This window comes from Lysobacter rhizosphaerae (assembly GCF_054779795.1).
In genome coordinates this window covers 1-104,320 of the sequence record NZ_BAAGXO010000009.1, presented here as the reverse complement: position 1 = coordinate 104,320, position 104,320 = coordinate 1, and the positions used below count along the sequence as shown (strand labels likewise).

The window sequence follows — 104,320 nt, the reverse complement described above, 5'->3', positions numbered from 1 at the left end:
GGTTGCCACGCGCTTCACATCCGTCGGCGTCAGCGCCACTCGCCGCTCGCCGGGCGCGGTTTCCCTGACTACGCCAACCATTGTTGGCGCGGTCGTCTCTGTAATGGCCACGCTGTTCATTTCCATGCTCCGAAGCGACCGCATTGACCGCTTTCTGTGGGGCGAGGAATGTATGCGTCTCTTTCCGCGCCGCGAAGGTATGCGGTACGGAAGTCAGCCTTCCGGCGCGCGATGTGGTCGGGGCGCATATCACCCACGCTGCCGACGAATGGCACGCGCTGCCACCGCTGAGCAACCATCGTTCTCATCCGATGGCCTCGACGATACGGACATCACGTGTGGCCGCGCCTACCAGATGATGCAGCGTTGCCTGATAGTCCTGGCTCTCATAAGCCGAGATGGCCGCCTGCAGGCTATCGAACTCGACCACCACGATGCGCGACGCCAATCCCTGCTCGTAGGTTCGCGCCGGCTCGCCGCCCACGACGACCCTGCCGCCGTGCGAAACGATGGCCTCGGTAGCAGGCGCGACATAGCGCTCGACTGCCACCGGATCCGAGATGACGCCCCACGCAATGACCCAATAACCTTTGTTCACGGGAACCTCCTGTGCGGTGTGCTGACCGCTTGATGGATTGCGAAACGTCGGGCCGATCCGGCCCGACATTGGCGGATGTCAGTGGCCAGCGCTGGAGCCGCCGTCGACATGGAGGATCTCGCCCGTCACGAAGCCAGCAGACTCGAGATACAGCACGGCCTGGACGACGTCGTCGACTTCGCCGATGCGACGCACCGGAGCCAGGCCGGCGAGCGCGGCGTGCTTCTCGGGTGCATGCATCGGCGTTTTGATGATGCCGGGTGAGACGGCGTTCGCGCGGATGCCGCGCTTGGCGTACTCGATGGCCAGCGACTTCGTGGCGGCGTTGAGCCCGCCCTTGGTCAGCGACGTCAGCACCGACGGCACGCCGTCGACGGGATGGTCGACCAGACTGGTCGTGATGTTCACGACGTGGCCGCTGCCCTGCTTCTCCATCTCGGCTACGGCAGCCTGGGTGACATTGAAGAAACCGGTCAGATTGACGCCGATCTGGGCCGCGTAGTCTTCGGCGGTGAAGGCGGTGAACGGCTTGAGCATGAAGATGCCGGCGTTATTCACCAGGGTGTCGATGCGACCGAACTTGGCCACGCCCTCGCGGACGATGCGCTCGGCCACGGCGCGGTCGGCGATGTCGCCGGCAACTGTCAGGATGTCGGGATCGTTGGACGGCTTGATCGAACGCGAGTTGGCGATGACGCGGTAGCCGCGATCGCGGAACGCCTTGACAAGGCCGGCGCCGATACCCTGGGATGCGCCGGTGACGATGGCGACCTTGTTTGCATTGCTCATGATGTTTGACTCGAAGATTGTGGTGGGGGAAAGCCGGTAGGGCGCCGATAGGGTCGGCGCTTGCGGCAGCCACTAATCTAGGAGCGCAACAGTGGTTTGCGAATCCACGCACTTCGGCAGACATTCTTCCACCCAGCGATGCAATCGAGGGGATTGCTGGGGGCGTCTACGTACTCGGTATTGCCGCGGGGATGATGCGCCACGGAATGCAGAGCACGCGGAGCGGAAGCAGGCCGAAGCCGTTGCTCCGGCTGGTTCCGGGCTGACGATCAGGCCTGGCCCCAGCGATGGCGCCATGGGCATCCGGGTGGAGGTCTGACCGGTCACGAAGCCAGGGAATCCAGGTACGGCACGACGATGCCCTAACGATGTCGTAACGAACTGTATGTTCCCTAGCCTGGTTCGCCGATCTGGCAAACAGCCTTTCTGAAATGAGGATTCCACCCAAGGTGCGCAAGTCTGGTGCGAGGCAGCGACCTAGTTCCAGCGGGGTGGCAGAGCCTGAGCGGATGAACGTCAGCATGCGGGCACTGGTGTGACCGTCGGCTTGTCGCCGTTAGCGGACATGCCGCTGATCAGCAGCGGTCAGATGATCAGCCCGGGTCGGTCTGAGCGATCAGCTCATCGGTGAGCGCATCTTTTCCTGAAATCGAACGAAGGCGAAGGCTTGCGCTCGCGCGGATAAGTCGGTCGGTGGCCGATTCGCGCCCTGACTTCGCCTGTCTCAGCATCGACCTCCGTGATAAGCACTCCGGTAATCGGAGTGCTGCCGTCGATTTGCTCCCATTCAAGCGGCTCTCCCGACGGCTGAAGTCCTGTAGTGACTCGTTGCACCGCGGTCGGAGACAAGCGTATGCCGTACTCCTTGAGCGCCCTCTCCACAACCTGCGCGCGCGCCGCCCTTACGGTTTTCCCGTTCTGTCTCGCTTCCGTGAATAGGTGAAGCACAATCGCTGCGCGCAGCACCGGATCTCCGGGTCGATCCTTCGTGGGACGCCCCCGCTTCTTCTGCGCAACCTCACCGCCAGGCGCGGTTCGCCCCAGCAGGGACGCATAGCCTTTCGCCATCGGGTCGGTGCCGCTTCCACGATCAGAGGCGGTACGGGACGATGACTTCTTCGTAGCCGGCTTCATGGTGGTCATGCGTTGCCCCCTTCGGAAGTAGCGATCTCTACATTTTGTTTACCCAGCTTCGCCACCGCATCGGCCAGCTTGCCCGGCGCTAGGTGTGCATAACGTAGGGTCATCTTGATGTCCGCGTGTCCGAGTAGCTCGCGGACGGTGTTTAGGTCGACGCCTGCCATGACCAGTTTCGATGCGAAGTCGTGGCGCAGGTCGTGAAAGTTGAAATCGGACAGCTTCGCCACCGTAGCGACGCCATCCCATGCCTTGTTGATGTTGTCGAACTTCGCACCGCTTGGGGATGGGAATACCAGCGCGTTGCCGGTGACGTGCTTCTTTTCTTTCTTCGACTGTTCGCGCCAGTGAGTCAGCACGTCCAGCGCCTCGGCATTCAGCGGCAGGTGTCGGGTCTTGCCAGACTTCGCGTTACCAGCTTCCACGGTCAGCAGGCAAGCTTGCAGGTTCACGCTGCGCCATTCCAGCCCGAACAATTCGCCACGGCGCAGGCCGGTATTCAACGCCACCAGCACCATCGGCGTGACGTGATCGGTAAAGCCATCCTCCGGCCACATCCTTCGGCCTTCGCCATAGCCGCGTTCGGCGCACCAGTTGTTGCCACTTTCACGCCGGTCGCGGCGCGATTGCTCACGATCGGCCAGCGCCTTGCGCAACCGCTTTTCCCCGGCCTCACTCAGGTAGCGCACGCGGGCATTGTCGACTTTCAGCCGCTTGACCTTCCTCAAGGGATGATCGGTTAGGAAGTCCCATTCGACGGCGCAGGAATACACCTTGCGGATGCGGTCAAGGTCGCGATTGATCGTCGCCGGCTTGATGTTGTCCTTCTTCCGGGCCGTCTTGAATCGCTCGATATCGAAGGCCACGATGCTGCGAAGCTCGCGCTCGTACAGGTCGCCGAAACAGGCTTCCAGCGCGTCCACGGTCGCTCGCCCTTGCTTCTGGTTAGCTAGCGCCCACGGGGCGAAGTGCTCCCTGATGAAGTCGCCCAGCGTGATGGGCTTGGCGGCGGCGGGCTTGTTAGCCTCAATCACGGCTACGGGCGCGCCGTGGGTATCGGTTTCGGTCAGCTTCGCCCGCGCCTTCGCCCGCGCCGATTCCAGCGTGACGCCGGGCCACTTGCCCAACGCCAGTTCCCGGTTGCGGGCCCAAAGGATCGACCAAGATTTAACCCCGGACGGTAGGACACGCAAAGACAGGCCGGGCACTTTCGCGTCGTGAAGTCGGTATGCGGTATCCCGTGATTTCGCCGCTTCCACGTCTTTTGCGGTCAGGTTGTCGCGCTGCCTTTTGCTCATCGCCTTCCCCATGCCAGCAATGTGCCAGCAAATGGAAGGGTAACGCAAAACAACGCGATGAATCACGTCTTTATAAATCAATCATATATCGCGCATGTGGCTGATCTTCCGCCCCACAAAATCCCGTTCGGGACGTAGAAGTCGCAGGTTCAAATCCTGTCTCCCCGACCAATAAATCCCAGAGATTTCGAACAGCCCAGCCTCGCGCTGGGCTTTTTCGTTCTGCAGTTCTGCAAAAGCGGCAAGCCCCCCTGTACTCGTCTCGGTTGTAGAGACGACGGGGCATAGTCCCGCCAACCCTGACCGCGAACTTGCCTTTAGCGAACTGGATAGGGGCGTTTTGCTTTCAGCGATAGCGCCCCTTGCCCGTCTTGGCCGCGCACCCGTTCAGTCACATCCCTGTAGTGCCTCCGGTGCACCTTCGTTACCTCCATGCCCTGCGAGGCAGCGATGCACCAACTTCCGTACTCCGGCAAGGAATATGCAGAGCAATTCGGCCTGGTTTGCCGCAGGGTGTTCCGGGGCGAGAACTGGGAAGAGTGCAGGTCCAGCGTGAGAAAGAGCTGGGATGCTCTCGCCGGTATCCACGAGAGCTGGAAGGCTCAGGCGATGACCTGGGAGGAGGCACAGCCCTTCATCCATAAGGCCTGGAGTCCCAGTTGAAGCTTGCCGTCTCTCACGGCAACGTCGCGGCGACCTTGAACGCACTTTCGCGGCGATGGCCGTTCCAGTGCCGGTTTCGCCGTATACCGAGGTGATGCCGGTCCGCGCCGTTCGGGGCGCGCTTTGCCGCCGCTGGGCCTGCAAACGCTGATGGCCGCGGTTTCCCGGGCCAACGCAGCCGGATGACATGGGAGAGGCGGTCATGCTGAAGCGCGCGGCGATCTGGGCCTTGGCGATGTGGGCCGGCCTGCTGGCCCCCGCGGCATCGGCCGCCGACCAGACCAGCTGCGGCGCACGCGCCCCGGATGATCATCGGCCACGCATCGGACTTGCACTGGGCGGCGGCGGCGCACGCGGCATCGCCCACGTCAGCGTGCTGAAGGAAATCGAGCGCGCGGGCATCAAGGTCGACTGCATCGCAGGCACGAGCATGGGCTCGCTGGTCGGGGCCATGTACGCCTCCGGCATGACGCCCGCCGAGATCGAGAAGATGATTCTCTCGCTCGATTGGGACCGGTTGTTCGACGACTCGCTCGAGCGCCAGAAGCGGAGCTACCGCCGCAAGGAAGAAGACCGCCAGGCGTTGACGCCGATCGGCGTCGGCTTCACGCGGGGAAAACTGCGGGTTGCGACCGGCGTGCTTGCCGGCCAGCGCATCCTGCTGCTGTTCGAGCGCGAAACCCTGCCGGTCAGCGCCATCAGCGACTTCGACCAGCTTCCGATTCCCTTTCGCGCCGTTGCCACCGACCTCAATACCGGTGAACCCGTCGTCATCGACCACGGCAATCTCGGCATGGCGATGCGTGCCAGCATGTCGTTGCCTGGCATCTTCGATCCGACCGAAATGAACGGCAAAGTGCTGCTCGACGGTGGCTTGTCCAACCAGGTTCCGATCGACGTCGTGCGCGCGATGGGCGCGGACGTGGTGATTGCGGTCGATGTCGGCACGCCGTTGGAAACGCTCGGCCGTGACGCCAGCCTGGTCGAAGTCCTGGGGCAGATGACCGGAATGATGACCGTGGGCAATACCCGCGCGGCAGTGCGCACCCTGGGCGAGCAGGACCTGCTGATCGTGCCGGCGCTTGGCAAGGAAGTCGGCACCGGCGACTTCGACAAAGGCAAGGAGGCCCTCAAGATCGGCGAAACCGCGGCCTTGGCTGCGCGTGGACGGATCGAGGCGATCGCCGCCGCCAACGCGAGGCCCGCGGGCCAACCGGCGCCGCCTGTCGCCGTGCGGTCGCTGGAGCCGCCGATCATCGAGTTCTATCGGCTCGACAACCAGACCCAATACAGCGATGCGTACTTCGCGGTCCGGATCAACGTGCCGCTGGGTAAACCGCTCGACGTCCAGGCCATGGAAGAACAGGTCCAGGAGGTCTACGGCATCGAGAATTTCTCGCTCGTCAACTACGAGGTGGTCGAGGAGAACGGGCGCACCGGTGTCCTTGTGCATGTCCTGCCAAACCCCACCGGGCCGAACTACCTGCTGGGAGGACTGCAGGCCAGTGACGACTTCCAGGGCGGCTTCGACGCCAACCTGCGCGTGGGAGTGAGAATTGCCCCACTTTCCCCCTATGGTGCCGAGGCCCGCGTCCTCCTCCAGCTCGGCAGCGAACCAGGCCTGGCGGGCGAGTACTACCATCCGTTCGATCCCGCCAACCACAACGTGTTCTGGACGCGCGGGACCATCGACAAGCGCAACGTTCCGCTCTACGACTCCGATGGCAACAACCTGGCCGACTACGGCGTCTATCTGGGAGCGATCGAGGGAGGCTGGGTCCGCCAGTTCGGCGAATACGGTGCCTTGGCAATCGGACTACGACGCGGCAAGGGGCATGCCGAACTGCAAACCGGCGATCCGATCGCCCTGCCCAATTTCGACGTGGATGTCGGCGAAGCCCTCGCGACCCTGACCCTGGACCGCCTCGACAATCTGTACTTCCCGCGCGATGGCTATATCGCCCAACTGGGCTACACGATGTCCAGGGAGTCGCTGGGTGCGGACGCCCAGTTCGACCAGGTGGATTTCGATGCGTTGCTCGCGAAAAGTTTCGGAAAACACACCGTGCAAGGGGGCCTTCGCTACCACAGCACGATCGATGGCACGGCCCCTGTGCAGAGCCTCTATCGCCTGGGCGGTTACACCAAGCTGGCGGGCTTCCGGCGCAACGAACTGACCGGCCAGGACTATGTCGTGCTGGTCGGCGGTTATCTCTATCAACTCGGAAGCGTGCTGGGCCGCAGCGCGTTCCTGGGCGGCACGCTCGAATACGGCAACGCCTGGCAGGAGCGCGACGACATGGATCTCGGCGACGGCATCGTGAACGGCAGCGTCTACTTCGGCTTCGATTCCTGGCTGGGCCCGCTGCTCTTCGGCTTCGGCCTGCGCGAGGGCGGCGAAGGCAACATGTTCCTGGAGATCAGCCAGCAGTTCTAGTCGCCCAGTGCCGCGAGCCGCTCGCGCAGCACGTGCAGGCGCGGGTCTGCAGCCGCGCCCGGGGAGACGCGCGCCGCAAGACTGCGCTGCGGATCGCCCTGCCCCCACAGCGCCGGATCGGCGGCCTGCTTGTAGGCGTCGCGGAACGGGACGCCCTGGCGCGCCAGGTCGACCGCAAGATCGGTGGCATACATCGACGGATCGAGCGATGCGCGCATCGCATCGGGTTTCCATTCGAGGTTGCGCAGCAGGTCGGGGAGCAGTTCCAGCGCGCCCAGGCCACGACCGAAGGCGTGGAAGATCGCGCCCTTGGAGAACTGCAGGTCGCGGTGATAACCGGATGGCAGCGACAACAGCTGCTCGATCTCGGTCCGCGCCGCCGCGGCAGCGGAATAACTGGCACGCATCAGTTCGATCACGTCCGGATTGCGCTTGTTCGGCATGATCGAACTGCCGGTGGTGTATTCGGCCGGCAATGCGACGAAACCGAATTCGGCGCTGGTGAACAGGCTCAGGTCCCAGGCGAGGCGGCGCAGGTCCAGCAGCGCCGAGGACAGCGCCTCGATCGCCGCCATCTCGAACTTGCCGCGCGAAAGCTGCGCGTACGCCGCCGAAACCTGCATGCGACCGAAGCCGAGCGCCTGGGTGGTGTGATCGCGTGCCAGTGGCAGGTTGACGCCATAGCCGGCCGCGCTGCCGAGCGGGTTGGCATCGACCCAAGCGAGCGTCTGCCGCGCACGCAGCGCGTCGTCGATGAATCCTTCCGCCCACGCTGCCCACCACATGCCGGCCGAGGACACGACCGCACGTTGCAGGTGCGTGTAACCCGGCAGTGGCAGTGTGCTCTCGGCTTCGGCGCGGGCCAGTGCAACCTCCGCCGATTCGCGGCACAGCGCGGCGACGCGTGCGAGCCGGTCCTTCAGCCACAGGCGCGTGGCGACAAGGATCTGGTCGTTGCGGCTGCGGCCGGTATGGATCCTGCGTCCGGCATCGCCGAGGCGTTCGATCAGGCGCGCCTCGATGGCGGAATGGCCGTCCTCAAAGCGCTCGTCGAGCACGAAGGCGCCGCTGCGGAAGTCGTCGGCGAGCACCGCCAGTTCGCGCGTGAGCCCTTCGAGCTCCTGCGCATCGAGGATGCCGATCTGCTGCAGGCCCTCGGCATGCGCGCGGCTGGCCTCGATGTCGAACAGGAAGAATTCGCGATCGAGGATCACGTCCTCGCCGGCGAGGAACGCCTGGATGCGGGCATCGACCTTGACGCCGGGTTTTTGCCAGAGCAGATCGGACATGGGACTTCCTTAAAGTGCTTCCTTAAAGCGGGATCCCGGCGGTTTCTTCGAGGTCGAACGCCAGGTTGAGGTTCTGCAGCGCCTGCGTGGCAGCGCCCTTGAGCAGGTTGTCTTCGGTCGAGACGACCACGAGGCGGCGGCCGTCGTCGGCGATCGCGAAACCGCCGATATCGACGTGGTGCGCGTTCGCGATGGCACTGACCCACGGGGCCTCGTCGGCGACCCGCACCAGCGGCTCGCGCGCGTAGCGCTCGCGATAGCGTGCGACCGCTTCCTCACGCGCGACCGCGCGGGCCAGGTGGAGGTTGGCGGTGATGGTCAATCCGCGGAAATGCGGGGCGACGTGCGGCATGAATTCCACCGCATGGCCGAGCTGGCGTGTCACTTCGCGCTCGTGCACATGACCGGTGAGCGCGTAGGGCATCAGGTTGTCGCGCAGCTTGTCCGGATCGTTCTTGTCGGAGGGCGTGGTGCCGGCGCCGGAATAGCCCGACACCCCGAAGCATTGCACCGCGCCTTCGAGCACGTCGCGCATCGGCGCGATCGCCAGTTGCATCGCCGTGGCATAGCAGCCCGGATTGCTGATGCGGCGCTGGCCTCGATAGTTGCCGCGCGTCAATTCGGGCAGGCCGTAATACCAGCCGTCGTCGAAGCGGTAGTCCGCGGACAGGTCGATCACCAGTGTCTGCGGCGCGATCGCATCCACGGCCGCAACGAAGGGTGCCGCCTTGCCGTTGGGCAAGGCCAGCACCAGTGCATCGACACCCTGCCCTGCCGCGGCTTCAGGGCCGTAGGCAACGTAGGCCAGGTCGCCGGCGTAGCCGGATTCGTGGTCTTGCAACCGCTCGCCCTCGCGCTCGCGCGAGGAAACGAATGCCAGTTCAAAGTGCGGATGCGCGGCGACCAGGCGGATCAGCTCGGAGCCGACGTAGCCGCGGGCCCCGACTATCCCGATGCGTTTCCGTGCGGATGTTTCAGTCATGGCGCGCCAGCTTCCCTTGCAGGTTGACCTTCACCGCCGGCCATTCGTTGGCGAGGATGGAGAACACCACCGTGTCGCGCAGCGTGCCGTCGCGATGACGCATGTGGTTGCGCAGCACGCCGTCCTGCCTGGCGCCCAGGCGCGCGATGGCCGTGCGCGACGCCAGGTTGAACCAGCTGGTCTCGAAACCGACGGCCGCGCACTGCATGGCTTCGAACGCATGCGCCAGCAGCAGGAGCTTCGCCTCGGTGTTGAGCCCGGTCCTTTGAACGCGCGTCGCGTACCAGGTGTAGCCGATTGCGAGGCGCGGCACGTTGCGGTCCAGCTGGTAATAGCGCGTCGTTCCGACGACCGCACCCGCGGCATCGAGCACGGCGAAGACCAGCGCCTCGCCCCTGGCCTGGGCGGCGAGCGCCGTATCGACGTAGTCCTCGATGGCCTCCGGACGCGGCACGCTCGTGTACCAGAGCTCCCACAGGCGGCCCTCGCCCAGGGCGTCGCGCAATCCCTCCGCGTGTTCGCGTTGCAAGGGCTCCAGTGACACATGCGTGCCACGCAGCGTGGGCGGCTGCTGCCAGGGGTCGAGGGAATGCTCTGCGTTCACGTCAGTCCTTCAAGGTAGCCGGGCGCGTGCGGCAATGCTCGACGCAGTGCGCGATCTCGTCAAAGTTCTGCAGGCCGTACCAGAACACCTTCCACTTCGGTTCCTTGATGCAGCCATCGCTTTCGGAGAAATAGAACGTATTGACCGGATTGCCCCGGCGCGAGCGCCAGAACAGGCGCGGGTTCTCGTCGCGCATGACCTGCCACACGGCACGGCCGAGGCCCTCACCCTGCGCCTCGTCGAGCACGGCGAACTTGTCCAGGTAAGTGAACCCACCCTCATCCGTGAGGATCACCGCCGCACGGTAGTTTTCGCTGACGTAGGCGCGATGCAGCTTCGTGCGCTCGAAGTAATCCGGCAGCAGCATGCGGCCGAAGGCGGATTCGATCAGGCTGCGCAGGCGCGCGAGGTCGAGCTGGCCCCAGCGCTCGACACTGAGCACGCGTTCGCCGCGGCGCACCAGCGTGCCGGAACCGCGATGGGTGAACAGTTCCTTCGCCAGTTCCGCCGGCCGGGTGATCGACACCGACGACGACAGCGGCAGCACGTCCAGCAGGTCCTTGATCTGCTCGATCTTGACCTTCATGCCACCGTGAATCCAGGGCTGGGCTACCAGGTGCTCGTACTCGGTGGACAGGTTGATCGAATCGATCACCTTGCCGTCCTCGTCCAGCAGGCCGCCGGTGCCGGTGAGGAACACGATCTTGTACGGCTGCAGCGTCTTGATCAGCTCGTTGGCGGCCCAGTCCGCATTGACGTTGACGATCTGGCCGTCGGCGGTCTCGGCCAGGGACGCGATCACGGGGATCGATTCGACCTTGATTGCCGCCTGGATGCCGTCGGTGTCGACGCGCGTGACCTTGCCAACCAGCTCGTAGACGTTGCGGTCGAGGAATTCGGCTTCGAACACACCCGACTGAATCGACGTCGCGCGCACGCCCTGCGCCTGCAGCGCCTCGACCAGCTTGAGGTTTTCCTCGCGCATCACCCGGCGCACGACCGACAGCACCGGGCCATCGGTCACGCGCAGGTTGTTGACCGTGCGCTTCTCGATGCCCGCGCGCTTCATTTCCTCGTCGAGCTGCGGACCGGCGCCGTGCACGACGATGGGCGTCAAGCCCACTTGCTGCAGGAACGCGAGCGACGACACCAGCGCGTCGATGTCGTCGCGCAGCACCGCGCCGCCGACCTTCACCACCGCGAAGCGGGATGCGTCGACCTGCGAGAAACGCTTGAGGTATTGCTGGATCTCCTTCGCGCTGGCCATGTTGGACAGCAGGCGGACGATCGTGTTGCGCATATCGGTCATTGTCGGTTGGAGCTCGGCGTTCATTGCGCCAACAGGCGCTGGTAGGTGGAAGCAGCGGTGGAAAGCTGGTCGAGCGCGACCCATTCGTCGGCGGTGTGGGCCTGGGCGATGTCGCCGGGGCCATAGACCATCGCGGTGAGCCCCGCCGCGGAGAAAAGCGAAGCCTCGGTCCAGAAATCCACGGCATTGCCGATGGGCAGTTCGAGCGCATCGGCGAGGTCGCGTGCCTCGAGGCGACGCTGCTCCGCACCGGCGATGTTGCCGCTGGGCAGCGAGGGACCATGGAAGGTTTCCTGGTAGGACTCGAGCGCCGCCGAACCGGGCAGCGAGCGGAAATGCTCGTGCAACGCATCCATCGGCATCGAAGGCAGCGGCCGGAAGCCGAAGCGCACCTCGGCACTGGGCGCGATCATGTTCGCCTTGATCCCGCCTTCCACTCGGCCGATGTTGAAGCGCAGGCCAGTGAGGCCGCCAAAGCGCTGGTGCGATTGGGACTCGACGAACTCCAGCGCGGCACTGCCCCAGCGCATGGCGTTGTGCAGCGCGCTGGCGTGGAGCGCGTCGGCGCCGGAGGCATGGCCGGCATGGCCGCGGAACTTCATCAGCACCGAACCGATGCCACGGTGCGCCAGCACGGCTTCGCACTTCGTCGGCTCCGCGACGATGGCTTCGCGGAAGCCATGGTCCCGGGCCAGGAACGCGGCGATGCAACGGGCGTCGTTGGCTTCCTCGTCGGTGCTGAAGAGGAACGCGGCGTCACCGCCCGTCCCCGCCGCGGCCGCGAGCAGCCCCGCCGCCGCGCCCTTGATGTCGCACGCGCCCAGCCCGATCGCGCGATCGCCGGTGAGGCGCAGCTTCAGCGGATTCGCCGACCATGCCTCCGACGACGGCACCGTATCCAGGTGAACGTTGAACAAGCGCGTCGGATTGCCGCGCACGGCAAGCATCGACACCGCGCCTGCGCCGTGGTCGGTCACTTCGACACGGAAGCCTTCGAGCTGCGAGCGCAGGTAATCGAAGATGCCGCCGGTGCCGATGTCGCGCGGCGGATTGCGGGTGTCGAAGGACACCAGCGCTTCCAGGTGCTTGAGGACTTGATCGAGCATGTGCGTTCTGTCGGATCAGTTGCGATTGACTTCGGCCCAGAGCGTGCTGCTCATGCCGAACAGCTTGATGAAGCCCTCGGCCTCGGCCACGCCCCAGTCCGCCGCCTGCGCGTAGGTCGCGCCCTTGGCGTTGAGGATGTGCTTCGACTCGATCGCGATCGCATTCACCGTGCCGCCCTGCGTCTCCAGTACGACGTCGCCGGTGACGGTGGACTGGCTCGAGGCCAGGAACGCTTCCAGGTCGGTCTTGAGCGGATCGTGGAAGAAGCCTTCGTAGACCAGCTCCACCCATTTGCGGGCCACTTCGGGCTTGAAGCGGTTCTGCTGCTTGCTCAGCACGGCTTCTTCAAGCGCGCGATGCGCGGTGAGCAGCGAGATCAGGCCCGGCGCTTCGAAGATGATGCGGCCCTTGAGGCCGATGGTCGTATCGCCGGTGTAGATGCCACGGCCGACGCCGTATGCCGCGAACAGCGTGTTGAGCCTGGCCAGCAGCGTGTGGCCTTCCATCTTCTCGCCATTGAGCGCGACTGCTTCGCCGTTGACGAAGCCGACCTTCACGCGCAACGACTCCGCCGGCCACTCCGCGCGCGGCTTGCACCAGCCTCGCGCGCCTTCGCCCGGCGCCTGCCAGCGATCGATCTCTCCGCCCGACATGGTCAGGCCGAGCAGGTTCTCGTTGATCGTGTAGGCCTTCTGCTTGGCGCGCACGCCAAAGCCGCGTTCTTCCAGGTATTTCTGTTCGTACGCGCGGACTTCGGTGTGTTCCTTCTGGATTTCGCGGATCGGCGCGACGATTTCATAGTCGCCCAGCGCCTTCACCGCCAGGTCGAAGCGCACCTGGTCGTTGCCCATGCCGGTGCAGCCGTGCGCGATGGCCTTCGTGCCCAACTCGGCGCAGCGCCTGAGCGCGGCGTCGACGATCAGGTAACGGTCCGAGACCAGCAGCGGGTACTGGCCCTGGTAGCCCTCGCCCGCCCAGACGAACGGCTTGACGAAGCCTTCCCAGATCGCCGGGCCGCCATCGACGGTGACGTGCGAAGCCACGCCGAGTTCGGCGGCACGCTGTTCGATGAAGGCGCGTTCCTCGGCGTCGACGCCGCCGGTGTCGGCGAACACGGTGTGCACGTTCCAGCCACGCTCCTGCAGGTAAGGAACGCAGAAGCTGGTGTCGAGGCCGCCGGAAAAGGCGAGGACGATGTCTTTGGTGCTCATTCGATGTCTCTCTGATTAACCCCCTCCCCCGCTTGCGGGGGAGGGTTGGGGTGGGGGGAGGATGCGGGCGCTGCTGCCCCCATCCCGACCTTCCCCCGCACGCGGGGGAAGGGGAAATCCTCAGCTGACCAATGCCGACATGATCGCCTTCTGCACATGCAGGCGATTCTCGGCTTCGTTGATCGCGATGCATCGAGGCGAATCCATCACCGCATCGGTGGCCTTGACGTTGCGGCGCAGCGGCAGGCAATGGCTGAAGACGCCGTCGTTGGTCATGGCCATCTTGGCTTCGTCGACGATGAAGTGCTTGTACTGGTCGCGGATCGGCTTTTCCGGCGCCCAGTTGCCGAAGTACGGCAGCGCACCCCAGCTCTTGGCGTAAACCACGTCGGCGCCCCGGTAGGCGCTTTCGATGTCATGGCTGACGATCAGCGAACCGCCGCTCTCGGCGACGTTCTGCTCCGCCCAGCCCATGTAGCGTTCATCCAGGATGTAGTCCGGCGTCGGGCACAGCAGCGTGACGTCCATGCCCATGCGCGTGGCGATGGTCAGCGCCGAGTTCGCCACCGCGGTGTTGAGCGGCTTGGGGTGGTAGGTCCAGGTCAACACGTACTTCCTGCCGCGCAGGTTGGTGGTGCCGAAGTGCTCCTGCAACGCGAGGATGTGCGCCAGCTCCTGGCACGGGTGGGTGATCGTTTCCATGTTGATCACCGGCACCGGCGAATATTTCGCGAAGCCGTTGAGCACGCGGTCCTGGCGATCCAGCGTCCAGTCGACGAACTTCGGGAAGGCGCGCACGCCAATCAGGTCGACGTAGCGCCCCAGCACCTGAGCGACTTCGGCGATGTGCTCCTCGGTCTCGCCATCCATCACCGTGCCCAGGTCGAATTCGATCGGCCATGCGTCCTTGCCCGGCTGCAGCACGATGGCGTGGCCGCCGAGCTGGAACGCGCCCAGCTCGAAGCTGGTCCGCGTGCGCAGCGAGGAATTGAAGAAGACCAGGGCGATCGACTTGCCCTTGAGTTCGTCGCCGAACTTGCTGCGCTTGAAGATCGCGGCTTGGGTCAGCAGGGCGTCGAGGTCCGGGCGGGACCAGTCCTGGGTGTTGAGGAAGTGTCGGTTTGCAGCAGGTCGGTTTGCAGCAGGCTTCATCGCGGTCTCCAAGAAACGAATCGGAAGATGTCGCTGGGCCGGAAAAGCAGAAAAGCCCAGCGCACAGGCTGGGCTTTTCGAGTGTCATGCCATCGTTGGAACGAAGGCGTGTACGCCGTTACCCAGCCAGAAGTGGCGGCAACGGTCGGCGCGCGCGCGAGGTCATGCCCGCCGCCATCCAGGCGGAGGTCATCACATCGGCGTCGGCGCGAAGGGGCTTCATGAGGGCGCGAATGCTCGCACGTGGGGCCCGCGGGCGCAACCGGCGGGACGCGATTGGCCGTGATTGGCCGGAATGGGTCAAGGCGTGGCGGCGCCGGGCACGGCCGGGGTGATGGCGATGCGGATGCGCAGGCGGTTGCCCGGGTCCTCGGGCAGGCGCGAGCGGAACTTGGCGCCCTTGTAGACGTAATCGACGTCGTAGGCGATGGGGCGGCGGAACTCGCGCTCCACGGACACCGACTTGCAGTTGGTCGCCTTGTCGTCCTCGCGGCGCAGGGCGTCCTTGATCGCCACGACGGCACGCGAGATGCGCGAATCCTTCTTCGCATCGGCCACGGGCTCGCAGCGCTGTTCGGTGCGGGAAGCCGTCAGGGTCTGGTAAACCGGGGTGACGCGAAGCACCTGCGCATAGTCGTAGCGCACGTTCTCCTGCTGGATGACCGTGTGCTGCGCAGCTACCGGGCCGGCCGCGAGGACCTCGCAGATCAGCAGGAGGGGCAGCAACAGACGAAGACGGATCATCGCACTCGGGTTCGCGGGGACCGGGGGATTGTAGGCGACAGACGCCCCAAGGCCCTGAATCCCGGCTTTAGGCAGCTAGAATTGTCCGCAATCCCCGCGACATCCCCCATGAGCCTGCACCTCTTCAACAGCCTGACGCGCCGCGTCGAACCCTTCGCGCCGCTCGACCCCGCCCGCGTGACCATGTACGTGTGCGGGCCGACGGTCTACAACTACGTGCACATCGGCAATGCGCGCGGGCCCGTGGTGTTTGGCGTACTGGCCGACGTGCTGCGCCGCCGCTATGGCGGGCTGGCCTATGCCCGCAACATCACCGACATCGACGACAAGATCAACAACGCCGCCGGCGAACAGGGCGTGCCGATCTCGGTCATCACCGACAAGTTCGCCGCCGCCTACCGCGAGGACATGGGCGCGCTGGGCGTGCGGCCGCCGGACCTGGAGCCCACGGCGACGGGCCATGTCGCCCAGATCATCGACATGATCGAGCGCCTGATCGACCACGGGCATGCCTATGCCGCGGAAGGCCATGTGCTGTTCGCCGTGGCCAGCTTCGAGGGCTACGGCAAGCTGTCGCGCCGCGATCCCGAGGAGATGCTCGCCGGTGCCCGCGTGGAAGTGGCGCCGTACAAGCGCGATCCGGGCGATTTCGTGCTGTGGAAGCCGTCGACCGGCGACCTGCCGGGTTGGGATTCCCCGTGGAGCTACGGGCGCCCCGGCTGGCACATCGAATGCTCGGCGATGGCCGAGGCGCACCTGGGCGACACCATCGACATCCACGCCGGTGGCGTCGATCTGCAGTTTCCCCACCATGAGAACGAAATCGCGCAGAGCGAATGCGCGCATGGCGGCAGGCCATTCGCGCGCTGGTGGCTGCACAACGGCATGCTGAATTTCGGCGGCGCCAAGATGGCGAAGTCGGTCGGCAACATCCAGCGCGTGCACGACCTGGTGCGCGAGCACCCGCCTGAGGCGCTGCGCTTCTCCCTGCTGTCGGCGCACTACCGGCAGCCGCTGGAGTGGTCGGATGGGCTGATCGAACAGAGCATCCGCACGCTGGACCGCCTGTACGGGACCTTGCGCGACCTGGCGGATGTCGAAGCCGACGCCCGGATTCCCGCCAGCGTGGAGGCCGCCCTGGACGACGACCTCAACACCCCGTCCGTGCTGGCTGAAATCGCCCGGATCGCCGGTGAAGCGCGCAAAGCTGAATCGGCAGGCGACCGGAAGAGCCTGAAATCCGAACTGCTGGGCGCGGGACTGGCATTGGGCCTGCTGCAGCAGGATCCCGCGGCATGGTTCGCGCGCGGGACTTCCGGCGACGACGATGCGCGCATCCAGGCGCTGATCGACGAGCGCAATGCCGCGAAGAAGTCGCGCGATTTCGCCCGCGCCGACGCCATCCGCGACCAGCTCGCCGGTGAAGGCATCGTGCTGGAAGACACCGCGCAGGGCGTGCGCTGGAAGCGTGGGTGACCCGAGCAGGCGCCTGGGGCTCGCCCCTGCGTAGTGATCGCGCAAAGAAGTCGCGCGATCACACGCGGTAAAATCGCCCCATGGATGCCTCCACCTTCCCCCTCGAATCCAGTGCCACCGAAGCACAGGGCGCGATCCGCGACGAATTCGCCTTCTTCGGCGACTGGTCGGAACGCTACCAGTACCTCATCGACCTTGGCCGCAAGCTGCCCGCCTTCCCGGACGCGTGGAAGACCGAGGAACACCGCCTGCTTGGTTGCCAGTCCATGGTCTGGATCGTGCCTTCGGGCAACGCAGAACGGCTCGATTTCCAGGCGATCAGCGACTCGGCCATCGTTTCGGGACTGGTCTACCTGGCGCTGCGCGTGTATTCCGGCCGCAGCGCGCAGGAGATCCTCGCCACCGAACCCGATTACATCGCCGACATCGGGCTTGCGAAGCACCTCTCGCCCACGCGCAGCAATGGCCTGGTCGCCCTGCTCGGCTTCATCCACGACCACGCGCGCAAGGCGCTGTGAGCGACACGACGGCGGCCGGACCGGCTGGCATCTCGGCGCTGCTGGGCAATCGCGGCTTCACGGGCCTGCTCGGCTATCGCCTGCTGGCGCTGCTGTCCTACCAGATCGTCGCCGTCACCGTCGGCTGGCACGTCTACGAAATCACGCATGATGCCTTCGCCCTGGGCCTGATCGGCCTGGCCGAAGTGATCCCCTACTTCTGCTTCGCCCTGTTCGCCGGCTATGCGGTGGACCACCTGCCGCGCCGCAAGCTGGGCATGGCGGCGTGCACCGGCCTGCTGGCCACCACGCTGGCCCTGGCTGGCATTGCCAGCGGCGTGCTGCCCGCCGGCATCGGGCGCTTCGGAACGCTCGCCATCTATGCGGCGATCGCCGTCAACGGCGTGGTGCGTGCCTTCCTGGCGCCGGTGTACATGTCGCTGTTCGCACGCGTGCTCAAGCGCGAGCAGTTTCCGCGCGGCGCGGGCATCAGCAGCGTGGTCATGCAGACGGGGCTGGTGCTCGGCCCGGCGGTGGGCGGCCTCCTGGTGGCCTGGGGCGGCAAGACCACGGCCTATCTGGTGGCGGCGGCCTTCGCTGCCGCCGCCGCGATAGCCGTCGCCACCCTACGCGTCTCCGAGCCCCCGCTGCCCGCCGAGCGCGCGCCGGTGTTCAAGAGCATCGGCGAGGGCCTGCGCTTCGTCTTCAACACGCAGGTGGTGCTGGGAGCGCAGGCGCTGGACATGTTCTCGGTGTTGTTCGGCGGCGCGGTGGCGCTGCTGCCGGCCTTCATCAACGAGATCCTGCACCTGGGACCGGAAGCCCTGGGGCTGTTGCGCGCCTCGCCCGCGGCCGGCGCGGTGCTGATGGGTCTCTACCTGGCCCGACATCCACTGCAACGACACGCAGGCCGGGTGCTCCTGCTCGCAGTGGCTGGTTTCGGGCTGTGCATCATCGGATTCGCACTGTCGCGGCACCTGTGGCTTGCGGCGTTGATGCTGATGCTGTCCGGGATGTGCGACGGCGTTTCCGTGGTCCTGCGTTCGACCATCCTGCAGTTGGCGACGCCCGACCATATGCGCGGTCGGGTGTCGTCGATCAACGGCATCTTCATCGGATCCTCCAACGAACTGGGGGCGTTCGAATCCGGCGTGGCCGCACGACTGCTGGGCCTGGTGCCCTCCATCGTTTTCGGCGGCTGCATGACGCTGCTCGTGGTTGCGGCGACATCCAGGCTGGCGCCCAGGCTGCGGCGCCTCGATCTGCGCGAATTGCATTAGCGCATCCGCCATGCCGCGCAAACGAAAAAGCCCCGCAAGAAGCGGGGCTTTTGTTTTGCATGCGGAAGCCAGGGAAACTAATCGCCCATCTGCTTCTGCATATGCTCCCAACGCTCCTGCGCATCGATGGTACGCTCGGCGGTGAGGCGGGCTTCCAGGCGCTCCAGGCCGATTTCCTCGCCGGTGTCGACGCAGAAACCGTAATCGCCCGAATCCACGCGCTTGAGCGTGCTGTCGATCTTGCTGATCAGCTTGCGGTAGCGGTCGCGCGTGCGCAATTCCAGCGAGTTCTCGGTTTCGCGGGTGGCGCGTTCGGCTTCGTCGCCGACGTCGCGCACTTCATCCTTGAGATTCTCGATGGTCTGCTTGGATTCCTCGACCAGGTCCCCGCGCCACTTGAGCAGGCGTTGGCGGAAGTACTCGAGTTGCAGCGGGCTCATGTATTCCTCGTCCGCCGAAGGCACATAGCCCTTGGGGACGACCGGGCGGCCAGTGGCCTCATCAGTCTTGTATTCCACGATCTTGACCTTGCCGCGCGGAGCCGGGGCCTTGTCCTTGTTGGCGGCGACGGCAACGGCAACCTTGCCAGCCGGGCGCTGCGGCGGTGCGGGGCGCGCCGGGATTTCCGGCGAGCGGGTGGATGCGGATTTCACGGTATCGGTGGCCTTGGCCGCGGGCTTGGCAGGAGCGGCCGGCTTCGCGGGAGCGGCTGCCACGGGGACCGGGGCGGTCTTGGTCGCCGGACGCGGTGCCGGCTTCTTCACCACCGTGGCGGGCTTGGCGGCGGCAGGTGCCGGCGCAGCCTTGGCGGGGGTGGGCTTGGTGTTCTTGACGGGGGCGGCCTTGACTGGAGCGGTCTTGACCGGAGCGGGCTTGGCCGTGGTCTTGGCCGGTGCCTTGCTGGTCTTGGCCGGCATAGCCTTCTTCGCAGTGGGCGCGGCCTTCTTGGCGGCGACCTTGGCGACCGGCTTCTTGGCCGGGGCTGCCTTCTTCGCCACGACCTTCTTCGCGGCAGGCTTGCTCGTGGGCTTCTTGGCGGGAGCGGCCTTCTTCGCCGCGGGCTTCGCGACAGGCTTTTTCGCCGCGGACTTCTTCGGGGCGGCCTTGGCAGCCGGCTTCTTGGTGGCCTTGGCGGCCTTCTTCGCGGGTTTCTTTGCTGCCACGAGCGGCGTGTCCTCTGTTCCTTCGAATGAAACGCTCGAACATCCTGCAAGGTTGCCTAAACACCCATTGCACTTGGTCCGGACGGCCAGAGTTGGGGGCCAGGCTGGAAAAAGCAATCGCCTTTCGTCAGCCCCTACAGCATGCCCCTGTATCTGGAAAGCGCGCTGTTATACCCTGCCCCGGCTACCGCGGCAACCGCGCACCACCGCGGTTTTCTGCACTTGAAGAATTACGAAACCGGCGCAAACCAATGCTTCCGGTGCATTGCCGCCAGTAACTGCCTGTTGGCATGAAGGAATCGTGATAGATCGCCTCCTTATCCTGATGCTGCGAGGCTACAAACGCTGGCTCAGCCCCTTGCTGGGACCCGCCTGCCGCTTCCATCCCACCTGCTCGGTTTACGCGATGGAAGCCATTTCGCGCTTCGGCGCGATCAAGGGCAGCTGGCTTGCTGTGCGCCGAGTGGCGCGCTGCCATCCCCTGCACCCTGGCGGCCTGGATCCGGTGCCGCCGGCCAAACCATCACCTGACAGGAACGCCGAATGTCATCGACACTGATCGTCAACGCCCGCCTGGTCAACGAGGGACGCGAATTCGACGGCGACCTGCGCATCGAGGGCGGTCGAATCGCCGAAATCGGCACAGGCCTGCGCGTACGCGGCAACGAAACCGTGGTGGATGCCAACGGCCGCCGCCTCCTGCCGGGGATGATCGACGACCAGGTCCACTTCCGCGAACCGGGACTCGAATACAAGGCCGACATCGCCACGGAATCCGCAGCGGCCGTGGCCGGCGGCCTGACCACCTTCATGGACATGCCCAACACGTCGCCGCCGACGCTCGATTCGGCAGCGCTGGAGGACAAGTACCGTCGCGCACATGGACGGGCCTGGGGCAACTACGGTTTCTACATGGGCGCCAGCAACGACAACCTCGAGGCGATCCGGCGCCTGGATCCACGCAAGGCGCCGGGCATCAAGGTGTTCATGGGCGCCTCGACCGGCAACATGCTGGTCGACAACCCGCAGGTGCTCGACGCAATCTTCCGCGAAGCACCGACGCCGATCATCACGCATTGTGAAGACACCCCGATGATCGAAGCCGAACTGGCCCGCTACAAGGCCAAGTACGGCGACGACATCCCGGTGGCCTGCCATCCGGACATCCGTTCCCGCGAGGCCTGCAAGAAGTCGACCGAGCTCGCCATTTCGCTCGCGCGCAGGCACGGCACCCGACTGCACGTGCTGCATATCAGTACCGCCGACGAACTCGCGTTGTTCGACGCCGGCCCGATCGAAGGCAAGCGCATCACCGCGGAAACCTGCATCCATTTCTTGCGCTTCGATCGCTCGGACTACGAGCGTCTTGGCAACCTCATCAAGTGCAACCCGGCGATCAAGGACGCCTCGGACCGCGAGGCGCTGGTCGCGGCGCTGGCCAGCGACGTGATCGACGTGCTTGCTACCGACCACGCCCCGCATACGCTAGAAGAGAAAAAGAAGCCCTACCTGCAGGCGCCATCCGGACTGCCGCTGGTGCAATACGCGCTGCTTGCCGCGCTGGAACTGGTGCACGAAGGCAAGCTCACCACTGCGCAGGTCGTGCAGAAGTTCGCGCACGCGCCCGCGCAGCTGTTCAATGTGAAGAATCGCGGCTTCCTGCGCGAGGGCTATGCCGCCGACCTGGTGCTGGTCGACGACACGCCGATGACCGTGCAAACCGACGACATATTGTCCAAATGTGGCTGGTCGCCGTTCGATGGCATGACCTTCCATTCACGCATCGCCTCGACCTGGGTGAATGGCGTACTGGCCTGGGATGGCCGTCAGTTGCTCGGCGATGCGATGGGGCAGCGGCTGGAGTTCGATCGTTGAGGAGATTCGCGTCGGCGGCGCTCCTCGCGTCGCTGGCCGCGTGCGCAAACGGCGCGAACGTGAAGGCGCCTCCGCGAGATCCCGAACCGGCGCCGCCCGCCGCTTCGGACCAGCGCGTGGTGTTTCCGGCCACCGCCTCGCAGGGAGCCTTGGTATTTGGCAAGGTACCGGCGGGCAGCACCGTGCTGTTCGCCGGACGCACGCTGCATCCGACGCCTTACGGCACGGTGGTGTTCGGCGTCGGTCGCGATGCCACCGGCCCGCTTCGGGTCGATGTGAGACGCAGCGACGGCAGCAGTGAAACCGCGACGATCTCCGTGGCGCCCCGCGACTGGCCCATCGAACGCATCGATGGAGTTCCCCCGGACACGGTGAATCCACCACCCGAAATCGCGGCACGCATCGAAAGCGAACAGGCGCTCGTGTCGGCGGCGCGCGTCCGCGACGACGATCGTGCGGACTTCGCGCAGCCCTTCATCTGGCCGGTACAGGGTCGCGTCAGCGGTCGCTTCGGCAACCAGCGCATCTACAACGGTACGCCGAAGCCTCCGCATTCGGGCATGGACATCGCCGCCACGCAGGGCACGCCGGTACTGGCGCCCGCGGCGGGGATCATCACCTTCGCGAATCCGGGTCTCTATCTCACCGGGGGAACTGTCCTGCTGGACCACGGCCACGGCGTGAGTTCGAACTTCCTGCACCTGTCGCGCATCGACGTGAAGGTGGGCGACCGCGTTGAGCAGGGCCAGGTGATCGGCGCCGTCGGCGCGACGGGGCGCGCTACGGGGCCGCATTTGCACTGGGGGATGAATTGGTTTGATGTGCGGATTGATCCGCTGTTGGTGCTTGAACGCAAGAAGTGAGTTTTGCTGGCGTAGTTCGCCGGCAGCGCACGCTGCGGCGCGTTCATCATCACGGCAACTGCATTTCCACCTGGCGCGGCATCACGCGCGGCGGCGCGTTCCTCATCGCGGCAACTGCGTTTCTATCTAGGCGCCGCCGGAAACGCGGGCCACCGCGTCGTGTGCGTGCAGGCTCTCGAAATGCGACACCTGCGCGTCATAGCGCTCGACGCGCGGATCCGCCGACAGCGCGGCCGCGACGCGACGCGCGGCATCCTCGCAGAACATCAGGTTCTCGGCATTGAGACGGGCGAAGGCCTGTTCGTCCTCGCGCTTGACCGCGGTCTGCACCGGGGTACCGAGGGCGGCCTCGATCGCATCGACCAGCGAGGTCAGCGGCAATTCGTCGAAGGCGTGGCGCAACTCAACGTGCACATCGGCCCGGCTGCGCTGCGCGTGCGGCGTGGCCGCGAGGCCACGTTCGGATGCGAGCCATTCGTGGACCGCGGAGGACAGCGGCCGCGCATCGGCAAAGTCTTCGGCGAAGCGCTCGGCATTGAGCTGGCGCGACAGTGCGGCGGAAGCCGGACAGGTGCTGGAATATTCGACCGAAAACCGCAGGCCCAAGCGCAGGTGGCCATCGATCAGCGATGCGTCGATCTCGACCGGATAGCGCTTCCAGCCCGAATGCTCGCTGGCCAGCGCGGGACGCAGCATGAGGTGCTCGTATCGCAGGACCAGGCGCGCCCGCGTGGACAGTCCACCCTGGGTGTCCACCAGCGTCTGCAGCACGCGGCGCAGACCGGCCGGGGTGACGGTTTCGCTGGCGAAGGCATGCTGCAGCTCGAGGTACAGCCGCGACATGTGGATGCCGCGTGCACTCGCGTCACGCAGGTCGACGGAAACATCGACGGAAGCCGGCACCGTGATCGTCTCACCCGCCGACGCCACGCGCAGCGGCAGCGCGATGTTCGACATGCCGACCCAGTCCAGCGGACGCGCCAGGGCCGCGGCGTCGAAGGCCACGTCGGGAAGGCGTCGGGAGGGGTCAGGAAGCGAAGTCACGGGGCTGGATGTGGGGTCTGAGGCGGGGATCGCAATGTGCGGCATTCTACCGGGCCTGCGCCCCCTGGCCTTCATGCTGGCGGAACGGACCGGTCCAGCGACCGCCCATTGAAACCTGGTGGCACGGACGCTGGTTCAGCAGACTGGTTCAGCACGCTGATCCAGCACACTGATTCAATCGCGCGCGGCGCGCCATGAAGCCCAAAGGGCCTGCAGGGCCGGCACGGGTTGCACGGCTTCACCGCGACGCAATCTTGCACGCGCCAGGCCCGCCAGCAGGCGGCGGGGCCTCGTCGCGCCATGCGTGGGGATGCGCACGGCAAGCTGGCGGGTCCATTCCGCGATCGCGCCGCCCTCCCCGGCCATGGCCAGCACCTGCAGCGGCGCGGCTTCGCCCGGGTGATGCGCGAGGCGCAGCTGCAGGAGATTTGCAGCGATGACATCGCGTGCTGCCGAACCTGCACCGAACAATCCCTGCTCGATCACGGCCACGGCTTCCACCACGGTGCCAAGTTGCGCAAACGCGTCTTCGGCATCCACGGGCCGCTCACGACTGCCGCGCAACGACGGCAGCGATGCCGCCAGTTGCATCCAGGGGGCGGGCGACTTCTGCAGCACCTGTCCCAGCGGGTGGCGGCGGATACCGCGCGACCAGCCCTGCAGCTCTTCGACCCACCAGCCGAGCTTCGCTTCGCCGGGTCGTGGATCGCTGCCACCCCAGGCGGCATCGGTGAGTTCCTGCAACAGGGCCATCCATGCAAGCACGGGTTCGCGCTGTTCGCGTGGCACGAAGACTTCCGCGACCGACCACTCCGGCCAGCGCGCGCGCCACTTGCCGATGAAACTGTCGAGGGCTTCCTGGTCGCTCATGCCGTGACTAAGCGCCCACGCCCGGCCAGGCAGCGGCCTCGCACAACTCACCCGGTTCGTGGATCAGGACGTCGCCCTGCCAGGCAAACGGGTCGTCTTCATGCAGGCGGTAGCCCCACAGCGCCACAACCGACGGCATGCCCGCGGCGCGCGCGGCGACGATGTCGCGTTCGTCGTCGCCGACGTATGCGCATGCCTCGGCCGGGATCCCGATCACCTGCGCCGCGTGCAACAACGGCAAGGGATCGGGCTTGCGTACCGGCAGCGTGTCGCCACCGATCAGCACGGCGCAACGCGTCTGCCAGCCGAGCAGCGGCATCAGTTTTTTCGCGAGGTATTCGGGTTTGTTGGTGACGATGCCCCAGGTGGAACCGTTCGCTTCGAGCGCGGCCAACATGGCTTCGATACCTTCGAAAGGTTTGCCATGCAGGCCAAGCTCGAGTTCGTAGAGATCGAGGAACTCCTGCACCCAGCGCTCACGTTCACTCGCTTCGACGTCGGGAAACCCTGCGCGGAGCATCGCCCGGGCGCCTTTCGAGACAACCGGACGCAGATCGTCCAGCACCATCGCACCGCGCCCACGATCGCTGCGCATGCGGTTTATCACCGCGATGAAATCCGGCGCGCTGTCGACCAGGGTGCCGTCGAGGTCGAAGAGGACGGCTTTGGGGAAGCGGGATGGCTGCATGCAAGTACGCTGGGGAGTGATTTCTATCAGCCGCGCGCGGCGCAAGCCGCGCAGTGGCTTGGGTTAATCGAGGGCGGGCTTGCGCGCACACGCCAGGTAATTGACATCGGTGCGCGAGACCACGCGTGCCGAATTGCGCCAGGGCTCGTACATCAGGCCGCTGACATCCTCGAGCTGCAGCCCGGCGGCGCGCAGCCACGCGGCGAGTTCGGACGGCTTGATGAAGTCACGGTACTGGTGCGTGCCCTTGGGCAGCACGCGTGCGATGTACTCGGCGCCCACGATCGCCAGCGCGAACGCGGCTGGAGTGCGGTTGAGCGTGGACAGGAACAGGCGGCCATCTGGCTTCAGCATCGTCGCGCAGGCCTGGACGATCGCGGCCGGATCGGGAACGTGCTCCAGCATCTCCATGCAGGTGATCGCGTCGAACTTCCCGGGCATTTCCCCAGCCAGCGCTTCGGCGGATTGCAGGCGATAGTCGACATCGATGCCGCTTTCCAGGCGATGGAGCCTGGCGACCTTGATCAACTCGGGGGCGAGATCAAGCGCCGTCACCTGCGCGCCATTGCGTGCGAGCGCTTCGCTGAGCAGGCCCGCTCCACAACCCACGTCGAGTACGGCGGCGCCCTGCAACTTCACGCGATCGGCCACGTAACCCAGGCGTGCCGGGTTGAGCGCGTGCAACGCCTTCTGCGGGCCTTCCGGGTCCCACCAGCGCTGCGCCAGCGCACCGAACTTGTCGAGTTCGGCCTGGCTGAAGTTGTCGTTGGATGTAGTCGTGTTCATCCCAGGATTCTCTCAGGCCGTCATCCCGGCGAAAGCCGGGATCCATTTTGACTTCAGCGCTTGCAAAGCGACGCAGATAACCGGATAGCAACAGCAGTGGATCCCGGCTTGACCAGCCTGCGGCTGTGGTAAAGCGCCTCGCCGGGATGACGAACAAAAGCTCAGGAAATTCTTATCGCCGAGATGCGGTCGCGCCACTGCCGCGCGTTGGCCACCACGGCGGCGGCATCGATATCGACCAGCACGCGCTCCAGCAGCTTCGGCTTGCCGGCGATCCAGACATCGCTCACCTGATGGCGCCCGGCGGCGTAGACGAGCTGCGAGATCACGTGGTGCAAGGGCTGCGTTTCCAGCTGGCCGAGATCGACGCAGGCCAGGTCCGCCTGCTTGCCAGTCACTATCGAGCCGATCTGCGTCTCGAAGCCCAGCGCGCGCGCGCCGCCCAGGGTCGCGGCCTGCAGGGCGCTGGCAGCGTCGAAGGCCGAGGCATCCCCGGCCACCGCCTTCGCCAGCAATGCGGCAGTGCGGGTTTCGCCGAACATGTCGAGGTCGTTGTTGCTGGCGCAGCCATCGGTGCCGAGGGCGATGTTCACGCCCGCCTTCTGCAGCTTGCCTATCGGGCAGAACCCGGACGCAAGCTTGAGGTTGGACTCCGGGCAGTGCACCACGCTGACGCCGCGCTCCGCGCACAACGCGATCTCGGCATCGGTGAGCTGGGTCATGTGCACGGCGATGAGACGGTCATTGACCAGGCCCAGGCGATCCAGGCGTGCCAGCGGACGCTGGCCCAGCTTCTGCTGCGATTCGGCCACTTCATGGGCGGTTTCGTGCGTGTGCAGGTGCACAGGCACGTCGAGCTGGTCGGCCAGCATGCGGATGCGCTCGAAATTCGCATCGCTCACCGTGTAGGGCGCGTGCGGCGCGAAGGTGGTGGCCACGAGCGGGTCGTGCCGCCACTGGTCGTGCACCTCGGTGGCGCGATCAAAGTACTCGTCCGCGGATTTCGCCCATGCGGTCGGGAAGTCGATGACCGGCAGGCCCACGCGCGCACGGAAGCCGTGCTGCTTGTAGACCGCGGCCTGCACGTCCGGAAAGAAGTAGTTCTCGTTGGCGCAGGTGGTGCCGCCACGGAGCATTTCGGCGATGGCCAGGGCGATGCCGTCGGCGACGAATCCGGGACCGATGACCGCGCCCTCGATCGGCCAGATGTGGCCTTGCAGCCACTCCATCAGCGGCAGGTCATCGGCCACCCCGCGCAGCAGGGTCATCGGGTTGTGCGTATGGGCGTTGACCAGCCCGGGGATCAGGGCGCCGTCGGGACGCGAGACGGTTTCCTTCGCCTCGTAGCGGGCCCGCGCCTCATGGATGGGCAACAGGCCGAGGATCACACCGTCGCGAATGGCAACGGCGTGGTTTTCGAGGACCACGCCGTGCGGCTCGACCGGGACCACGAAGCCGGCTTCGATGAGGAGGTCGCAGGCTTCGGGTTGAATGCTTGTCGTCATTCCGGATTCCGTCGTGCCGCTCTGGTCCGTCGATTTGGTCCGTCATCCCGGCGAGGCGCTTTACAACAGCCGCAGGCTGGTCAAGCCGGGATCCATTTTGACTTTTTCACTTTGCTTTCGCCGTCGCCTTCAAGAGCAAGGGCAATGGCAAAATCGATCCCGGCATTCGCCGGGATGACGATCTGGCAAAGCCGTGGCCGCTAGGCGGCCACGGGCCAGATCGTCACTTGACGCGCGAAACGTACTCGCCGCTGCGGGTGTCGACCTTGATCACCTCGTCCTGGCCGACGAACAGCGGCACGCGGACCACCGCGCCGGTTTCCAGCGTCGCCGGCTTGCCGCCGCCGCCCGAGGTGTCGCCACGGACGCCCGGGTCGGTCTCGGTGATCTTCAGCTCGACGAAATTCGGCGGCTGCACGGCGATCGGGGTGCCGTTCCACAGCGTCACCACGCACTCTTCCTCGCCCTTGAGCCACTTCTCGGCGCCGCCCATGCCGGCCTTGTCGGCCTGGACCTGCTCGAAGGACTCCTGGTTCATGAAGTGCCAGTACTCGCCGTCGGCGTAGAGGAACTGCATGTCGGTGTCGACCACGTCCGCCTGTTCGACGTTGTCGGTCGCCTTCATCGTCATTTCGACCACGCGGCCCGACTTGATGCTGCGGTACTTGATGCGGGTGAAGGCCTGACCCTTGCCCGGCTTGACGTATTCAGTCTCGGTGATGATGCACGGGTCGTTATTGACCAGGATCTTCTGTCCGGTCTTGACGTCATTCATGCCCAGGCTGGCCATGGGTGTAACTCCTGAAAAAGTGATCGGTGCGCCCTGCCGCCGCGGGGCGGCGGAACGGCTAAAATGTCGGGCTTTGCTGCGCGAGATCGGCAGCGCCGGAAAATCGCGATCCGACATGATACCCGTTGCCCCCGCCCTCAGACAGCGCACCCCGCCCCAGGCGCCCGGCTGGCAGCAGCTGTGGCGCGAGGCCATCCGCGACCCGCGCGAACTGCTGGTGCTGCTGGGCCTCGAATCGGCCGCACTGAACATCTCGGATGCGGCGGCCGCCCAGTTCCCGCTGCGGGTGCCGCGCGGCTTCGTCGCGAAGATGCGGCATGGCGATCCCGGCGACCCGCTGTTGCGCCAGGTGCTCCCGCTCGACGACGAAATGCAGCCGAGGCCCGGCTTCGGCCTGGACGCGGTCGGCGACGGTGCGGCCAAGGCCGCCGACGGCGTGATCCGCAAATACCGTGGCCGTGCCCTCCTGGTCACCACCGGCAGTTGCGCGGTCCACTGCCGCTACTGCTTCCGCCGCCACTTCGACTACGCCTCCGAAACCGCTGCTGCCGGCAACTGGCGGCAGGCGGTCGAATTGATCCGCGCCGACCCGGACATCGACGAAGTCATCCTGTCCGGTGGCGATCCCTGGTCCCTGGCCACTGCCAAGCTGGCCGAACTCACCGATGCGCTGGCCCAGGTGCCGCACCTCAGGCGCCTGCGCATTCACACCCGGCTGCCGGTCGTGCTGCCCGAACGTGTGGACGCCCCCCTGCTCGCCTGGCTGCGCGGCCTGCCCTGGCCGGTGACCGTGGTCCTGCACGCCAACCATGCGGCTGAAATCGATTGCAGTGTCGAACAGGCCTGTTCAGCCCTGCGCGGCGCCGGCGCAACTTTGCTGAATCAGGCGGTTTTGCTGCGCGGTGTCAACGACAGTGTCGAGGCACTGAGCGCGTTGAGCGAACGCAGCTTCGAGGCAGGCGTGCTGCCCTACTACCTGCACCAGCTCGACCGGGTGCAGGGCTCTGCGCATTTCGAAGTCAGCGACGAGGAAGCCAGGCGTCTTCACGCGGCATTAGCGGCGCGGCTCTCGGGCTACCTGGTGCCGCGCCTGGTGCGCGAAGTCGCGGGAGACCCGGGCAAGCGGCCGCTTTGATCGGCCGGAGGCGTTTGGATCTGATGGGCGCATCGCGTCCTTCAGGGGAATCGAAATGTCTTCCAAGCCAAAGCGAACTGCCGACCGCGGCACACCCGTGGCCAAGGTACGTGGACTCCAGCCGCGCCTTCATGTCATAAACCCGGATCACGGGGAACCTAAGCGGGAAGCCGGAAGGCCGTCGCGAACGGAGGGTTTGGGGATGCAATTCGGCAAAGACATGGCTCTGCGACTGCTGATCGTCGACGATAGCGTCGAAGCCGCCGAGGCCATTGTCAGCGGGCTGCGCAACGCGGGCATCGCGGTACGCCCGTCGCGGCCGGAAACCGAGGACGAACTCCAGTCGCTGATCGAGTCCCAGCCGCAGGACCTGGTGCTGGCCGCGCAGAACGCCGGCGGCGTGACTCTCGCCAAGGTGATGGAGAAGGTCGATGCCAGTGGCAAGGACCTGCCCGTGCTGGTGCTCGTCAGCAGCCTGGACGAGACCGCGCTGTTGAAGATGATGGCCATGGGCGCACGCCGGGTGGTGCTGCGCGAGCACATGGACCATGTCCTGCACGTGCTGCGCGCGGAATGGGTCGACCTGGAAGCGCGCCGCTCCTATCGCCGCCTCGACGCGCAGATGCGCGAGATCGAGCGCCGCTGCGACGCGCTGATCGATTCCTCGCGCGACCCCATCGCCTACATCCATGAAGGCATGCACATCCGCGCGAATGCGGCCTACCTGGAAATGTTCGGCTTCGACTCCTTCGAGGACATCGAGGGCATGTCGCTGCTCGACCTGGTCGCTTCCAAGAAGGTCGATGAATTCAAGAAACTGCTGAAGCAGCTGTCCAAGGGCGAAGCTCCGCCGCCGCGCTACGAAACGGAAGCCGTCACCATCACCGGCACCCACTTCCCGGCCGTCATGGAGTTCACCCAGGCCACCTACGAAGGTGAAAGCTGCCTGCAGGTGGTGCTGCGCAAGCAGGAAGAGGTCTTCGACCCCCAGGCGGCGGCGGAACTCGAACGCCTGCGCCAGCTCGACCAGGTCACCGGCCTGTTCAACCGCCCCACCTTCCTGCGCGCACTCGAGGACGCGGTGGCGGAAACCGCAGCCAAGGCGACCTCGCACGGCCTGCTGCTGATCGAGCCCGATCATTACGCGCGCCTGTTGCAGGACCTCGGCCTCGACGCGGCGGACGACCTGGTTGCCGCGGTGGCGGAGCGCCTGCGCTCCACCGTCGGCGCGAACGACATCGTCGCGCGCTTCGGCGAGCACCAGTTCGCCGTGCTCACGCACAACAGCGACTATGCGCAGACCTCCAGGCTCGCCGAATCCCTGCGCGCTGCCTTCGCCGATACCGTCATCGAGGCGCGCGACCATTCGCTGAACATCACGCTCAGCATCGGCGGCGTGCAGGTCGGTGAAAAGATCGCCAACGTCGCCGCGATCCTGGGCAAGGCCAGCCAGGGATTGCAATCCACGATTGGCGTGGGCGGCAACCGTTCCGAACTGCACGATCCCAGCGCAACCGACCGCGCGGAACTCGAGCGGGTCGCCGCATGGGTCGCGCGCCTTCGCGAAGCCATCGCGACCGACCAGTTCGTCATCCATTTCCAGCCACTGGTACCCCTGCACGGCGCGCCGGACGAGATGTACGAAACGCTGCTGCGCCTGCGTGGCGAAGACGGCGGGCTGGTGCAGCCGCTCACGTTCCTGCCGATCGCGGAGGAGCATGGGCTGCTGGGCGACATCGATCGCTGGGTCGTCGGCCGCTCGATCCGGCTGATTGCCGACCGCCAGCGCATCAACCGCCGCACCCGCCTCATGGTGAAGATCACGCAGGCTTCGCTGCAGGATGACAGCCTGCTCGCGTACATCGGCGAACAGCTCAAGATCCATGGCGTCGATGGCCGCCTGCTCGTGCTGCAGATCCCCGAATCCAAGGTCTTCACGAACCTGCGTGCCGCCCAGCAGTTCCAGGCTGGCGTGGCGGAGTTTGGCGTCCGCGTGGGCCTGGAACAGTTCGGCATCGGTCTCAACCCGTTCCAGATGCTCACCCATTTCGACGCCAGCTTCATCAAAATCGACCGCTCCTTCATGAAGGACCTGGCCAGCACCCCCGAGCTGCAGCAGCGTATCCGCGAGTTCGCGTCCAAGGCGCAGGAACTGGGCAAGCAGACCATCGCCGAATACGTGCAGGACGCTGGCAGCATGTCCACGTTGTTCGGCGCCGGAATCGACTACGCGCAGGGGCACTTCCTCGCACCGGCGGGGCCGGAAATGGATTACGAGTTCGGCTGATGCCCTTTCGGCTGATGCCCTGATCGCCGCAACGATGCGCCAACAAAAAAGCCCGCCAATCGGCGGGCTTTTTGTTGCATGGCAGAGCGTTACATCGAGCGCTGCAGCGCCGCAATACGTTCTTCCAGCGGCGGATGGCTCATCATCAGGCGGCGCATGCCATGGCCGACCGCGCCGCTGATGCCGAAGGCCTGGATCTGGCTGGGCAGCGAACTCTGGCCGTGGTTCTGCGACAGGCGGCGCAGCGCGGCGACCATCTTGTCGCGACCGGCAAGGTCCGCACCACCGGCATCGGCACGGAACTCGCGATGGCGCGAGAAGGCCATCGCGATCATGCTGGCGAACAGGCCGAACACGATGTCCAGCACGAACACCGTGATGAAGTAGCCGATGCCGCCGCCACTGCTTTCACGGTTGCCGCTGATGAAGCCGTCGATCACGCGACCGACCACGCGCGAGAGCACGATCACGAATGTATTCAGTACGCCCTGGATGAGCGCCATGGTCACCATGTCGCCGTTGGCAACGTGGGTGACCTCGTGGCCAAGCACGGCTTCGGCTTCGTCGCGGCTCATCGAACGCAGCAGGCCCGTGGACACGGCGACCAGGGCATTGTTGCGGTTGGCGCCGGTGGCGAAGGCATTGATTTCCGGGGCGTCGTAAATGGCGACTTCCGGCTTGCCGATGCCTGCGCGCTCGGCCTGGCGATGGACCGTCGTGACCAGCCACTGCTCCAGCTCGTTGCGCGGCTGCTCGATCACGTGCGCACCGGTGCTGCGCTTGGCCATCCACTTGGATATCAGCAGCGAAATGAACGAGCCGCCGAAACCGAAGATCGCGGCCATCACCATCAGCTGTCCCTGGTTGCCCAGCCGGAAGCCGAACTTCTGCAGCACCGACATCACGATGCCCAGCAGGACCAGGACGGCCAGATTGGTGGCGAGGAACAGGGCGACACGCTTGAACATTGGGGGACCTTTCGCGCAACCGGCGGCTGATGGTTTCGGACCGAAGATGTGGCAGGCTCGATGAAAATTCAAGCCGAATGCTTTGCGCAAGCTGCCATAAACCCAGCCAACAGCACCATGCCTCTTTCCGCTATCGCCCCCTATCGTGGCCGCTTCGCCCCCTCGCCCACCGGCGACCTGCATTTCGGCTCGCTGCTGGCCGCGCTCGGAAGCTGGCTGCTGGCACGGCATGCGCAGGGAACCTGGCTGGTCCGCGTGGAAGACATCGACCCGCCACGCGAGGTGGCAGGGGCATCGCAACGGCAACTGGATGCCCTGGTCGCCTTCGGACTGCATTCCGACGAAGCCATCGTCCGCCAGAGCGCGCGCAGCGCCCTGTACCAAGCTGCCCTGCAGCGCCTCCTGGACGACGGCCGAGCCTTCGAATGCCACTGCAGCCGCAGCGACCTGGCCGCCAGCGGCGGCGTGCACCGGCAATGCGTCGCGAAATCGCGGCGGGCCGACCCCGCCATCCGCCTGCGTGTCCCCGACGGGACCGTCATCGCCTTCGACGACGACATGCAGGGCCCCCAACAGCAGGACGTCTCGCGCGAGGTCGGCGACTTCGTCCTCCGACGCACCGAAGGCTACTGGGCGTACCAGCTCGCCGTCGTGGTCGACGACGCCGCGCAGGACATCACCGATATCGTGCGTGGCGCCGACCTGCTGGATTCCACGCCGCGACAGATCCTGCTCCAGCGCGCGCTGGGCCTGCCGACGCCGCGCTACGCACACCTTCCGCTGGTCGTGGACGCCAACGGGCGTAAGCTGTCCAAGTCCGATGCAGCCCTTCCCGTCGACGCGGCCGACCCGCTACCGGCACTGAAAGCGGCGTGGCGCGCACTCGGACAGTCCCCGGACGCCATCGCCGGGACCGACGGCGTCGCCTCGTTCCTGGCACGTGCGCAACCCGGCTTCGACCCCGCCCGCATTCCGCGCACCGGCGCGATCATGCTCGCCGCAGCGCACAACACAGGTTTCATATTTGCTCCATAGAATGCCTTCGGGCTTCCTTTCGCAGTTTTCATGGAGAGAACAAATGCAATCTCGCATCGCACTCGTCACGGGCGGTACCGGCGGCATCGGCACCTCGATCGTCAAGCGCCTGGCCGGCATGGGCCACAAGGTCGCCACCAATTACCGCAACGAGGAAAAGGCGAAGGCGTGGCAGGCGCAGATGCGCGCCGAGGGCTTCGAGGTCGCGATCGCGCCCGGCGACGTCTCGACCGCCGCGGATGCCGAAGCGATGGTCCGCGACATCGAGCGCCAGCTCGGCCCCGTCGACATCCTGGTCAACAACGCCGGCATCACCCGCGACACCACCTTCCACCGCATGACCCCGGAGCAGTGGAACGACGTCATCTGCACCAACCTCAACTCGTGCTTCAACGTCACCCGCCCGGTGATCGAGGGCATGCGTGAGCGGAAGTGGGGTCGCGTCGTGCAGATCAGCTCGATCAATGGCCAGAAAGGCCAATACGGCCAGGCGAACTACGCTGCCGCCAAGGCCGGCATGCACGGCTTCACGATTTCGCTGGCACAGGAGAATGCGAAGTTCGGGATCACCGTGAACACCGTGTGCCCGGGCTACATCGCCACCGACATGGTCATGGCCGTGCCGGAGGAGGTCCGCAACAAGATCATCACGCAGATCCCGACGGGCCGCCTTGGCTCGCCCGAGGAAATTGCCTACGCGGTGGCTTTTTTCATTCCCGACGAGGCCGGCTGGATCACCGGCGCCAACCTGTCCGCAAACGGCGGTCAGTACATGGGTTGGTAACAGCCCGGGTTGGCAGCAGCCCGGGTTGGTAGCAGCCCGGGCTGGTAAGCGGCCCTGCGGACAGCGCTTTGCTGCGCACAAAACCGCGCTGCTTCCGCCAGATTCAGCCAACCTGGCCGTGACCGACGGCACATGACCGGGGCGAGTTGCAAGGCAACCGCCCCTGAGCCATGCTGCGCAGCACCACGATTTAGAGTCGGCGCTCGATGAGTTCGATCCGCATCATCAAGAAGTATCCCAACCGTCGTCTCTACGACACCGAGATCTCCAGCTACATCACCATCGAGGATGTGCGGCAGCTCATCGTCGACGGCGAGGATTTCGAGGTGCGCGATGCCAAGTCCGGCGATGACCTCACCCGGCAGGTGCTGCTGCAGATCATCGCGGAGCACGAGTCCGACGGCGAACCGGTGCTCTCCACGCAGCTGCTCAGCCAGATCATCCGTTTCTACGGCGATTCGCTGCAGGGCTTCATGGGCAACTACCTGGAACGGTCGATGCAGGTCTTCCTCGACCAGCAGCAGCAGTTCCGCGCCCAGATCGGCGGCCTGCTCGGCCAGACGCCGTGGGCGATGATGAACCAGCTCACCGAGCGCAACATGGCCATGTGGAAGGAATTCCAGCAGAACATGTCCGGCAACATCGGGCCTGGCAGCATGGGCGCGAATCCGACATCGAAGCCGAAGGCCGATACCAAGCGTTGACGGGACCTCCCCGCCGCAACAAAAAAGCCGGGTAACCCCCGGCTTTTTTTGTGCCTGCCCTCCGCCTCATTTCAGCGGCGGCTGGCCCGGGCAGTACTTCGAATAGAACTCCAGCGCCGTCGGCATCAGCGCCTGCAGTGTCTGGATGCGGTTGGCCGGATCCGGGTGCGTCGATGCGAATTCCGGCGGGCGCTCACCACCACCCAGTTGCGACATGCGTTCCCACAACGGGATCGCCTCACGCGGGTCGTAGCAGGCCGCCGCGGCGAGCATCAGCCCGACCTTGTCGGCCTGCGTCTCGTGATTGCGGCCATAGGGAAGGATGAAACCGTATTGCGCGCCGGCTCCGAGCGCCGCCATCACTGCCTGCTGCTGCTGCGGATCCATGCCGCCCAGCGCCATACCGGCCGCCATCTGCCCCATCTGCACCAGCTTCTGCTGCGCCATGCGCTGGGACCCGTGGCGCAACAGCGCATGGGCGATTTCGTGGCCCATCACGACTGCCATCCCATTCTGGTTCTCTGCGATCGGAATGAGTCCGGTGTACACCGCCATCTTCCCGCCCGGCAGGCAGAACGCGTTGGCCTCTTCCGACTGGATGACGCTGACGTCCCACTGGAAGTTCTGGTAATCCGTGGGTGCCTGCTGTTGGTTCATCGCGGCGAGATCGGCGGTCACCTGCGGCACGCGATTGACCAGGCGACTGGCGATCTCGCGGATCTGCTGGCTTACCTGGCTATTGGCCGGCAACAGCGCCCCCTGTGCCGAGGCGTCGCTTTGCACCTGCTGGTAGGCCTGCGCGCCAAGTTCGACCTCCTCTTCCGGCGAGGCGCCGTAGTGCGCGGTTTCGCCGGTGTACGGATCGGTTTTCGCGCTGCCGAACCAGGACCATGCCGCGTAGCCGGCGAACAGGAGCAGGATCAACCAGCGCATGCCGCCCATGCCAAATCCGCGACGCTGCGGCGCCTGCTGGTTACCCAAGGGATCAACTCTCATCGTGCCCTCCGTGATGCCATCGAGATGGCGGCTGCTGTCCGGGGCGATCCGGGCCGGCCATCGCGCCCCAAGCAGACCTGTCAGATTTCCCGCACCACGCGGAACCCTACGCGCGCGCTTGTGTTGTTGATGTCTGTGCCCTGCCGCGCGGCCGAGCGCGTGTGCGCGGGCGAACTCGCCCAGGACCCGCCCCGCACCGTCTGGTTCCGGCACCCCGGGTTCACCCAAGGCCGGCCATCGCGGGGCGCCCGGCGGAAATTGCCGTGCCAGCAGTCGTCGACCCATTCGCTGACGTTGCCCGCAAGGTCATGCACGCCCCATCGGTTGGGCTGGTAGCTTCCCACCGGCGCCGGGCCCCAGGCGCCGTCACCATAGCCGGGGAACGCGTTGCTCCAACGCCGCCCCGAGGGCGAGACGTCGTTGCCTCCGGTGAAATTGCCGGATTGGGCCGGCGGCGCGCCATCGCCCCAGGGAAAGCGCGACTGCCCGCCCTCGCGCAGCACGTATTCGAATTCCGCCTCGCTGGGCAGCCGGTAACGCTGGCCGGTCTGCTCGGAGAGCCACTCTGCATAGCGCGTGGCGTCGCCGACGCTCACGTTCACTACGGGCATGTTGTCGCTGGCCGGGCGGCCCACGTAGTCCGACTGCCAGTCGACGTTGCCGGCGCGGACGAAATTACCGCTGCGCTCGTCGTAGATCGTCGAATATCCCCGTCGCGTCGCGCGCGCGCGATACCTGGTTGCATTGACGAAGCGGCGGAACTCGCCGACGGTGACCTCCGTACGCGCCATGGCGATGCCGCGATCGAAACGGATGTTGCGGACGGGCCTCTCGGCATCGCTGGAATCGGCTTCGCCTTCCAGCGCTCCCATGCGGAAGGCACCGTGCGGGACGACCACCATCTGCGGGCCGCGGCCACCGTTCGACAGCGCATCGGTGAACGCCTGCCCTGCCCGGAACAAGCCGTAATGGGCGGCGGTTTCGATGCGCGTGCGCAACTCCAGGACGGCGGGATCGCCCGTCGCGGCGATCCGCAACAGCTGCGCCAGCGTTTCCCGCGCGCGGCGCAGGCCAGGGGCGGTCGGCGTGGCGAGCTGCGCGATGCCTTCGTCGCGCAATGCGTTCACACGCGTGGCACGCTGCATCGCGATGCGTTCGCGCGCATCCCTGATGGTGACGAAGCCCGGACGCACCCTGGCTGCCTTGGCCAGCCATGAGTTCGCGCCGTCGTAGTCGTCCCGGTCAGCCGCGGCTTCGGCGCGGCGGATCAGCGCACTTTCGGCAGCGGCAAGTCCCTGCGCCGCCCGGCTGTCGCCGGGTCGTTCCCGCAGGGCCTCGCGGAAGTAGGCGATCGCACCGTTCGCTTCGTTGTTCTCGCCAATGTGTTCGGCATTGAGCGCTACCTCGCCGAGCCGGTTCGCCTGTGCGGCCTCGTCGGCGCGGTCGAGCCGGTCGAGGAAAGCTTCAACCCGCGGGTCCGCCGGCGCCACCACGCGCGCCACCGCCCCGACTTCGTGCGCATGGCGCAGTTCCTGCGCGTCGTAGTCGATGGCATTCAGTGCCTTGCGACCTTCGTCGAGCAATGCGAGCAGGGATTCACGCACGCCGTCGCGGATGCGCTCGTTCCGGGGCGAGTACTGCTGCAGGGCCAGATAGAGAGGGATCGCCGCTTCGGCCTCCTGCTCGCCGCCGTACAGGTGCCCGGCCTTGAGCGCCGCCGCGGCCTGCTTGCGCAGCGCTGTCGCGTTCGCATCCGTCACCGCTATTGCCGGCGCCCGCCATGCGGGTACCGGCGACACCGACTGGTCCTGCCCGATGGTGACCAGCGGCTCGGGCGCGCTGGCCTTCTCCGCCTCCGCCTGCCTGCGGCCACAACCGGCTGCGCACGTCAGCGCGAGGCCCAGGCCCAGGGACCAGGCCATACGTCGAAGGGGCCGCCAATTCGGATTCAAGCCACGCAACTCCCTGGCGTGCGACGCGGACGGTGTGGAACAGCAAGGACGGAAACGCCGTGGGGATCCTTGGCGTTACCGGGGACGAAAGTAGGCTATTGTCGCCCGCCGCGGCAACCTGCCCTATCCTCCGATCCATGCACGTCTGGATTTCCGACCCCTCTGCGCTTCAGGCGCATTTCACCCACGTCCCCGCACGCATCGGCCTCGACACCGAATTCATCCGCGAGCGGACCTACTGGCCGCAGTTGGCCCTGGTGCAGATCGCGCTCGACAATGCGTCCGGCGAACCGACCGTGCTGCTGATCGATCCGCTGGTGCCCGGCATGACGGCGGCACTGGCGCCGATCCTCGCCAACGAATCCATCCTGAAGGTGATGCACAGTCCGAGCGAGGACCTCGTTGCCTTCAAGCATGCCTGCAACGTGGTGCCCAAGCCCCTGTTCGACACGCAACAGGCCGCCGCCCTTGCCGGCATTGGCGCCGGCGTCGGCTACCAGAAACTCGTCGAACAGCTCACAGGCGTGACGCTGGCCAAGGGCGAAACCCGTTCCGACTGGCTGCGCCGCCCGCTCTCGCCTTCGCAACTGGACTATGCCGCCGACGATGTCCGTCACCTTGACGCGATGCACGACGTGCTCGACGGCATGCTGGCGCAGCTGAACCGTCGCGAATGGCTGTTCGAAGACGCGATCCGCACCGTGGCGAACGCCGAGAACGAAGGACCCGAGCGCTGGCCGCACCTGTCGATACGCAGTGCGCAGTTCCTCGATGCCGACATGCAGCGCCGCCTGGTGCGCCTGCTGCGCTGGCGCGATGCCTACGCTCGCGAGAACGACCGTCCGCGGACCTGGATCCTCGACAATGAGCTCGCCGTGGCGATCGCCCGCACCCCGCCACCGGACCGTGAGGGGCTGCAGGCGCAACTCGATGCGCATCCCAAGGCCCCGCGCAAACTCGGCGACGCCATCTGGCGTGCACTGGGCACGCCGCTGCCGGATGAAGCCGACGCCCCCGATGCCAGCGCGGGCGAAACACGGGACAAGCAACGGCTGAAGAAGCTGCAGGATGCGGTGAGCAAGCGCAGCGCCGAGCTCGGACTGCCCGACGGAGTACTAGCCTCGCGGCGGTGGCTGCAGGCGCTGCTCGACGATGGCAAATGGCCCAGCGCCCTCGCTGGCTGGCGCCGGGAAGCCCTCGAACCCAGCCTCGCGCCCCTGCTCGCCGCGCAGGACTAGCGCCTCCCTGTTGCGGTCGGTAGACTTTCGACCCTACGTGGGGCGGTAGCTCAGCTGGGAGAGCGTCGCGTTCGCAATGCGAAGGTCGGGAGTTCGATCCTCCTCCGCTCCACCATTAAATCAATGACTTACGAGAAGCCGGCCTAGTGCCGGCTTTTTCGTAACTGCACGGTAACAGCGCGGCGCCGGCCCTGACCGCTCTATCGCTAAGTGCAGAAGGGGTTGCCACATAGAACTCGCGGGGCGGCGGTAAAAAGGCCACGAAGCTTCTTGGGCCTTGGCGTTCGGGCGAGTCATTCGTGACTTGACGCGGCCGCAAATAAGCGTTGCGCGCGCGACGAGTTCTCGCAGGCATCCCCTCGGCGGAGGGAGGCAACCCGGATCTCGAAGTGGTTGGCAAAAAACCGCACGGCCGGTCGTTGGGAGCAGGTCCGGTAATTCAATGCACCTTGTGTGGGCCGCACGCTGACGCCCCGTGCCCATGCCCATCGGGCTAATGCCGCGCTTACATCCCAGGATCGAGAGATGGGACCCTCGGGCCCACACGAAGGATCCATCGAAGATCGAGGAACCCGAGCAATCCCGAACGAGCCATCCATGAGCCACCGCGCAGGATCACCCTCTGGAGACGCCCCACTCATACTGCGGGCAACACTCGATGCAGGGACTGACACGTGGTGGTCCGGGTTGCAATCGCGAGGTCGCGCGACGATGTGCTTGCCGAGCTCATCGAGGGTGAGATCAGGGCGTCTTCCGAACTGCGCCTAGTCGCGACAGGACAACTCCCCCATACAAATCCGGCCAACCGGCTTGCCGCCTTCGTCGAGAATGCCGATGCGCTGATTGCGGTCGGGGATTTCGCCGCAGGATTGATGGAGGAGATCGTCGAACAACACGCTGAGCTCGTCGTTTACGGCATCAGGATCGGCTCCGATACGGTCAACGTGAGGCTCAAACAGGAGAGTGCCCAGCAGCTGATCGACACGCTGATCGCACTTTCACGCGGGCGGCGCCGCGAACAGCCTCGGCTTCTCGAATACCAGCTCGTCCAGGATGAGGAGGCATGCGGATCGTGCCGACTCGTAGAGGTCTTGCCCGCACATGACAGGGTCCTGCAGGCGACGGCCGAATGGATACGGCAGGCACTGCTGGCGTACTGGCAACGGCTGCCCAGGTCCGACCTCGACGTCCCCGGCCATGCACGCAGTCCGGATTCGCTGGAAGGCATCCTTCGCGCGCCAGCCGTCGACGTGACTTGCGAGGAGGTCCAGCGAGCATTCGCAAACCTCCTCACGACGCTGCGCAAGGATGGCCGCGAAAGCAACGAGCCTCTTGCCCGCCTCCATCATCGACTCGGCCTGACCGACGCCGAGTTCAAGCTGGTGCTTCTCGCTCTCGCCCCCGAGATCGACATCAACTTCCAGATCGTCTTCGGGTTACTGAACGACGACCTTGGCCGCAAGTCTCCGACGCTCGCCCTTGCCTGCGCGATCGTGGGGAATCCCATCGAGACTCGCCAGGACATCGAGCAGGCCGGCAATCTGGCCCGGTGGCGGCTGCTGGATGGCGGAGCATCGCCGCCGCAGGCCGATGACCTGGTACGGCTGGCACCGCACTTGACCTCCTGGCTGCTGGGCAGCACGTCCGCACTGCTCGACGATCCGGCTATCCGCCCTTACGTCCGCACGGAGCCGTTCGCCGGCGCGTCACTGCTGGCTGGCAAGGACTCTCCCTTCCCGATCCGCGACCTCTCCAGGCGCTTCCTGACAGAGAAGAAATGGATCGTGCTTCCGGGGACGAATGTCGACCAGTGGCGCGCTCGCTGCGAACTTGCCGCCCGCGACGGCGGAACGCGGCTCCTGCGGTGCCGGACATCCGGCCTGCTCTCGCTCCCGCAATCCGATCAGCATGAAGTCGCGGCTCGCCTCGCGCGCACCGCCCACCTGCTTGGCATGACGCCCATCGTCGATCTGGCAGACGAGCCTGCCGACGAGAATCGCCGAGCGCTGCTCCCTCACCTGGCTGAAGCCTTCGCCATCCTTCCGCTGCCTGCAGTGCTGATATCAGGCGACGTCGAGTGCCACGTCGGCTCGCTGGACATCGGCGCCATCGCCACACCCCAGCCATTCGCCCCCGCGATCGAGCTACCCGGGATCTATGACGCCGCCGCCAGGAAGGCCGGGATGTCGCTTTCGCCGGAAGAGTGTCAGCGGATCGCCCTTGCCTTCCCCATGCCGCTGGACGCGATCGAAGACGCAGTCGGTCTGCTGGTCCTTGGCGATGCCCGGTCAAAGCCGCAGAACGATCACTACGAGCTGATCGCGGGGGCGTGCCGGCGCATTTCCAGCCCGCGCCTGGGGAGTCTCGCCAATCGACTTTCCCCGAGCTTCTCGCTGGACCAGGTCATCCTCCCGCCCGAGCAGCGCGCCGAGCTGATGGAGATCGTCGGCAACGTGATGAACGCGCCCACCGTGTTGGGCCAATGGGGCTTCGCCAAGCAACTGCCCTACGGCCGCGGCGTGGTCGCGCTGTTCTCGGGCCCCAGCGGCACCGGCAAGACCATGGCGTCACAGGCGATTGCGCGCGAACTTCGCACGGAGGTCTTCGCCGTCGACCTCTCCCGCGTGGTGAGCAAGTACATCGGGGAAACCGAGAAGAACCTAGACCTCGTGTTCTCCGAGGCCGAACGCGCCAATGCCGTCCTCGCCATCCAGGAGGCCGAATCGGCCATTGGAAAGCGGGGCGAACAGAAGGATGCCCACGACCGCTATGCCAACCTCGAGGTCGCCTACCTGCTGCAACGGATGGAAAGCTATTCCGGCCTCGCCATACTGACCACCAACTTCAGGCAGAACCTCGACCCGGCATTCCTGCGACGCATTCGCTTCGTCATCGAGTTCCCCAAACCCGATGCACGGGCACGCGAGGCCATCTGGAAGCAGTGCTTGCCCGGGACGGCCCCTGTCGGGGCAGGCGTGGACTTCTCGCTCCTGGCTCGTCAGATCGAACTCACGGGCGGCAACATCCGGCAGATCACGCTGCGCGCGGCCTTTGCCGCGGCGCGGGAGAAGTGCGCGATCGAGATGCGGCACATCTTCGCTGCCACCCGTGCAGAGCTGCTGAAGCTCGGCGAGAACGGAGCGGCCCGCGATCTCGACGAAATCGAACTGTTCCACGCCAACGACCTGGCCGCGTGAGGTCGCGATGAACCACGACGCGCTCAGCATAGTGACACGCGCCCTACGGGACCGGATCGATGCCGCGCTGCACGCCAGGGCGTCGTCGCGGTCGGCCGATGCCGTGCACATCGGGCCACTCAACGATACGGCAGCCAAGGACGCTCGACTCGTCCTGTGCCTGTATCGAGTGTCGGTCAATGCTGAGCTCCGCAATGCGGAACATCGCATCGTGCCGACACTCTCCAACTTGCCCATCGCAACATACGAGAACTCACTACCTCTTGATCTCCACTACTTGCTGAGCACGAGCTCGCCAAGCACCAATGGGCTCCAGGACCTCGGCATTGCCATGCAAGCCCTGAACGACCGGCCTTACCTCGCCGGCGCTGCGCTGCAGTCGGACATCGTGCATCTGTCTTTCCAGGCAATGACGACCGAGGAGATCGGTCGTGTCTGGGCGTTGTTCCCAAACGTCAATTACCGCATGTCGGTGCTGATCCTGGCGACGCCCGTCTGGATCGACCACACGCCGCTGACGGATCCGGCAGGTCCGGTGGTCAAGGAGCGGTATGGCTTCGCGCCAGTGGTAGAGGAGCAGCCATGATCGTGGAAGCTACTCATGACGTGATCACGCGAAACGTCCGGTTCGCGCTGGAACTGCTCGACCCGTTCGACGGCCGCACCGTGTGCAAAGGCCTACGCGTGGAGGCAAAGGACGACGAGGGGCGCCCGACAGGTAAAGCACCGATCGTCTCCCGCTCGGGGAGATTCATATGGTTGAGCCATGGCGACCCACTGCCGGCCAGCGTCGGCCTATCGTCGGGTCGACTTCCCTACGCCAGTTACGACATTCCCATCCCTGCCGACCTGAAGGAAGGCGGCCTCATTCGCGTGAGGCTCCGACTGCGTCGCGACTACTCGATCCCTAAGGGTGTCACCGCGATGCGCGGGACCCTCTTCCGGAAGGTGCGCCAAGAAGGCCAAGAAGAGCGGCGCCTGGCAATCCCGGGCGCGGTAGTGCAGATGGTCTGGAGATCCATTGGCGGCTGGATTGTTCCAGAACCCGCGCTGCCATCTCAGATCGGTGTCGGGGAGAGCATCACGGACGATGCGGGAGAGTTCATCGTCTTTGCGCGCCTGCGCAGGGATGGCACGGGGCAATCCGATTACGTGGGCCATTCGCTGGCTGACCGATCTGGCAGCGGCGTTCGCCTGAGCGTCGACACCGAATTTCCAGACGTCCGGCTGCGGGTCACGCGGTTCGATCCCGCAGCTACCGCATGGACGGCCAAAAAATTCTCCTTCCTCAAGACGATAGAGGGCGGCTGCATCCCGCTAGGAGAACTCCTACCGACCCGACTGCAGCTGGACTGGAATGAACTGAAACCACAGTGAGGCAACCGCGATGAGCCCGACGCCCGAAGCAGCGAGCAATGACAAATCGAAGGCCGACATCAAGGATCTCATCAACGAGATCGGCGGCGAGGTCGCGGCCTTCCAGGCCAAGGATCTCGCGAAACTCAAGGGCGAACTTGAAGCGTTCGAGAAGAAGAGAGCGCAGGTGGTCGACGGATACAGGCTGAAGTACCCGATCCTGCTGGAAAGGTGGGAGAAGCTCAATGAGCCACTCAAGTTCCTCCATGGGCAGTTGAAGGAGAAGTTCGGCAAGGAGGCGTGGCATGACCACTTCAAGTCTTGCGTCTGCGACAAGAGAAAGACGATAAGCGACCTCCAAACGAAACTCGACAAACGTGCCACCAGCGTCAGCGGCGAGTTGGGTCATGCTCGCGACATTGCGAAGGCAGCATCCGACGAAGCCAAGAACGACCTGGACTCCCTGATCGACAACGTCACGAGGATCGAGACCACCCTCTCGGAGAACGAAAAGTCGGTCTCGGATATCAGGACTTTGCTCGAGGCGCCGAAGGGGAGCGCTGTAGCGGTCTATCTCCTATGGGGAAAGCTCCTTCCGTCTCACAGACGACTCAGGCCGCAGAGTGTCGGGGACTGCCTGAAGTTCGCCGAGGACGAATCGATGGAAAAGCTCTGCGAAGAGACATCGCCCGCCTCATCGCGCCGCCCCGCTCCGTGGCTGATCAGTCCCGACAGCTACGAGAACGAGATTTACGCAGCATGGAATCGGTATCGCCAAAGCAAGGACGCATTGGGCAGCGCCGAAGACAAGTACAGCGTCGATCCTGACGACTTCGAATCGCAAAAGAAGCGGCTCGATGCGCTGCGCAAGTCGTTCGACGATGACGTGCGCTGCTGTCTCGCGTCCATAAAGGTCGAGAAACCGACCTGCGGCGGCGCTCCTGCCCCGCAGACCACCGAAAAGCCCGACACCGCTCCCGCGAACGACCAGGAGGAATGAGTCATGCCCGAGTATCTGAGCCCTGGCGTCTACATTGAAGAGATCGAGCGTGGGCCGCGCCCCATCGAAGGAGTTCCGACGAGCACGGCCGCCTTCATCGGAGAAACCGAGCGCGGACCGACCAGGCCTCGCCTGATCTCGAGCTACGTCGAGTACAAGCGCTGGTTCGGCGATGTCTTCGACCGTGATCAATACATGCCCTACGCCACAAATGGCTTCTTCGAGAATGGAGGCCGCCGTTTGTTCGTTTGCCGCATCGTGGGCGCTGACGCCACGGTAGCCTCCGCGGAAGTCGGCAACCTCATCATCAAGGCAGTCGGCGCCGGCTCGTGGGGCGAACGTGTCTTCGTCAAGATCGAATCAGGGTCGACGGAAGGCAGGTTGGACGATGGCAACGATGGCACGAAAGTCAAGATCGGATTCCGCCTGCGCCTCGCGTACTGGACCACGAAGCCAAAGGACCCATTCGACCCGTTCAAGGATGAGAACCGGAAAAAGAAGCCGCGTCCGGTCCTCACGGAGGACTTCAACGACCTGACGCTCCAGCCGGATTCCTCGGACTACTTCGAGAAGCGGCTGTCCGGAAACTCTGCCCTCGTTTCCATAGAACTCAAGGACACGAGCGACCTCTCCCTTCCAGATCCGACTGACGGAGAGTTCCTTGACGGCGGCGCGGATTCCCTGAGTCAACTCACTTCCACCGACTATGTCGGAAAGCCAGTCAACCCCGGCGACGAGCCACAGGGCCTTGAAGCGCTCACACTTGACCCATACCGGGAAGTGGCCCTGGTCCATGCACCGTACTTCGCCCCGAACAACACTGACGTCGCAAAAGCGGTGATCGATCATTGTGAGCGCATGCGCTTTCGGTTCGCAGTTTTGGATGGGGAGAAGAAGGTCTCCGACCTCAGCGCTCTTGACCCGCGAACGGTGGTCGCGGACTCGCATTACGCCGCGATCTATCACCCTTGGATTCATATTTCCGACCCGAAGAGCGGAGCGCCCACACTGGTTCCTCCTGGTGGCTACGCGCTGGGCGTCTACGCTCGGACTGACACAGAGCGCGGCGTCTACAAGGCCCCCGCCAACGAGACGGTGCGCGGCGCCGTGAAGCTGGAGACCGACATTAATGACATCCAGCAGGAGACGCTGAATCCGCGTGGCGTCAATGCGATCAGGAGCTTTCCGGGCCGTGGCATCCGCATTTGGGGCGCCAGAACCCTGTCTTCCAACGGCCTATGGAAGTACGTGTCGGTCCGCCGACTCTTCATCTTCCTGGAAAGGTCGATCTATGAGGGAACCCAGTGGGTCGTGTTCGAGCCGAACGACGACCGGCTCTGGGCGCGCGTCACTGACACGATCCGCCTGTTTCTGCGGTCGCAATGGCGCAACGGCGCACTCCTTGGCCGCACAGAGAAGGAAGCCTTCTTTATTACCTGCGACCGGACCACGATGACCCAGGACGACATACTCAACGGCCGCCTGATCTGCGAGATCGGCATCGCGCCGGTGCGACCGGCCGAGTTCGTCGTGTTCCGCATCTTCCAGCACACCGCCGAAGCGCAACGTTGAGGACACGACCATGGCCCGCAAGGATCCACTGCGCAACTTCCGGTTTCGCCTGGAGATCGACGGCATCACGCAGGCGAACTTCAGCGAGGTGACGATCGGCGAGACCGCGACGGACGTCGTCGATTACCGCGACGGGAACGAACTGGGACCACTTCGAAAGCTCAGCGGGCTGACGAAGTACGGCAACGTCACGCTCAAGTGGGGCGTGACGGACTCCATGGAGTTGGAGGAATGGCACGACGCCATCGTTGCCGGCCAGGTCCAGTCGCAGCGCAAGACCGTGACGATCATCGTCATGGACGAATCCGGCACGGACAAGGCGCGCTTCGTCGTCAGCGAAGCCTGGCCGTCCAAATACCAGATCACCGGTCTCAACGGGAAGGGAAACGAAGTGTGGGTCGAGTCGATCGAGCTCGTCAACGAAGGCGTCGAGCGCGATATGTAACGCCGCTCACCACGGAATCCGGAGAAATGCGATGAACATTCGAGGCCCGGCCCATTTCCAGACAGAGATCGAGTTCACCTTGCCAAAGGGATATCTCGACCAGACGGGAGTGCTGCACACGCGGGGAGTGATGAGGCTGGCGACCGCTGCGGACGAGATCCTGCCACTGCGCGATGCGCGCGTGCAGCAGAACGAGGCGTATCTGGCGATCATAGTGCTCGCGCGTGTGATCACCAGCCTGGGCGATCTTCCGACCATCGATACCCGCGTGGTCGAGGGCCTCTACGCCTCCGACCTGAACTTCCTGCAACGCCTCTACGAACGCGTCAATGGCGACGACCACGTCGATCAGCCCGTGGACGCGATCGGAGCACCCAGCACTACCGACGTTCCCCTGAAGCTGGAGAGGAGCTTCCGAACGGTGGGGGAAGCCTGAAGGCCTATCCGTCGCAGATACTTCGCGAGGAGATGGCCTTCATCGCATACCACTTCCACTGGGGCGTGGCCGAGCTCTTCAACCTCGAGCACGTCGAGCGCAGGCACTGGTGCCGATCGATCTCCGCGATAAACCGCAGACTGGACGGCACGCCCACCAACCCGTTCGAGGAAGTCTAGGATTCCACCGCCGTGCGCACGAGCAGCGATCCCTATATGAACTTCCGCTACGTGGTCGAGTTCGACCAGATACAGCGTGGCGGTTTCAACAAGGTCAAAGGCGTTTCGCGCGACGTCAAGGTGGAGACGTATCACGAAGGCGGGCAGAACGAATTCGAGCATCGGCTCGCTTCCTACACGACGTACGGCAACATCACTCTCGAACGCGGGCTGGTCGACGATTTCCTCTGGTCCTGGCAGGAAGCGACAGCGGATGGTCGCGTCGAGCGTCGCAACATCACAATCGTGCTGCGCGACGGGGAACTCAAGGAAGTCTGGCGCTGGCTGGTGGACGGGGCCTTCCCCGTCAAGTGGACGGCCTCCGACCTCGATGCGGCAAGCTCCCAGGTTCTGATCGAGAGTATCGAGTTTGCGCATCGCGGAATAAGGAAGGGCTGACAATGCACCGCCTCTATTCGCGCAGCGCGATCACGCACCGGCGGCGGCCCTTCGAACGCCGCGGACGCGCTTGGACGCGTCCGCGTATCAGGGCGACGCTCGCCTCGCCGATCCTGATGTGGCGACGGCAGGCGCGTCGAAAGGCGTCGCTTCTCTCGCCAGCGCCCGCGGTCGTGCCCTCTCTGGGGGCCCGGCTCGACGCGCCGCGTGTCGTCCATGTGAAAACCATGCATGCCACCACTCGCGTGCTGTGGCACCGGGTGCGACACGTTCCGGTGCGGGAGCCGCGCGCCCGCGTCGAAGCGCGCGCCATTGCGCCCGCCTCCCCGCTTCCACCGGCGGCGCCATCGAATCCTCGCGTGAGCCGATTGCACCCGAGTCAGCAGCGGGCGGCCGCCCCGAAATCGCCTGCGGCTTCCACGCGACACGTTTCCGGCGCGCCCGCCATTCTTCAGAAACTCAATCGGTGCATTTGCGTGCCAGCGTCCGACAGCCACGCTGCGCCAACCCACCTCCTGGCTCCCGTACGCAGGCTCATGCGGCTGCGAACCGACGTCACCGCTCGAAGTGCCGCCTCGCCAGAGCCGCGTCATCCGGCCGGTCACGTCGTTTCGATCTCTCGGGGGAATCCCATGGCCGCGCGCCCCGGCTCGAAAGGCGTCGACGCGCCGCAGCGCCCCGCCGTGCCACCGCCTTCTCCAACGACGCTCCTCCCTGAAAAACGTCGCCTGCACAAGACCAAACGGGCAAGCGCCCAACGCTTCGAGCCCCGGTCGCGGCCCATTGATTCGCCTACACGCGCGGCGCCAACAACCGCCGACATGCAACTGCGCATGTCACCTGCGCCCGACGGCCAAAACGAGGCCGCCTTGTTCGAAAGAGCGTCGCCGACTGATCAACCGTCGATCCATGCATCCAGGCGAACACCCGCGGCACCGAGCGCCCCCGCATTCGATCCATCGTTGGCCGACCGGCTGGCCGATGAGGTCATCCATCGCATCGAACGCCGCGCCCGTATCGAGCGGGAACGGCGCGGTCTCTGAGAATGCCCATGACCCTCGAGAAAGCCACCATCGATGTCGTAACCGGAAGCAAGGCAGGCACGCAGATTCGTGTGCTGTTCAACCCGACGGAGTACACGCTCGAGCGATCGAACAGCTACAAGTCGACATCGATTCCTGGCGTGGGCGGCCCGCTGTTCCACTTCATAAACGGCGAGGCGCAGACCCTCTCCATGGAGCTCTTCCTCGACGACACCGATCCGCCACGCAACGGCGAAGCCAGCGTCCGCGAGCGAATCGACGAGATAGTCGCACTGCTCGATATCGACAACAACTTGCACGCGCCGCCAATCGTCCGGTTCGTCTGGGGAAAGCTCAGCTTCAAGGCGATCCTCGACAAGGTCACCCGCAAGCACACCCTGTTCCATCCGCAGGGCATCCCCGCGCGCGCGACGATTGGCGTCAGCTTCAAGGAGTACCGGACGCTTCCGGAGCTCCTGACCAATCCTCGCCTGCAATCGGCCGACAAGAGCAAGCGGCGCGTCGTCGTCGGGGAAGACAGCCTGTGGATGATCGCCGCGCGCGAGTATCAAGACGTACGTCGCTGGCGTGAGATCGCCGAGCAAAACGATCTGGACGACCCGCGCGACATCGAAGCGGGCGAATGGATAACGATCCCTCCACTGGAGCCGGAAGATGGAACTCGTCGCCGCATCTGACCGGGAGGGCGCGTTCTATGTGCCGTCCTTCACCGTCAAGGTCGACGATCAGACCCTGATGCATGAGGTCGCGATCGCCGTCACCCAGGTCGAGGTCGACAAGACGCTGGGCGGCGCCGCGCATTTCAGTTTCACAGTCGCCAATGCCTTCGATGCGGAGAAGCGCGAGTTCGAGACAGCATCTGGATCTTCCCTCCTGGACCTGCTGAAGTTTGGTTCCCGCGTCGAAATCGCGCTTGGGTATGGCGACCATCGTCGACTGTCGCCGATCCTGTTCGGAGTCATTACCCATCTATCCACGGGTTTCGCCGAGGGTGGAGCGCCGGAGCTCAGCGTATCGGGCTACGACAACCTGTTCCCGCTGACGCTTGGCAAGCGATCGCACAGCTGGAAAGACGCCACCGACAGTCAGATCGTGAGCCTCATCGCCAAGGGCTACGACCTTTCGACCGATATCACTCCGACGTCGCAAGTACACGACCAGACGGAACAGAACCAGGAGAGCGACGTCGATTTCATCGCCAAGCTGGCCAAGCGAAACCACTACGAGTTCTACATGACGGCACGGAACGTTTTGCGCTTCGCGCCTCCGCGCGACACCAGGAACGGGGTGATTGCGCTGGCATGGGGAAAGGGGTTGCTCAACTTCAAGCCCGAGGCGAACCTCGCATCCCAGATCAGCAAGGTGAAGATCATCGGCTGGGATCCTGAAAGCAAGAAGACCATCATCGGCGAGGCCAGCGCCGGCGAAGAGTCCGGGGCCGAGGCGTCTCGCCAGAGCGGCGGCCAGCGATTGCGAGCCGTGAGGAATGGCGATGTGGTCCTCGAGCTGAGACAGCCGGTTTTCACGCAGGCGGAAGCCCGCGAGCGCGCCAAGGCCGTCCTCAGCGACCACGCCAAGACCTTCCTGACCGGCGAAGCCGAGTGCATCGGCCTGCCTGATCTGTTGCCCGACACGAACGTGTTTCTCGGTCAACTGGGGCATCCCTTCTCCAAGAACTATTACGTGCACTCCGCCAACCACAAGGTCGACGGAAACGGCTACCGCACCCGCTTCAAGGTCAAGGAGACGTCACTGTGAGCACCATCTCCCCCTACTCGCCGGAAACCTCGCTCGAAACCGCAGGCGCGGCCAAGGGTGTCGCGGTGGCCATCGTGTGCGAGAACCGGGACGACAGCGGCCTTGGACGCGTGCGGGTGACGTATCCCTGGCACACCACTCCGCATCAGAGTTACTGGGCCCGCGTCGCCACGCCGATGGCAGGCGGCAGGCGCGGCATCTACTTTCTTCCCGAGATCGACGATGAAGTCCTGGTCGCGTTCGATCGCGGCGACGTCCGCTTCCCCTATGTGCTCGGTGCCTTGTGGAACGGCAAGGACAAGACGCCTGAGAACAATGGCGACGGTCGCAACAACCTGCGCGTCATCCACACGCGATCCGGGCACAGGCTGACCTTCGACGATGGATCCAAGGGCCTGGTCAGACTCGAACTGAGCGACGGAAAGAAACTCGAACTGGATGATGACGGAATCCGCCTGGACGACGGCAGCGGCAACAGCCTGGCCATCCAGAGCCGCGATGGCTCATTGAGCATCCGCGCGGCGACACGCCTGTCCATTTCAGCACCGACCGTCGAGATCAATGCCAGCAGCGCCATGACGGCAGACTGCAAGGGTCTGATGACGCTCAGAGGAAGCCAGGTCGCGATCAACTGAGGAATGACGATGGGACAGCCGGCCGCTCGCCTTGGAGACTTAACGTCGCACGGCTCGCCTCTCGCGGGGCCGGGCTTCTGCGCCACGGTGCTGATCGAGAAGAAGCCCGCGTGGCGGGTTGGCGACACCTACATTTGCCCACTGGCCTCTCCTCAGCCACACGGTGGCGGCGCGGTCATGGTCGGCAGCATGACGGTGAGGATCGGAGGAATGCCCGCGGCACGGCTCGGCGACGTCGTAGTCGAGGCCGGAGGCGGTCCCAACGCGATTCTTGCGGGCGCAACCAGCGTGCTGATTGGATGAGGCGACCATGGACGAACAGAAGCAATGGCAGGGTTGCGGATGGTCGTATCCCATACGGATGGATGCGTACACGGGCACGCCGGAACTCTCCCGACACGAACGCGACATACGCGAGTCGCTTCGAATCCTCCTCGGCACCGCGCCCGGCGAACGCGTGATGCGCCCTGATTTCGGCTGCGGGATCCATGACCTCGTCTTCAGCGTCATGGACGTTGCGATGCTGACTCGCGTGGAAACCCAGGTGCGTGAGTCCATCATCAAGTACGAAGCGCGCGTGGAACTGCTTGGCGTGCGTGCCGATCCGCTGTGGGCGGCCGATGGGCTGCTGCTGGTCGAACTCGAGTACCGGATCCGGCAGACCAATCAGTCGGGAAACCTCGTCTATCCGTTCTATTTCCGCGAAGGCGGACAGAGCACGCCGAGGAGCCGGCGATGAAGTTGCCCGTCCCTCCGCATTTCGATGCGAGAAAGCGCGACGAGCTCCACGAGGAGCTGCGGTCGCGCGCCAGGCTTTGGTTCCCCGATTGGCGCGCCGACGACAACAGGCCGGACGTGCTGTCGGCGTTGCTCGGCATTGCCGCCTCTGTGAGCTCGGAAGTGACGCGACGCCTGGATCGGGTTCCCGAGAAATGCTTCCGCGATCTCCTGCACTGGCTCGGCAAGCGCGGCGGCACGGCGCGATCCGCGCGAATGCCCGTGGTCTTCCGGATGTCGGATCACGCCGAACCTATGTACGCGCCAGAACAGATCCGGATCCAGGCGGACGCAGACGGCACACCCGTGGTTTTCGAGAGCGAGAGCGGGATCAATCTCGTCGCATCCGGCCTTCTGAGCGTTGTTGCCACCGATGCCATTCGGGACCGGTTCTACCGCGCTCCCGACGGGCTGGGGGCGATGGGACCTGCGCCGACGCAGCGCACCTGGCAGGTCCGTACACGCGTGCGCATCGGCTCGAATACCGCCCAGTTGGACCCGCCGGACGGTCTTGTCAAGGACATGATTCTGGAAGACGACGCCCACAACCGCTATCGCATCGAGACCGCCAAGGACGGCATCGTCACGCTGTCCCACGGCCTCGGCGTGCCCGAGAACAAGGACCCCGCTCCACCAGGCCCCTACGAAGGAAAGCTCCGTTCCGTCGAGGCGTTCTCGCCATTCGACGCGTATGAGCGAAATCGCCAAAAGCATGTCCTCTATCTGGGCGCGGACGAGCTTCTGAACATCAGCAGCGCATGCCACATCGAACTGATGGGGATTTCGTCGAAGTGCAAATGGAGCTACTGGGGCAAGGGCGCTGACAGTGTGGTTTGCTGGCAGAGCATCGAATCGGCGCGGAACGTGCTGACCAAAGACGCCGGACAGATCGAGAAATTCGAGATCAATGGTTTCAAGCTGCGCTGGCTGCGCGCCGAGCCCCTGCAGGAATCGGTCGCGAAAACCGAATTTGCCTCTGAGATCAGGTTCAGGATCTACCCGCGCAAGGACACGGACAAGGACAAGGACGGACAACTGCCGACGGACCCGGGCAATCTGGAGGCCGTGGCCAACACGACCCCGGTCGTCCTCAATAGGGGCTTCCATCCCTTGGGCCGAGAGCCGCGCCCCTTCGACGCCTTCCATCTGAGCTGCCCCGAAGCCTTTGGAAAACCCAACGTCCTTGCGACGGTCGAAGTCAGGGCTGGCGACGGCTTCAGCGGACCACTGAGTTCGGTCGCCGATGCCGAGGGTTCCACTCTGGCCGGCGGCATCCGCCAGGACCAACGACTGCAACTGGTCCATGTCGACACGAACGCCGACGATCCTGTGGTCCGCTTCCTGGCCATTACGCAGCCTCCCGGATCGGACGGCATACCGGTCAAGCTCCTGGTGCAGAAGGTAGGAGTCGCTGCCTCATCCAGTACCTGCTTCGTCAGCGCCACCGATGGCGCCGAAGCCTGGATATGCCGCGCTGACATGCCGTTGTCCAAGTTGAAAGAAGCTGGCGCCGAGATGGCGTACAAGTGGATGAACCTGGCATCGCCGATGGCGGGCGCGCCGATGAGCGAAACCTGCCTGATCCGCGACGCCGACAGGGAGTTGAGGATCTACGCGCTGGTCAACGGCGGTGTGCATTGGCGGCCCGTCCTCGGCGATGGCGGCTGGACACGTCTTCCGGTCAGCGTGGGCAACAAGGAGGTATCGCTCGCGCGTCTGGCTCCGTTCGAACGCACGGACCAGCCACCCGGTACCGGTTCCGATGTGTTGGGCCTGGTGGGCATCACCTCCGACGGCACGCCGCTCCATTGGAAGGGTTCGGGGCCGGGATGGGTGGCCATCGGCGACGCCGTCGCGACACCGGGCGCGTACCCCGTCGCCCTGTTGCACAGCAAGGCGAAATACGTGTTCTGGCCCGGAACCCGTCGACGCGGAGACGGCAGCGACGCAACGATCGAAGCGGCAACCATCGATGCGAATGACCAGGTCACGCAGGACCATCACGTGGTACCGGTCCCCGCGACCGGCAGTGGCCTCTCCTTCGTCGCACGCGAAGGCGTCGATCATCCCATGGCGCTCTTTGTCGGTTCGCATCAGGCGGAGTCGAGGGTCGGCCTCTGGCGACCGTTCGCGGCCACCGACCCGTATCTGGGTGAGCTTGTCGCGCCCGCCCTGTCCATCGAACAGCCCCCCGTGAGGATTGCGGGCGGTTACCTGCTGCCGCTGAAGGACGGCGCCGTCGCGGCCTCCCGGACGACCGACGAGCCATTCATCCAGGCAGCGCCCACTTCCGGGGCGATGACCGCCATCGCCCTGTCGGACGCGATACCCGTCGACATCACGGCGCGCGTGGCGCTGGAGCTGGCGGGCGAGTTGTTCATCGCAAGAACGATCGGTGCACCCAAGAGGATCGGCTTCGCGTACTCGCCACCGACGCCCCCCGCGCAAGGCCACATCCAAGGCCGGGTCCATTCGCTGGGACGACGATTCCGGTGCACGGTGCAAACGGTCCAAAGCATCGAACTCGATTCAGAGGACCACGACACCAACAACGGCGACATGCTGTGCCTCTGTCGCCGAAATGCCGCTCCGCTGCTGGCGAAGGTCACGAACATATCCACGCCGCCGGGGTCCATCACGCGCATCGCCCAGCTCGACCCACCGCTTCCCAATACCGCAGACCGTTCCTACTACCGGGTCACGGGTCAGCACGACCTGCCGTTCGACATACGGCCGACCGTGGTTTGCGAGGGCGCCTTCCCGCTCGTCACGCAACCTTCAGACGCGATCGTGGAGTTCGCGGGCAAGAGCTGGACGGGTCGGCTGTGGGACAAACCCGTCACGGGCGCGAACGGCCGGATCATCTTCGACAAGGCGCCCCCATTCACTCCCGCCAAAGGGAGTGTGCTGAGGCTGATCCTCCCGCCACCGCGCGGCAATGCCGTCGAACCGCCCACCGCCCAGAACCCCGAGCTTTCGTGGGAATACTGGAACGGTCGCACCTGGTGGAAGATCCCCAAGCTCATCGACGGCACCCGACACCTGGTGCGGTCGGGGCGCATCCAGTTCTGCGTTCCGCGTGATCTGCAGCCCAGCGACGTGGCCGGTCGCCCTGGGCACTGGATACGCGCACGTCTCGTGGGCGGCGATTACGGACAGGAGAGGGTCTGGCTGCAACCCGAAGACGAGCGGGACGGCGATGGCAGGAGGATGCTCAATCGGGATCCCTCCGCGATCCGAGCGCCTTACATCGCCCACATCAGCGTCAGCTACAAGACGTGCTCATCGCTCGCACCGGAACGCGTCCTGACCTTCGACAACGGCGCCTACCAGGACCAGACCGACCTCAACCGGTTGGACAACGCCAGCCTCGCCATATTCACGCCGCTGGCCGACTCGCTGGCACGCGCGACGACGCAAGCCATACAGCCGACCGAACCACAGTGCTGCGACGCATGTGGCGACGGCGCCCCCGCGGAGGCCGCACGGTCTGCGCACGACAAAGCCATCTATCTCGGCTTCACGGGTGATCTGTTCGGGCCCTGGGTCAGCCTGCTGTTCCTCGTCCACAAGGAACAGGAATGGACTGGGGAGCCGCCGGCGCTGGAAGCAGAAGCCTTCTTCGATGACGCCTTCCACAGACTCACGATCAAGGACGGAACGAAAGCCCTGTCCGAATCGGGGATCATCCTGCTCTCATTCCCTGTCCCCCTGCAAAGGGTCGTGTTCTTCGGCCAATCGTTGTATTGGATCAGGCTATTTCCACGGGCTTTCGCAGCCGAGTGGAGTCCTTCAATCCGTGGCGTATACCCGAACAGCGTCTGGGTAAGCGCGGGTGAGACGCATCGCCACGAAATCGTGGGCCTATCCGATGGCTCACCAAACCAGGTATTCCGTCTTGCGCACTCGCCAGTCCTGGACGACACGCTGGAACTGCGCGTCCGCGAGCCGGTCAGCGACCAAGAGATCGCGGCACTGAAGGAGGCTGACTCGAACGAAGTCGTGAACGACATCGGCGAATGGACCGGCCCATGGGTGCGATGGCGTCCCGGAGATCTCGCCGCTGCCCGCGGAACGGACCGAGTGTTCGACTTCGATGCATCGGTCGGCACGATCGTGTTCGGCGATGGCCGCAACGGTGCGATACCACCGATCGGCAGCGACAACATCGTTGCCGTCCGCTACCGCAGTGGCGGCGGCGCGGCCGCCAACCTGGTCAAGGCCTGGAGCCGGCTCAATCTCATCGGCCCGTTGCGCGGCGTCGAGGAAACCTTCACTCCCGAGGGCGCCGCCGGAGGCAGCGACCCGCAGGATCCCGCGACCGTACTTCACTTCGCCCCGGTCGAAATCGCCACGCGCGACCGGGCCGTAACGCTGGCCGATTTCGAACGGCTCGCATTGCAATTCTCGCCGGACATCGGGCAGGCGAAGGCCTTCCACGATGGAAGCGGTATCTCGCTCGTGATAGTCATGCGCGGACGCCAACCCGCGCCCACTAGAGCGCAGAGGCGCGAGCTGGCGAACAGTCTGGGCAAACGGGCCACCTCTGCCCTCCGGCATGACGTACGAGTCCAAAGCCCCACAACGGTCGACCTCAAGGTCGAGATCACACTGGCGGTGCGCGATCCGTCGAAGGTCGCCGCGATCGCCGCGGAAGTTCGCGAACGCATGACCTCTCTGCTCGATGGCGCGAGCGGCGGCTTCGACGGCTCCGGATGGCCGCTCGGTCGCATGGTCTCCGGAACGGACGTGGCCGCGAGGATCATGCAAGTCCCTGTCATCGACGGTATCGACGGTATCGAGCAGATCGAAGTAATGCGCAAGAAAGACGGCGCGTCGGCCCTGGGCAGGGACCAGCTGGCGGTGCTATCCGCGGACGCCGTGTCCATCCGCTTCCGAACCACGGAGGCGGCGTGATGGAACTTCGTCTGAATCTCGACGACACCAACTTCGATGCCCTGACCGAATCGGCCCGGGCCATGATTCCTGCCCTGGCCCGCGAATGGACCGACCATAACCTGCACGATCCAGGCATCACCTTGATCGACCTCATGGCCTGGGTGGCCGAGGCGCAGATCTACTCGCTGGCGCGAAGTCGCGTCGATGAGCGCCGGGCCTTTGCACGGCTGCTTGGCATCGCGCGCCGCGGCCCGCAACCCGCCCGCGGCCTGGTCTGGCCACTCGAACCGGACGAGCCCGGTTACACACCGCACGCGATGTGGGGGCAGTCGATCGAACAGGGGGCGGCGGTCTCGACCGACAGGCCGGACACACCCTTGTTTCGCGTGACCTCCCCCCAACACATGTCGCAGGCGCGCCTGGAGCGCATTGCCAGCCATTTCGCCAATGGCACCGTCGCCGATCACACCCGGCTCAACTGCCGCAACGGTGCCTCCTATCTGCCTTTCGGCACATCGCCCACGCCCGACGATCGACTCGTCCTGACCTTTGCCGGCACGGCGATCGCGTCCGGCGGAACGGGGACGTTCGCGCTTGGCGTCGAACTGTCCAGCCCGGATGTCCTGCCACCACCGCTGGGCCCACCGGTCAGCGGTCTGCAGGTGTCGATGCGCGATGCATCCGGCGAACGTCCGCTCTCCGTGCTGGGCGACTCGACCCACGGCCTGATGCGAGGCGGCGTGATCCTGCTCGACATCGGCGAACACGAGCAGATGCACGGCACGCCGGAGCAGGACCGTTGGTTCGAGCTGATCCTGCGCCCCCGGGTCGGGGGCCTCGTGCGTGCGCCCCGCGTGCGACGCATCGCCGCGAATGTCCTGCAGTTGGAACAGGCGGAGTCGATCACGGAGGAAGAACCGCTGTTCGGTCTCGGCATGCCGGGGCAGAACTACCAGCTCAATCGCGACGGACTCATTTCCAAAGCGGACCTCGTGGTGGAAGTCGCCGGCACGCGCTGGAGCCAAGAAGAGGACTTTGGGCGGAGCGATCCTACCGACCAGCATTTCCGGTTCGATGAATCCACCCGACGCATCGTGTTCGGTAACGGCATCAACGGCGAAATGCCGACCGCCAAGGCCTCGCTGATGGTGAGCTACGAGGTCTGCGCTGGCGTCCGCGGCAACGCGCCGCCTGGCGTGGGCTGGTCCCTGCAAGGTGTCTCCGGGACCATCGGGCGCAACTCGCAGCCGTGCGTGGGCGGAACGGACGCGATGCAATTGTCCGATCTCAGGCGCGAAGCGCGCAGCTTCCTTTCCCGGCGATCGCCGCTGGTAACTGCGCTCGATCTGGAAGCCGCCACCGTATCCCAACTCGACCTGTGCGTGCAGCGCGCACGCGAGCTTGCGACCACGGCACGGCAAGTTCGGGGTACGCGCACGCTGCTCGTGGTCGCGAAAGCCGACTCCGGGACGGATTCGTGCCCCTCGCCGGAGAATCCGCGCTGGCTGGAAACCATCCGTGCACGACTGGCTCCGAATCTGCTCGCCGGGCAGCGCCTGGTGGTGATCGCTCCGCATCGGGTACGCGTGCGGATCGCAGCCACGTTGCGCGTGTCTGCGTCGACCAACCCGGGGAATGTCATCCGCGAAGCGCGTCGCGCACTGCAAGCGATGTTCAGCAAAGAGGGCAATTCGACTTGGGACTTCGGTCGTGATCTCACTCGCTGGTCGGCCGCTGGCTGTCTGCGTGGCGTCGATGGCGTGCTCGATGTCGCCGGTCTTATGCTGTACCGCGACGGCGTGGCGCAGCCCGACACGATCGAACTCGGCGAGACCGAGTTGCCGTGCTTCGACGCGATCGACGGCGACCTCGTCGCCGAACGCGTGGCAGGTTCGCCATGAGCGCGCACCGTCTCCAGGCTTATCAATTCCATTCGCCGGCACACTGGCAGCGTTGCCTCGCGATCGGCTTCGATTCGCCCGGGACGGACGGGCTGTCTGTCTCACGCCCACTGGGCGCCCATGCACGCCCGGCCGGGCCACCGGACGCGCTTTCCGCGATCGCGGTCGACCGGTTCGACCGGCCTGTCTGGCGCCAGATCGGAACACCTGCACAGTCACTCGGTTGGATGGACGAAGCCGGCCTCGCCCATGGTCCGTTCCCGATCGAGGGCGCGATCGCGCAAACGAAGCGCTTCCAGCTCGACCGCTACGGGTTGTGGTCGTTCACGCCCGATCAAGTCGTCCGTTACGACCGCGACACATTGCAACGCGACCTCGTGCTCGGGATCGCCGAGCTTGGGACGGAACCGCACGCGCGGGTCCTGGATATCGCCTCCGATGGCGCGGCTGGACTTTGGATCCTGATGTTCGCACCGCGCGGCCAAACGCTAGCGCATGCGGATTGCCACGGATGCGTTTCGAGTCGTGCTGTGCCCTGCGATTCGCCCCACGCGTCACAGCTCGCGGTCCTTGACCGCGGCCGTACGCTGGCACTGTTGTGTCCCGACGATCACTGCCTCGTCCTGATCGACGTCGCGCGACACGACCAGAAAGACGGACAACGTTGCCGCCTCCGGCACCTGGACGACCTGGAGGCGAACTTCAGGCCAGAGCGTATCGCCAGCGACGGTGACGATTGCCTGGCGCTGGGAGGTTCGACTGTAGAGAACGGTGCATCGGACTGGCACCTCTACCTGCTGGACCGATTCGGTGAACTCCGGCAAGGCCCCTTCGCCGAACTGTTCCGACCGCCTTCAACGCCCAGGTCGATCAGTTTGGCAGCACCGGCGGATTTCGCGGTCGGCCGCAACTGCATCTGGTTTGCAACCGATCGCGGCCTGTGGCGCGTCGACACCAGCGATGACTCCGGCAGGGCCGATGCGGTAGCGGTGCTGCTGAGTCCGCTGCTGCAGTCGCCGGCCCGGCGAAGCGCACATCGCTGGCTTCGTGCCGAACTCTCGGTCGATCTAACCGAAGGTGCGTGCCTCGAGGTCGGCTACGCCACCACCGATGATCCCGCTACCGTCGAAAGCATCGTGGCGATCGAACGCGACGACAGCATGTCTCGCGCTGCACGCCAGGAATTGATCTGGTCCCTCCTGGACGATGCTCCGCAACCCTCCCGCACGTTCGAGGTCGCCGCCCCCCTGTCGTCGGCTGACGGGGGCTCGACTCGGCGTGTGGAGATTCCGCTGTTCGCAACGGATGCATCCTGGCTGGCGCTCAGGTTACGCGTCCAGGCGCCGTCCTTCGCCCAGCCCCCAACGCTCAAGGAACTGCGCATCGTGTACGACGATCGATCCCTGATGCGCTATCTGCCAACCCACTACTCCCATCCGGACAACGACCCCGAAACCGTCATGCGTCGCCTGGTTGGCGTGATCGAAACGACCACCCAGGCAATCGACGAAAGCATCGCCTCGATCGGGAAGAGCATCGGCACGAACGATGCTCCGGACGAATGGCTCGACTACCTTTGCAGCTGGCTTGACCTGCCTTCCCACGTGGCGCTTGCGAGCACCACCAAGCGCGCCCTCCTGCGGGACGCAGGTGCATTGCTCGAGGCGCGCGGAACCACCCGCGGAGTGAAGCGCCTGCTCGAATGCATTGCCGGCGATCGCGGGGCCGTCGAGGTCCATGACACGACCTCCGAACACGGCGCGATCGTCCTCGGTGGAAGGGGACGCAACGCCTCTCCCCTCGCTGGAATCCTCGGTGGTCGTCGCCGAGGGACCCCGTCGCTCGGTGGAAAGGCGGTGCTCGGATCCACCCGCCTCTGCGCGAAGGCGAGTGGCGGACCACTCGACGTGATCACCCCGATCCTGCGCATCGACATCCGAAGCGACGGCGAGACGCGCGCGGCGAACCGCCCCTATCTCGATGACGTCCTCTCCCAGTACCTGCCGGTCGGCGTCATGTATCGCATCCGCTGGCGGATCGCCGATCTCGCGAAAGGGAATCCGCATGCGCTGGTACTGGACGCGAAGGGACTGGCATCGCTCGGCATCGACAGCCGGATTGGCAGGACGGTCCTTGGCGGAAGAGCAAGCAAGCAGATCCGGACGGGTTTCAACATGGGTTTTGAACTGCGCTAGGCGCTACGGGAAGGAGAAGGTCATGGCAGCGATTACCGAATCCAAGCTTTCATGTTGCGTCGAGAGCCTCAGAAACAGGTTCTTTCTGCGCAAGCAGATGTTGGCCGACGATTTCAGGATCGAACAGAGCCACCTGATCGCGAGGAGACGCCAGGTGAATCGTGAAGTCCTCGGAACCGGCGTCGTTCGCGGATATCGAGTGACGGCCGCGACCGCAACCGGCGCGACCGGGCCCGTGCCGGCCGCCCTCCGCGTGACCTCCGGATTCGCGCTGGACCGAAGCGGGCGCGAAGCGGTGCTTTGCGACGGGACCGAACTGAGCGCCGCGAACACGTTCCTGCTTGTCGAGTCGAACAACGTCTGGTGCCCGCGCGATATCGATGCAAGCCTGGCGCCCGGCAGATACATCCTGGCCGTCCATTATGCCGAGCGAGGGGCTGGCGAAACGGTACCCAGCTCCCCCTGCGGCTGCGGCGATCCCGAGCGAACGCACCTTTGCGAAACGGTGCTGTTCTCTTTGCGCCCAATCCACGGAGAATGTGAATGCGGCGAGGCAAAGCACGCAAAGACTCATGGCTGCGTGAAAGATGCCTGCAAAGGGGGGCGAGGCCCGCATGCGCGTCTGGTGACGTGGTCGATGCGCCATCGCGATCGCGCGACCGCTCTCCGCTCATGGTCTGGCTACGACGTCGCCGTCGATGACGCCATCGCCCTCGCCTGCGTTGAGATCGCAGGGCCACCCGACGAGTGCCAACCGATCAAGGCCACCTTGATCGACGACGCGAGCCCGCGACGCATCGTCAAGACCAACGATGTCCTCTTCGACCTTCTCAATGGGCGCGACCTGACCCGGATCTCGTACATCAGCTGGCCCAGCTGGCACCGCAGCGACACACTGGTCAAGTGGGGCGAGTTCTCCGATTTCTTCAACGCCACGCCCCTGGACGAGAAGAGCGTGCTGACGAAGTTCACGGTGCGGTTTTCAGGCCCGGTTCGCGCGGAGACGGTACGGACCGACGTCATCACGATCACCATACACATGCGCGACGCCGGCACCGGGTGGGTCCGGTCGCGTCGCATTCCCTTGACGGTTCTTGACCTCACGCCAACCCGGACCGACCTGCCTGCCGGGACCACGGACCAACTGCAAGTCGCGGTCTCCCGGCGATGGGCCCGGGACGAGATCGAAAAGGGCGGAGAGTCCCAACTGAGCGAGCGCGACTTCGTGGTCGAGATCGAAGTGCGCGGTGACCTCATCATCGACTGCAGTGGCCAGAGCGTCGACGCGAACGCCGTTGGACTCCAGGCGCCGTCCGACGCGGAACAGGCGAAGGTGACCTCGGGCAACGGCACGCCCGGCGGCACGTTCCTGTCCAGTTTCAAGGTGGAACACAGCTCCGACACAGACACGACCGACTAGACCGACTAGACCATCGGGAGGCAGGACCATGAACAACGCAGTCAGCAAATGTGGCTTCGGGACGCTCGAGCGTCCTCTCTACAGCCCGGGCCAGCTCCTCGAGGACGAGGACCTCAGCAGCGGCGTCAGCTACACGCGCCGTCTCACCCAACTCCTCTTCAGCTCCCTGTTCGGATGCGGTGTCATCTGCGGCCTTCGCGTCAGTGCCGAGAAGGCCTGCGATGGCCGGAAGCTGAAGATTCTGGTCGGCAGCGGCCTGGGACTCGATTGCCTCGGCAATCCGATCGAAGTCCCGAGCCAGCAGGAACTTTACTTTGACCCGAAGTGCGATCCGTTTCCCGATAGTCTGTGGGTCGTCGCGTGCTACCGCGACCATGGATGCGCGCCGCGCGAACTCTCGAGCTGCCACGACGGCGGGAACGAGACCGCAATGACACGACAGAAGCAGGGCTTCGAGATCAAGGTCTATGGCGAAAAGCCCAAGTGTGCCTGCTCGTGCTACAAGGCGGAAAAGGCCGCGCCCGCCGGAGCCGGTGATCCGTGCTGCCAAGGCGGCACACCAGCAAGCAGCTCAGGCACCGCAAGCACTTCAGGCACCGTGCCGACCGACGGCAAGAAGGACGTGGAGGGTTGCTATGACGATCACGTCAAAGGCGTGTGCCCATGCGGCTGCGACTGCACGTGCATCCTGATCGGCGTGGTGACGCCCACCCTCGTAGTCGACGTAGCGCTAGATGCCGACCGTTCTGGCGTCCGCGACATTCGCCCGTTCCTGGTGGGCCATTACCACAGATTGGAGGAATCCGGCCGGTTCGGAACACCTGCAACTCCAACGCCCCCACCGCCTGCTCCGACCCCGTAGCCGCGACGGAGGGATGGCGCGTCATCGGCGCAGCGCATGTCAGAGTCCCGCGAACCGCTGTTGCAACGAGCTCCGGTTGTCGCGCGCGAGCGTGTGTCCGTGCAGCGGATTTCAAGCCAGGAACACGCTGCATCCCGCTCGGGTGCCCTGCAGCAACGGATCGGAAACCGCGCGGTGCTGGCGCTTGCGAGACAGGCGCGCGGCGACTCGATGCCGGCAACCGGCGACCTGCGCATCTCATCGCCTGGCGATGCGTCCGAGCGCGAGGCGACCACAGTCGCGGCGGCCGTCGTCCGGTCGGCCGATGCGGCACCGGCCACGGCATCCGTGGCGCAGCAAGTGCAGCGCGCAAGCGCCCCGCCCTCCATCGAGAAGGCGCCAGCGACCGGGATTTCCGCGCGCATCGCGAGCCGCATTCACGCCGGCCAATCGCTTCCGGCGTCCACGCGCCGCTTCATGGAGCCACGATTCGGCGCCAGCTTCGGCTCCGTTCGAATCCACACCGACGAAAACGCGGCGTCGATGAGCCGGGACCTGAGTGCCCGGGCCTTCACCGTCGGGCAACACATCTTCTTCGGTCGCCACGAGTTCCAACCGGATCGAAACAGCGGCCGAGAGCTGATCGCCCACGAGTTGACCCACACCATCCAGCAAGGAGGCAGCGCCCAGCGAAGCATCCAACGGGACGGCGACGGCGTCGTCGATTCCATCGCCTCGATGTTCAATGGACTGAGCAGTCACGGCGTCGTGCAATTGGCGATCGACACCGTCGCGCCCAGCCTCTCCCGCGTCGTCAAACTGGGCGGGTTCAAGGACGTGCTGGTGGAACAGGCCGCGTCGGCGGTCGAGAGCGTGTTCGACACGCTGAAACGGCCACTCGACGCCGCGCAGGGGATTGGCGAGAAAGTGGGCGCCACGCTCGGCCCCATCGTGGACTCCGTCCAGGGCGCGGGCGCGCAGATCGCGCGGAACGATTGCACGCCCCTTCGATCGGCGGCTGAAAAGATCGAACAGTTCGCCATGCGGCTGATAACGCCGGCGGTCGAGCTCATGCAGCCCATCGTTGCCGGACTGAAGACGTTCCTCGACGGCGTGTGGAAGAAGATCGGCGCTCCCATCGTCGACTGGATCAAGGAGTACGCATCGGAGCAATGGCGGGATCTCAAGGCCCTCGCGGAACTCGTCCAGAAGGCCGCGACGTGGCTCTGGGACAAGACCTCAGGACTGCGGGAGCCGTACATCCGGCTCTGGAATGCGCTGAAGGACCTTCTCGGCATCGGGGATTCACCGGACGGTCGCAACGGGATACTGCAGTGGGTCGAGCAGAAGCTGACCGACGCCTGGAACGGAATCAAGGCCCGGCTGCAACCGTACACCGATCAGCTGAAGGCGATCGGCATCGCCGTTGTAGCGGTACTGGCGGCGCTGTCTCCTGTCGGCCCCATCCTCGCGCTGGGCGCCGCCGCCGTGCAGGTCGGCAAGGGCATTGCCTGGGTCGCCGCCAACTGGGGCAAGGGCAAGATCATGGCGACCGCACGCATCTTTATCGAAAAGACGCTGATCCCACCGCTCGTCGATGCCCTGGACAGGGTTTCGGCATCGGTGACGGCCCTTGCCCGATCGATAAGCACTTCGCTGACGCAACTCGCCGACAGCTTCGCCAAGGCGGTCGCGGTCGTGGGCGGAACCGCGCTCGGGTTCCTCGTGCGCATCACCCAATGGCTGGCCGACCAGATCCGATCCGTGGCCGAGTTCGCCACCACGCGACTGGCATCGCTCAGGAAATGGCTGGTGGGCGGCTTCGATCACCTCACGGCCCTGCTCCGGAAGGTAATGAACTTCCTGGGTCGCGTCGCGGATGTGGTGCTCGACATCTATGGGCTTCCGGTATTTCTGGGCGAGGCCATCTGGAACGCCGTCCCTAAGTGCATCCGCGATCCGATCGTCGACTTCCTCGGCCCCATCATCCTGCGCCAGATCGAACTCTTCAGCGAACTGGTCAAGGATGACGAGGCGTGGAAGAAGACCAAGCAGGAAGTCGAGAGGCTCATCACGCTCGTCTTCCACAACAAGGACCTGATGGGGGCGATCAAGGCCGCCTTCTTCTTCGTGCTGCGCATCTTCAACCTGCCTCCCGACCTGCTGACAAAGGTGGCCAACAAGGCGCTTTCCGCGTGGGACGCCGTCGTCAAGAAGCCGCTGGAGTTCCTCAAATCGACGATCAAGGCGATCGCATACGGCTTCAAGATCGTCTGGGACGACAAACTGGAGAACATCAAGCACGGCCTGCAAGAATGGCTGCTTGGCGAGATCAAGGACAAGAACATCATCATGCCGAAGGACTGGACCGACCTTGGCCAGATCTTCGAGTTCGTCCTGAGCGTCCTTGGCATCTCGGTGGAACGCACCTACGAACTGATGAAGCAACGCTTCTCGCCAGAGAAGATCGACAAGTTCCGCGCGATCGTCGGCAAGGTGCAGCGCATCATGCAATGGGTGGACAAATCCATCGACCTCACCAAGTCGCCGAAGCAGAACGCCGCCGGCATGCTCAAGCAGGCCAAGGACTTCGGCCTGACCCTGCTGGAATCCGGCGCCGAATGGATCATCAAGAAGGTGGCGGCCAAGGTGACGGAGGAGATCGTCAAGGCGGCGGCGACGGCTGGCTTCGGCGCCATCCTGTCTGCAGCGCAGAGCCTCTACGCCGCACTGCTCACCGCAAAGAAGTGGATGCGCCAGGTCCTCGACATGGCCGACCAGGCGCTGGACAACGTCATGGACCTCGTGGGCGGCGCGTTCGAGAAGGTCGGCGGCGTCTTCGCCGGCCTGATGAAGCGCGGCATGCCGGTCGTCATCGGCTTCCTCGCCGACCAGGTCGGCCTGGGCGATGTCGGTCGCGAGATCGGCAAGGTCATCGAGAAGCTTCGCGCGAAGGTCGATACGGCGATCCTGTGGCTCATCGACATCCTCAAGGCCGGAATCGATTTCTTGATCGGGCTGGGCAAGAGCGCGGTTGGCAAGATCGCTGGCTGGCTCGGATTCAATGAGCCATTCCAAACCGACGACGGTGAACCGCACAACCTTTACATCGATAGCTCCCACAGAGATCCGCAAATTGTTGTTGCCAGCGATGTCATCACCCTTTCCCGTCTCCTTGAGCATGATGAAACCCTCAGGAGAGCGATCAGCAGCAACACGACGGCATCGCTCGCAGCGGCCAAGGCGCAGCTGGCAATTGCCGAAGCCGCAAGGAAGACGTTGATCAAGACCCCAGAAGACAATGAAGCCATCAAAACTTTACGCAGGGCATTCAAGCAACTGACCACCCACCTGGCAAAGATCGGGGTCGGCAAATCCTCCGCCTCCCCAAAAGCACATATCGACTACTCGCCGATGGGAGTCTTGGCCGGCAGCGTGACCGCCACAAGATTGTCAAAGGCATCCCCGCGGGGAACCCCACCACAACCCCACATCGTTGGCTGGACACACGTCAAGACGTTCGACCCGGAGCACAGGGACTGGGTCAAGCTCCACCTCGTCAGCGAGGCATTCGGAGGACTTGGCACCAACCAGAACCTCGTTCCTGCCCACAAAGGCGACAACTCATGGATGGATCGAGGCCCGGAGTCGACCGTGAAGGCCATGCTGAAGCAAGGGTTGGTGGTGCATTACAAGGTGGCCGTTACGGGCTACTACAGCATCACCGACCCAGACAGCGGAGATCCCGTTCTTGGGTTCCCGACCGGCCTAACGGTTCAGATCGGGACGATGAAGAAAGTTTCAGGCGAATGGAAACTTGACACCACCATGAACCTGTTCCCGAAGCTCTCGATCCCAAAGCCACCGCCCAAGGGGACCGCGCTTGTCGACATGAAGCGAGCCAGTTACAAGACGCTGAGGTGGACGCTGGGCTTTGATGCAGGCGTGGCGGCCAACATCTCGCGAGTGAAGGGTTCTGGCCAATTCGCCAGCGAAGCGGACTTCCTCCGTCGCATGCGGCGCTTCTACAGGAATCTTGAAGGACCAAACAAGAAGGACTTCGAGTCCTACATCGAACATATCGATCGGCTTCTGGGCAAGGTGAAGGGCGAAAAGGCGAAGGCATTTTTCTAATGCGAAACATACTGAAGTTCATCGAAATCTACCGGACCATGTCTGGTTTCCAGAACGTTGTATCCAGCATTTCGGAGCCTGCCGACCAAGAGTATCTCGGTGTTTTTTCGACCGCGCTTAACCTGATGAACAAGCGATCCAGGTCGGCGGTTGAAGCACTCTACGGGCAATGCAAAGAGATCAGCCTGTGTTATGAACACGTCTCAGCCGACGAACTCCGCTTCGGCTCGTTATCGCTGTTTCCTTGCAGCAGCGTACTGTTCAATATCTCCTATGACAGCAACGCCTACACGGCCTTCGACAAGATGTTGGATGACAGCCTGATCGTTGTGCGCCTGCACGAGGGCGAGATCGAGCTTGGAATTGGCCCACCTGAATCCGAGGATTTTCGCAAGCTACCTCTTTCCATCGACCGCTATCTCGATCTGCTGGATGAATGTCGAGGGCTTTTCCCTTGGCAAAGAGCCATCCAGTCAAAAGCGGCAGGATTGATGGATGACACTAGGAAGCGATTCCTCGAAGATCTGAGAATTGTCTTTCCGGATGCAGACCACACACTTTTTTAAGTCGTTCAAGACGCCAGCCACGGCCGCTCGCGAACCCTCCGCATCGCGTGCGTCCGCCGTGGCAGGCCGAGCTTCTCCAGCACGTTGTGCACGTGGTGCTTGACAGTCGCGACGCTTAGACCCAGCTCGCGCGCGATTTCCTTGTTCGTCAGCCCGCGGCCGATGAGTCGCAGGACATCTGACTCGCGTCGTGTCAGCGGCTGGCTGTCGCTACCGAGAACCTCCCGCTCCTGGCGGAACAACGCGCGCAGGAGCTCACCGGAAATCTCATCCGGGCAGGCAAGTCGTCCGGCCAGCGCATCATGCAGGGCCTTCTTCAGGCCCTCCACGGTGGAATCCCTGGAAACGTAGCTGGTGAACCCCGCGCGGCCGCAGCGAATCACGTCCTGGCGCTGCTCGGTCAGCCCCAAGGCGATCAGCACAACCTGCGGATAGGCAATCGCCAGCGAACGCACCTCATCGAGGTCGATGGGATGAGTCATGTCGATCAGCACTGCGTCCACGGAATTGGCCGGAAACAAAGCGCGAATTTCCGCCATATCGCTGACCACCAGGAGAATCTCAATGCCTGATCTGCCCCCCATGCAACGCGCCAGGACATCTCCCAGAAGTCTGACAGGGGTCAGGATAGCTACTCTCACACACCGCTCCTCGACCGGGGGATGCTGGCCAACGGGCGCCAGGACAACCGCTGTCGCGTCGGCACATCCAGGAGCCCTCTGGTCCTAGAGCGGTATGAAATCTAGCTCACTCACGCGGGACCTATCACGTCCTACTCCGTTGGTGGAGCGCATCAAGCTCTTGGGCAGCTGCACTTGTCGCCGACTGCCATCCGTGGCCGTCATGAGAGTGCACGACGCAAGAACAGGGAGCCGGCCCACACCCCAGACCGTGATCAGGTGACTATCGGTAACACCGAGCGGCCGAAGTGATGCCCCGCTAGAACCATCCCATTGCGATGACACCAATAGCGCACAACCTGCTGCTACTTTTGGTATCTAGGTCAGTATTGGTATCGATGCCCACTCAGGCCTTCCATCGGGCATTCCCTGCAGCACGCGGAACTCAGCCTGCTGACTTGGCCATGAGGGCCAGCAGTGCGATCGTGACACTGATGACGCCGATTACGAAGTTGATTGTGTCTTGTCCGATCGTCATGTCGGGTCGTCCGGTCCGCACGCGAATCACGCCCCACCAGAGCAGGATGGCGGATACGGCAGCGAACCACGCCCCCATCACACGCTCTTGCGTGAGTCCGCCGACAAAGTTGTCGAAGTAAAGGCTGGAGATAAAGGCCGCGAGAAACAGCAGGCCGCAGACGATCGCGAAGTACCCGGATCCCTTGGGCTTCTTGCCTGTCTGATCCTTGACCTCGGCGCCCGGGTGACCAATGACCTCGGCCACAATTTTTGATCCGTCATGAGGAAAGCCCGCACCGTGTCGCTCCTCATCCGCCAGGTAAACCAGTGCATGATCCGCACTGCCGGGAATCCACGCCTCGTACTTGGCGGCCCAAAGGACCAGGTGGGATTCGAGTTGAGCCAAAAACAGGGCCAGACGCCCCAGCTTCCGGTCGGAAGGGCTTACGGCTCGAAAGTAGTCATCTGAATGAAGCCATTTCAGGAGCGACTGATTCAGGGGATGGAAAGTGTGGACAGTGATGTTTCGAATCAAGGTATGCAGCTTTTGCTCCTCGCGATTCATCGACTCATGTGTCGCACTGAACAGGCGATCGTATCCGGGCGGCATTTTCTTGGCCTCCGGAATCCGCTCACGCAACTGGTCGGCCAACCGCTTGCACAATTCTCGCTGGACGGCGAATGCCGTATCCCCAGCTCGCAAGAGCGCGAGCAGCTCAGTAAGGCGACTTCTTCGCGCACGTGCCGCGTCCCGCAGACGCAAGAAGAGATCCGCTATTGTCTTTCCGACGAAGCCCAGGGCGGCAATGAGCGCTGCGAGGAGTGCGGGGGCAGCCCAGAAAGGAGGATCGGGGACGACGGACATGGCTCACCTTTGCCAACGGCATCGACGCGGGGGCGTCATCGGCGTGAACGGGCTCGAACAGGGAGTCCGGCCACCAGTTCCCCGCCGAGCAGGCGCGCCTTCATATAACTGCAACTCGAATGGAACGCTGACCGCGTTCTCACTGGCCCGAGTCCAACCAACGACGTTCGCAATGCGAAGGTCGGGAGTTCGATCCTCCTCCGCTCCACCAATAGAATCAAAAAGTTAGCGAAAAGCCGGCCTCGCGCTGGCTTTTTCGTATCAGACTTTCACGCTGCATTATCTGCTGAAGCCCCCTAATTCATCGCCGGCCCGAGGCCATCGCCTCGAACCCAGTGGCCACGCGACATGACCACCGCGATCGGCTTCCGACCGGCTGCAAAGGCCTGATCCCACCCCATGCGGAGCTGGGCATGACGAGCTGTTTTTCGAGGGCGTCGAACCTTCCCTCGCGATCCCACTTGGCCAACTGCACGCTCGGATAACGGAGCCGGTTGGACCTCCGTGATCCTGTGCGTGCGCGTCCATGCACCACAGCGTGGCTGGACCAGATCAGGAGTCAGGGGTAATGCTCGAAGAGGAGGTCACAACGTGTCACATCCTAATCTCGCAAATCTCATCGTACGCGTCGCTGTACTCGTGTCTCTTGCCTGCTTGACTGCATCGCCGACTGTCCTGGCTCAACCAGTGCCTGGCTTGTATGGGCTCACATTCGTGTTCGACGGCGAATTGGTTCTCAGGGCGCATGTCGAAGATGGCAGCGGCCATCCAGCGCAGGGAGGTGCCGTGACTTTCCAGTACTGTTCGTTAAAGGGGGTTCCTTCGAACGATATAACGCAACCCGACGAGGCGCCGAGCAGTGCATGTGCGAATGGGTCAGGAACCTGGGGAACCCTGGGCAGAGTTTCCATCAATCCTGAAACAGGCGACGCCCTCCTGGACTTTGGACTCGTCAGCGTTGTGAATACGATCGGCTTTCGCTACCGATATGTCGGGCAGGGCAAGGGCATCCAGAACAAGCTGATCGATCCAGTGGATTGGAACAGGTGAAACACACTTCCCCACTGCGACCCGGGTGATTCGCAAATTATTGGCCGCACGATTTCAGAGTTACGGCGCGCTGCGCAGGCCGGGAGGGGCGCCCTCCCGGCCTTTCGTGAGCGCAATGTTTCGAATCCCAATGAGCAGCCCAGGTTCGGTTTCGTTCGAGGAACTTGTCCTGTATTGAGGTCGCCGACCCCGACGCCCTGGCAACTTCGTTTGCCAGGTCTATGGAACAACTCTGCAATCAAAGCTCCGACGACCATACTCAATAAAAGCCCGCCAAAGCGCCAACCCGCGAGCACCAAAGACAGCGATGTTTCCACCTGCCTGGCAGCACGCATACGCAGATTATGAAAGGTTGGACCAACGCGTCGCGACAAGCGAGAAAATACGTTCGAGCAGCAAAACGACCTCTCCGAACACCGTCAATAACAGAATGGCAAAGACCTTCTGCTCTGACTGTATAAGCCCGAAGGAAGTCATTAGCAGAGAAAACAGCACCGCGATGCAGATCAACGCGGAATGAATTCGCACGGCGTGTCGCATTGGTTTCACGGAAATCCTCCTTGTAACTGCCATCCATTCAAGTGCCCTGACGCTTTCGCTTTGAGCAGCGCGCCTTTAGTGCCTGAACTAAGCGAAAAATCCCATACGCCGCAAGCAAGAGCGCAGTCATCGAAAATAGGAATATCGGGCTATTTGAGAGCATGTGATTGAGAACCACCATAACCACCCTCACCATCTATTGCAGGAATTCGCGGCACAGCCGGGAAGCTGGCGTAGGGCGGTCAAAACCGTCCCTACGCCAGCCGGTTACAAAGTCATTTCAACTAAAAACTGAAGGAGTAGCTCTTCCCAAAAAAACTGACGCTTACGCTTACGCTGACTCCACCACCGCCGACCGCAACGCCAACTCCGACATTAGTGCCGCCAACGCCTAACGGTCGTAACACCCTCACCGCTAACAACTGCAACACCGCCTGACACGGCGTTGATTTCCTCAATGCTCATCTCACGCATGTCTCATTCCTCTCTTGTTTTTTGTCTTGTTGCGACAACGCAGTCACCCTGCGCCTTTCTTAGACTTCCATGCCGCTGCACGTGAAACGATGAAAATCGTTGGAAATAGCACCACGAATACGGCTGGAAGACAGCGGAAACTTCTGCTTCCACGGTCGCCTTCAGATTTACCCGCTCTTGGCAGTACTGGGCACGTCTAAACCGCGAACATGCGGTTCGCGTTCTGAGAACATGTCTGTCACGTCGTCAGTCGCCCTTCAGCGGCCGCTAAAGCACACACTCGATTAGCCGGCGGCGCTCTCCCTCCACCAACAAAAAAGGGTCCGCCTGCGCGGACCCTTTTTGTTTCAGGGACTTCAAGCCTGATCAGAAACCTACTTTGAGATAGCTGCCCGGCCGGTCTGGATTGGGCACGAACCACGCGGGCTGCCCGTCCGGTGCGCGGCCGATGCGGGCGCCGGGGACCAGGGGATGCCGGGGGTCCATCAACGCTCCCAATCGCGTCGTGGATGAAGAGGCGATCGCGACGACAGCAGTGACCTGTGCGGTCGACGCAGCGGCCAAAGCTGCCGGATCGCCACTGGTCTGCGACGAATGCGTTTGCAGTGCCGGCCCTGATATCGACTGCTCGATCAGTTGGAGGAAGACTGCATTGTCCGTGGGAGGCGAGGATACGGCCGGCACGGATGGCGGTGCCGGCGCCTCCGCCACGGGGGTGGACGCCGCCATGGATGCCACGACGGGCGCGGCGGGCAACTGCTCGTCCAGCATCCGCGACAGGGTGTCCAGGCTGGAGCAATCGCCCATCAACTGGCGGAAGGTGACAGGCACGGCAAAGGCCTTCTGCAACCGCATGGAAATCTGGGTGAGCATCAGGCTGTCGAGGCCGAGCTCGATGAAGTTTGCCGCCGCGTCGGCGGTCGCCATGTCGAAGCCGGTGATCTCGCCGAACGTCTGCCTGAGCTCGGCGAGCACGCGCGTACGACGGTCGCTGTTGGCTGCATCGAGTGCGCCCACTGGCGTCACCTTCACCGTCACCGACGTTGCCGGGACCATGTACGGCACCGCCACCGGCGCGGCGGCGATGTTGACGACATGGGAAGCGCGCGCCTCTACCCAGCAGCGCTGGCGTTCGAATGGATAGGTCGGCAGCTGCATCCGCTTGCGCCTCTGGCGACGGTCGAACTGCGCGGGATCGATCGTCACGCCGTGGCACCACAGCTGCCCGGCGGCCTTGCGCAGGCTCGCCGCTTCGAGGCCGGGCGCATCCGCCAGTGAGGGCACGGCGACGACCTCGGCCTTCTGCGCTGCGGGATGCTGTCGCGCAAGCAGGCTCAGCGTCGCGCGCGTCCCGATCTCGAGCAACGCACTCGCAGGCACATCGGTAACCACACGTTCCAGCGCCGCGGCGAACCGCACAGGCTGGCGGAGGTGTTGCGACCAGTATTCGGCCGACATTGCGCTCCCGGCAGCCAGCGGTTCGCCGGTCACCGTCGATACGATCGGCAGCTTCGGCGCCGAACGCGTCACCGCTTCGACGGCCTCCCGGAATGGCGCGATCACGGGTTCCATCATCGCCGAGTGGAACGCATGCGACGTGCGCAGTGCACGGCAGGCGATGCCCTCGGCTTCGAGCTGCGCCTGGAATCCGGCGACGGCCTCGATCGGCCCGGCGACGACGCAGGCGCCGGGTGCGTTGTCGGCCGCCAACGACACGCCGGCCGGCAGCCGCCCAAGCAGGGCATCCAGCCCGATCCGTATCGACAACATCGCGCCAGCGGGTTGCGCCTGCATGAGCGCGCCCCGCTTTGCCACCAGGCACACGGCATCGGGCAACGCGAAGACGCCAGCCAGGGTCGCCGCCACGAATTCTCCGACGCTGTGGCCGATCATGGCCGTGGGAACGAGTCCCTGGCTCATCCACCATCGTGCCAGCGCGTATTCGACCGAGAAGATCGCCGGCTGCATCAGCGCGGTCGGCCACAGTGCATCGGGCTCGTCGCTGAAAAGGGTTCGACGCAGGTCCAGCCCGAACCCGGAGCGCAATGCATGCAGGCACTGGTCGAGCGCCGCGGCGAATTCCGGCTCGGTCTCGTACAGCTCGCGGCCCATGCCCGGGTAGTGCGAACCCTGTCCGGGGAAGGCGAACACCACGTCCCGGTGTCGCGCCGGACGACTGCGCGCAATGGCGCCCACGGTATCGGCATTGCGCAACTGGCTGATCGCTTCTGCTGCATCGCTGGCAACCACCGCAACGCGGTGCGCAAAGGACTTCCTGCCCGCCGCCAACGTCCATGCCACGTCCGCAAGGTTCAGCGGTCTGCTCGCTTGCGGGTTGTCGACGCCCTCCTGCCGGGCGCGTTCCATATCTGCCTGCAGGAAGTCACCCAGGCGCTCCGTGGCCTGAGCCAACGCCTGTGGCGAGCGCGCGGACAACACCAGCAACTGCGGCCCGCGCCCCTCTTCGGAGGCGGGCAACGCTGGCGCCTCTTCAAGCACGACATGGGCGTTGGTGCCGCCCACGCCGAATGAGCTGACGCCCGCGCGGCGTGGTCCATCCTCATTCGTCCACGCGCTCGACGCGGCATTGACCACGAACGGAGAGCCGGTGAAATCGATCGCCGGATTGGCCCGGTCGAAATGCAGGCTGGCGGGAATGATCCCTCGCGCCACCGAGAGGGACGCTTTGATCACACCGGCGGCGCCAGCCGCGATCACCAGGTGGCCCACGTTGCTCTTGACCGAGCCAAGCCTGCAGAAGCCGACATCGGACGTGCCGCGGCCAAAGGCCTTCACCAGTCCTTCGACCTCGATGGGATCGCCCATCGGCGTCGCGGTCCCGTGCGCTTCCACATAGCCGATGCTGCGCGGCGAAACCCCCGCATCGGCCTGCGCCAGGGCAATCACGGCGGCCTGCCCCTCGCTGCTGGGCGCGGTGAAGCTGGCCTTGCCGCCGCCATCGTTGTTGACGGCGGCGCCAAGGATCACGGCATGGATCGGATCGCCGTCCCTGACCGCATCCGACAACCGCTTGAGCAGCACTACCGCGGCGCCATCGCTGAAGACGGTTCCCCGCGCCTGGGCATCGAAGGTGCGCGTGTGGCCGTCGGGCGAGAACATCGCGCCTTCCTGATAGCGATGACCCCGGCGCGGTGGACAGATGATGGAGGAGCCTCCCGCCAGCGCCATGTCGCAGGCACCCGCGCGCAGGCTTGTCAGCGCCTGGCAGATCGCGACCAGCGACGTCGAGCAGGCCGTGTACATGCTGATGGCCGGACCGGTGAGATTGAGTTTGTGCGCGATGCGCGTGGCGATGTAGTCCTTCTCGTTGTCCAGGATCACCTGGTAGGCGCCGATGTTCTCCACGAGATCAGGGTGGGCCTCCACATGGCGTCGCAGGTAAGTGGAGTGGTAGGTGCCGGCAAAGACACCGACCGGGACCGTCGTTGCGTCGGGCACGTGTCCGGCCCGCTCCATGCATTCCCAGCACAGTTCGAGAAAGACCCGATGCTGCGGGTCCATCAGTTCTGCTTCGCGTGGCGTGATCCCGAAGAATGCGGCGTCGAAATCCTCCACGCCCTCGATGATCCCGCGCGCCGGCACATAGGCCGGATCAAGGCGGTCCGCTTCGGCGATCGAGGGGTCGAGCTGATCGGGCTCGAATACCGTGATCGACTCCCGCGAGGCGCACAGGTTGTCCCAGAACTGCTCCACGTCACCCGCGCCTGGAAAGCGCCCCGCCATGCCGATGATGGCGATGGCCTCTTTCGCCGGCGCGTGACCCAAGGCAGCGGATCCCGTCGCAGGAACAGGGCGATGCGCCTGTGGCAACCGGTGCGACTGGATGTCGCCGTCGGCATCCTGCGCGAGCGCCACCACGAGGCTGGCCGGGGTCGGATTGCGGAAAATCAGCGTGCCCGGGATCGCCTTGGCCGCGCCCTCCTGCAGCCGCGCCAGCAGGCTCACCGCCAGCAGCGAGTTGCCGCCGAGGTCGAAGAAATTGTCGTGGCGGCCTACGCCTTCGACGCCCAGGACCGCAGCGAACGCTTCGCACAGCCGCGCCTCATCCCGTCCAATCGGCGGCGCATAGGGCACCGCTTGCTCCGGGCGAACGGTTGCGGGCGCCGGCAAGGCCCCGCGATCAAGTTTTCCGTTGGCGGAGAGCGGCAGGTTCTCCAGCGCCACGTACGCCGCGGGCACCATGAACCCGGGCAACAGCTCGGCCAGGTGCCTGCGCAGTTCCGGCACCGGAATGCTTTGGATATCGACCGATGACGAGCGCGGCACGTAATACGCGACCAGGCGCGTGTCGCCTGGACGGTCCTCCCGGGCCAGCACCACGGCCTCGCGCACGCGAGGATGCTCCTGCAATCGGGCTTCGATCTCACCCAACTCGACCCGGTTGCCGCCTATCTTCAGCTGGAAGTCCTTTCTCCCGACGAAGCGGAAATTGCCGTCCGGCAGCACCCGCGCCAGATCACCGGTCCTGTAGATCAGGTCATCCGTCGACCCGCTGAAGGGGTTGCGGATGAAGGCCGATTCCGTCAGCTCCGGCGCGTCGTAATAGCCCAGGCTCCGGTACGGCGTCCTGATGAATATTTCGCCCAGCTCTCCTTGCGCGCACGGCGCAAGCTTGTCGTCGAGGAGGACGGCTTCCGCCCCGGGGATGGGCCTGCCGATGGGGACGAACGTATCGGCAATCGGTGTCGCCGGAAGCCGATAGAAGAACTTGGCAAGCGTCGTCTCGGTGGGGCCATACAGGTTCACCAGCCGGATCCGTTCTCCGAAGCAGGCGATCCACGCATTCGCATCGGCCGGCGGCAGGGTTTCTCCCGCCAGCAGGACGAACTTCAGCGCCGGAAATTTCCCCGGAGCAAGGTCCTGTCGCAACAGCAGGCGGAAGACCGAGGGCACGCAATGCATCAGCGTGATTGCCGCCTGCTCGATCCAGCGCGCCAGCAGGACCGGATCCAGGATCCCCGGCGTCGGAGGTATGCACACCGTTCCCCCCGAGCACAGGGGAGCGAACACATCGCGCAGGTACACGTCGAACGAAGGCCCGGTGAGCTGGCTCACCCGCGATCCGGGCCCCAGCGAGAAAGCCGCCATTTCCCACTGGATGAAGTGGGCGAGTCCACGGACCCTCCCGAGGATGGCCTTGGGCGTGCCAGTCGATCCCGACGTGAAGTAGATGTAGCAGGGGTCGTCCGGCAGTGCGGGACGCACGATCCTTTCTGCGCTGTACCCGGCCACCTGATGGACGCCGGCGCGCGGGGCAACCCGAGCCTCGTCGTGCCCCCCGCTCATCACGAGGAACGTGGTGGCCGCGCCTGCGGTGACAAGTTGATCCGGGAGCATCCCTTGCGTCGATGCCTCCAGGATCACCCAGCCGGCCCGGGTGGCTTCGAGCATGTGGCGCAATCGCTTCGCCGGATGGGACGCATCCAGGGAAACGAAGACACAGCCTGCCTTCATGCATCCCAGGGTTGCCGCGATCTGCCTGATCCGATCGGTCAGGAAGATGGCCACGATCGCCCCCTGCACCGCACCGTTGGCGATCAGTGCGTTGGCGACCTGGCTCGACAGCCTGTCGAGCTCGCGATAGCTGATATCGGTGTCGTTCCAGGAAACGGCGGGGGCCGACGGATCGGAATCGACCCTGTCGCAGAACAGGGCGAGCACATTGTCCGCCTGCTGCGGGACGGCCAGCCCGGCATCGGTGAAAGGCGGATTGACATGTCCCGAGCCCATCAGGTCCCTCCCCGGCCGAGCAGCGATAGACGTTGGGTCGTCCTGCGTTTTCGCGGACGAATTGCACATGCAACAACGTCAATCCATGCCGGGATTGGCCAATGCCCCGGCGATCGCGCCGCCACGACGCCTGGGCTCGGCCAGGAGCCAGCGTATCGCCCCTCCTCCCGACCCCGACTGTTGGCCCAAGGGCCAATTGTCCCTACCACCGCGGGAGCGGGAGGATGGCGACGTCCGCCAGCGTGTCTGGCGCGCATCCGGCCAGGCAACCGTTCCTGCGTGCTATCGGCAAGACGAGCCGTAACGGCTCTACATGGTCAGCTGCAGGGTGTGCCCCTGTGCGACGTACCGGACGAGAGTCGCGCATGGGCTCCAACGACAATCGGGCCCGTCCTATCCGACGGGCCCGGGGAGACGCGACATGCTGCCTGGTCCAAATACGGATCAACCCTGGTCCCAGACTCTGCTCGACGTCCTGCTCCGGGTCGGCCTGATCGCGCTGCTGCTGGCCTTCTGCTTCCGGGTGTTCCAGCCCTTCCTGAGCCTGATGCTGTGGTCCGTCATCCTGGCGATCACGCTGTATCCGCTGCATCTGAAGCTGAGACCCAAGCTGGGCAACAAGGACGGCCTGACGGCGACGCTGATCACCCTCGTGGTTGCGCTGCTCCTGGCGGTGCCGGCGTACCTGCTCTGCATGTCGCTGGTGACGTCGTCCCTGGACACCATGGAGACGCTCAAGGGCAACAAGATCCAGATCCCGGCCCCGTGGCCGTCGGTCAATGATTTGCCGATCATCGGGCCGCGGTTGCACGAGGCCTGGCAACAGGTTGCAAACGACCCGCACGCGGCCATGGAAAAACTGGGCCCGCAGTTCAAGCCCAAACTGCTCAAGCTGCTCGGCACCGTGGCGGGCTTCGCCACCGGTTTCCTGCTCTTCATGGCGGCCCTGCCGATCACCGGGATCATCATGGCGTTCGGTGCGCGCGGAACCGAGAGCGCGGTCCGCATCGCCTCTGCACTGGTTGGCCCCGTGCGTGGACCGCCGATCGTTGCCCTGTGCACGGCCACGGTACGCGCGGTGGCGCAGGGCGTGATTGGCATTGCGTTCATCCAGGCCGTGCTGATCGGGGTGGGTCTCGTACTGCTGGACGTGCCGGGCGCCCCTCTGCTGATACTCGCAGTGCTGCTGCTGGGCATCATGCAAGTGCCTGTCACGCTGGTCACCATTCCGGTGATCATCTACGTCTTCGCCACGCGGGATGCATCGGTGGGGAACATCGTGTTGGCCATCTACATCTTCCTGGCCGGCCTTTCAGACAACGTACTGAAGCCGCTGCTGCTGGGGCGTGGCGTCGAGGTGCCGATGCCGGTCGTGCTGATTGGTGCGCTTGGCGGAATGATCGTCGGTGGCCTGCTCGGGCTTTTCATCGGTCCGGTGGTGCTGGGCATCGGGTACATACTGTTCTGGCAATGGGTCGAGGACCATTCGCCAGCTCGGGCAAGCCAACCTGACACTCCCCCAACCTAGGCCACTCCCGGCTCGGCCTGCTGGTCGCGCCTCACTCCTTTTCGGAGCCCACCCTGGTCCCATGCCAGCGGGTGATGGAATGTTGCAGGACGAGCATGAAGATCGCGGAGGTGACGCCGAACATCATGAGACCGTCAGCCGCTTCCATCGCCGAGAGGATGCGGACCCTGCCCACGAGGGTCAGGTCGCCATAACCCAATGACGTGAAGGTGACACCCGAAAAATAGATGGCCGTCTGGAAGTCGCCGAACTGGTTCAACCACAGGTACAGCGCGGCCCAACTGGCCATCTGTATCAGGCTGGAAACCAGCAGCATGCTCATGATCGACGCGAGCTGGCGGAACACTGAAAGAAGTGGCCGATCCCCCATCGGCTTCCGCGCGACCTTGGCGTAGTAGTGAACCACACCCAGGACGGACGCTATCTGGACCGCCAAGCAGGCAATCATCACGGCCAGTCCAACGGAGATGATCAGAATCATGGCGTCGATCCGATGCTTCCCGGTGACCGCACGATAACAGGCCTGTGCTGGCCTCGACAGGCGGAGGCGGCATGACGCGCCGATGCCTCCTGCAGGTGCTGGTGGCCGTCCTGGCGCTCTGCGCTACATGCACGGTGGTGGCGCAGGGATCGCTCGCGGCCCGTGCCCAGGCATTGCGTGCGACGTTGGGGCCGCCATCGGATTCGCTCACCGAGGACCGTGCCGATTTCCTGCGCCGGCAGTTGCTGGCGTCGCTCGAGCGGAGGCAGGACCTGGAGCGCGCGCGATCCGAGATCGCACGCCTGGCCGAACAGACCGATACCACCGCACCGCCTCCGCCCGACACGCTGTTGGCCCTGGACGACCTTCGTCGCGACCTGCAGCAACTCGACGCCACGCTGGCTGGCGGTGAGCGTCGCCGGACCATCCTGGTGCAGGAACGCAGCGCTATCGCCACGCAGCTGGTCGATCGCATTGCCACCCAGCGTGCGCTGGTCGACGCTGGCGGTGCGGGTGAAAAACTCGAGATCGCCAAACTTGAGACCGAACTGACCGAATCGGCCATCGCCGAGATCGACGTGATGCGGCGCTTGATCGACGCGCAGCAGACTGCCTGGATCCGCCAGCGCGGAATGCTCGCCAGTCGCCTGGCCACCGCGACACAACGCGGATCGGTGAAGGTCACTGCGCGCGATACGGCCGCGATCGACCAGCGCCTGCGCGTTCGCGCCAACGAGCTGCGCCGGCGCCTGGCCGCCGCGGCGGCCACGCGTGAACGCATCCGCACCGAACTGCAGCAAACTCCTGCGCTCCCCTCCGCGGCACGCAACAAGCTGCTGACGGAACAACTGGCCAATGCCGATCTCGACACCGAAATGGCACGTGAAGCACTCAGCAATGTCGCCACCGAGCAGATCGCCTGGCAGGTCACGCTGCGCTATCACCGCGATCGCGATACCAGCGCAGCCGTGGAAGTGCGCGAGGAAGCGCCCGCGCTGTTCGACCGGCTCAAGCGCCGTCGCGAGTTCCTGACTGCCCTGTCGGAACAGATCCGTATCCAGCTCGGCTCCATGGCCCCCGACCCCACGATCCCGCCGACCTCACCCGAGGCCGAAGAGCGCCGCGCCCTCCGCGCGCTGTACGAGCAACGCCTGGCACTGGTGCAGGCGGCGATATTCGACGAGAGCCAAACCAACGACCTGCTCGAACGCCTGCGCGACGATTTCGACCAACGCATAGGGATGTCCAGCTGGAGCGATCGCGCGAAGCTGGCCGTCGCGAGTGTCCGCGCATGGATCGTGCGCGGATGGAATTTCGAGCTGTTCACCGTCAACCAGACCCTCGAGGTGGACGGCCGCAAGACCACCGTGCCGCGCGGTGTCACCGTCGGCAAGGTGGTCAAGGCCCCTCTGCTGCTGGTCCTCACCCTCTGGGCGGCGTTTCGCCTCACGCGCTGGGGCGAACACTGGCTGGTCACGCGCCGCAGCGTCGACGAAGGCAGCGCGCGCCTGACACGGCGCTGGATACTGGCCCTGCTGATCGCGGCCTCTGTACTGATCAGCCTGGCCCTTGCGGGCATTCCCCTTGCGGCCTTCGCCTTCATCGGCGGCGCCGTCGCGATCGGCATCGGCTTCGGCATGCAGAACCTGATCAAGAACCTGATCAGCGGCGTGCTGGTGCTGGTGGAACGGCCGTTCCGCCTCGGTGATGTAATCGAAGTGGAGGGGCTGCGCGGCACCGTGGTCGACATCGACCTGCGTACTTCGGTGGTGCGTGACGCCGACGGCGCCGAAACGCTGATTCCGAACTCGGCACTGATGGAACAGAACGTCAAGAACGTGACCTTCCGCTCGCGCCTGAGCCGCCAGGCCCTCGCCGTCGTCGTCGATGGCGCATCCGATCCGCGCACGGTGGTCGACACGATGTGCGCCACCGCCGCGCGTCACGGCCAGCTCGCGGAATCGCATGAACCCACCGTGCTGCTGGACGAGTTCGCCGACAATGGCCTGCGCTTCGTGCTGCATTACTGGATCGAGCTGCGTCCCGGCATCGACCAGCGACGCATCGCCAGCGACCTGCGCCAGATGGTGCTCAGCGCATTCGAGGAAGCCGGCATCCGGCTCGCGCCGCCGCCGCTGCGCTGAATCCGCAGGCGCGCTACTCCGCTGTCATGCACCTCAGAACCAGATGCGTGCCCCCGCGACAATCCGGGTGTCGTTGACGGCTTCGCCGTCTTCGCGACGGAAATCCGCCGTGCGCCCGAACGTCCACTCGCGGACCAGGCCCACGTACGGCGCGAACTGCCGGGTGACCTCATAGCGAAGGCGCACACCGGCTTCGGCACGACTCAACCCGGAACCGATCCGGCGACGCTCGTCGTCCTGCCCATGGAGGTTGAGTTCAAGCAGCGGCTGCAGCACAAGGCGGTTGGTCAGCAATGCTTCGTACTCGGCTTCCAGGCGCGCACTGGTCTGTCCGGAGCTGCCGATGTATGCCGTGGCGTCCACTTCGAACTTGTACGGCGCCAGGCCCATCACACCGAGGGCGACGAAGTCCTGCGACGGGCCGGGTTTGAAGTCGTGGCGAATGCCCGCCACCACGTCCCACCAGCGCGAAACCGAGCGCCCGTACATCAGCTCCAGGTCCGCGGCTTCGGTTTCTCCTTCAACACGTTCGCCCTCGCTGCGCAGCCACAGCTTGTTGATGTCCGTCCCGAACCAGGCCTGCCCTTGCCATTCCAGTCCCGTGCCTGCATCGGCATCGAATGCTTCGAGGCGATTGAAGAGCACGAAGCTCTGGATCGAGTTGTCGTGCACGGGATGGGCGTTCGGTGGTGGCAGTGCCGCAGCGCGGTCCGCGTCGGTCAGCACCGGGATGGGGGTGATCGGTTGATCCGTTGCCGGAGGCATGGAGTGACCCATCGCCGCGTGATCGATGGCTTCCTCGGGCGCCGGCTCCGGCATGGTGTGCCCCATGGCCGCGTGATCCATGGCCGCGTGGTCCGGCTCCGAATGATCCGGCGCAGCGACTTCGGGCCGCGGTGTCGCTTCCTCCGGCGTAGCTGGTTCCGGGCTTGTCGTTTTTCTATTGGGCTCGGGCTGATGCTGCGAGTGCGGCATCGGCATCGGGTGCCGGGAGTGCTCCTGGGCGCTGGCGCCGAACGACGGCAACCAGCCCGCAACGAGCGACGCAAAGAGAAGGAGGTACGCCTTCATTCGACCACCCTCACTTCGCGCATCATCCCCGCCTCCATGTGGAACAGCAGGTGGCAGTGGTAAGCCCAGCTGCCCAGCGCATCGGCACGCACGCGATAACTGCGCCGGCTTCCGGGAGGCATGTCGATGGTGTGTTTGCGCACGAGGAAGTTGCCCTGCTCGTCTTCCAGGTCGCTCCACATGCCGTGCAGGTGGATGGGATGCGTCATCATCGTGTCGTTGACGAGCACGATGCGCAGGCGTTCGCCGTAATTGAAACGCAGCGGCTCGACTTCCGAGAATTTCTGGCCATTGAAGCCCCAGGCGAAGCGCTCCATGTGCCCCGTGAGGTGGAGCTCGACATCGCGCCCGGGGTCGCGCCCGTCCGGATCGTCGAATGTGCTTTTCAGCATCGCGTAACTGAGCACCTTGCGACCGTTGTCGCGCAGGCCGATGCCGGGATCGTCGAGCCTGGGCACGGGCGCCATGGTCTGCATGTCGACCAGCGGATTACCGTCTTCGCTCGCCGGGTGCTGCTGCATGCCACCCGCACCATGGTTCATGCCTGCCATCGAGCCGCTGCCGCTGCCCATCGACGACATGTCGTGGCCCTGCATCTTCGACATGTCGTGACCGTCCATGCCGGGCATGCCCATGGCCGCGCCGCACCCGCCTTCCATGCCCTTCATGTCGTGGCCCTTCATGCCGTGGTCCATCCGGCCGTGCCCCATGTCGGCCATGGTCAGTATCGGGCGCGGATCCACTGCGGGCACCGGCGCGCGCAGGCCTTCGCGCACGGCCAGCGTGCCGCTGACATGGCCGGTACGTCCCATGTCCTGCGCGAAGATGGTGAACGCGTCCTGCCCGCTCGGCGCGACGACCACGTCGAAGGTTTCCGCGGTGGCGATGCGGAATTCATCGACCGTCACCGGATGCACGTATTGGCCATCGGCGGCGACCACGGTCATCTTCAGGCCGGGAATGCGCACGTCGAAGTGCGTCATCGACGACCCGTTGATGAAACGCAGGCGGACCTTCTCGCCGGTGCGGAACAACCCGGTCCAGTTGCCCAGCGAAGTCGTGCCGTTCATGAGATAGGTGTAGGTGTTCGCGTTGATGTCCGACAGATCGGTCGGCGTCATGCGCATTTCGCCCCACATCCTGCGGTCGTCGATCGTGGCGGCGAGCCCGTTGCTGCGGGCGTCGCGCATGAAGTCGCCGACGGTGCGCCTGGAGTGATTGTCGTAGCCCGACATCTTCTTCAGCCGCGAGAACAGCGCCGCCGGATCCATGTCCGTCCAGTCGGTGAGCATCACCACGTAGTCGCGGTCGTACGCGAACGGCGCCGGGTCGATCGGATCGATCACCAGTGGGCCGTACAGCCCGGCCTGCTCCTGGTAGCCCGAGTGGCTGTGGTACCAGTACGTGCCGCCCTGGCGCACGGTGAACCGGTAGTGGTAGGTCTCGCCGCGATGGATCCCGCCGAAGCTCAGGCCGGGTACGCCATCCATGTTCGCGGGCAGCAGGATGCCGTGCCAGTGGATCGAGGCTTCGTGGCCGTGGACCGAGCCGGCGGGCAATGCGTTGGTGACACGCAGGTTCACCGTCGTGCCCTCCTTCCAGCGCAACAGGGGCGCGGGAATCGAGCCGTTGACGGCGATCGCCGTGCGCGTGTGCCCGGTGAAGTTCGCCGGGGTCTCGCCAATGACGAGATCGAATTCGGTACCTGACAGCACGTTCGCCTGACCCGGCGATGTCAATGCCCAACTGGCCCTGGGCCACAGGCCCAGGCCCGCGGCCGCGCCACCGGCGGCCAGGCCCTGTACGAAGCGGCGACGCGACGGCATGGACAAGCCGTTGCGGCCGAAAGAATCAGAAGACATGAAAGCTCCGAACAAACGTCAAGGAGGCGATCGACGCGCGGCGTCGATGCCATGCCTGCGGCACGTTGCGTGGCACGCGAACGCGGCGCAGCGGAAAGCGGCGCGCGACGGCGCCGGCAACGCCTAAACGATCGGAGGTCGTATCAGGCGGGATATCACCGGGGACGCATGCACCGGCGACACATGACGCGCGAGCTCCGTGTGTGCGAACCGGACTGGCGCAGACAACGCCACGGGAACGGCCGCCTGCGCATGCTGCACGCAGTCGCACCGGCAACTGCCCGATTTGCAGCAATCCCGAACGGCGTGCGTGGCCTTGTCGGTCGTTTCAGCAGACGCCGCCATCGGCGCGGCGTGGGATGCGCCTGCCTGCGGGTGGTGATGGCATGGCATGCCCCCCGCTTCCGACACGGAAGACGCCGCGTGCAGCGTAGCGTTCCGCTCGAGGGCCATTGGCTGCACGTGGGTCCCGGCAACAGCCGCCGTTACCCCGTTCAGCACGAGGGTCAGGCACAGCAGCAATCGCAGGAGCACGGCACGGACGGGCATGTGCGTACTTTAACCCACGGCCGCCTCCCCTCTCTCCCGACCAGCTCCTGGCGGGAGAGAGGTCCCGTGGGAAGTCGCTACAGTCCATCGATGCGCTTCCACGCGCCCGCGGTTTCGCCGGCGTGCATGGATGCAAACGTCAATGCGGCGTGGTTCCGCCCGTCCCGCCCGGTGTGCCGGTTGTGGTGCCTGTCGTCTGCGATGGGCGGGCGCCCAGGCCTCGCGTGCCAGCGTCTGGTTCCGGCCTGCTGCCCGATGTGACCTGGATGCGGTTGTCGACTTCCTTCACGCCAGTGCATGCGTCGGCAATGTCTTCCGCGCGATGTTTCATCCAGCGCTGGTCGACATGACCCTCCAGCGTGACCTTGCCGTCCGCCACGCGGACCATGATCTCGCTGGGATCGAGGTCGTCGTCGTCGGTGAGGCGTTCGTTGATGTCTTCGGTCAGGCGTGCATCCGAGCGCGTGTAGTTCTTCGGCCCGACACCGCGATAGCCGTGGCCATACACGCCGTAGCGGTACTGGCCCGGCGCCGTGCCGTAGCGAGCTGACGCGCTGCCGTATTGCGGCGAACCCGCCCTGCCATAACCCGACATCTCGCCCTCATCGAGATAATCCTGGCTGCCCGATTGCAGCGGGCTGCGATAGCCCTGGCTGCCGCTCCACTGGCTTCCCTGCTGGCTGCGAGGCTGGCTCGAGCGCGTGTAGCCCGCCCCCTCGCCGTAGCTCTGGTTGCGGCCATACGTGTTGTATTCGCTGCCATACGATCCCTGCGCGCCATGACCCTGACGGCCACGGTAGTAATCGCTGCCGCCCCTTGCCTGGCTGCCGTACTCACGCTGGCTACCGTAGGGCGAGCGTCCGGCCGACTGGCGGTCTGCCTGGCTTCGAAATGCCTGCTCCCGTTGTGCCTGTTCAGTGCCCTCGCTGTAGCCAGCGGCGCTGTAGCGTTCCGGCCCACCTTCGTAGTCCCAGCTGCCACGCTCCTCGTCCCAACCGGCACCTTGCGCGCGCTCGGAGAACTGGGAGCCTCCGTAATACTCGCCGCGGCCAGTCGTCCCCTGGCCCTGCGCCTGCTGCCGGGTGCGGCCGCTCTCCGACTGATCGCCATGCTCGTATCGCGTACGAGCCTGGCCGTACTGGCCGGGCCGACGCTCGCGATCATGGTCGTCATTGCGGTTGTTCATTTCATCTCTCCTCTCATTCAGCCAATCGCGACCCGCCTGTACGCATCGCTCGCCAAAGCGCACGACTTCCTGCGCCATGTCTTTCAGTTCATGCCCGATGTTCGATTCACGCATTCCGAAGCCTCCTCTAGCCGGAACGACCGCAGGTTCGCCGCCGATCCGAAATGCAAAATGACAATCGCACCGTTATGCGCGCGTGCCTGCCATGCGACGAAGATGAAAAGGCTCATCGCGCAACGCGCGAGCGGCATGAACGCGTCATCGGCCTGTGCGAATCCGGCGCCCGATGCATGAATACGTTGCGATGCGGGCCAAGCGCCCAATCGCTTCCTATACGGGCCGGCGCTTCTGCCTCGTCTCGTAGACCTTGTACTGATTGCGCCCGGCCGCTTTCGCCTGGTACAGCGCGATATCGGCGTTGCGCATCAGATGCTCCATCTGCATGGCGTCGGTCGGATAGGCGCTGATTCCGATGCTGACCGACACATGGGCCTGGGAGCCCGCGATGTCGACGGGGAGCGCAAGGCGTTCCAGCAGTTTCCGGGCAACAACGATCGCATCATCCAGGCTATGCCCCCCGGGCTGCAGGATCGCGAACTCATCGCCACCCAGGCGGGCAAGGTGATCGGTCGTTCGCAGCAGGCCGTGCATGCGGTGCGCCACTTCGACGAGGAGTGCGTCTCCGGCCGGATGCCCCAGGGAATCGTTCACTTCCTTGAAATGGTCGACATCGACCAGGTGCAGGACCAGCAGCTCGCCGTGCCTCTGTGCCGAGCCGATCATGTCGACGAGACGACGATCGAACTCGGCCCGGTTTGGCAGTCCGGTGAGCGCATCCACGAACGCCATGCGCTCGTGCTCATCCTCGCGCAGTTTCTGGGCGGTCGCGTCGCGGAGGATCTTCATATAGCCGACGTCGGCCCCGTCGAGACGCACCGGATACATCATTCCATCGGCCCAGAACGCGGTCCCGTCCTTGCGGACATGCCAGCGGAAGTCCCCCGCGCAGCCGTCCTTGCTCGCCATCGCCATTTCCTTGTGAGGAATGCCCTCCTTTTGGTCGTCCGGCTCGAACAGTCGCTCGGCGCTCGTGCCGACGATTTCCTCTGTCGAATAACCGAAGATGCGTTCCGCACCGTGGTTCCAGAGGAGGATCCCACCGTCTAGATTGGTGACCATGATCGCGTGCCTGCTGGGACTGTCCAGCAATGCCTGCAAGAGTGCCCGATCATCCATGTGACTGGCTCCGATCAGTTTCCTTATGCTTTCCTCAAGGCGGCAATGGGAATGTGAAAGGCACCGAACAAAAATGAATGTTCAGCTCAATGCCAGCGCAACCGGACAAACAGGCCGCCACAAAGGCGCAGCGCGTTTTGTCGCCGCGCTGTGAAGGGCTCGCCGTGAAGGATGTGTCAGCGATCGATCATGCGCTCCGCGTTTTCCGAGTAGCGGGCGCCCTCGACGGTAATCCGGGACGCCGCACTTTCGAGGTCAAAGAGATCGCTCCCGGTGAGTTCGACCGAGGCCGCAGCGACGTTCTCCCGCAGGCGGTGCAGCTTGGTCGTGCCGGGGATCGGAACGATCCACGGCTTCTGCGCGAGCAGCCAAGCGAGCGCGATCTGCGCCGGCGTCGCGTGCTTGCGCTCCGCCAGGCGGCCGATCAGATCGACCAGCGCCTGGTTGGCCTTGCGCGCTTCCGGCGCGAAGCGCGGAACGGTGTTGCGGAAGTCGCTGCTGTCGAACGTGGTGTTCTCGTCGATCTTGCCCGTGAGGAAACCCTTGCCCAAGGGACTGAAGGGGACGAAGCCGATTCCGAGCTCCTCCAGTGTGGGCATGACCTTGGTTTCGGGCTCCCTCCACCACAGCGAGTACTCGCTCTGCAATGCAGTGACGGGCTGCACCGCATGGGCACGCCGTATCGTCTGCGCTCCCGCTTCCGACAAACCGAAGTGCCTGACCTTGCCCTGCTGGATCAGGTCCTTGACTGCTCCCGCGACGTCTTCGATCGGAACGTTCGGATCGACACGGTGCTGGTAGAAAAGGTCGATGGTGTCGATGCCCATCCGCTTGAGCGAGGCCTCGGCGACTTCCCTGATGTGCTCGGGCCGACTGTCGAGGCCAGTGCCGCGTTGCCCGCTGGCATCGATCTCGAACCCGAACTTGGTGGCGATCACGACCTGGCCACGAACGGGCGCGAGCGCTTTTCCCACCAGCTGCTCGTTCGTGTACGGGCCATAGATCTCGGCGGTGTCGAAGAACGTCACGCCGAGATCCACGGCCGAGCGGATCACGCCGATCATGTCCTGTTCGTCGCCGGCCGGGCCGTAGCCGAAGCTCATGCCCATGCAGCCCAGGCCGATGGCCGAGACCTCCAGGTTGCTGTTGCCCAGCTTGCGCTTCTGCATGTCTGTCTCCGGCGCTTGCGCTTGGCGGACGACGTCCGCACTGCAAAACCAGCATCACGCGAGCCTACTCCGACGAAGGTCCCGGGATGGTGATGCGCGCGCCGCGGGTGTCGAACGTCATTTCACTTCGACAAGGTCGTACTCGTGCTGCGCATCGAAGCAGCGACGCCGGTTGTCGTCACGGCCAAGCCATATCGTCGCGCCTCCCGACACGCGCGGAGTGGCCGTACCCGCGTGTTCAGTTATTCAAAAAAGCGGCGCGGCTAACGGAGAGCTGAATCATGGAGCGCTCCGGCGAACGCCAAGAGGATTTTCGCTGCATGGCCTTCACCCAGGCGTGGATAGCATCGCCTCCAACAACGCCGTACGAGATCTCCCCCGTGTTCTGGTATTACGTCGCCCCGTTTGCGTACGACAAGTGGAACATCCTCTTCGAGAACCAGCCGCGCCCGCTGGTGTACGACACGAAGCTCGATGCCCTCAGGGCGGCGGTGCGGGCGGCGGAAAACAACTTCGACGACAAGGGCCAGCCATCGGGCGTCAAAGTCGAGCAGGACGGACGCTGGCGCAACGCGCTCACGTTTGGCCAGCAGGAAGTGGCATCCATTGATTCTTCCAGCGGTGATCCTTCCAGCTTCCCCCGGCAGTAACCCGGGCTAACCCGGCGTCAGCAAACCCTGCCCCTCTGGCCCGGGAACCCTGGCGGAGAGCGTTACCCGTGGCCGCGTGCTAGCCTCCCGGCCCGACGACGTTCCCCGTTCCCAAGACCGCCATGAGCAACTTGCCATCGGACCCGGAGTACGTGCTGCGCGGTGTCGCCGGCATCGTCTTCGGACGCACTTACCACCTCCTCGCCCCGACTACGGTCGGACGTGCGCCGGAGTGCGACATCTCCCTGGACAGTGCGGGAGTTTCGCGCCGCCATGCGCGGTTGCGTCCGCGCGAGTACGGGGTGGAAATCGAAGACCTCGGGTCTTCGAATGGCAGCTTCCTCAATGGGCAGCGGGTCGGAACAGGCATCGCCCGTGTCGGCGACGAGATCGCATTCGACCAGTTGCGCTTCCGCATCAGCGCCGTGCCACGTTCGGCGCGACAGGCCGCCGACCTTCCCGCCAGAACGCCCCCCCCGCATCGCCGATGGCCGTGGGTGGTCGCGGGCGTGGCGATCGCCGCCGCCCTCGTCGCGCTTGCGGCACGCTGGCCGCGCTAGCGCCATCGCGCGGCCAGCGTCGCGCCAGCCAGCTTCGCACCAGCTAGCTTCGCGCCAGCTAGCCTCGCGCCAGCATTCCCAGTTCCCCCAACGCCGCTTCGATCCGCGCATCCAGCGGATGCCCGCAGTTGAGCCGCAGGCAATTGCCGAAGCCGCGGCTCGCCGAGAACATCGGTCCGGGCGCGAGGCTGATGCCTGCGGACGCAGCCCGGCGCTGCACGCGCAGCGCGTCGACACCTTCGGGAAGTTCCAGCCACAGGAAATAGCCGCCCGCTGGACGGGTGACGCGCGTGCCCGGCGGAAACGCCTCGGCAATCGCGGCGATGTAGCGCGCCTGCTGTTCGGCCAGTAGACGGCGCAGGCGGCGCAGGTGGCGGTCGAAGCCGCCGCGTTCGAGATAGCGCGCGAGCGCGATCTGCGCAGGCACATTCGTGTTGAGGGTGGACGTGAGCTTGCGACGGGCGATGTCCTTGGCGTGGCGGCCGGCGGCCACCCAGCCGATGCGGTAGCCGGGGGCCAGGCTTTTCGAGAACGACGAGCAGTGCATGACCCGTCCGTCGCGGTCGAACGCCTTGGCGGGCAACGCACGCCTGGGGCCGTAATGCAGTTCGGCGTAGACGTCGTCCTCGAGCAAGGGGATGTCGTGGCGCGCCAGCAGCTCGACGAGGGCGCGTTTGCGTTCCTCCGGCATCGTGCTGCCGAGCGGGTTCTGGAACGTCGGCATCAACCAGCAGGCGCGCGGGCCGTGGCGCGCAATGGCCGCTTCGAGTGCATCCAGGTCGATGCCATCGCGCGGATGCGTGGGCACCTCGATCGCACGCAGGCCGCTGCGTTCGAGCGATTGCAGGCAGGCGTAGAAGCACGGCGATTCCACCAGCACTGCGTCGCCGGGCCGGGTCACGGCGGCGATGCACAGGTTGAGGGCTTCGAGCGCGCCGTTGGTGATGACGATCTCGTCGATGCTGACGTCCATGCCGTCGATCAGGTACCGCAGCGCGATCTGCCGGCGCAGCGCGGCACTGCCGGGCGTGAGGTCGTCGACGGTGCTCCACGGGTCGAGGTGCAGCGCGGCCGTGGCCATGGCGCGACCGACGCGGTCGAGTGGAAAGTGCGTCGGACTCATGAAGGCGGAGCCGAGCGGGACGACGTCGCGGTGCATCGCCGATTCCAGGATCTCGAAGACGAGTTCGCTGACGTCGACGGCGCGGGATTCGCCGTCGGGACGGGACGCGGTTTCGGGTTCCGGCGGCAGCGCGGCGGCGGTGCGGGTGACGTAATAGCCGGAGCGGGCCCGCGATTCGACCAGGCCCTGCGCTTCCAGCAGGTAGTACGCCTGGAAGATCGTGGCGGGGCTGAGCTTGCGGGCGGCGCTGGCTTGGCGCACGGACGGCAGGCGCTCGCCGGGCTTGAGCAGGCCGGCGCGGATGGAGCGGGCGATGTCGTCGGCCAGGGCCTGGTAGCGCTTCATCGGGGCGTCCTGCGAGCGGGAGCCGGACCGGGCGTCGGCCTGACTGATATGGTTTTTTTCCTCGATTGTGATTCTAGGACGACTGATCCGGTCGGCCTAGCATGGCGGCACCTCCCCCATTCCCGCCGATGCCCGATGAATCCGCAGGTCGAGCTGAACCTGGCGCTGATCCTGTTCCTCCCCTGGTTCACGATCCTGGCCGTGCTGTTCTGGAAATACCCCCGCGCACCCCGCGGCTGGGCGCGCACGCTGTTCGATGCGACCAGCCTGCTGCTGGCCGTGACGGCGGCCGCTGCCGGCATGTACTGGAGCATGGCCAACGCCGACCGTTCGTTCGGCCACATGTGGCAGCAGGTGCTGGCGAGCTCGGTGTCGTACGGCCTGTTCCTGGGGGTGATCACGGTGGCGCTGGTAGTGCGCTGGCGCTGGCTGCGCCGCCTGCGTGTTCGTCCCCCTTCCTCCACTGCGGCCGACACGGCCACGGGTGCGCTGTCATGAAAACGCTGGTGATCGTCGCCTTCCTCGGTTTGATCCTCTACAACCTGGGTGCCGGGCTGTATTACATGCTGGTCGACATGGGTACGACCAAGCGCACGGTGAATGCGCTGACCAAGCGCATCGCGCTGTCGGTGGTGCTCATCCTGCTGGTAGCGGTCGGGATCGCGACCGGGTTCATCGAACCCCACGGGGTCGGGTCCTGAGGATCGCGCGCCCGGAATGCATGAACAGGGAACACATTTGACCTCAGTCAAGGCGCGCCTCCCGACGCACTCCTAACGTGCGAGCCATGGCAACCGACACCATGGCTTTCGACCCCGAGCTGCTGCGCCGCTACGACCGGCCCGGGCCGCGCTACACGTCCTATCCGACCGCGCCGCAGTTCCACGCGGGCTTCGGCGAGGCGGAGCTGCGCGATGCGGCCACCGCGAGCAACGGCGATCCGATCCCGCGACGGCTCTCGCTGTACGTACACGTGCCGTTCTGCACGAGCCCCTGCTTCTACTGCGGCTGCAACCGCATCATCACCCGCGACAAGGCGCGCGGCGAGTCCTACCTGGCGCGCCTGTACCGCGAGGTCGCGCTCACCGCGCAGATGTTCGATCGCGACCGCGAGGTGATCCAGCTTCATTTCGGCGGTGGCACGCCCAACTTCCTCTCGCCGGGGCAGTTGCGCGAGGTCGTGGACACGCTGCGCAGCCAGTTCCGCTTTTCCGACTCGCGCGAGCGCGACATCTCGATCGAGCTGGATCCGCGCTTCGTTTCGCCCGCGGACATCCTCGAGCTGGCAGCCACCGGCTTCAATCGCGCGAGTTTCGGCGTGCAGGACTTCGATCCGGCGGTGCAGGAAGCGGTGAACCGCATCCAGAGCGTGGAAGAAACCCGCGCCGTGGTCGATGCATGCCGCGCGACCGGCTTCCGTTCGGTCAACGTGGACCTGATCTACGGGCTGCCGAAGCAGACTCCCGACGGCTTCGCGCGCACGCTCGACATCGTCACGGACATGCGGCCCGACCGCATCGCGGTGTACAGCTATGCGCACATGCCGCAGTTGTTCAAGCCACAGCGGCAGCTCAATGCCGACGATCTGCCGGACGCGGAAACCAAACTCATGCTGTTGCAGCTGGCGATCACGAAACTGACCGCCGCGGGTTACGTGTACATCGGCATGGATCATTTCGCGCTGCCCGACGACGATCTCGCGATCGCGCAGGCGCGCGGCGGCCTGCATCGCAACTTCATGGGCTACACCACCCACGCCGACAGCGACCTCATCGGCCTGGGCGTGAGCGCGATCAGCCACATCGGCGACAGCTTCAGCCAGAACCCGCGCGACCTGCCGAGCTGGCAGATCGCACTCGATGAAGGCCGTCTGCCGGTATTCCGCGGCATGCGCCTGGATGAGGACGACCAGCTGCGCGCGGACCTGATCCAGGAGCTGATGTGCCAGGGCGAGGTGCCGGTACGCGCGCTCGAGCGGCGTTACGGGATCGATTTCGCCGAGTACTTCGCCCAGTCGTTCGACAAACTGCGGCCCCTGGCCGAGGACGGCCTGGTCAGGATCGATCCGGACCGGATCACGGTCACCTCGCGCGGGCGGCTGCTCTTGCGTAACATTGCCATGTGCTTCGACCGCTATCTCGAACAGCCTGCCACCGTGGCCGCCCCGCGCTTCTCGCGCGCGATCTGAGCCGGTCCAAGCCAAGTCACACATGGAGCCCTGCGTGAACCAGGTGGCTTTCCCGCGCAACGATGCGACCACGCTGTCGGACGACGGCGACACGCTCACCTTCTGCTCGACCTGCGCGTTCTCGCAAGCCTGCCTCGCCGAAGGCATGGACAAGCGCTCGCTGATGGACCTGCACGTGCTGGTGGAGCACATCGGCCCCTTCCATGCCGGCGAGCACATCTTCCGCGAAGGCGATCCGTTCGAAGCCATCGCCGCGGTCCGCGCGGGCACGGTGAAGACCTACGTGATCGATCGCGACGGGCACGAGCATGTGCTCGGCTTCCATCTTCCCGGCGAGGTCATCGGCTTGAACGCGATCGACGGCGACCACTATCCGTGCAACGCGATCGCATTGGACACGGTGATGCTGTGCCGCTTCTCGTTCCCGAAGATCGCGGTGCTCGCGGCGAAACTGCCGGGCCTGCAGCGCCAGTTGTTCCGCCTCCTCAGCCGCGACATCGGCCGCGCCGCGCTGCTCGCGGGCGACTGGTCGGCGGACCAGCGCATGGCGGCGTTCCTGATCGGCCTGTCACGGCGGCTCGCGGCGCGCGGCTTCTCGCCCAACCGCTTCCAGCTGACGATGGCGCGCACGGATATCGCCAACTACCTGCGCCTGGCGCCGGAAACGGTCAGCCGGGTGCTGCGCCGGTTCCAGGAAGAAGGATTGCTGCACGTGGAGCGGCGCGAGCTCGAACTGACCGGGCGTGATGCCCTGGAAGCGCTGGCGGCGCCGATCCTGCGGGGTTGATATCCCCGGATCGGCCAATCGTCGCCAAGCCTTAACCAACTGCCACATAAGCTCGGCGGCGCTTTCTGCGCCGCTGCCTGTCGGCATGCCTGCGTGCGCCGCCCACTTGCCGCGCCTCACTGACTGCGACGCGGTCCACAGCTTGATTTGTATCAAGGCAGTTCCCTGCAACCAGGCGGACCATTCCCGCCACGCAATGGGAGAAATGTCATGAGCAGCACGAGAAAGTTGTGGCTGGGCCTCGCGGCCCTGCTCATCGTCTCGTTCGGCGTATTGCTGTGGGCCGGAACGGAGATCTTCCGCACCGCCCCGCCCGTACCCGAACGCGTGGTGAGCGAAAGTGGACAGGTCATCTACACCAAGGCCGACATCGAGCGCGGCCGCCAGGTCTGGCAGTCGATGGGCGGCATGCAGCTGGGCTCGATCTGGGGCCACGGTGCCTACGTCGCACCCGACTGGAGCGCGGACTGGCTGCATCGCGAAGCAGTAGGCGTCCTCGACCTGTGGGCGCGCGCCGACGACAGCGCGGCGACCTACGAGCAGCTGTCGGCGGAACAGCAGGCCGGGCTGCGCGGCCGCCTGCAGGAAATGATGCGCACCAACACCTACAACGCGGCGAACGGCACGATCACGCTGCCGGACGATCGCGTTGCCGCCTTGTCGAACGTGGCCGCGCACTACGAGAGCCTGTTCGGCAACGACCCGGCCACGCAGAAGCTGCGCGAGGCCTACGCGATGAAGAACGACACGGTGCCCGATGCGGAACACCGCCGTGCACTCACCGCGTTCTTCTGGTGGACGGCATGGGCCGCCACCACCGAACGCCCGCGCGAGCCCGGCGACGCGATGGTGCCCAACCAGGCCGGCGTTCCCGACAAGCAGGTGACCTACACCAACAACTGGCCGAGCGAGCCGCTGGTCGGCAACACGCCGGCCGCGCCGTTGTGGCTGTGGTCGGCCTTCAGCGTGCTGTTCCTGATCGCGGGCATTGGCCTGCTCGGCTGGCACCATGCCCGCACGCACGGCGAGGAAGGCCCGGTGAAGCTACCTGCGACCGATCCTCTCGCCGCGCTGCGGATCACGCCATCGATGCGCGCCACGGCGAAGTACTTCTGGGTCGTGCTGGCACTGTTCCTGGTGCAGATCCTGCTCGGCGCGATGACCGCGCACTACCAGGTCGAGGGCCAGGTCGCCTACGGCTTCAATCTGTCGAACATCCTTCCGTACTCGATCACGCGCACCTGGCATACCCAATTGGCGGTGCTCTGGATCGCGGTGGCATGGCTCGCCACCGGCTTGTACATCGCGCCGGCATTGAGCGGGCATGAGCCGAAGTTCCAGCGCCTGGGCGTGAACTTCCTGTGGGTGTGCCTGCTGGTGATCGTGGTCGGCTCGTTCGCGGGCCAGTGGCTGGCGGTGATGCAGAAGCTGGGCCTGGACCTGAACTTCTGGTTCGGCCACCAGGGCTGGGAATACGCCGACATGGGCCGCTTCTGGCAGTGGTTCCTGTTCATCGGGCTGCTGTTGTGGCTGACCCTGGTCGGGCGTGCGCTCTGGCCGGTGCTGCGCGGGCCGCAGAGCGACACCAAGGCCATCGTCGGGCTGCTGTTCCTGTCCACCGTCTGCATCGGGCTGTTCTTCGCCGCGGCGCTGATGTGGGGCGAGCACACGCACATCTCCGAGGTCGAGTACTGGCGCTGGTGGCTGGTGCACCTGTGGGTGGAGGGATTCTTCGAGGTCTTCGCCGCGGCGGTGATGTCGCTGATCTTCGTCAAGCTCGGCCTGGTCAACGCCAAGTCGGCAACGACGGCGGTGCTGTTCGCCACCATCATCTTCATGTCCGGCGGCGTGCTCGGCACCCTGCACCACCTGTACTTCGTCGGCACGCCGACGGCCGTGGTTGCGCTGGGCGCGAGCTTCAGCGCGCTGGAAGTGGTACCGCTGGCCTACATCGGCTTCGAGGCCTACCACACCTACAAGCTGGGCAAGGCGACACCCTGGATGGCGCGCTACCGCTGGCCGATCCTGTTCTTCATCGCGGTCTCGTTCTGGAACCTGGTGGGCGCGGGCCTGTTCGGCTTCCTCATCAACCCGCCGCTGTCGCTGTACTACATGCAGGGCCTCAACCTCACCCCGCTGCACGGCCACACTGCCCTGTTCGGCGTGTACGGCATGCTCGGCATCGCGCTGGTGTTGTTCTGCATGCGCGGCCTGCGCGGGCAGATGGTGTGGGACGTGCGCCCGCTGAAGGTCGCCTTCTGGTGCTTCAACATCGGCCTGGCAATGATGGCGGTATTCACGCTGCTGCCGCTGGGCACGATGCAGCTGCTGGCCGCGATCGAACACGGTTATGCGTATGCGCGTTCGGCCGAGTTCATGCAGAAGCCCATCGTCGACATGCTGGTGTGGATGCGCGTGCCGGGCGACACGGTGTTCAGCGTGGGCGCACTGGCCCTGTGCTGGTTCGTGTTCAGGCTGTGGGTCGCGCCGAAGCCGGTGCCGGTCGGCGGCGCCGAGATAGAACATTCCGATAGCTGAGTGATGGCTGGTCTCGGGTGGGGCGGTTCTCGCCCCACCCGTTTTTTTTTGGAACGTGCGCAGACGCGTCCGTTCCGCCGGGATCCGGCCGGGCGCCTGACCTGGATCAACTCATCCCGCCCGCAAGACCGCGACAATCCACGCATGGACAGACCGCGAGCAACCCCCAAGGCCCTTTCGCCGCAACTGCTGGCACAGGCCCCGCACCGGCTGATGTTCTTCGTCGGTGCCAGCAACGTGTTGCTGGCGATGCTGTGGTGGGCCGCCTGGCTGGTGTCGTCGCGCTGGCCGGTGTTCGCCATGCCGCAACCGCAGCCCTATGCGGGTTGGCTGCATGCCTTTGTCATGCAATACCAGATGCTGTCGAGCTTCATCTTCGGCTTCCTGCTGACGGTGTTCCCGCGCTGGATGGGGCTGGCCGACTTCGAACGCTGGCGGTACGTACCGGTCGGACTCGGACTGTTCGGCGGGCAGCTGATGACGCTGCTGGGTGCGATGGGCTGGAGCGCCGGCATCGTGGTCGGGCTGCTGATGACGCTGGGCGGCTGGATCGCGGCGCTGGTGACGCTGGCACCGCTGCTGTGGAAAGAGAAGGGCACGACGTGGCATGCACGCTCGTGTTTCGCCGCGCTGGTGCTGGGCCTGTTCGGACTGTGCGCATGGGTCGCGTTCGTGCTCGGCGCGCCGCCGATCTGGGCGTTCGTCAGCATCAAGCTGGGCAGCTTCGGGCTGCTGCTGCCGATATACGTGACCGTCGCGCACCGCATGTTCCCCTTCTTCGCCGGAAACGCGGTGCCGGGCTACACGCCGTGGCGGCCGCTGTGGCTGCTGGGGGCGTTGTGGGCGCTGGCGCTGCTGCACCTCGGGTTGGAACTCACCCACGCCTACGCCTGGCTGTGGATCGCCGACGTGCCGCTGTTCCTACTTACGGCGACGCTGTGCCTGCGCTGGTGGCCGAGCGGTCCGAAACCGGGGCTGTTGACGGTGCTGTTCATCGGCCTGGGCTGGTTGCCGGTCGCCTTCGTGCTGTATTCGGCGCAAAGCATCGGCTACCTGTTCACCGGCGTGTATGCGCTCGGCCGGGCGCCCGCGCACGCCTTGTTCGTCGGCTTCTTCGGCAGCGTGCTGATAGCGATGGTGACGCGGGTGACGCAGGGCCACTCCGGGCGCGCGCTGGTCATGCCCAAGGTGGCCTGGTATGCCTTTGTCGCGATCCAGCTCGTCGCCGTGATGCGCATCGGCGCGGAATTCGCGCGCGATCCGATGCAATGGCAGGCCATCGCGGCGGTGGGCTGGCTGGTGGCGCTGGTGCCGTGGGTGGCACGGATCGGCCGCATCTATCTTTCGCCTCGCATGGACGGTAAGCCGGGATGATCGAGTTCTATCCCCAGATCAGGCAGTTCCACATCTTCGTTGCGCTGTTGAGCGGTTCGCTGTTCGCCCTGCGCGGCGCGTTCCTGCTGGCCGGTGCACGCTGGCCGCTTGCCCTTCCGGTGCGCTGGTTCAGCTACGCCGTCGACACCGCGCTGCTGACGGCAGCGCTGATGCTGCTGACCATCCTGCCCGGCGCGGTATTCGCCAACGGCTGGCTGGCGGTGAAGGTGACGCTGGTCGTCGTCTACATCGTGCTGGGCGTGTTCGCGCTCAAGCGCGCGAAGACGCGGCGCGGGCGGCTGGGGTTCTATCTGGCGGCACTGGTGACCTACCTGGCGATCTACTCGATCGCGCGTGCCCACCATCCGCTGGGCCTGTTCACTTACTGGTTCAGCTGACCAGGCTGAATCGTCGCGTTTTGCCCAGCCTGAGTTGACCCAGATCAAGGGCGGCCGGCCCCATCGGCGTAGCGTTGTCGCAGCAGAAAACAACGCCGCACCACGAGGCCGTCATGAACACCGCCCTGATCACCCCCTTCGTCCAGACCCCCGCCAGCGTGGAACTGGACACCCACCACGGCACGCGAGACTGGTCCGACCGCACTGCGCTCGGCATCACCCGTGGCCTGCGCTTCCTGGCCGACACCTTCTTCGCCAAGCGCTACGGCAACCGTGCCATCGTCCTGGAAACCGTGGCCGCGGTGCCCGGCTTGGTCGGCGCCGCGCTGATCCACCTGCGTTGCCTGCGCTGGATGAAGCACGACCACGGCTGGATCCGCGCGCTGATGGAGGAAGCCGAGAACGAGCGCATGCACCTGATGACCTTCATCGAGATCGCGCGTCCGAACTGGCTGGAGCGCGCGCTGGTGCTGGTCGCGCAGGCCGGCTTCTTCACCTTCTTCCTCATGCTGTACCTGCTGTCGGCGCGTACCGCGCATCGCCTGGTCGGCTATTTCGAGGAACAAGCTGTGGTGAGCTATACCCAGTACCTGGAGGAGATCGACAGCGGCCGGGTCGAGAACGTGCCGGCGCCGAAGATTGCCCGCGACTACTGGCAACTGGCGGCCGACGCCCGCCTGCGCGACGTGGTGCTGGCGGTGCGTGCCGACGAAGCCGGCCATCGCGACGTCAACCATGACTTCGCCGACCAGTTGCGACCGGCGCAGGGACGATTTGCGATGGGCCGTGGCGGACAGTAGCGATGAACAGTTCCCTCGCGATTCCGCCCGATTTCCTTGTGAACACACCCGAGGCCCTCGACCGCAGCACACTCGATGCCTGCTTCCTCGGCCCCTACGGCGAGAACGACTCGCTGCTGGAAAAGCTGGTCGTGGAATTCCTGCGCGACCACGTGTACTGGCGGCGCAACTTCCATCCGGAAGATCCGCCGGCCATTCCCACGCGTGCGGCGCAGCAGCCCGGCTACCAGGCGTTCGAGGCGCGCATGCGGCGCGAACTGCATTCGCTGTCGGCGGCGCTGAAGAAGTCGGTTCCGTTCCACAGCCCACGCTATATCGGCCACATGGCGTCGGACCTGCTGCTGCCCGGCCTGGCCGCGCAGTTGCTGACCCTTCCCTACAACCCCAACAACGTCAGCGAGGATGCCGCCCCCGTCACTGTCGAGATGGAAGTGCGCGCCGGCCTGCAACTCGCGCGCATGCTGGGATATCCCGATGACCCGGCGCGCGAGGACTGCGCGTTCGGACACCTCACCTCCGGCGGCACGCTCGCCAACTACCAGGCACTGCGGCTGGCTCTGGCGCTGAAGGCGTTCCCGGTCGCATTGCGCGCAGCGGGCGTTCCGGACATCGACCTGCCGGACGACGACTGGAGTGCGTTCAACACCGGCACCACCGCTGGCATCGCCCTGCTCGACCGCTGGCAACGCTGGCTCGCGAACCAGCCGGCGGACCAGCGCCGTGCCTGGCGTGCGCGCGTGCAGGCGGAACGGATCGAGACGCTGGGGCTGGTCGATTTCTTCGCACGCCATGCGCGACTCGGCCCGCCGCGCGTGCTTGCGCCGGTCACCGCGCACTACTCGTGGAGCAAGGGCCTGAAGCTGCTCGGGCTGGGCCGCGCGCAGCTGGAACTGCTGCCCGAACGCAACATGCGGCTCGACGCGGAGGCATTGCAGGATGCACTGGAACGCTGCCTCCGCGAACGCCAGCCCGTGTTGATGGTGGTCGCGGTGCTGGGCACCACCGAATACGGCACGATCGACCCGGTCGACCGCGTGGTCGCCGCGCGCGACACCATGCACGCACGCGGGCTGGACTTCAGCGTCCACGTGGACGCTGCATGGGGCGGCTACCTGGCCACGTTGTTCCGCAATGCCGACGGCAGCCTGCGCAGTCGCACCGAAGTCGGCGCGGACTTCGCGCATTTCCCGCAACCGGAAGTGCATGCCGCGTTCGCCGCGCTCGGCGGAACCGATTCGGTCACGGTCGATCCGCACAAGCTCGGCTACCTGCCCTATGGCGCGGGTGCCTTCATCTGCCGCGACCACCGCGCGATGGCGCTGCTCGCCGAGGAAGCCGACTACGTGTTCGACGGCGAAGGCGCGGACGACTACATGGCGCGTTACCGCCGCCTCGGCCAGTTCACTCCGGAGGGTTCCAAGTCCGGCGCGGCCGCGGCAGCGGTCTATGTCACCCATCGCGTGTTGCCGCTGGACCACGCGCACTTCGGCATGCTGCCCCGGCAGACAGTGCTCGCCGCAGAGGCCTTCCATCAGCGCGCACAGCGCTTTGCCGCCGAGCTCGCCGACAGCGTCCATGCCTGCGTCCCCTTTGCGCCCGACAGCAACCTGGTCTGCCTCGCACTGAATCCGGCCGGCAATCGCGACGTCGGCCATGCGAACGCCTTCGTGCGCCGCCTGCACGAGGAACTGCGCTGCGACCCGCAACGCCCGCTGCAGATGAAGGAGTTCTTCGGCTCGATGACCACGCTGCGACCGGAAGTCCTCGGCGCGGCCGAAATGCAGCGCATCGCCGCGCAACTTCGGCTCGACCCGGCGACCTTCGACGATGCCGCTGACCGCCTGGTGATCCTGCGCCACACGCTGATGAACCCGTACCTGATCGACCGCGAGAACGGGATCAGCTACATCGATCGCTACTTCGATTACCTGGCCATGCGCGTACGCGCGCTGTGCTGAGGGAAATGCACATGCCTACTGTCGCGACCGCAACTGTCTTCGCCGACCACGACGTCCAGCGTGACTGGTGCCTGGCCGCACTCGCGAAGCTGCAGCAGGAGGCAGCGCGCTCGGCCGACACCCATTTGTTGAAGATCGACCTACCCGGTTTCCCCGACATCGGTTTCTACTTCAAGGACGAGGCGGCGCACCCGACCGGCAGCCTCAAGCATCGCCTCGCCCGCTCGTTGTTCCTGTATGCACTGTGCAATGGCCGCCTGCAGGCCGGACAGCCCGTCGTCGACGCTTCTTCGGGCAGCACGGCGATTTCCGAAGCCTGGTTCGCGCGACTGCTCGGCTTGCCGTTCACCGCGGTGATGCCGGCCTGCACCGCGCCGCGCAAGATCCGCGATGTCGAGGCGCTCGGCGGCGTGTGCGACCTGGTCGACAACCCGGCCGACGTGCACGCACGCGCCGCATGGCACGCCGCGCGCGGCGCCTGCCACCTCGACCAGTTCGGGCTGGCCGAACGCGCCACCGACTGGCGCGGCAACAACAACATCGCCGAATCCATCCTGCAGCAGATGAGCCGCGAACCCGATCCGGAACCCGCGTGGATCGTGTGCGGCGCCGGCACCGGCGGCACTTCCGCGACCATCGGCCGCTACCTGCGCTACCGCGGCCTGCACATGCGGTTGTGCGTGGCCGATCCGGCGGGCAGCGGCTTCGTGAACGGCTGGCGCGCGCGCGATCGCAACGCGCTCGCCACGCAGCCGACGCTGATCGAAGGCATCGGCCGGCCGCGGGTCGAGCCGGGCTTCGTGTTCGAGGTCGTCGACGAAGTGGTCGAAGTGGCGGACACCGCATCGATCGCCGCCGCGTGGCTGCTGGAGGACCTGCTGGGCCGGCGCTACGGAGGTTCGTCCGGCACCAATTTCGTCGCCTGTCTGCAACTGGCGGAGATGATGCGCGCCCGTGGCGAGCGCGGCAGCATCGTCAGCCTGCTGTGCGATCGCGGCGAGCGTTACGAGCAGACGCTGTTCGACCGCGACTGGCTGCGCGCGCAGGGCGTCGATCCTGCCGCGTCTTTCGAACGGCTCGCGGGCCGACTCGCGGGCACCTGACGCATCACGGCGTGCGAGGCAGCGGGCATGGCCCCTGCCCCGCACGAGCGCGAAAACGCAGGCGTCAGCCGCAGCTGCCGCAGCAGCCGCAGTTCTCCGCTTCGTCGTCGGCGTTGGCGCCGGCGCCTACGACGAAATCGATGACGATCGCGCCCGGTTCGCGCTGGCGGTACTGGATGCCGAGTGCGTCGCCGTAACGCTGCAGCAGTTGCGCCAGCAGCGGCAGCGGATCGTGGTCGTTGACGAAGCGCATCGTTTCACCGGGCTGCAGCGCATCGAGTGCACCGAAGATCGCCGCGTGGCGAAAGCGCTTGGCGATGCCGCGCGCGTCGAAGGGATGCACCTGCTGGGCCAGGGTGTTGGAAGCAATCATGGTGGCTCGTCCGGAATTGGGGTCGCCAGCATGCAGGCCGGCTTTGCGGCTGCCATTGACCTGGATCATGCCCGGCATGGATCGGGCGGATCGTGTCCTTCGTTGGTTGCAGAGTGATCGATCGTGCATGTGCCCGCGCGATGGCACTGAATCCGGGGAATCGCACGCGGCACAGGATGGCCATCCAGAGCGGATGGCCATCCTGCTTCGGGACCTGCTACTTCGTTCCGGCCTGACGCTGCCGCCGGAATTCGGGCACGGGCAAGCCGCCCCAACCCCAGTTATCCAAGGGAACCTCCTCGATCACGACAAAGGTCGAATCGAGTGGCTTGTTGAGGACGTTCAGCAACACTTCGCTGATTCCCTTGATCAGCGCCGCCTTCTCTTCCGGCGTGGGCGCATCGCGCTCGGGACTGGTTCCTTCACGCGTGATCTGGACATTGACCATAGGCATGGTTGTACTCCCGGTTAACCCGGGGCGTGGTACGCCCCGGGAACACACTTGACCAGCGCTTAGTGACCGGCGCTCTGGCCGCCGTCGACGTGCAGGATCTCGCCGGTGACGAAGCCAGCGGAGTCGAGATAGAGCACGGCATTGACGATGTCGCTGATCTCGCCCATGCGGGCCACCGGGTGCAGTGCGGCCAGGAAACCGTGGGTCTCCGGCGGGTGCATCGGCGTCTTGATGACGCCCGGCGACACCGCGTTCGCGCGGATGCCGCGCTTGGCGTACTCGATGGCCAGCGACTTCGTCGCGGCGTTGAGGCCACCCTTGGTCAGCGACGCCAGCACCGACGGCACACCGTCGACGGGATGGTCGACCAGGCTGGTGGTGATGCTGACGACGTGGCCGCTGCCCTGCTTTTCCATCTCGGCCACGGCGGCCTGGGTGATGTTGAAGAAGCCGGTGAGGTTGACGCCGATGTTGGCCGCGTAGTCTTCGGCGGTGAAAGCGGTGAACGGCTTGGCAGTGAAGACGCCGGCGTTGTTCACCAGGGTGTCGATGCGGCCGAACTTGGCCACGCCTTCG

86 protein-coding genes and 1 tRNA gene are annotated in these 104,320 nt (G+C 65.1%); 52 read left to right on the top strand and 35 right to left on the bottom strand.

What is annotated here, in order from left to right:
* Positions 1 to 304: 304 nt before the first annotated feature.
* The 3 genes from ACYVGE_RS13580 to ACYVGE_RS13570 form a co-directional block, all read right to left on the bottom strand.
* Positions 305 to 598, bottom strand: a complete 294-nt coding sequence (locus tag ACYVGE_RS13580) for a DUF1330 domain-containing protein (RefSeq protein WP_460730665.1) — start codon at positions 596 to 598, stop codon at positions 305 to 307.
* 78 nt (positions 599 to 676) lie between these two features.
* A complete protein-coding gene (locus tag ACYVGE_RS13575; RefSeq protein ID WP_460730664.1) occupies positions 677 to 1,387 on the bottom strand; it encodes an SDR family NAD(P)-dependent oxidoreductase in 711 nt (236 codons plus the stop codon).
* Between the two features lie 1,139 nt (positions 1,388 to 2,526).
* Entirely contained in the window at positions 2,527 to 3,903 is a 1,377-nt protein-coding gene (locus tag ACYVGE_RS13570) for a tyrosine-type recombinase/integrase (RefSeq protein ID WP_460730663.1), read from the bottom strand.
* A gap of 784 nt (positions 3,904 to 4,687) precedes the next feature.
* Between ACYVGE_RS13570 and ACYVGE_RS13565 the strand changes: the two genes are divergently transcribed.
* On the top strand, positions 4,688 to 6,922 hold the full coding sequence (locus ACYVGE_RS13565; RefSeq protein WP_460730662.1) for a patatin-like phospholipase family protein: 2,235 nt from the start codon (positions 4,688 to 4,690) through the stop codon (positions 6,920 to 6,922).
* On the opposite strand, the gene argH is transcribed toward ACYVGE_RS13565, so the two are convergent.
* The 8 genes from argH to ACYVGE_RS13525 all read right to left on the bottom strand — a co-directional run bounded on the left by argH (position 6,919) and on the right by ACYVGE_RS13525 (position 15,317).
* The gene (argH, locus tag ACYVGE_RS13560) at positions 6,919 to 8,211 is read right to left on the bottom strand and encodes an argininosuccinate lyase (RefSeq protein WP_460730661.1); all 1,293 of its coding nucleotides are present in this window, start codon (positions 8,209 to 8,211) and stop codon (positions 6,919 to 6,921) included. The two genes, ACYVGE_RS13565 and argH, sit on opposite strands and share 4 nt — an antisense overlap.
* A 22-nt stretch (positions 8,212 to 8,233) precedes the next feature.
* Positions 8,234 to 9,193 carry an N-acetyl-gamma-glutamyl-phosphate reductase gene (gene argC, locus ACYVGE_RS13555; RefSeq protein ID WP_460730660.1) on the bottom strand — a complete coding sequence of 320 codons (960 nt, stop codon included), beginning with the start codon at positions 9,191 to 9,193 and terminating at the stop codon, positions 8,234 to 8,236.
* The gene (locus ACYVGE_RS13550) at positions 9,186 to 9,797 is read right to left on the bottom strand and encodes a GNAT family N-acetyltransferase (protein ID WP_460730659.1); all 612 of its coding nucleotides are present in this window, start codon (positions 9,795 to 9,797) and stop codon (positions 9,186 to 9,188) included. The genes argC and ACYVGE_RS13550 overlap by 8 nt, the downstream gene beginning before the upstream one ends.
* Position 9,798: 1 nt before the next feature.
* Complete coding sequence (locus ACYVGE_RS13545; protein ID WP_460730658.1) at positions 9,799 to 11,130, bottom strand: acetylglutamate kinase; 1,332 nt, start codon at positions 11,128 to 11,130, stop codon at positions 9,799 to 9,801.
* Positions 11,127 to 12,212 (bottom strand): acetylornithine deacetylase, encoded by a 1,086-nt coding sequence (locus tag ACYVGE_RS13540; RefSeq protein ID WP_460730657.1) that lies wholly within the window; start codon positions 12,210 to 12,212, stop codon positions 11,127 to 11,129. The genes ACYVGE_RS13545 and ACYVGE_RS13540 overlap by 4 nt, the downstream gene beginning before the upstream one ends.
* A gap of 15 nt (positions 12,213 to 12,227) precedes the next feature.
* Entirely contained in the window at positions 12,228 to 13,424 is a 1,197-nt protein-coding gene (locus ACYVGE_RS13535; RefSeq protein ID WP_460730656.1) for an argininosuccinate synthase, read from the bottom strand.
* 120 nt (positions 13,425 to 13,544) lie between these two features.
* Positions 13,545 to 14,576, bottom strand: coding sequence for an N-acetylornithine carbamoyltransferase (locus ACYVGE_RS13530; protein WP_460730655.1), 1,032 nt, complete (start codon positions 14,574 to 14,576; stop codon positions 13,545 to 13,547).
* 300 nt (positions 14,577 to 14,876) lie between these two features.
* The gene (locus tag ACYVGE_RS13525) at positions 14,877 to 15,317 is read right to left on the bottom strand and encodes a hypothetical protein (protein WP_460730669.1); all 441 of its coding nucleotides are present in this window, start codon (positions 15,315 to 15,317) and stop codon (positions 14,877 to 14,879) included.
* 111 nt (positions 15,318 to 15,428) lie between these two features.
* On the opposite strand from ACYVGE_RS13525, the gene cysS reads away from it, so the two are divergent.
* The 3 genes from cysS (at position 15,429) to ACYVGE_RS13510 (ending at position 18,573) form a co-directional block, all read left to right on the top strand.
* Positions 15,429 to 16,796: a cysteine--tRNA ligase gene (cysS, locus tag ACYVGE_RS13520; protein WP_460730654.1), complete on the top strand. Its 1,368-nt coding sequence runs from the start codon at positions 15,429 to 15,431 to the stop codon at positions 16,794 to 16,796.
* 80 nt (positions 16,797 to 16,876) lie between these two features.
* Complete coding sequence (locus tag ACYVGE_RS13515) at positions 16,877 to 17,314, top strand: SufE family protein (RefSeq protein ID WP_460730653.1); 438 nt, start codon at positions 16,877 to 16,879, stop codon at positions 17,312 to 17,314.
* Positions 17,311 to 18,573, top strand: coding sequence for an MFS transporter (locus ACYVGE_RS13510; RefSeq protein WP_460730652.1), 1,263 nt, complete (start codon positions 17,311 to 17,313; stop codon positions 18,571 to 18,573). Before ACYVGE_RS13515 ends, ACYVGE_RS13510 begins: the two co-directional genes overlap by 4 nt.
* A gap of 77 nt (positions 18,574 to 18,650) precedes the next feature.
* Here the strand turns inward: ACYVGE_RS13510 and dksA are convergent, their stop codons facing one another.
* Positions 18,651 to 19,736, bottom strand: a complete 1,086-nt coding sequence (gene dksA, locus ACYVGE_RS13505; protein ID WP_460730651.1) for an RNA polymerase-binding protein DksA — start codon at positions 19,734 to 19,736, stop codon at positions 18,651 to 18,653.
* A gap of 325 nt (positions 19,737 to 20,061) precedes the next feature.
* Between dksA and yidD the strand changes: the two genes are divergently transcribed.
* The 3 genes from yidD to ACYVGE_RS13490 are packed head-to-tail and all read left to right on the top strand — an operon-like array spanning position 20,062 to position 22,474.
* Positions 20,062 to 20,295, top strand: a complete 234-nt coding sequence (gene yidD / locus ACYVGE_RS13500) for a membrane protein insertion efficiency factor YidD (RefSeq protein ID WP_460730668.1) — start codon at positions 20,062 to 20,064, stop codon at positions 20,293 to 20,295.
* Positions 20,280 to 21,611, top strand: a complete 1,332-nt coding sequence (locus ACYVGE_RS13495) for a dihydroorotase (RefSeq protein WP_460730650.1) — start codon at positions 20,280 to 20,282, stop codon at positions 21,609 to 21,611. Before yidD ends, ACYVGE_RS13495 begins: the two co-directional genes overlap by 16 nt.
* A 59-nt stretch (positions 21,612 to 21,670) precedes the next feature.
* Positions 21,671 to 22,474, top strand: coding sequence for a M23 family metallopeptidase (locus ACYVGE_RS13490; protein ID WP_460730649.1), 804 nt, complete (start codon positions 21,671 to 21,673; stop codon positions 22,472 to 22,474).
* 126 nt (positions 22,475 to 22,600) lie between these two features.
* Here ACYVGE_RS13490 and folE2 read toward each other — a convergent pair whose 3' ends face one another.
* The 6 genes from folE2 to efp form a co-directional block, all read right to left on the bottom strand.
* On the bottom strand, positions 22,601 to 23,518 hold the full coding sequence (gene folE2 / locus ACYVGE_RS13485; protein WP_460730648.1) for a GTP cyclohydrolase FolE2: 918 nt from the start codon (positions 23,516 to 23,518) through the stop codon (positions 22,601 to 22,603).
* Between the two features lie 174 nt (positions 23,519 to 23,692).
* Positions 23,693 to 24,388, bottom strand: a complete 696-nt coding sequence (locus tag ACYVGE_RS13480) for a phytoene/squalene synthase family protein (protein ID WP_460730647.1) — start codon at positions 24,386 to 24,388, stop codon at positions 23,693 to 23,695.
* A gap of 7 nt (positions 24,389 to 24,395) precedes the next feature.
* Entirely contained in the window at positions 24,396 to 25,076 is a 681-nt protein-coding gene (gene gph, locus ACYVGE_RS13475) for a phosphoglycolate phosphatase (protein WP_460730646.1), read from the bottom strand.
* A gap of 63 nt (positions 25,077 to 25,139) precedes the next feature.
* Entirely contained in the window at positions 25,140 to 25,862 is a 723-nt protein-coding gene (gene ubiG, locus ACYVGE_RS13470; RefSeq protein WP_460730645.1) for a bifunctional 2-polyprenyl-6-hydroxyphenol methylase/3-demethylubiquinol 3-O-methyltransferase UbiG, read from the bottom strand.
* A 161-nt stretch (positions 25,863 to 26,023) separates the two neighbouring features.
* A complete protein-coding gene (locus tag ACYVGE_RS13465; RefSeq protein WP_460730644.1) occupies positions 26,024 to 27,367 on the bottom strand; it encodes a TRZ/ATZ family hydrolase in 1,344 nt (447 codons plus the stop codon).
* A gap of 223 nt (positions 27,368 to 27,590) precedes the next feature.
* The gene (efp, locus tag ACYVGE_RS13460) at positions 27,591 to 28,157 is read right to left on the bottom strand and encodes an elongation factor P (RefSeq protein ID WP_056130307.1); all 567 of its coding nucleotides are present in this window, start codon (positions 28,155 to 28,157) and stop codon (positions 27,591 to 27,593) included.
* Between the two features lie 115 nt (positions 28,158 to 28,272).
* Between efp and epmB the strand changes: the two genes are divergently transcribed.
* The gene (epmB, locus tag ACYVGE_RS13455; protein WP_460730667.1) at positions 28,273 to 29,292 is read left to right on the top strand and encodes an EF-P beta-lysylation protein EpmB; all 1,020 of its coding nucleotides are present in this window, start codon (positions 28,273 to 28,275) and stop codon (positions 29,290 to 29,292) included.
* A gap of 202 nt (positions 29,293 to 29,494) precedes the next feature.
* Positions 29,495 to 31,579, top strand: a complete 2,085-nt coding sequence (locus ACYVGE_RS13450) for a GGDEF/EAL domain-containing response regulator (protein WP_460730643.1) — start codon at positions 29,495 to 29,497, stop codon at positions 31,577 to 31,579.
* Positions 31,580 to 31,668: 89 nt separating this feature from the next.
* Here ACYVGE_RS13450 and htpX read toward each other — a convergent pair whose 3' ends face one another.
* On the bottom strand, positions 31,669 to 32,547 hold the full coding sequence (gene htpX, locus ACYVGE_RS13445; RefSeq protein ID WP_460730642.1) for a protease HtpX: 879 nt from the start codon (positions 32,545 to 32,547) through the stop codon (positions 31,669 to 31,671).
* A 117-nt stretch (positions 32,548 to 32,664) separates the two neighbouring features.
* On the opposite strand from htpX, the gene gluQRS reads away from it, so the two are divergent.
* From gluQRS to phaR, 3 genes are all read left to right on the top strand, one after another.
* The gene (gene gluQRS, locus ACYVGE_RS13440) at positions 32,665 to 33,582 is read left to right on the top strand and encodes a tRNA glutamyl-Q(34) synthetase GluQRS (RefSeq protein ID WP_460730641.1); all 918 of its coding nucleotides are present in this window, start codon (positions 32,665 to 32,667) and stop codon (positions 33,580 to 33,582) included.
* A gap of 43 nt (positions 33,583 to 33,625) precedes the next feature.
* Entirely contained in the window at positions 33,626 to 34,366 is a 741-nt protein-coding gene (gene phbB, locus ACYVGE_RS13435) for an acetoacetyl-CoA reductase (protein ID WP_310053059.1), read from the top strand.
* A 206-nt stretch (positions 34,367 to 34,572) separates the two neighbouring features.
* Entirely contained in the window at positions 34,573 to 35,070 is a 498-nt protein-coding gene (gene phaR, locus ACYVGE_RS13430; protein ID WP_460730640.1) for a polyhydroxyalkanoate synthesis repressor PhaR, read from the top strand.
* A gap of 66 nt (positions 35,071 to 35,136) precedes the next feature.
* Here the strand turns inward: phaR and ACYVGE_RS13425 are convergent, their stop codons facing one another.
* Both ACYVGE_RS13425 and ACYVGE_RS13420 read right to left on the bottom strand, forming a co-directional pair.
* The gene (locus ACYVGE_RS13425) at positions 35,137 to 36,066 is read right to left on the bottom strand and encodes a M48 family metallopeptidase (RefSeq protein ID WP_460730639.1); all 930 of its coding nucleotides are present in this window, start codon (positions 36,064 to 36,066) and stop codon (positions 35,137 to 35,139) included.
* 80 nt (positions 36,067 to 36,146) lie between these two features.
* On the bottom strand, positions 36,147 to 37,988 hold the full coding sequence (locus tag ACYVGE_RS13420) for a formylglycine-generating enzyme family protein (RefSeq protein ID WP_460730638.1): 1,842 nt from the start codon (positions 37,986 to 37,988) through the stop codon (positions 36,147 to 36,149).
* A 167-nt stretch (positions 37,989 to 38,155) separates the two neighbouring features.
* Here ACYVGE_RS13420 and rnd point away from each other — a divergent pair, with 167 nt between their 5' ends.
* The 24 genes from rnd (at position 38,156) to ACYVGE_RS13300 (ending at position 68,048) form a co-directional block, all read left to right on the top strand.
* Complete coding sequence (gene rnd, locus ACYVGE_RS13415) at positions 38,156 to 39,256, top strand: ribonuclease D (RefSeq protein WP_460730637.1); 1,101 nt, start codon at positions 38,156 to 38,158, stop codon at positions 39,254 to 39,256.
* 39 nt (positions 39,257 to 39,295) lie between these two features.
* Positions 39,296 to 39,371 (top strand) — tRNA-Ala (locus ACYVGE_RS13410).
* Between the two features lie 559 nt (positions 39,372 to 39,930).
* Positions 39,931 to 42,453, top strand: a complete 2,523-nt coding sequence (locus ACYVGE_RS13405; protein ID WP_460730636.1) for an ATP-binding protein — start codon at positions 39,931 to 39,933, stop codon at positions 42,451 to 42,453.
* Positions 42,454 to 42,460: 7 nt separating this feature from the next.
* Complete coding sequence (locus tag ACYVGE_RS13400; RefSeq protein ID WP_460730635.1) at positions 42,461 to 43,039, top strand: Pvc16 family protein; 579 nt, start codon at positions 42,461 to 42,463, stop codon at positions 43,037 to 43,039.
* Entirely contained in the window at positions 43,036 to 43,830 is a 795-nt protein-coding gene (locus ACYVGE_RS13395; RefSeq protein ID WP_460730634.1) for a hypothetical protein, read from the top strand. Before ACYVGE_RS13400 ends, ACYVGE_RS13395 begins: the two co-directional genes overlap by 4 nt.
* A gap of 10 nt (positions 43,831 to 43,840) precedes the next feature.
* A complete protein-coding gene (locus ACYVGE_RS13390; RefSeq protein WP_460730633.1) occupies positions 43,841 to 44,809 on the top strand; it encodes a hypothetical protein in 969 nt (322 codons plus the stop codon).
* Between the two features lie 3 nt (positions 44,810 to 44,812).
* The gene (locus ACYVGE_RS13385; protein WP_460730632.1) at positions 44,813 to 46,381 is read left to right on the top strand and encodes a phage tail sheath family protein; all 1,569 of its coding nucleotides are present in this window, start codon (positions 44,813 to 44,815) and stop codon (positions 46,379 to 46,381) included.
* 10 nt (positions 46,382 to 46,391) lie between these two features.
* Entirely contained in the window at positions 46,392 to 46,826 is a 435-nt protein-coding gene (locus tag ACYVGE_RS13380) for a phage tail protein (RefSeq protein WP_460730631.1), read from the top strand.
* A 31-nt stretch (positions 46,827 to 46,857) separates the two neighbouring features.
* Positions 46,858 to 47,262 carry a hypothetical protein gene (locus ACYVGE_RS13375; protein WP_460730630.1) on the top strand — a complete coding sequence of 135 codons (405 nt, stop codon included), beginning with the start codon at positions 46,858 to 46,860 and terminating at the stop codon, positions 47,260 to 47,262.
* Entirely contained in the window at positions 47,259 to 47,441 is a 183-nt protein-coding gene (locus ACYVGE_RS13370) for a DUF6760 family protein (RefSeq protein WP_460730666.1), read from the top strand. The genes ACYVGE_RS13375 and ACYVGE_RS13370 overlap by 4 nt, the downstream gene beginning before the upstream one ends.
* 12 nt (positions 47,442 to 47,453) lie before the next feature.
* Positions 47,454 to 47,879: a phage tail protein gene (locus ACYVGE_RS13365; protein WP_460730629.1), complete on the top strand. Its 426-nt coding sequence runs from the start codon at positions 47,454 to 47,456 to the stop codon at positions 47,877 to 47,879.
* 632 nt (positions 47,880 to 48,511) lie between these two features.
* Positions 48,512 to 48,922, top strand: coding sequence for a hypothetical protein (locus ACYVGE_RS13360; RefSeq protein WP_460730628.1), 411 nt, complete (start codon positions 48,512 to 48,514; stop codon positions 48,920 to 48,922).
* Between the two features lie 2 nt (positions 48,923 to 48,924).
* A complete protein-coding gene (locus ACYVGE_RS13355) occupies positions 48,925 to 49,599 on the top strand; it encodes a CIS tube protein (protein ID WP_460730627.1) in 675 nt (224 codons plus the stop codon).
* The gene (locus ACYVGE_RS13350) at positions 49,577 to 50,680 is read left to right on the top strand and encodes a phage late control D family protein (protein WP_460730626.1); all 1,104 of its coding nucleotides are present in this window, start codon (positions 49,577 to 49,579) and stop codon (positions 50,678 to 50,680) included. Before ACYVGE_RS13355 ends, ACYVGE_RS13350 begins: the two co-directional genes overlap by 23 nt.
* Complete coding sequence (locus ACYVGE_RS13345; protein ID WP_460730625.1) at positions 50,677 to 51,315, top strand: phage baseplate assembly protein V; 639 nt, start codon at positions 50,677 to 50,679, stop codon at positions 51,313 to 51,315. The genes ACYVGE_RS13350 and ACYVGE_RS13345 overlap by 4 nt, the downstream gene beginning before the upstream one ends.
* A gap of 3 nt (positions 51,316 to 51,318) precedes the next feature.
* A complete protein-coding gene (locus tag ACYVGE_RS13340; RefSeq protein WP_460730624.1) occupies positions 51,319 to 51,618 on the top strand; it encodes a PAAR domain-containing protein in 300 nt (99 codons plus the stop codon).
* A gap of 7 nt (positions 51,619 to 51,625) precedes the next feature.
* Complete coding sequence (locus tag ACYVGE_RS13335) at positions 51,626 to 52,054, top strand: GPW/gp25 family protein (RefSeq protein ID WP_460730623.1); 429 nt, start codon at positions 51,626 to 51,628, stop codon at positions 52,052 to 52,054.
* Positions 52,051 to 57,009: a baseplate J/gp47 family protein gene (locus ACYVGE_RS13330; protein WP_460730622.1), complete on the top strand. Its 4,959-nt coding sequence runs from the start codon at positions 52,051 to 52,053 to the stop codon at positions 57,007 to 57,009. The genes ACYVGE_RS13335 and ACYVGE_RS13330 overlap by 4 nt, the downstream gene beginning before the upstream one ends.
* The gene (locus tag ACYVGE_RS13325; RefSeq protein ID WP_460730621.1) at positions 57,009 to 58,892 is read left to right on the top strand and encodes a baseplate J/gp47 family protein; all 1,884 of its coding nucleotides are present in this window, start codon (positions 57,009 to 57,011) and stop codon (positions 58,890 to 58,892) included. The genes ACYVGE_RS13330 and ACYVGE_RS13325 overlap by 1 nt, the downstream gene beginning before the upstream one ends.
* Positions 58,889 to 61,087 carry a phage tail protein gene (locus ACYVGE_RS13320; protein WP_460730620.1) on the top strand — a complete coding sequence of 733 codons (2,199 nt, stop codon included), beginning with the start codon at positions 58,889 to 58,891 and terminating at the stop codon, positions 61,085 to 61,087. The genes ACYVGE_RS13325 and ACYVGE_RS13320 overlap by 4 nt, the downstream gene beginning before the upstream one ends.
* Positions 61,088 to 61,109: 22 nt before the next feature.
* Positions 61,110 to 62,507 carry a hypothetical protein gene (locus ACYVGE_RS13315; protein ID WP_460730619.1) on the top strand — a complete coding sequence of 466 codons (1,398 nt, stop codon included), beginning with the start codon at positions 61,110 to 61,112 and terminating at the stop codon, positions 62,505 to 62,507.
* 28 nt (positions 62,508 to 62,535) lie between these two features.
* Positions 62,536 to 63,369, top strand: a complete 834-nt coding sequence (locus tag ACYVGE_RS13310; protein ID WP_460730618.1) for a hypothetical protein — start codon at positions 62,536 to 62,538, stop codon at positions 63,367 to 63,369.
* A 36-nt stretch (positions 63,370 to 63,405) separates the two neighbouring features.
* On the top strand, positions 63,406 to 67,482 hold the full coding sequence (locus tag ACYVGE_RS13305) for an eCIS core domain-containing protein (protein ID WP_460730617.1): 4,077 nt from the start codon (positions 63,406 to 63,408) through the stop codon (positions 67,480 to 67,482).
* A 38-nt stretch (positions 67,483 to 67,520) separates the two neighbouring features.
* On the top strand, positions 67,521 to 68,048 hold the full coding sequence (locus tag ACYVGE_RS13300; RefSeq protein ID WP_460730616.1) for a hypothetical protein: 528 nt from the start codon (positions 67,521 to 67,523) through the stop codon (positions 68,046 to 68,048).
* Positions 68,049 to 68,053: 5 nt separating this feature from the next.
* Here ACYVGE_RS13300 and ACYVGE_RS13295 read toward each other — a convergent pair whose 3' ends face one another.
* Together ACYVGE_RS13295 and ACYVGE_RS13290 are read right to left on the bottom strand one after the other, a co-directional pair.
* Positions 68,054 to 68,599, bottom strand: a complete 546-nt coding sequence (locus tag ACYVGE_RS13295) for a LuxR C-terminal-related transcriptional regulator (RefSeq protein WP_460730615.1) — start codon at positions 68,597 to 68,599, stop codon at positions 68,054 to 68,056.
* A 514-nt stretch (positions 68,600 to 69,113) separates the two neighbouring features.
* Positions 69,114 to 70,052: a hypothetical protein gene (locus ACYVGE_RS13290; protein ID WP_460730614.1), complete on the bottom strand. Its 939-nt coding sequence runs from the start codon at positions 70,050 to 70,052 to the stop codon at positions 69,114 to 69,116.
* Positions 70,053 to 70,766: 714 nt separating this feature from the next.
* Here ACYVGE_RS13290 and ACYVGE_RS13285 point away from each other — a divergent pair.
* Positions 70,767 to 71,102: a hypothetical protein gene (locus ACYVGE_RS13285; RefSeq protein WP_460730613.1), complete on the top strand. Its 336-nt coding sequence runs from the start codon at positions 70,767 to 70,769 to the stop codon at positions 71,100 to 71,102.
* 1,380 nt (positions 71,103 to 72,482) lie between these two features.
* Here ACYVGE_RS13285 and ACYVGE_RS13280 read toward each other — a convergent pair.
* Positions 72,483 to 77,867, bottom strand: a complete 5,385-nt coding sequence (locus tag ACYVGE_RS13280) for an amino acid adenylation domain-containing protein (protein WP_460730612.1) — start codon at positions 77,865 to 77,867, stop codon at positions 72,483 to 72,485.
* A 421-nt stretch (positions 77,868 to 78,288) separates the two neighbouring features.
* Here ACYVGE_RS13280 and ACYVGE_RS13275 point away from each other — a divergent pair, with 421 nt between their 5' ends.
* On the top strand, positions 78,289 to 79,395 hold the full coding sequence (locus ACYVGE_RS13275; RefSeq protein WP_460730611.1) for an AI-2E family transporter: 1,107 nt from the start codon (positions 78,289 to 78,291) through the stop codon (positions 79,393 to 79,395).
* Positions 79,396 to 79,426: 31 nt separating this feature from the next.
* On the opposite strand, the gene ACYVGE_RS13270 is transcribed toward ACYVGE_RS13275, so the two are convergent.
* On the bottom strand, positions 79,427 to 79,876 hold the full coding sequence (locus ACYVGE_RS13270; RefSeq protein WP_460730610.1) for an ion channel: 450 nt from the start codon (positions 79,874 to 79,876) through the stop codon (positions 79,427 to 79,429).
* Positions 79,877 to 79,947: 71 nt separating this feature from the next.
* On the opposite strand from ACYVGE_RS13270, the gene ACYVGE_RS13265 reads away from it, so the two are divergent.
* Positions 79,948 to 82,020: a mechanosensitive ion channel family protein gene (locus tag ACYVGE_RS13265; protein ID WP_460730609.1), complete on the top strand. Its 2,073-nt coding sequence runs from the start codon at positions 79,948 to 79,950 to the stop codon at positions 82,018 to 82,020.
* 33 nt (positions 82,021 to 82,053) lie between these two features.
* On the opposite strand, the gene ACYVGE_RS13260 is transcribed toward ACYVGE_RS13265, so the two are convergent.
* From ACYVGE_RS13260 to ACYVGE_RS13245, 4 genes are all read right to left on the bottom strand, one after another.
* Positions 82,054 to 82,851 carry a copper resistance protein B gene (locus ACYVGE_RS13260; RefSeq protein WP_460730608.1) on the bottom strand — a complete coding sequence of 266 codons (798 nt, stop codon included), beginning with the start codon at positions 82,849 to 82,851 and terminating at the stop codon, positions 82,054 to 82,056.
* A gap of 236 nt (positions 82,852 to 83,087) precedes the next feature.
* On the bottom strand, positions 83,088 to 84,953 hold the full coding sequence (locus tag ACYVGE_RS13255) for a copper resistance system multicopper oxidase (protein WP_460730607.1): 1,866 nt from the start codon (positions 84,951 to 84,953) through the stop codon (positions 83,088 to 83,090).
* 123 nt (positions 84,954 to 85,076) lie between these two features.
* On the bottom strand, positions 85,077 to 85,502 hold the full coding sequence (locus ACYVGE_RS13250) for a CopL family metal-binding regulatory protein (RefSeq protein ID WP_460730606.1): 426 nt from the start codon (positions 85,500 to 85,502) through the stop codon (positions 85,077 to 85,079).
* 139 nt (positions 85,503 to 85,641) lie between these two features.
* Positions 85,642 to 86,688, bottom strand: a complete 1,047-nt coding sequence (locus tag ACYVGE_RS13245) for a BON domain-containing protein (protein WP_460730605.1) — start codon at positions 86,686 to 86,688, stop codon at positions 85,642 to 85,644.
* On the opposite strand from ACYVGE_RS13245, the gene ACYVGE_RS13240 reads away from it, so the two are divergent.
* Positions 86,665 to 86,982 (top strand): hypothetical protein, encoded by a 318-nt coding sequence (locus ACYVGE_RS13240; RefSeq protein ID WP_460730604.1) that lies wholly within the window; start codon positions 86,665 to 86,667, stop codon positions 86,980 to 86,982. The two genes, ACYVGE_RS13245 and ACYVGE_RS13240, sit on opposite strands and share 24 nt — an antisense overlap.
* A gap of 36 nt (positions 86,983 to 87,018) precedes the next feature.
* Here ACYVGE_RS13240 and ACYVGE_RS13235 read toward each other — a convergent pair whose 3' ends face one another.
* Complete coding sequence (locus tag ACYVGE_RS13235) at positions 87,019 to 87,924, bottom strand: diguanylate cyclase domain-containing protein (RefSeq protein ID WP_460730603.1); 906 nt, start codon at positions 87,922 to 87,924, stop codon at positions 87,019 to 87,021.
* 176 nt (positions 87,925 to 88,100) lie between these two features.
* Positions 88,101 to 89,093 (bottom strand): aldo/keto reductase, encoded by a 993-nt coding sequence (locus ACYVGE_RS13230; protein WP_460730602.1) that lies wholly within the window; start codon positions 89,091 to 89,093, stop codon positions 88,101 to 88,103.
* Between the two features lie 281 nt (positions 89,094 to 89,374).
* Here ACYVGE_RS13230 and ACYVGE_RS13225 point away from each other — a divergent pair, with 281 nt between their 5' ends.
* Together ACYVGE_RS13225 and ACYVGE_RS13220 are read left to right on the top strand one after the other, a co-directional pair.
* A complete protein-coding gene (locus tag ACYVGE_RS13225; protein WP_460730601.1) occupies positions 89,375 to 89,743 on the top strand; it encodes a DUF2188 domain-containing protein in 369 nt (122 codons plus the stop codon).
* A gap of 122 nt (positions 89,744 to 89,865) precedes the next feature.
* On the top strand, positions 89,866 to 90,303 hold the full coding sequence (locus tag ACYVGE_RS13220) for an FHA domain-containing protein (protein ID WP_460730600.1): 438 nt from the start codon (positions 89,866 to 89,868) through the stop codon (positions 90,301 to 90,303).
* A 58-nt stretch (positions 90,304 to 90,361) separates the two neighbouring features.
* On the opposite strand, the gene ACYVGE_RS13215 is transcribed toward ACYVGE_RS13220, so the two are convergent.
* Positions 90,362 to 91,771, bottom strand: coding sequence for an aminotransferase-like domain-containing protein (locus ACYVGE_RS13215; protein WP_460730599.1), 1,410 nt, complete (start codon positions 91,769 to 91,771; stop codon positions 90,362 to 90,364).
* A 135-nt stretch (positions 91,772 to 91,906) separates the two neighbouring features.
* Here ACYVGE_RS13215 and ACYVGE_RS13210 point away from each other — a divergent pair, with 135 nt between their 5' ends.
* From ACYVGE_RS13210 to ACYVGE_RS13165, 10 genes are all read left to right on the top strand, one after another.
* A complete protein-coding gene (locus ACYVGE_RS13210; RefSeq protein ID WP_460730598.1) occupies positions 91,907 to 92,269 on the top strand; it encodes a hypothetical protein in 363 nt (120 codons plus the stop codon).
* Complete coding sequence (locus ACYVGE_RS13205) at positions 92,266 to 92,472, top strand: twin transmembrane helix small protein (protein ID WP_460730597.1); 207 nt, start codon at positions 92,266 to 92,268, stop codon at positions 92,470 to 92,472. Before ACYVGE_RS13210 ends, ACYVGE_RS13205 begins: the two co-directional genes overlap by 4 nt.
* Positions 92,473 to 92,558: 86 nt before the next feature.
* Entirely contained in the window at positions 92,559 to 93,959 is a 1,401-nt protein-coding gene (gene hemN, locus ACYVGE_RS13200) for an oxygen-independent coproporphyrinogen III oxidase (protein WP_460730596.1), read from the top strand.
* A gap of 22 nt (positions 93,960 to 93,981) precedes the next feature.
* Positions 93,982 to 94,746 carry a helix-turn-helix domain-containing protein gene (locus ACYVGE_RS13195; protein WP_460730595.1) on the top strand — a complete coding sequence of 255 codons (765 nt, stop codon included), beginning with the start codon at positions 93,982 to 93,984 and terminating at the stop codon, positions 94,744 to 94,746.
* A gap of 210 nt (positions 94,747 to 94,956) precedes the next feature.
* Entirely contained in the window at positions 94,957 to 97,284 is a 2,328-nt protein-coding gene (locus tag ACYVGE_RS13190; RefSeq protein ID WP_310053152.1) for a nitric-oxide reductase large subunit, read from the top strand.
* A gap of 144 nt (positions 97,285 to 97,428) precedes the next feature.
* Entirely contained in the window at positions 97,429 to 98,658 is a 1,230-nt protein-coding gene (locus tag ACYVGE_RS13185; protein ID WP_460730594.1) for an NnrS family protein, read from the top strand.
* Positions 98,655 to 99,056 (top strand): SirB2 family protein, encoded by a 402-nt coding sequence (locus ACYVGE_RS13180; RefSeq protein WP_460730593.1) that lies wholly within the window; start codon positions 98,655 to 98,657, stop codon positions 99,054 to 99,056. Before ACYVGE_RS13185 ends, ACYVGE_RS13180 begins: the two co-directional genes overlap by 4 nt.
* A 113-nt stretch (positions 99,057 to 99,169) precedes the next feature.
* Positions 99,170 to 99,856 (top strand): alternative oxidase, encoded by a 687-nt coding sequence (locus tag ACYVGE_RS13175; RefSeq protein WP_460730592.1) that lies wholly within the window; start codon positions 99,170 to 99,172, stop codon positions 99,854 to 99,856.
* Positions 99,857 to 99,858: 2 nt separating this feature from the next.
* Positions 99,859 to 101,814, top strand: coding sequence for a pyridoxal phosphate-dependent decarboxylase family protein (locus ACYVGE_RS13170; protein ID WP_460730591.1), 1,956 nt, complete (start codon positions 99,859 to 99,861; stop codon positions 101,812 to 101,814).
* A gap of 11 nt (positions 101,815 to 101,825) precedes the next feature.
* The gene (locus ACYVGE_RS13165; protein WP_460730590.1) at positions 101,826 to 102,917 is read left to right on the top strand and encodes a PLP-dependent cysteine synthase family protein; all 1,092 of its coding nucleotides are present in this window, start codon (positions 101,826 to 101,828) and stop codon (positions 102,915 to 102,917) included.
* Between the two features lie 64 nt (positions 102,918 to 102,981).
* On the opposite strand, the gene ACYVGE_RS13160 is transcribed toward ACYVGE_RS13165, so the two are convergent.
* From ACYVGE_RS13160 to ACYVGE_RS13150, 3 genes are all read right to left on the bottom strand, one after another.
* Positions 102,982 to 103,290 carry a DUF2249 domain-containing protein gene (locus ACYVGE_RS13160; RefSeq protein ID WP_460730589.1) on the bottom strand — a complete coding sequence of 103 codons (309 nt, stop codon included), beginning with the start codon at positions 103,288 to 103,290 and terminating at the stop codon, positions 102,982 to 102,984.
* A gap of 217 nt (positions 103,291 to 103,507) precedes the next feature.
* Positions 103,508 to 103,744: a tautomerase family protein gene (locus ACYVGE_RS13155; RefSeq protein ID WP_460730588.1), complete on the bottom strand. Its 237-nt coding sequence runs from the start codon at positions 103,742 to 103,744 to the stop codon at positions 103,508 to 103,510.
* A 59-nt stretch (positions 103,745 to 103,803) separates the two neighbouring features.
* On the bottom strand, positions 103,804 to 104,320 hold a 517-nt coding region (locus ACYVGE_RS13150; protein WP_460727676.1), incomplete at its 5' end, for an SDR family NAD(P)-dependent oxidoreductase.

What these genes read in the sequence shown, in the direction of transcription:
- ACYVGE_RS13495 (WP_460730650.1), top strand. Translation starts at nt 20,280, where the DNA reads ATGTCATCGACACTGATCGTCAACGCCCGCCTGGTCAACGAGGGACGC.
- ACYVGE_RS13265 (WP_460730609.1), top strand. Translation starts at nt 79,948, where the DNA reads ATGACGCGCCGATGCCTCCTGCAGGTGCTGGTGGCCGTCCTGGCGCTC.
- ACYVGE_RS13515 (WP_460730653.1), top strand. Translation starts at nt 16,877, where the DNA reads ATGGATGCCTCCACCTTCCCCCTCGAATCCAGTGCCACCGAAGCACAG.
- ACYVGE_RS13535 (WP_460730656.1), bottom strand. Translation starts at nt 13,424, where the DNA reads ATGAGCACCAAAGACATCGTCCTCGCCTTTTCCGGCGGCCTCGACACC.
- ACYVGE_RS13275 (WP_460730611.1), top strand. Translation starts at nt 78,289, where the DNA reads ATGCTGCCTGGTCCAAATACGGATCAACCCTGGTCCCAGACTCTGCTC.
- ACYVGE_RS13170 (WP_460730591.1), top strand. Translation starts at nt 99,859, where the DNA reads ATGAACAGTTCCCTCGCGATTCCGCCCGATTTCCTTGTGAACACACCC.
- ACYVGE_RS13320 (WP_460730620.1), top strand. Translation starts at nt 58,889, where the DNA reads ATGAGCGCGCACCGTCTCCAGGCTTATCAATTCCATTCGCCGGCACAC.
- hemN (WP_460730596.1), top strand. Translation starts at nt 92,559, where the DNA reads ATGGCAACCGACACCATGGCTTTCGACCCCGAGCTGCTGCGCCGCTAC.
- ACYVGE_RS13315 (WP_460730619.1), top strand. Translation starts at nt 61,110, where the DNA reads ATGGCAGCGATTACCGAATCCAAGCTTTCATGTTGCGTCGAGAGCCTC.
- htpX (WP_460730642.1), bottom strand. Translation starts at nt 32,547, where the DNA reads ATGTTCAAGCGTGTCGCCCTGTTCCTCGCCACCAATCTGGCCGTCCTG.
- ACYVGE_RS13390 (WP_460730633.1), top strand. Translation starts at nt 43,841, where the DNA reads ATGAGCCCGACGCCCGAAGCAGCGAGCAATGACAAATCGAAGGCCGAC.
- ACYVGE_RS13305 (WP_460730617.1), top strand. Translation starts at nt 63,406, where the DNA reads ATGTCAGAGTCCCGCGAACCGCTGTTGCAACGAGCTCCGGTTGTCGCG.
- ACYVGE_RS13245 (WP_460730605.1), bottom strand. Translation starts at nt 86,688, where the DNA reads ATGAACAACCGCAATGACGACCATGATCGCGAGCGTCGGCCCGGCCAG.
- argH (WP_460730661.1), bottom strand. Translation starts at nt 8,211, where the DNA reads ATGTCCGATCTGCTCTGGCAAAAACCCGGCGTCAAGGTCGATGCCCGC.
- yidD (WP_460730668.1), top strand. Translation starts at nt 20,062, where the DNA reads ATGCTGCGAGGCTACAAACGCTGGCTCAGCCCCTTGCTGGGACCCGCC.
- ACYVGE_RS13325 (WP_460730621.1), top strand. Translation starts at nt 57,009, where the DNA reads ATGGAACTTCGTCTGAATCTCGACGACACCAACTTCGATGCCCTGACC.
- epmB (WP_460730667.1), top strand. Translation starts at nt 28,273, where the DNA reads ATGATACCCGTTGCCCCCGCCCTCAGACAGCGCACCCCGCCCCAGGCG.
- ACYVGE_RS13155 (WP_460730588.1), bottom strand. Translation starts at nt 103,744, where the DNA reads ATGCCTATGGTCAATGTCCAGATCACGCGTGAAGGAACCAGTCCCGAG.
- ACYVGE_RS13230 (WP_460730602.1), bottom strand. Translation starts at nt 89,093, where the DNA reads ATGCAGAAGCGCAAGCTGGGCAACAGCAACCTGGAGGTCTCGGCCATC.
- ubiG (WP_460730645.1), bottom strand. Translation starts at nt 25,862, where the DNA reads ATGAACACGACTACATCCAACGACAACTTCAGCCAGGCCGAACTCGAC.
- ACYVGE_RS13280 (WP_460730612.1), bottom strand. Translation starts at nt 77,867, where the DNA reads ATGGGCTCGGGACATGTCAATCCGCCTTTCACCGATGCCGGGCTGGCC.
- efp (WP_056130307.1), bottom strand. Translation starts at nt 28,157, where the DNA reads ATGGCCAGCCTGGGCATGAATGACGTCAAGACCGGACAGAAGATCCTG.
- ACYVGE_RS13540 (WP_460730657.1), bottom strand. Translation starts at nt 12,212, where the DNA reads ATGCTCGATCAAGTCCTCAAGCACCTGGAAGCGCTGGTGTCCTTCGAC.
- gph (WP_460730646.1), bottom strand. Translation starts at nt 25,076, where the DNA reads ATGCAGCCATCCCGCTTCCCCAAAGCCGTCCTCTTCGACCTCGACGGC.
- ACYVGE_RS13310 (WP_460730618.1), top strand. Translation starts at nt 62,536, where the DNA reads ATGAACAACGCAGTCAGCAAATGTGGCTTCGGGACGCTCGAGCGTCCT.
- ACYVGE_RS13235 (WP_460730603.1), bottom strand. Translation starts at nt 87,924, where the DNA reads ATGGATGATCGGGCACTCTTGCAGGCATTGCTGGACAGTCCCAGCAGG.
- ACYVGE_RS13330 (WP_460730622.1), top strand. Translation starts at nt 52,051, where the DNA reads ATGAAGTTGCCCGTCCCTCCGCATTTCGATGCGAGAAAGCGCGACGAG.
- ACYVGE_RS13175 (WP_460730592.1), top strand. Translation starts at nt 99,170, where the DNA reads ATGAACACCGCCCTGATCACCCCCTTCGTCCAGACCCCCGCCAGCGTG.
- ACYVGE_RS13180 (WP_460730593.1), top strand. Translation starts at nt 98,655, where the DNA reads ATGATCGAGTTCTATCCCCAGATCAGGCAGTTCCACATCTTCGTTGCG.
- gluQRS (WP_460730641.1), top strand. Translation starts at nt 32,665, where the DNA reads ATGCCTCTTTCCGCTATCGCCCCCTATCGTGGCCGCTTCGCCCCCTCG.
- ACYVGE_RS13575 (WP_460730664.1), bottom strand. Translation starts at nt 1,387, where the DNA reads ATGAGCAATGCAAACAAGGTCGCCATCGTCACCGGCGCATCCCAGGGT.
- ACYVGE_RS13480 (WP_460730647.1), bottom strand. Translation starts at nt 24,388, where the DNA reads ATGAGCGACCAGGAAGCCCTCGACAGTTTCATCGGCAAGTGGCGCGCG.
- ACYVGE_RS13385 (WP_460730632.1), top strand. Translation starts at nt 44,813, where the DNA reads ATGCCCGAGTATCTGAGCCCTGGCGTCTACATTGAAGAGATCGAGCGT.
- cysS (WP_460730654.1), top strand. Translation starts at nt 15,429, where the DNA reads ATGAGCCTGCACCTCTTCAACAGCCTGACGCGCCGCGTCGAACCCTTC.
- ACYVGE_RS13395 (WP_460730634.1), top strand. Translation starts at nt 43,036, where the DNA reads ATGATCGTGGAAGCTACTCATGACGTGATCACGCGAAACGTCCGGTTC.
- ACYVGE_RS13450 (WP_460730643.1), top strand. Translation starts at nt 29,495, where the DNA reads ATGCAATTCGGCAAAGACATGGCTCTGCGACTGCTGATCGTCGACGAT.
- ACYVGE_RS13380 (WP_460730631.1), top strand. Translation starts at nt 46,392, where the DNA reads ATGGCCCGCAAGGATCCACTGCGCAACTTCCGGTTTCGCCTGGAGATC.
- ACYVGE_RS13465 (WP_460730644.1), bottom strand. Translation starts at nt 27,367, where the DNA reads ATGACGACAAGCATTCAACCCGAAGCCTGCGACCTCCTCATCGAAGCC.
- ACYVGE_RS13290 (WP_460730614.1), bottom strand. Translation starts at nt 70,052, where the DNA reads ATGTCCGTCGTCCCCGATCCTCCTTTCTGGGCTGCCCCCGCACTCCTC.
- ACYVGE_RS13210 (WP_460730598.1), top strand. Translation starts at nt 91,907, where the DNA reads ATGAATCCGCAGGTCGAGCTGAACCTGGCGCTGATCCTGTTCCTCCCC.
- ACYVGE_RS13205 (WP_460730597.1), top strand. Translation starts at nt 92,266, where the DNA reads ATGAAAACGCTGGTGATCGTCGCCTTCCTCGGTTTGATCCTCTACAAC.
- ACYVGE_RS13165 (WP_460730590.1), top strand. Translation starts at nt 101,826, where the DNA reads ATGCCTACTGTCGCGACCGCAACTGTCTTCGCCGACCACGACGTCCAG.
- ACYVGE_RS13565 (WP_460730662.1), top strand. Translation starts at nt 4,688, where the DNA reads ATGCTGAAGCGCGCGGCGATCTGGGCCTTGGCGATGTGGGCCGGCCTG.
- ACYVGE_RS13530 (WP_460730655.1), bottom strand. Translation starts at nt 14,576, where the DNA reads ATGAAGCCTGCTGCAAACCGACCTGCTGCAAACCGACACTTCCTCAAC.
- ACYVGE_RS13545 (WP_460730658.1), bottom strand. Translation starts at nt 11,130, where the DNA reads ATGAACGCCGAGCTCCAACCGACAATGACCGATATGCGCAACACGATC.
- ACYVGE_RS13160 (WP_460730589.1), bottom strand. Translation starts at nt 103,290, where the DNA reads ATGATTGCTTCCAACACCCTGGCCCAGCAGGTGCATCCCTTCGACGCG.
- ACYVGE_RS13255 (WP_460730607.1), bottom strand. Translation starts at nt 84,953, where the DNA reads ATGTCTTCTGATTCTTTCGGCCGCAACGGCTTGTCCATGCCGTCGCGT.
- ACYVGE_RS13375 (WP_460730630.1), top strand. Translation starts at nt 46,858, where the DNA reads ATGAACATTCGAGGCCCGGCCCATTTCCAGACAGAGATCGAGTTCACC.
- ACYVGE_RS13425 (WP_460730639.1), bottom strand. Translation starts at nt 36,066, where the DNA reads ATGAGAGTTGATCCCTTGGGTAACCAGCAGGCGCCGCAGCGTCGCGGA.
- ACYVGE_RS13360 (WP_460730628.1), top strand. Translation starts at nt 48,512, where the DNA reads ATGGCCGCGCGCCCCGGCTCGAAAGGCGTCGACGCGCCGCAGCGCCCC.
- ACYVGE_RS13260 (WP_460730608.1), bottom strand. Translation starts at nt 82,851, where the DNA reads ATGGGGCACACCATGCCGGAGCCGGCGCCCGAGGAAGCCATCGATCAC.
- phaR (WP_460730640.1), top strand. Translation starts at nt 34,573, where the DNA reads ATGAGTTCGATCCGCATCATCAAGAAGTATCCCAACCGTCGTCTCTAC.
- ACYVGE_RS13355 (WP_460730627.1), top strand. Translation starts at nt 48,925, where the DNA reads ATGCCCATGACCCTCGAGAAAGCCACCATCGATGTCGTAACCGGAAGC.
- ACYVGE_RS13400 (WP_460730635.1), top strand. Translation starts at nt 42,461, where the DNA reads ATGAACCACGACGCGCTCAGCATAGTGACACGCGCCCTACGGGACCGG.
- ACYVGE_RS13220 (WP_460730600.1), top strand. Translation starts at nt 89,866, where the DNA reads ATGAGCAACTTGCCATCGGACCCGGAGTACGTGCTGCGCGGTGTCGCC.
- ACYVGE_RS13335 (WP_460730623.1), top strand. Translation starts at nt 51,626, where the DNA reads ATGGACGAACAGAAGCAATGGCAGGGTTGCGGATGGTCGTATCCCATA.
- ACYVGE_RS13420 (WP_460730638.1), bottom strand. Translation starts at nt 37,988, where the DNA reads ATGGCCTGGTCCCTGGGCCTGGGCCTCGCGCTGACGTGCGCAGCCGGT.
- ACYVGE_RS13250 (WP_460730606.1), bottom strand. Translation starts at nt 85,502, where the DNA reads ATGCCCGTCCGTGCCGTGCTCCTGCGATTGCTGCTGTGCCTGACCCTC.
- argC (WP_460730660.1), bottom strand. Translation starts at nt 9,193, where the DNA reads ATGACTGAAACATCCGCACGGAAACGCATCGGGATAGTCGGGGCCCGC.
- ACYVGE_RS13185 (WP_460730594.1), top strand. Translation starts at nt 97,429, where the DNA reads ATGGACAGACCGCGAGCAACCCCCAAGGCCCTTTCGCCGCAACTGCTG.
- phbB (WP_310053059.1), top strand. Translation starts at nt 33,626, where the DNA reads ATGCAATCTCGCATCGCACTCGTCACGGGCGGTACCGGCGGCATCGGC.
- ACYVGE_RS13240 (WP_460730604.1), top strand. Translation starts at nt 86,665, where the DNA reads ATGGTCGTCATTGCGGTTGTTCATTTCATCTCTCCTCTCATTCAGCCA.
- ACYVGE_RS13300 (WP_460730616.1), top strand. Translation starts at nt 67,521, where the DNA reads ATGTCTGGTTTCCAGAACGTTGTATCCAGCATTTCGGAGCCTGCCGAC.
- ACYVGE_RS13225 (WP_460730601.1), top strand. Translation starts at nt 89,375, where the DNA reads ATGGAGCGCTCCGGCGAACGCCAAGAGGATTTTCGCTGCATGGCCTTC.
- rnd (WP_460730637.1), top strand. Translation starts at nt 38,156, where the DNA reads ATGCACGTCTGGATTTCCGACCCCTCTGCGCTTCAGGCGCATTTCACC.
- ACYVGE_RS13350 (WP_460730626.1), top strand. Translation starts at nt 49,577, where the DNA reads ATGGAACTCGTCGCCGCATCTGACCGGGAGGGCGCGTTCTATGTGCCG.
- ACYVGE_RS13270 (WP_460730610.1), bottom strand. Translation starts at nt 79,876, where the DNA reads ATGATTCTGATCATCTCCGTTGGACTGGCCGTGATGATTGCCTGCTTG.
- ACYVGE_RS13190 (WP_310053152.1), top strand. Translation starts at nt 94,957, where the DNA reads ATGAGCAGCACGAGAAAGTTGTGGCTGGGCCTCGCGGCCCTGCTCATC.
- ACYVGE_RS13340 (WP_460730624.1), top strand. Translation starts at nt 51,319, where the DNA reads ATGACGATGGGACAGCCGGCCGCTCGCCTTGGAGACTTAACGTCGCAC.
- ACYVGE_RS13215 (WP_460730599.1), bottom strand. Translation starts at nt 91,771, where the DNA reads ATGAAGCGCTACCAGGCCCTGGCCGACGACATCGCCCGCTCCATCCGC.
- ACYVGE_RS13195 (WP_460730595.1), top strand. Translation starts at nt 93,982, where the DNA reads ATGGAGCCCTGCGTGAACCAGGTGGCTTTCCCGCGCAACGATGCGACC.